General features: G+C 63.7%; 107 protein-coding genes, 4 tRNA genes and 1 pseudogene (1 of these 112 cut by a window edge). 34 read left to right on the forward strand and 78 right to left on the reverse strand.

What is annotated here, in order from left to right; genetic code table 11:
* Positions 1-126 precede the first annotated feature (126 nt).
* Positions 127-255: an entericidin A/B family lipoprotein gene (locus tag CVS48_RS26895; RefSeq protein ID WP_100857109.1), complete on the reverse strand. Its 129-nt coding sequence runs from the start codon at positions 253-255 to the stop codon at positions 127-129.
* A 165-nt stretch (positions 256-420) separates the two neighbouring features.
* Between CVS48_RS26895 and CVS48_RS26900 the strand changes: the two genes are divergently transcribed.
* Positions 421-780 carry a hypothetical protein gene (locus tag CVS48_RS26900; RefSeq protein ID WP_100857110.1) on the forward strand — a complete coding sequence of 120 codons (360 nt, stop codon included), beginning with the start codon at positions 421-423 and terminating at the stop codon, positions 778-780.
* Positions 781-842: 62 nt separating this feature from the next.
* Positions 843-1,250 (forward strand): hypothetical protein, encoded by a 408-nt coding sequence (locus tag CVS48_RS26905; protein WP_100857111.1) that lies wholly within the window; start codon positions 843-845, stop codon positions 1,248-1,250.
* A gap of 15 nt (positions 1,251-1,265) precedes the next feature.
* Here the strand turns inward: CVS48_RS26905 and CVS48_RS26910 are convergent, their stop codons facing one another.
* From CVS48_RS26910 to CVS48_RS26925, 4 genes are all read right to left on the reverse strand, one after another.
* Entirely contained in the window at positions 1,266-2,582 is a 1,317-nt protein-coding gene (locus CVS48_RS26910; RefSeq protein ID WP_100857112.1) for a TIGR03862 family flavoprotein, read from the reverse strand.
* A 342-nt stretch (positions 2,583-2,924) separates the two neighbouring features.
* On the reverse strand, positions 2,925-3,269 hold the full coding sequence (locus CVS48_RS26915; RefSeq protein WP_100857113.1) for a hypothetical protein: 345 nt from the start codon (positions 3,267-3,269) through the stop codon (positions 2,925-2,927).
* A gap of 205 nt (positions 3,270-3,474) precedes the next feature.
* A tRNA-Met gene (locus tag CVS48_RS26920) sits at positions 3,475-3,551 on the reverse strand.
* 24 nt (positions 3,552-3,575) lie between these two features.
* Positions 3,576-3,965, reverse strand: a complete 390-nt coding sequence (locus tag CVS48_RS26925) for a hypothetical protein (protein WP_100857114.1) — start codon at positions 3,963-3,965, stop codon at positions 3,576-3,578.
* Between the two features lie 157 nt (positions 3,966-4,122).
* On the opposite strand from CVS48_RS26925, the gene CVS48_RS26930 reads away from it, so the two are divergent.
* Together CVS48_RS26930 and CVS48_RS26935 are read left to right on the forward strand one after the other, a co-directional pair.
* On the forward strand, positions 4,123-5,562 hold the full coding sequence (locus CVS48_RS26930; RefSeq protein ID WP_100857115.1) for an aminotransferase-like domain-containing protein: 1,440 nt from the start codon (positions 4,123-4,125) through the stop codon (positions 5,560-5,562).
* Positions 5,559-6,125, forward strand: coding sequence for a DedA family protein (locus CVS48_RS26935; RefSeq protein WP_100857116.1), 567 nt, complete (start codon positions 5,559-5,561; stop codon positions 6,123-6,125). Before CVS48_RS26930 ends, CVS48_RS26935 begins: the two co-directional genes overlap by 4 nt.
* 7 nt (positions 6,126-6,132) lie before the next feature.
* Here CVS48_RS26935 and CVS48_RS26940 read toward each other — a convergent pair whose 3' ends face one another.
* The gene (locus CVS48_RS26940) at positions 6,133-6,366 is read right to left on the reverse strand and encodes a hypothetical protein (protein ID WP_100857879.1); all 234 of its coding nucleotides are present in this window, start codon (positions 6,364-6,366) and stop codon (positions 6,133-6,135) included.
* Between the two features lie 239 nt (positions 6,367-6,605).
* On the reverse strand, positions 6,606-6,851 hold the full coding sequence (locus CVS48_RS26945; protein ID WP_050446038.1) for a hypothetical protein: 246 nt from the start codon (positions 6,849-6,851) through the stop codon (positions 6,606-6,608).
* 192 nt (positions 6,852-7,043) lie between these two features.
* Between CVS48_RS26945 and CVS48_RS26950 the strand changes: the two genes are divergently transcribed.
* From CVS48_RS26950 to CVS48_RS26970, 5 genes are all read left to right on the forward strand, one after another.
* Positions 7,044-7,649 (forward strand): hypothetical protein, encoded by a 606-nt coding sequence (locus tag CVS48_RS26950; RefSeq protein WP_100857117.1) that lies wholly within the window; start codon positions 7,044-7,046, stop codon positions 7,647-7,649.
* A 77-nt stretch (positions 7,650-7,726) separates the two neighbouring features.
* Positions 7,727-8,185 (forward strand): Lrp/AsnC family transcriptional regulator, encoded by a 459-nt coding sequence (locus CVS48_RS26955; RefSeq protein ID WP_050446088.1) that lies wholly within the window; start codon positions 7,727-7,729, stop codon positions 8,183-8,185.
* A 94-nt stretch (positions 8,186-8,279) separates the two neighbouring features.
* Positions 8,280-8,588 (forward strand): hypothetical protein, encoded by a 309-nt coding sequence (locus CVS48_RS26960; protein WP_100857118.1) that lies wholly within the window; start codon positions 8,280-8,282, stop codon positions 8,586-8,588.
* Positions 8,585-9,565: a 4-hydroxythreonine-4-phosphate dehydrogenase PdxA gene (gene pdxA / locus CVS48_RS26965; protein WP_100857119.1), complete on the forward strand. Its 981-nt coding sequence runs from the start codon at positions 8,585-8,587 to the stop codon at positions 9,563-9,565. Before CVS48_RS26960 ends, pdxA begins: the two co-directional genes overlap by 4 nt.
* A gap of 152 nt (positions 9,566-9,717) precedes the next feature.
* On the forward strand, positions 9,718-10,695 hold the full coding sequence (locus CVS48_RS26970; protein ID WP_100857120.1) for a bile acid:sodium symporter family protein: 978 nt from the start codon (positions 9,718-9,720) through the stop codon (positions 10,693-10,695).
* A gap of 69 nt (positions 10,696-10,764) precedes the next feature.
* On the opposite strand, the gene CVS48_RS26975 is transcribed toward CVS48_RS26970, so the two are convergent.
* The 12 genes from CVS48_RS26975 to CVS48_RS27030 all read right to left on the reverse strand — a co-directional run bounded on the left by CVS48_RS26975 (position 10,765) and on the right by CVS48_RS27030 (position 20,927).
* On the reverse strand, positions 10,765-12,147 hold the full coding sequence (locus CVS48_RS26975) for a replicative DNA helicase (RefSeq protein ID WP_006218311.1): 1,383 nt from the start codon (positions 12,145-12,147) through the stop codon (positions 10,765-10,767).
* Entirely contained in the window at positions 12,144-12,983 is an 840-nt protein-coding gene (locus tag CVS48_RS26980) for a BUD32 family EKC/KEOPS complex subunit (protein ID WP_100857121.1), read from the reverse strand. Before CVS48_RS26980 ends, CVS48_RS26975 begins: the two co-directional genes overlap by 4 nt.
* 126 nt (positions 12,984-13,109) lie before the next feature.
* Positions 13,110-13,565: a 50S ribosomal protein L9 gene (rplI, locus tag CVS48_RS26985; protein ID WP_100857122.1), complete on the reverse strand. Its 456-nt coding sequence runs from the start codon at positions 13,563-13,565 to the stop codon at positions 13,110-13,112.
* 14 nt (positions 13,566-13,579) lie between these two features.
* Positions 13,580-13,852, reverse strand: a complete 273-nt coding sequence (gene rpsR / locus CVS48_RS26990; RefSeq protein WP_006218308.1) for a 30S ribosomal protein S18 — start codon at positions 13,850-13,852, stop codon at positions 13,580-13,582.
* 119 nt (positions 13,853-13,971) lie between these two features.
* Complete coding sequence (gene priB / locus CVS48_RS26995) at positions 13,972-14,295, reverse strand: primosomal replication protein N (RefSeq protein WP_050446043.1); 324 nt, start codon at positions 14,293-14,295, stop codon at positions 13,972-13,974.
* Between the two features lie 51 nt (positions 14,296-14,346).
* The gene (gene rpsF / locus CVS48_RS27000) at positions 14,347-14,721 is read right to left on the reverse strand and encodes a 30S ribosomal protein S6 (RefSeq protein ID WP_006218306.1); all 375 of its coding nucleotides are present in this window, start codon (positions 14,719-14,721) and stop codon (positions 14,347-14,349) included.
* Positions 14,722-14,973: 252 nt separating this feature from the next.
* Positions 14,974-15,897, reverse strand: coding sequence for a DUF817 domain-containing protein (locus CVS48_RS27005; protein WP_100857123.1), 924 nt, complete (start codon positions 15,895-15,897; stop codon positions 14,974-14,976).
* Positions 15,898-15,904: 7 nt separating this feature from the next.
* Positions 15,905-16,702, reverse strand: a complete 798-nt coding sequence (folE2, locus tag CVS48_RS27010; RefSeq protein WP_050446047.1) for a GTP cyclohydrolase FolE2 — start codon at positions 16,700-16,702, stop codon at positions 15,905-15,907.
* Positions 16,703-16,888: 186 nt separating this feature from the next.
* Positions 16,889-18,751: a 1-deoxy-D-xylulose-5-phosphate synthase gene (dxs, locus tag CVS48_RS27015; protein WP_100857124.1), complete on the reverse strand. Its 1,863-nt coding sequence runs from the start codon at positions 18,749-18,751 to the stop codon at positions 16,889-16,891.
* 53 nt (positions 18,752-18,804) lie between these two features.
* Positions 18,805-19,716, reverse strand: coding sequence for a polyprenyl synthetase family protein (locus CVS48_RS27020; RefSeq protein WP_100857125.1), 912 nt, complete (start codon positions 19,714-19,716; stop codon positions 18,805-18,807).
* Positions 19,717-19,723: 7 nt separating this feature from the next.
* Complete coding sequence (locus CVS48_RS27025) at positions 19,724-19,990, reverse strand: exodeoxyribonuclease VII small subunit (RefSeq protein WP_100857126.1); 267 nt, start codon at positions 19,988-19,990, stop codon at positions 19,724-19,726.
* A gap of 82 nt (positions 19,991-20,072) precedes the next feature.
* The gene (locus tag CVS48_RS27030; protein WP_100857127.1) at positions 20,073-20,927 is read right to left on the reverse strand and encodes an IclR family transcriptional regulator; all 855 of its coding nucleotides are present in this window, start codon (positions 20,925-20,927) and stop codon (positions 20,073-20,075) included.
* 168 nt (positions 20,928-21,095) lie between these two features.
* On the opposite strand from CVS48_RS27030, the gene CVS48_RS27035 reads away from it, so the two are divergent.
* The 3 genes from CVS48_RS27035 to CVS48_RS27045 all read left to right on the forward strand — a co-directional run bounded on the left by CVS48_RS27035 (position 21,096) and on the right by CVS48_RS27045 (position 24,767).
* Positions 21,096-22,064 (forward strand): Bug family tripartite tricarboxylate transporter substrate binding protein, encoded by a 969-nt coding sequence (locus tag CVS48_RS27035; RefSeq protein WP_100857128.1) that lies wholly within the window; start codon positions 21,096-21,098, stop codon positions 22,062-22,064.
* Positions 22,065-22,316: 252 nt separating this feature from the next.
* Entirely contained in the window at positions 22,317-23,327 is a 1,011-nt protein-coding gene (locus CVS48_RS27040) for an acyltransferase (RefSeq protein WP_100857129.1), read from the forward strand.
* Between the two features lie 294 nt (positions 23,328-23,621).
* Positions 23,622-24,767: an aromatic ring-hydroxylating oxygenase subunit alpha gene (locus CVS48_RS27045; RefSeq protein ID WP_100857130.1), complete on the forward strand. Its 1,146-nt coding sequence runs from the start codon at positions 23,622-23,624 to the stop codon at positions 24,765-24,767.
* A 90-nt stretch (positions 24,768-24,857) separates the two neighbouring features.
* Here CVS48_RS27045 and CVS48_RS27050 read toward each other — a convergent pair whose 3' ends face one another.
* The 5 genes from CVS48_RS27050 to CVS48_RS27070 all read right to left on the reverse strand — a co-directional run bounded on the left by CVS48_RS27050 (position 24,858) and on the right by CVS48_RS27070 (position 30,941).
* Positions 24,858-25,988, reverse strand: a complete 1,131-nt coding sequence (locus CVS48_RS27050) for a TIGR03364 family FAD-dependent oxidoreductase (protein WP_100857131.1) — start codon at positions 25,986-25,988, stop codon at positions 24,858-24,860.
* A gap of 13 nt (positions 25,989-26,001) precedes the next feature.
* A complete protein-coding gene (locus tag CVS48_RS27055; protein ID WP_100857132.1) occupies positions 26,002-27,024 on the reverse strand; it encodes a putative 2-aminoethylphosphonate ABC transporter substrate-binding protein in 1,023 nt (340 codons plus the stop codon).
* Positions 27,025-27,163: 139 nt separating this feature from the next.
* Positions 27,164-27,994, reverse strand: coding sequence for a phosphonoacetaldehyde hydrolase (gene phnX, locus CVS48_RS27060; protein ID WP_100857133.1), 831 nt, complete (start codon positions 27,992-27,994; stop codon positions 27,164-27,166).
* A 15-nt stretch (positions 27,995-28,009) separates the two neighbouring features.
* Positions 28,010-29,809, reverse strand: a complete 1,800-nt coding sequence (locus CVS48_RS27065) for a putative 2-aminoethylphosphonate ABC transporter permease subunit (protein ID WP_167401061.1) — start codon at positions 29,807-29,809, stop codon at positions 28,010-28,012.
* Positions 29,787-30,941, reverse strand: coding sequence for a putative 2-aminoethylphosphonate ABC transporter ATP-binding protein (locus tag CVS48_RS27070; RefSeq protein WP_242001144.1), 1,155 nt, complete (start codon positions 30,939-30,941; stop codon positions 29,787-29,789). Before CVS48_RS27070 ends, CVS48_RS27065 begins: the two co-directional genes overlap by 23 nt.
* Positions 30,942-31,088: 147 nt before the next feature.
* Between CVS48_RS27070 and CVS48_RS27075 the strand changes: the two genes are divergently transcribed.
* Positions 31,089-31,952, forward strand: a complete 864-nt coding sequence (locus CVS48_RS27075) for a LysR family transcriptional regulator (protein WP_100857134.1) — start codon at positions 31,089-31,091, stop codon at positions 31,950-31,952.
* A gap of 52 nt (positions 31,953-32,004) precedes the next feature.
* The gene (locus tag CVS48_RS27080) at positions 32,005-32,574 is read left to right on the forward strand and encodes a phosphonate degradation HD-domain oxygenase (protein ID WP_100857135.1); all 570 of its coding nucleotides are present in this window, start codon (positions 32,005-32,007) and stop codon (positions 32,572-32,574) included.
* 126 nt (positions 32,575-32,700) lie between these two features.
* Here CVS48_RS27080 and CVS48_RS27085 read toward each other — a convergent pair whose 3' ends face one another.
* Together CVS48_RS27085 and CVS48_RS27090 are read right to left on the reverse strand one after the other, a co-directional pair.
* A complete protein-coding gene (locus tag CVS48_RS27085; protein ID WP_100857136.1) occupies positions 32,701-33,567 on the reverse strand; it encodes a sulfurtransferase in 867 nt (288 codons plus the stop codon).
* Between the two features lie 31 nt (positions 33,568-33,598).
* Positions 33,599-34,453 (reverse strand): DMT family transporter, encoded by an 855-nt coding sequence (locus CVS48_RS27090; protein ID WP_100857137.1) that lies wholly within the window; start codon positions 34,451-34,453, stop codon positions 33,599-33,601.
* Between the two features lie 153 nt (positions 34,454-34,606).
* On the opposite strand from CVS48_RS27090, the gene htpX reads away from it, so the two are divergent.
* Positions 34,607-35,488: a protease HtpX gene (htpX, locus tag CVS48_RS27095; protein ID WP_100857138.1), complete on the forward strand. Its 882-nt coding sequence runs from the start codon at positions 34,607-34,609 to the stop codon at positions 35,486-35,488.
* Between the two features lie 85 nt (positions 35,489-35,573).
* On the opposite strand, the gene CVS48_RS27100 is transcribed toward htpX, so the two are convergent.
* Positions 35,574-36,965, reverse strand: coding sequence for an L-serine ammonia-lyase (locus CVS48_RS27100; protein WP_100857139.1), 1,392 nt, complete (start codon positions 36,963-36,965; stop codon positions 35,574-35,576).
* A gap of 175 nt (positions 36,966-37,140) precedes the next feature.
* Between CVS48_RS27100 and CVS48_RS27105 the strand changes: the two genes are divergently transcribed.
* Positions 37,141-38,802 carry a Na/Pi cotransporter family protein gene (locus tag CVS48_RS27105; RefSeq protein WP_100857140.1) on the forward strand — a complete coding sequence of 554 codons (1,662 nt, stop codon included), beginning with the start codon at positions 37,141-37,143 and terminating at the stop codon, positions 38,800-38,802.
* An 81-nt stretch (positions 38,803-38,883) separates the two neighbouring features.
* Here the strand turns inward: CVS48_RS27105 and CVS48_RS27110 are convergent, their stop codons facing one another.
* The 3 genes from CVS48_RS27110 to polA form a co-directional block, all read right to left on the reverse strand.
* On the reverse strand, positions 38,884-39,672 hold the full coding sequence (locus CVS48_RS27110) for a dienelactone hydrolase family protein (RefSeq protein ID WP_100857141.1): 789 nt from the start codon (positions 39,670-39,672) through the stop codon (positions 38,884-38,886).
* 77 nt (positions 39,673-39,749) lie between these two features.
* Entirely contained in the window at positions 39,750-40,589 is an 840-nt protein-coding gene (locus tag CVS48_RS27115) for a ZIP family metal transporter (protein WP_100857142.1), read from the reverse strand.
* Between the two features lie 117 nt (positions 40,590-40,706).
* Positions 40,707-43,424 carry a DNA polymerase I gene (gene polA, locus CVS48_RS27120; protein ID WP_100857143.1) on the reverse strand — a complete coding sequence of 906 codons (2,718 nt, stop codon included), beginning with the start codon at positions 43,422-43,424 and terminating at the stop codon, positions 40,707-40,709.
* Between polA and CVS48_RS27125 the strand changes: the two genes are divergently transcribed.
* The gene (locus CVS48_RS27125) at positions 43,423-44,103 is read left to right on the forward strand and encodes an LOG family protein (protein ID WP_463096918.1); all 681 of its coding nucleotides are present in this window, start codon (positions 43,423-43,425) and stop codon (positions 44,101-44,103) included. The two genes, polA and CVS48_RS27125, sit on opposite strands and share 2 nt — an antisense overlap.
* A gap of 38 nt (positions 44,104-44,141) precedes the next feature.
* Here CVS48_RS27125 and CVS48_RS27130 read toward each other — a convergent pair.
* Positions 44,142-45,563: pseudogene (locus CVS48_RS27130) on the reverse strand (M20 family metallopeptidase).
* Positions 45,564-45,652: 89 nt separating this feature from the next.
* Entirely contained in the window at positions 45,653-46,519 is an 867-nt protein-coding gene (locus tag CVS48_RS27135) for a LysR family transcriptional regulator (RefSeq protein ID WP_100857144.1), read from the reverse strand.
* Positions 46,520-46,627: 108 nt separating this feature from the next.
* Here CVS48_RS27135 and CVS48_RS27140 point away from each other — a divergent pair, with 108 nt between their 5' ends.
* The gene (locus CVS48_RS27140; RefSeq protein WP_100857145.1) at positions 46,628-47,026 is read left to right on the forward strand and encodes a tautomerase family protein; all 399 of its coding nucleotides are present in this window, start codon (positions 46,628-46,630) and stop codon (positions 47,024-47,026) included.
* A gap of 107 nt (positions 47,027-47,133) precedes the next feature.
* Here the strand turns inward: CVS48_RS27140 and typA are convergent, their stop codons facing one another.
* The 8 genes from typA to scpB all read right to left on the reverse strand — a co-directional run bounded on the left by typA (position 47,134) and on the right by scpB (position 58,928).
* Positions 47,134-48,957, reverse strand: a complete 1,824-nt coding sequence (gene typA / locus CVS48_RS27145) for a translational GTPase TypA (RefSeq protein ID WP_100857146.1) — start codon at positions 48,955-48,957, stop codon at positions 47,134-47,136.
* Entirely contained in the window at positions 48,954-49,706 is a 753-nt protein-coding gene (gene truB / locus CVS48_RS27150; protein ID WP_100857147.1) for a tRNA pseudouridine(55) synthase TruB, read from the reverse strand. The genes typA and truB overlap by 4 nt, the downstream gene beginning before the upstream one ends.
* A gap of 38 nt (positions 49,707-49,744) precedes the next feature.
* Positions 49,745-50,146: a 30S ribosome-binding factor RbfA gene (rbfA, locus tag CVS48_RS27155; protein WP_006218273.1), complete on the reverse strand. Its 402-nt coding sequence runs from the start codon at positions 50,144-50,146 to the stop codon at positions 49,745-49,747.
* Positions 50,147-50,169: 23 nt separating this feature from the next.
* Positions 50,170-53,220 carry a translation initiation factor IF-2 gene (gene infB, locus CVS48_RS27160; RefSeq protein WP_100857148.1) on the reverse strand — a complete coding sequence of 1,017 codons (3,051 nt, stop codon included), beginning with the start codon at positions 53,218-53,220 and terminating at the stop codon, positions 50,170-50,172.
* Positions 53,221-53,315: 95 nt separating this feature from the next.
* Entirely contained in the window at positions 53,316-54,794 is a 1,479-nt protein-coding gene (gene nusA / locus CVS48_RS27165) for a transcription termination factor NusA (protein ID WP_050447915.1), read from the reverse strand.
* On the reverse strand, positions 54,791-55,294 hold the full coding sequence (rimP, locus tag CVS48_RS27170) for a ribosome maturation factor RimP (protein WP_100857149.1): 504 nt from the start codon (positions 55,292-55,294) through the stop codon (positions 54,791-54,793). Before rimP ends, nusA begins: the two co-directional genes overlap by 4 nt.
* A 557-nt stretch (positions 55,295-55,851) precedes the next feature.
* Positions 55,852-57,687, reverse strand: a complete 1,836-nt coding sequence (gene rluB / locus CVS48_RS27175) for a 23S rRNA pseudouridine(2605) synthase RluB (RefSeq protein WP_167401062.1) — start codon at positions 57,685-57,687, stop codon at positions 55,852-55,854.
* A 35-nt stretch (positions 57,688-57,722) separates the two neighbouring features.
* Positions 57,723-58,928 carry an SMC-Scp complex subunit ScpB gene (gene scpB, locus CVS48_RS27180; protein ID WP_100857151.1) on the reverse strand — a complete coding sequence of 402 codons (1,206 nt, stop codon included), beginning with the start codon at positions 58,926-58,928 and terminating at the stop codon, positions 57,723-57,725.
* A 61-nt stretch (positions 58,929-58,989) separates the two neighbouring features.
* Between scpB and CVS48_RS27185 the strand changes: the two genes are divergently transcribed.
* Positions 58,990-59,066: transfer RNA gene (locus CVS48_RS27185), tRNA-Met, on the forward strand.
* Between the two features lie 693 nt (positions 59,067-59,759).
* Here CVS48_RS27185 and CVS48_RS27190 read toward each other — a convergent pair.
* From CVS48_RS27190 to CVS48_RS27200, 3 genes are all read right to left on the reverse strand, one after another.
* Positions 59,760-60,665 (reverse strand): LysR family transcriptional regulator, encoded by a 906-nt coding sequence (locus CVS48_RS27190; protein ID WP_100857152.1) that lies wholly within the window; start codon positions 60,663-60,665, stop codon positions 59,760-59,762.
* Between the two features lie 114 nt (positions 60,666-60,779).
* A complete protein-coding gene (locus CVS48_RS27195; RefSeq protein ID WP_100857883.1) occupies positions 60,780-61,811 on the reverse strand; it encodes a CobW family GTP-binding protein in 1,032 nt (343 codons plus the stop codon).
* 137 nt (positions 61,812-61,948) lie between these two features.
* Positions 61,949-62,024 (reverse strand) — tRNA-Asn (locus CVS48_RS27200).
* 234 nt (positions 62,025-62,258) lie between these two features.
* Between CVS48_RS27200 and CVS48_RS27205 the strand changes: the two genes are divergently transcribed.
* The 4 genes from CVS48_RS27205 (at position 62,259) to CVS48_RS27220 (ending at position 66,006) form a co-directional block, all read left to right on the forward strand.
* Positions 62,259-62,334 (forward strand) — tRNA-Thr (locus CVS48_RS27205).
* A gap of 139 nt (positions 62,335-62,473) precedes the next feature.
* Positions 62,474-63,133 carry a response regulator gene (locus CVS48_RS27210; RefSeq protein ID WP_100857153.1) on the forward strand — a complete coding sequence of 220 codons (660 nt, stop codon included), beginning with the start codon at positions 62,474-62,476 and terminating at the stop codon, positions 63,131-63,133.
* A complete protein-coding gene (locus CVS48_RS27215) occupies positions 63,130-64,464 on the forward strand; it encodes an ATP-binding protein (protein ID WP_100857154.1) in 1,335 nt (444 codons plus the stop codon). The genes CVS48_RS27210 and CVS48_RS27215 overlap by 4 nt, the downstream gene beginning before the upstream one ends.
* Positions 64,465-64,563: 99 nt before the next feature.
* On the forward strand, positions 64,564-66,006 hold the full coding sequence (locus CVS48_RS27220) for a DegQ family serine endoprotease (RefSeq protein WP_100857155.1): 1,443 nt from the start codon (positions 64,564-64,566) through the stop codon (positions 66,004-66,006).
* A 23-nt stretch (positions 66,007-66,029) separates the two neighbouring features.
* On the opposite strand, the gene maiA is transcribed toward CVS48_RS27220, so the two are convergent.
* The 3 genes from maiA to CVS48_RS27235 are packed head-to-tail and all read right to left on the reverse strand — an operon-like array spanning position 66,030 to position 68,174.
* The gene (gene maiA, locus CVS48_RS27225; RefSeq protein WP_050447906.1) at positions 66,030-66,674 is read right to left on the reverse strand and encodes a maleylacetoacetate isomerase; all 645 of its coding nucleotides are present in this window, start codon (positions 66,672-66,674) and stop codon (positions 66,030-66,032) included.
* A 46-nt stretch (positions 66,675-66,720) separates the two neighbouring features.
* Positions 66,721-67,698: a 4-hydroxy-3-methylbut-2-enyl diphosphate reductase gene (ispH, locus tag CVS48_RS27230; protein ID WP_100857156.1), complete on the reverse strand. Its 978-nt coding sequence runs from the start codon at positions 67,696-67,698 to the stop codon at positions 66,721-66,723.
* Complete coding sequence (locus CVS48_RS27235; RefSeq protein WP_083447433.1) at positions 67,698-68,174, reverse strand: FKBP-type peptidyl-prolyl cis-trans isomerase; 477 nt, start codon at positions 68,172-68,174, stop codon at positions 67,698-67,700. Before CVS48_RS27235 ends, ispH begins: the two co-directional genes overlap by 1 nt.
* A gap of 49 nt (positions 68,175-68,223) precedes the next feature.
* Between CVS48_RS27235 and radC the strand changes: the two genes are divergently transcribed.
* The 6 genes from radC (at position 68,224) to CVS48_RS27265 (ending at position 74,485) form a co-directional block, all read left to right on the forward strand.
* On the forward strand, positions 68,224-68,901 hold the full coding sequence (gene radC, locus CVS48_RS27240; protein WP_100857157.1) for a RadC family protein: 678 nt from the start codon (positions 68,224-68,226) through the stop codon (positions 68,899-68,901).
* 145 nt (positions 68,902-69,046) lie between these two features.
* Positions 69,047-69,673 carry an arylformamidase gene (gene kynB / locus CVS48_RS27245; RefSeq protein ID WP_006218257.1) on the forward strand — a complete coding sequence of 209 codons (627 nt, stop codon included), beginning with the start codon at positions 69,047-69,049 and terminating at the stop codon, positions 69,671-69,673.
* Between the two features lie 185 nt (positions 69,674-69,858).
* The gene (gene kynA / locus CVS48_RS27250; RefSeq protein WP_100857158.1) at positions 69,859-70,707 is read left to right on the forward strand and encodes a tryptophan 2,3-dioxygenase; all 849 of its coding nucleotides are present in this window, start codon (positions 69,859-69,861) and stop codon (positions 70,705-70,707) included.
* 259 nt (positions 70,708-70,966) lie between these two features.
* Positions 70,967-71,233, forward strand: a complete 267-nt coding sequence (locus CVS48_RS27255; protein WP_006218255.1) for a type B 50S ribosomal protein L31 — start codon at positions 70,967-70,969, stop codon at positions 71,231-71,233.
* A gap of 124 nt (positions 71,234-71,357) precedes the next feature.
* Complete coding sequence (locus CVS48_RS27260) at positions 71,358-73,088, forward strand: ArnT family glycosyltransferase (RefSeq protein WP_100857159.1); 1,731 nt, start codon at positions 71,358-71,360, stop codon at positions 73,086-73,088.
* On the forward strand, positions 73,085-74,485 hold the full coding sequence (locus CVS48_RS27265) for an MATE family efflux transporter (RefSeq protein WP_100857160.1): 1,401 nt from the start codon (positions 73,085-73,087) through the stop codon (positions 74,483-74,485). Before CVS48_RS27260 ends, CVS48_RS27265 begins: the two co-directional genes overlap by 4 nt.
* A gap of 48 nt (positions 74,486-74,533) precedes the next feature.
* Here the strand turns inward: CVS48_RS27265 and paaK are convergent, their stop codons facing one another.
* The 9 genes from paaK to paaA form a co-directional block, all read right to left on the reverse strand.
* Positions 74,534-75,853 (reverse strand): phenylacetate--CoA ligase PaaK, encoded by a 1,320-nt coding sequence (paaK, locus tag CVS48_RS27270; protein ID WP_100857161.1) that lies wholly within the window; start codon positions 75,851-75,853, stop codon positions 74,534-74,536.
* Positions 75,854-75,990: 137 nt separating this feature from the next.
* Positions 75,991-76,461, reverse strand: a complete 471-nt coding sequence (gene paaI / locus CVS48_RS27275) for a hydroxyphenylacetyl-CoA thioesterase PaaI (RefSeq protein ID WP_050447926.1) — start codon at positions 76,459-76,461, stop codon at positions 75,991-75,993.
* Positions 76,461-77,249 (reverse strand): 2-(1,2-epoxy-1,2-dihydrophenyl)acetyl-CoA isomerase PaaG, encoded by a 789-nt coding sequence (gene paaG, locus CVS48_RS27280; protein ID WP_100857162.1) that lies wholly within the window; start codon positions 77,247-77,249, stop codon positions 76,461-76,463. The genes paaI and paaG overlap by 1 nt, the downstream gene beginning before the upstream one ends.
* 14 nt (positions 77,250-77,263) lie before the next feature.
* Positions 77,264-78,928: a phenylacetic acid degradation protein PaaN gene (gene paaN / locus CVS48_RS27285; RefSeq protein ID WP_100857163.1), complete on the reverse strand. Its 1,665-nt coding sequence runs from the start codon at positions 78,926-78,928 to the stop codon at positions 77,264-77,266.
* 47 nt (positions 78,929-78,975) lie between these two features.
* Positions 78,976-80,061: a 1,2-phenylacetyl-CoA epoxidase subunit PaaE gene (gene paaE / locus CVS48_RS27290; protein WP_100857164.1), complete on the reverse strand. Its 1,086-nt coding sequence runs from the start codon at positions 80,059-80,061 to the stop codon at positions 78,976-78,978.
* Positions 80,062-80,074: 13 nt separating this feature from the next.
* Positions 80,075-80,581 (reverse strand): 1,2-phenylacetyl-CoA epoxidase subunit PaaD, encoded by a 507-nt coding sequence (gene paaD / locus CVS48_RS27295; RefSeq protein WP_100857884.1) that lies wholly within the window; start codon positions 80,579-80,581, stop codon positions 80,075-80,077.
* Complete coding sequence (gene paaC / locus CVS48_RS27300) at positions 80,578-81,342, reverse strand: 1,2-phenylacetyl-CoA epoxidase subunit PaaC (RefSeq protein WP_100857165.1); 765 nt, start codon at positions 81,340-81,342, stop codon at positions 80,578-80,580. The genes paaD and paaC overlap by 4 nt, the downstream gene beginning before the upstream one ends.
* A 14-nt stretch (positions 81,343-81,356) precedes the next feature.
* A complete protein-coding gene (gene paaB, locus CVS48_RS27305; RefSeq protein WP_050447891.1) occupies positions 81,357-81,641 on the reverse strand; it encodes a 1,2-phenylacetyl-CoA epoxidase subunit PaaB in 285 nt (94 codons plus the stop codon).
* A gap of 125 nt (positions 81,642-81,766) precedes the next feature.
* Positions 81,767-82,756 (reverse strand): 1,2-phenylacetyl-CoA epoxidase subunit PaaA, encoded by a 990-nt coding sequence (gene paaA, locus CVS48_RS27310; RefSeq protein ID WP_050447890.1) that lies wholly within the window; start codon positions 82,754-82,756, stop codon positions 81,767-81,769.
* Positions 82,757-82,928: 172 nt separating this feature from the next.
* Between paaA and paaX the strand changes: the two genes are divergently transcribed.
* A complete protein-coding gene (gene paaX / locus CVS48_RS27315; RefSeq protein WP_100857166.1) occupies positions 82,929-83,858 on the forward strand; it encodes a phenylacetic acid degradation operon negative regulatory protein PaaX in 930 nt (309 codons plus the stop codon).
* 57 nt (positions 83,859-83,915) lie between these two features.
* On the opposite strand, the gene CVS48_RS27320 is transcribed toward paaX, so the two are convergent.
* Together CVS48_RS27320 and orn are read right to left on the reverse strand one after the other, a co-directional pair.
* Positions 83,916-84,545, reverse strand: a complete 630-nt coding sequence (locus tag CVS48_RS27320) for an NAD(P)H-hydrate epimerase (protein ID WP_100857167.1) — start codon at positions 84,543-84,545, stop codon at positions 83,916-83,918.
* A gap of 70 nt (positions 84,546-84,615) precedes the next feature.
* Positions 84,616-85,161, reverse strand: coding sequence for an oligoribonuclease (gene orn / locus CVS48_RS27325; protein ID WP_100857168.1), 546 nt, complete (start codon positions 85,159-85,161; stop codon positions 84,616-84,618).
* Between the two features lie 60 nt (positions 85,162-85,221).
* Here orn and CVS48_RS27330 point away from each other — a divergent pair, with 60 nt between their 5' ends.
* Positions 85,222-86,472 carry a M48 family metallopeptidase gene (locus CVS48_RS27330; protein WP_100857169.1) on the forward strand — a complete coding sequence of 417 codons (1,251 nt, stop codon included), beginning with the start codon at positions 85,222-85,224 and terminating at the stop codon, positions 86,470-86,472.
* Positions 86,469-87,425: a ribosome small subunit-dependent GTPase A gene (gene rsgA, locus CVS48_RS27335; protein WP_100857170.1), complete on the forward strand. Its 957-nt coding sequence runs from the start codon at positions 86,469-86,471 to the stop codon at positions 87,423-87,425. Before CVS48_RS27330 ends, rsgA begins: the two co-directional genes overlap by 4 nt.
* Before the next feature lie 67 nt (positions 87,426-87,492).
* Here the strand turns inward: rsgA and CVS48_RS27340 are convergent.
* From CVS48_RS27340 to rplS, 3 genes are all read right to left on the reverse strand, one after another.
* Positions 87,493-88,856, reverse strand: a protein-coding gene (locus CVS48_RS27340) for an IS3 family transposase (protein ID WP_100853427.1) whose coding sequence is annotated in 2 segments (ribosomal slippage) — positions 87,493-88,382 and positions 88,382-88,856 — 1,365 coding nt in all. Because the reading frame shifts where the segments join, the coding sequence is not laid out codon by codon here.
* Between the two features lie 98 nt (positions 88,857-88,954).
* A complete protein-coding gene (locus CVS48_RS27345; RefSeq protein WP_100857171.1) occupies positions 88,955-89,686 on the reverse strand; it encodes a CoA pyrophosphatase in 732 nt (243 codons plus the stop codon).
* Between the two features lie 123 nt (positions 89,687-89,809).
* The gene (rplS, locus tag CVS48_RS27350; protein ID WP_006218237.1) at positions 89,810-90,190 is read right to left on the reverse strand and encodes a 50S ribosomal protein L19; all 381 of its coding nucleotides are present in this window, start codon (positions 90,188-90,190) and stop codon (positions 89,810-89,812) included.
* 219 nt (positions 90,191-90,409) lie between these two features.
* Here rplS and CVS48_RS27355 point away from each other — a divergent pair, with 219 nt between their 5' ends.
* Positions 90,410-91,282 carry a DMT family transporter gene (locus tag CVS48_RS27355; protein WP_100857172.1) on the forward strand — a complete coding sequence of 291 codons (873 nt, stop codon included), beginning with the start codon at positions 90,410-90,412 and terminating at the stop codon, positions 91,280-91,282.
* Positions 91,283-91,331: 49 nt separating this feature from the next.
* Here the strand turns inward: CVS48_RS27355 and CVS48_RS27360 are convergent, their stop codons facing one another.
* From CVS48_RS27360 to CVS48_RS27440, 17 genes are all read right to left on the reverse strand, one after another.
* Positions 91,332-91,835, reverse strand: coding sequence for a hypothetical protein (locus CVS48_RS27360; protein ID WP_100857173.1), 504 nt, complete (start codon positions 91,833-91,835; stop codon positions 91,332-91,334).
* A gap of 62 nt (positions 91,836-91,897) precedes the next feature.
* Positions 91,898-93,376, reverse strand: a complete 1,479-nt coding sequence (locus tag CVS48_RS27365; protein ID WP_100857174.1) for a PA0069 family radical SAM protein — start codon at positions 93,374-93,376, stop codon at positions 91,898-91,900.
* A 212-nt stretch (positions 93,377-93,588) separates the two neighbouring features.
* A complete protein-coding gene (locus tag CVS48_RS27370) occupies positions 93,589-94,887 on the reverse strand; it encodes a sulfate adenylyltransferase subunit 1 (protein WP_100857885.1) in 1,299 nt (432 codons plus the stop codon).
* Positions 94,888-94,926: 39 nt separating this feature from the next.
* Entirely contained in the window at positions 94,927-95,835 is a 909-nt protein-coding gene (gene cysD / locus CVS48_RS27375) for a sulfate adenylyltransferase subunit CysD (RefSeq protein ID WP_100857175.1), read from the reverse strand.
* A 41-nt stretch (positions 95,836-95,876) separates the two neighbouring features.
* A complete protein-coding gene (locus CVS48_RS27380) occupies positions 95,877-96,623 on the reverse strand; it encodes a phosphoadenylyl-sulfate reductase (RefSeq protein WP_100857176.1) in 747 nt (248 codons plus the stop codon).
* Complete coding sequence (locus CVS48_RS27385) at positions 96,620-97,684, reverse strand: sulfate/molybdate ABC transporter ATP-binding protein (RefSeq protein ID WP_100857177.1); 1,065 nt, start codon at positions 97,682-97,684, stop codon at positions 96,620-96,622. Before CVS48_RS27385 ends, CVS48_RS27380 begins: the two co-directional genes overlap by 4 nt.
* 27 nt (positions 97,685-97,711) lie before the next feature.
* The gene (cysW, locus tag CVS48_RS27390) at positions 97,712-98,614 is read right to left on the reverse strand and encodes a sulfate ABC transporter permease subunit CysW (protein ID WP_100857178.1); all 903 of its coding nucleotides are present in this window, start codon (positions 98,612-98,614) and stop codon (positions 97,712-97,714) included.
* On the reverse strand, positions 98,611-99,501 hold the full coding sequence (gene cysT / locus CVS48_RS27395) for a sulfate ABC transporter permease subunit CysT (RefSeq protein ID WP_167401063.1): 891 nt from the start codon (positions 99,499-99,501) through the stop codon (positions 98,611-98,613). The genes cysW and cysT overlap by 4 nt, the downstream gene beginning before the upstream one ends.
* Before the next feature lie 24 nt (positions 99,502-99,525).
* Positions 99,526-100,554: a sulfate ABC transporter substrate-binding protein gene (locus CVS48_RS27400; RefSeq protein ID WP_100857179.1), complete on the reverse strand. Its 1,029-nt coding sequence runs from the start codon at positions 100,552-100,554 to the stop codon at positions 99,526-99,528.
* A 216-nt stretch (positions 100,555-100,770) separates the two neighbouring features.
* The gene (locus CVS48_RS27405) at positions 100,771-101,412 is read right to left on the reverse strand and encodes a peroxiredoxin (protein WP_100857180.1); all 642 of its coding nucleotides are present in this window, start codon (positions 101,410-101,412) and stop codon (positions 100,771-100,773) included.
* 151 nt (positions 101,413-101,563) lie between these two features.
* Complete coding sequence (locus CVS48_RS27410; protein ID WP_100857181.1) at positions 101,564-103,390, reverse strand: acyl-CoA dehydrogenase; 1,827 nt, start codon at positions 103,388-103,390, stop codon at positions 101,564-101,566.
* Positions 103,391-103,462: 72 nt separating this feature from the next.
* On the reverse strand, positions 103,463-105,163 hold the full coding sequence (aspT, locus tag CVS48_RS27415; protein ID WP_100857182.1) for an aspartate-alanine antiporter: 1,701 nt from the start codon (positions 105,161-105,163) through the stop codon (positions 103,463-103,465).
* 26 nt (positions 105,164-105,189) lie between these two features.
* On the reverse strand, positions 105,190-107,016 hold the full coding sequence (locus tag CVS48_RS27420; protein ID WP_100857183.1) for a bifunctional aspartate transaminase/aspartate 4-decarboxylase: 1,827 nt from the start codon (positions 107,014-107,016) through the stop codon (positions 105,190-105,192).
* A gap of 25 nt (positions 107,017-107,041) precedes the next feature.
* On the reverse strand, positions 107,042-108,733 hold the full coding sequence (aspT, locus tag CVS48_RS27425; protein WP_100857184.1) for an aspartate-alanine antiporter: 1,692 nt from the start codon (positions 108,731-108,733) through the stop codon (positions 107,042-107,044).
* A gap of 197 nt (positions 108,734-108,930) precedes the next feature.
* Entirely contained in the window at positions 108,931-109,860 is a 930-nt protein-coding gene (locus CVS48_RS27430; protein ID WP_054423708.1) for an electron transfer flavoprotein subunit alpha/FixB family protein, read from the reverse strand.
* Positions 109,860-110,609 carry an electron transfer flavoprotein subunit beta/FixA family protein gene (locus CVS48_RS27435; protein ID WP_054423710.1) on the reverse strand — a complete coding sequence of 250 codons (750 nt, stop codon included), beginning with the start codon at positions 110,607-110,609 and terminating at the stop codon, positions 109,860-109,862. The genes CVS48_RS27430 and CVS48_RS27435 overlap by 1 nt, the downstream gene beginning before the upstream one ends.
* Before the next feature lie 70 nt (positions 110,610-110,679).
* Positions 110,680-111,603, reverse strand: coding sequence for a histone deacetylase family protein (locus CVS48_RS27440; RefSeq protein WP_172616218.1), 924 nt, complete (start codon positions 111,601-111,603; stop codon positions 110,680-110,682).
* A gap of 10 nt (positions 111,604-111,613) precedes the next feature.
* Between CVS48_RS27440 and mltB the strand changes: the two genes are divergently transcribed.
* Positions 111,614-112,768: a lytic murein transglycosylase B gene (mltB, locus tag CVS48_RS27445; RefSeq protein ID WP_100857186.1), complete on the forward strand. Its 1,155-nt coding sequence runs from the start codon at positions 111,614-111,616 to the stop codon at positions 112,766-112,768.
* 93 nt (positions 112,769-112,861) lie between these two features.
* On the opposite strand, the gene cysM is transcribed toward mltB, so the two are convergent.
* Positions 112,862-113,296 carry the final stretch of a cysteine synthase CysM gene (gene cysM / locus CVS48_RS27450; RefSeq protein ID WP_100857887.1) on the reverse strand. Its footprint extends 474 nt past the window's final position, so 435 of the gene's 909 nt are visible here — the last part of the coding sequence; its start codon lies beyond the right edge, outside the window; it ends in the stop codon at positions 112,862-112,864.

A 113,296-nucleotide genomic window follows, 5' to 3' on the forward strand; every position in this document is an offset into this window, starting at 1 on the left:
ATTCTTCCCGCATTGAAATTCGGACTTCTGCGATTATGCCAGCGGCAGCAAAAAGGCCACGCGGGAAATGCCAGGGCATTTCCCGCGTGGCCTCAAGCGGCCTGATCCACGTCAGGGCGCGCCGCCTTACTTCGCAGCGCCTTCGATCTTCTCACCGCCTCGCTGGATATCCTTGCCGGCGCCCGCAACAGTATTGCAGCCCGCCGAAAGTGCGGCGATCGAAAGCAGCATGACGAAAACAACCTTGTGTTTCATAACCATCTCCTGTCTGGGCGTGAAAACCGAAGCCAGCATACCGCAAAGAATCCCGATTGCGCACCACCCGGAAACACAAACCCCGTAACCGCCCTTACGTGGCCGTGACATCCCCAGCCCGCCTGGGTTGTCGCGCATTTGCCGCCAATGGATTAGGATTCGCAAATGAACCGAAAACCCGTATCACAGAACGCTGGCGCCGCCGTTGAAGGCTGGGGCTGGGAACAGCCGCGGTGCCGCGGCCAAGCGGCATTGGCGCTGTTTATCGATGATTTGCACCGAATCCTGCAAGCCCATGCCGCCGGCAGGCTTGCAGACAGCAGCACCCTGGTTGACGCCCAAGAACAGGTGGACGAGTTGCTTGCCCGCTATAACGAGATCAACGCCGCCCCCGAGATTTTCCTGGGCCAGACGGTTGAACTGAAAGAAGGCGTAGACCGCAATGGCGTGTCCCACACGGTGCCCATCTTTTCCGCCCGCCTCAAGCAATCGCTTGTGTCGATGCTGGGCCAAAGCCCCAGCTAACCCGATCCTGCAGCGTGGCTGAAGGCCGATCGAGAACCAGACCAGCTCCTAGGAGACCCACAATGAATTCAGACAACGTCGTAGAGTTTCTCCGCCTGCTGTCCCTGGACGTATCGCTGGGCGCGGCCGCCCAGCATGCCGCGGGCCAGGCGGATGCACCTCTGGCCCTGGCTCGCTTGGCCACGGCACACGGCTTGCCTTGCAGCGCCTCGGAGTGGTCTTTCTTTGCCCGCAGTTGCGTGGATTCTTCCTCCGCCACCCTGACGGACGCCGGCCCGGCCGACGCCATCGTTTGGCAACTGGTGCAAGATCCCGCGCACGGCACCGGCATTCCCGCCAGCGCCATCACGCGCGTGATCGGCATCATCACCCAGCCAGAAGATGGCGCCACCCCCGTGGTGGGCCATGTGGTAGGCGACCTTGCGCCGCGCGCGCCGCTGGGCATGGCGCCCTACCCGTCCGGGTCCTGAGCGTTACTGCCTAGGTCAGCCTTGGCGCTGGCCATCCAAGTAATCCAGCACGCCTTTCGCAACCACCGCACCGCTGGCCATGCAGGCCGTCAACAGATAGCCGCCCGTAGGCGCCTCCCAATCCAGCATCTCGCCAGCGCAGAATACGCCGGGGGCCGATTGCAACATCAGCCCATCCGTTACCGCGTTGAATGACACGCCACCCGCCGTGCTGATGGCTTCGTCCATCGGACGCGCACGCAGCAGCGTCACGGGCAAAGCCTTGATTCGCAGGGCCAATCGCGCCGGATCCTTGAAATCTTCGGCCGCTGCGCATTCGCGCAGCAGCCCCGCCTTGACCCCCGTCAGCCCCATACGGCTTTGCAAATGGCTGGACATGGAGCGCGCGCCACGGGGATGCGTGACGGCCGCCATGACCTTGTCCTGCGTCCAGTCCGGCGCCAGGTCCAGCATCGCAACTGCCCGACCTTCCGCGTCAATCCGGTCGCGCAACGCCGCCGACAAGGCATACACCAGACTGCCCTCGATGCCCGTTTCCGACACCACGAATTCGCCTTGGCGAGGCCGGGTGGAGCTGGGCCGCGCGCCGCTGAGCCGCGCGCCGCTGGGCCGCGCGCCGCTGGTTTCGCCGGCGCAGGCCATGGCAACCGACTTCACCGGCTGCCCAGCGTAACGCTCGGAAAAATGCGGCGACCACGCGACGTCGAATCCGCAATTGGCGGGCCGTAGCGGCGCGACTTCGATACCGTGCGCCTGCAGCCCGGCCACCCATGCGCCATCCGACCCCAACTTGGCCCAGCTTCCTCCGCCCAAGGCCAGCACCACGGCATCCGCCGTCAGCGTGAGCACGCCTTCCGGCGTCTCGAAGCGCAGCGCCGCCGCGTCAACTGCGTCCCCTTGCGGCCAGCCCAGCCAACGGTGCCGCATGTGAAACCGGACACCACTGGAGCGCAATCTTGCCAGCCAGGCACGCAACAAGGGAGCAGCCTTCATTTCCTGGGGAAAAACGCGCCCGGAAGACCCCACGAATGTGTCGATGCCCAACTGGTGTGCCCAGTCGCGCAGCGCCGTCGCGTCCATCGCTTGCAGCCAGGGGGCAAGCTGCGCGGCCCGCTCGCCATAGCGCGCCAGGAACGGCGCCGCGGCTTCGCTATGTGTCAGGTTCAGCCCGCCCCGACCCGCCATCAGGAATTTGCGTCCAACCGAGGGCATGGCGTCGAACACGTCGACCTGCAAGCCTTCAGCGGCCAATCGTTCCGCCGCCATCAGGCCGGCCGGGCCGCCGCCGATTACGGCAACGCGCGGAGGGTCGCGCCGCGTCGGGGCGGTCATGGCAGCAAGCCTGTCAGGATGGGAAGAGATTTGGGCAGGGGGCAAGGCATGAGGGCACACGGATTGATCAGGGGTACGAGCAGCGGGGAAAACGACAAAAAAACGTGCCGCGCGCAGCGGGGAAGAATTGTCGCACGGGCCCTGCGAACAGGGCGCTCAACGCCCCCACCAGACCTACCCATCGATAAGAAAAAGGCCTGGCGCCGGCCAATGATTGACCGCAGGCGCCAAGCCTTTGTTATGCAAGGATAATTCCGACATGCGCAGAGCCTATCCCAAGGCTTGTCCACAGTCGCTGTGGGTAACTTCCGGCCCTAATTCCCGATCAGCTGACTTCCGATCTCAGGCGTTGCCGGCCGCCTGCATGGGTCCCGACCAGGGTTCTGCGTCCATTTCGAAACGCAGCTCCTGGTACTCGCCATCCACGCCAACGGAACGCAGCAAGCCCGCGCCCATGGCTTGGCCCAGCGCGCGGCGGCACAGGGTTTCGGGATCGTCGGGCAGGGATTGAAAGACGCCGTCAGGAATGCGCAAGCGCAGCAGTGCCTGGGGATCACCGCGTTCCGCGGGCCGGCCGATATGGATGTGGGCGGGGTAACCGTGCGGGCACCAGATGCCTACGTGGTACTTGCCTTCAGCGCCGGTGTCGGCGACAAAGCCGGGATGATCGTATTTTGCTGTACCCATGGACCCTCCTCCTGTGCGGCAAACTAGCGCGCGTGGCCCATGGTAGCTCAGGGTTGCGGCGCTGTGCAGGCAGGAACATCCGGGAAACTCCGGACTGGAAGATTGGGGTGACCCAGGGCAAGTGCGGACGAAAAAAAGCCCGGACGAAAAAAGAAAACCCAGACGCAAAAAAGCCGCGATAAGCATCGCGGCTTTTTCTTGAAACTGGTTGCGGGGGCAGGATTTGAACCTACGACCTTCGGGTTATGAGCCCGACGAGCTGCCAGACTGCTCCACCCCGCGTCTGATGTGATGAATCATACACCATTATGAAATCTTGTGCAGCGCACCCAGCCCTTTATTCGAAGATTTAGGCACTTTCAGGCGAAGTATTTTCGTAGCCGCCCTCAAAATGCGGCTAATTGGGTCCGGAACATCCAGGCAAATGACGTCGGCGGCGTCGATGGCCGTGATGCGTACCACGCCTCCATCGATAACCGCGTGCGCCTCACCGGCGTTCATTCGCACCGCGACCGGCAAAGGCAGGCGGCCCGTGGCTTCCGCGCCCGCCGCGGGTTCTTCCAGGCACACGCTGCCGGCCACGCAGATGATGGTTGCACCGGCGTGCAGGACAAAGGCGCGGGAGGCGCCGGGCGCGATCTCCAGGCGGCGGGACGGACCTTCGGGGTAAGTATCGGCTTGCATGATGATCTCCAATCGGACATTGACAGGCTACGCGGACGCTGCTTTGCGCAACAGCCACAATCCCACCCTTTCTGTACCGATGCAGATGCTCGATTTTGTGGCTGTTATGGTGTACTTTTCGTCAATCTGTGCCTTCCTTCATTCCAAGCCTGGGGAGCATGATCGGCGCATGGACCCACAACCGCTGTACCTCCGCCTGGCAAACCACTATCGGCGCGCCATCCAGACGGGCGTTCTGGCGCCCGCCCAGCGCATGCCCTCCGTGCGTACACTGGTGCGCACGCACCACGTCAGCCTGTCCACGGCGCTACAAGCCTGCCGCCAATTGGAAGACGACGGCTTGATCGAAGCCCGGCCACGGTCGGGCTATTTCGTCTTGCAGGCCCGACGAAACAGCATTCCCCCGGTCAACGAGCCCGACATCCGCCAAACGCTGGGCGCGGCGCAATACGTCGGCATTCATGACCGCGTTTCCGACTTCATCGCCAAGTGCGAAGCGCACCCCGTCAGCGCCAACTTCGCGCTGGCGGCCGCGGTGCCCGAGGCTTATCCAATGGACGCGCTGAAGCAGGCAATGACGCGCGCCCTGCGCTCGTCGCCCCACGTGCTGGTCAGCCCGGTTCCGCCGCAGGGGCATCCCGAATTGCGGTCGGTGCTGGCGCGGCGCGCGCTGACCAATGGCATCAACACCACGCCGGATGACGTCATCGTCACGCACGGCTGCATCGAAGCCCTGAACCTGGCCCTGCGCGCGGTGGCCCGGCCGGGAGACACCATCGCCGTTGAGTCGCCCACGTACTTCGGGCTGCTGCAAATTCTGGAAAGCCTGGGCATGCGCGCGCTGGAAATTCCGACTAGCCCACAACATGGCTTGTCGATCGAAGCGCTGGACCTGGCCTTCCAAACGCATGGCAATATTCGCGCCGTGGTTGTCGTGCCCAACTTCCAGAATCCGCTGGGTTGCGTCATGCCGGACGCCGAGAAGGCCCGGCTTGTGGCGCTGTGCGAGCGTCAGCAGGTGCCGCTGATCGAAGACGACACCTACGGCGCGCTGACCGATGACGACACGCCGCTGGTCGCGGCCAAGTCCTGGGATGCAACCGGCAACGTGATCTATTGCTCGTCCATGCACAAGACGCTGGCCCCGGGCATGCGCTTGGGCTGGCTGTTGGGCGGGCGCTGGAAAGCGCGCATCGCCATGCTGAAATTTGCACAAAGCCGGCCCAATGAACCCCTGGCGCAGATCGCCGTGGCCGAGTACATGGGGTCACGCGCCTACGACCGCCACCTGACGCGCTTGCGCAGGCACTTGAAGCTACAGCGCGACCAGACGGCGGAAGCCATCGCCGCGCACTTTCCGCAGGGTACGCGCTTGAGCGTGCCGCAAGGCGGCATGCTGCTTTGGGTGGAAATGCCCGGCGGCCGTTCGGGCATGGATGTGTTTGAAGCGGCCTTGCGGCAAGGCATACGCGTTGCCCCCGGCGCCATGTTCTCGAACGGCACGCGCTACAACCATTTCCTGCGCATCAGTTGCGGCCAGCGCACCACGCCAGACATCTCGCGAGCCTTGTTGACCCTGGCGCGTATCGTGGGCGACCGCGCGCAATGAGCACGTCCCTGCATCAATTCATCGTTGATTACGGCCTGTGGGCGGTGCTGGCCGGCACCTTTCTGGAAGGCGAAAGCGTGGTGGTCTTCGCGGGCTTTCTGGCGCACCAGCATCTTCTGCACTTGCCGTATGTGATGCTGTGCGCCTTCGCCGGTTCATTCATGGCCGACCAACTGCTGTTCTTTCTGGGCCGGCGCTATCGCGACCACCGCTTCGTGCGGCGCATCCGCGAAAAACCGGCATTTGAAAAGGCGCTGGCCGCCATTGACCGCTATCCGCATGGCTTCATCCTCAGCCTGCGATTCCTCTACGGCCTGCGCACCGTGGGACCCGTGGCGCTAGGAATGTCGCGCGTGCCACCGTTGCGCTTTCTAGTGCTAAACGCCATCGCCGCCGTCATTTGGGCGGTGTGCTTCAGCGTGGTGGGCTATGCGTTTGGCCAAACCATCGAGAGCTTGCTTGGCCGCCTGCACGGCGTGGAAACCAAGCTGGCCGTCGCCGCGGCGATCGGGCTGGTGATCGGGCTGGCCTATCACCTTGTTGCCCGACGACGGCAACGCTAAGCCGCCATCAACAGACGATTCGGCCGCTGGCGCGCAGCACATGGCGCCGCCGTGCCTTGCGGTACCAGCCGCCCACAAGAGGCAGCAGCGCCAGGCGGCGCAGGACGGGGTGGCGCTGGTCGAAGTCGTGCCACGCCTTGAAGCCATGCCCCATGCGCTCCCAGCTCTCACGCGCTTGGGGCGAGAGTTTGCCGGGGTCGAACGCCGCCAGCTTTGCCGCTTCCGAAACACGCGCCAACATGGCGCTGCCCGGGTGTTCCAATCGATACTGATTCCGCATGGGGCCGCATATTACCCGGCTTGGCGCGCTTGTGGAGATTACACAATTGCGTGTCTGAAACGCGCAAAAGGAGCCACCTTTGACCGCCACCCCCAAGCCCTTGTAATTAAAGGAAAATGCGGATCTATGCCCGCACTATCCCAAGGCTTGTCCACAGAAGCTGTGGGTAACTTTCCGATGTGCGGCGCCCGCGCAACGCTCTATTTCAGAGCGGCAATGATCATGTCACGCACGCTTTCGAAGCCCGCCACGTACTGCGGGTTTTCCGAACGCGCCAACAGGCTGGAATAGTTCTGTTCCAACTGCGCCTCGATCGCTTCACGCAGGCCCGGCGACGCCTTGACCAGATGCAGCATCGACAACAGCGTCGAATTCAGCGCATCGATGCGGCCGCCCTGATGCGAAATGGTGTGGACGATAACGGCAATTTGTTCTTGGATATCCATGGCGAAAGCCTCTTGGCAGTGAATGATCGGCGCAAATCCTAGCATGGCGCCCACACACCTCCCGCCGCCCGCCCTGCCCGCGCGGGTGCTAGGCAAGCGCCAGGCGCCGCGCTAGCATGAAGCGTAGCCGCTGGGGCACCGCGGCGCACGCCACCGGCGCCATCCGCGGCATCCGGGGACACCGGAGCGCTTATGAAGACGATCCAGAACTATGCACCCCCAGACGCCCAATCCCTGCAGCGTCTGCAGGACAAACTGGGTTTCAGCGATGCGCGCATGGCCGAGCTGGCCGGATTGGATGCCGCAACGCCCTGGCCAAGTTATGTCGGCGGCCCCGAGCCGCGCACACTGGGCCGGCAACGCCTGTTCTACATGATGGCCCGCCTGACGCTGGACGAACGCCAATGGCAAGCGGTGCTGGATGCCATGCATGACGCCGGCGCCCGCTTCGACTACGAAGACGCCTTGTCGGTCAGCGCACCCGCCGCGCCGGAACTGGTGGCCGACGAAGAACGCAAATTCGGCATGCTGCTGGTCAGCCGCAACGGCGCCTTCCACGAGATGGAGCAATTGCGGGAATTTGCGCACTTCGCGCATGAGGCCGACGTCAGCCGCTTTGTGAATTCGGTGTTCTACGACAGCGACATCGACCTATGCCGCTTTCGCTTCGCCGACCACGACGGGCTGGACGGCGCCAGCCGCGACCGCATTTTCGATGCCGCGCACAAAACCATCACGCGCTTCGAGTTCGACGGGCGTATCTATCACGGCGGCATTCCGCCCGAATCAGACGGTTAGCCCGCCCGCATTGCATTGACGCGGGCGGGTTCACGCCTGTACCGTCGGCACTCCGCTACTCGCCGCACGCCCTTTGCATGAACGAACGACTCGACGACATCGACCGGCAATTGCTGAGCCTGCTTTCGGCCAACGCGCGCGAGCCCGCGGCCATCCTGGCGCGCAAACTGGGCCTGGCGCGCACGACCGTGGTCGCGCGCATCGCGCGGCTGGAGCGCGAACACATCGTGTCGGGCTATGGCGTGCGCCTGGGGCGCCGCCTGGAAGAGGCCGCGGTGCGGGCGTATTGCTTCATCAGCGTGCTGCCCAAGACGCCGGCCGCCGTCATCCGCGAACTGGAACGCATGCCGGAAGTGGAAGAGGTTTCATCGGTCAGCGGGCCGTATGACTACCTGATCTTCCTGCGCTGCGAAACCCACGAACAACTGGACGACCTGCTGGACCGCATCGGCCTGATCGACGGGGTCAAGCAGACGCAGACCTCGATCGTGTTGAGCCGCAAGGTGGACCGGCGCAGCGCCGTCGCCGCCCCCTGAGGCCCACCCATGAGCGGCAGGTGCCATCCCGCCTTCTTTTCTGGTGGACCGACATGGTGTTGTAATGAGGGATATCGCGATTTCTGGATAACCCATGTTTGCACGCCTTGCCCCCGCCGCCGCCTTGCTGACCCTCTTAGCCGCCTGCTCCAGCATGAGCGAGGTGACCTCCGTCGGTAAAGATACCTACAGCGTCACCTACAGTTCTGGCACGCAATTGCTGACGTGGGTTGAACTGAAGAATCAGACGCTGCAACGCGCCGACCAGTATTGCCAAGACATCGGCCGCAAGCTGCAAAAACCGGAAGTGACTTCCAACCACGCGACGGGGCTGGGTTCCAAGCGCGCCACGGTCACGTTCGAATGCGGCGTCATCCAACCGCCCAAGGACAAGGCATCGTGAGCGCGTCATTGCCCGTGGGCATCACCATGGGCGATGCCGCCGGCATCGGCCCTGAAATCGTCGTCAAGGCGATTGCGCAAGGTCTGAACGCACCCTGCGTGGTGTACGGCGATACAGGCGCGCTGCGCCGCGCCGCTGCCCAACTGGGGGCTCGGCTGGACGTCGTGGAAATCCGCGACGTCACTCAGGCCAGCCCCGATGCGGGGCGCATCCATGTCATCGCCTGTAGCCCCGCCCTGCCCGACGAATTGCCGTTGGGGCAGATCAGCGCCGCCGCCGGACGCGCGGCCTATGACTATGTCTGCGCCGCCATCGACGACGCACAGGCCGGCCGTATCCGCGCCATCGTTACCGCGCCGCTGAACAAGAAGTCGATGCACGAGGCCGGCATCGACTATCCCGGCCACACCGAGATCCTGGCGGACCGCTCCGCCACGCAGGACTTCGCCATGATGCTGGCCAACGACGAATTGCGTGTGCTGCTGGTGACCATACACGTGGCCTTGGCGGACGTGATCGCGCGCATCACGCCTGAAGCCGAGCTGACCGCCATGCGGCTGGCCGACCGGGCCTGCCGCCAAATGGGCATCGCCGCCCCGCGCGTGGCCGTGGCGGGCCTGAACCCCCATGCCGGCGAAGGCGGCAAATTTGGCCGCGAAGACATCGACATCATCGAGCCGGCCATCGCCCGGGCACGTGCCGAAGGCATCGACGCCAGCGGCCCCTGGCCCGGCGACACCGTCTTCATGCGCGCCCGCCGTGGCGAATTCGACATCGTCGTGGCCCAGTACCACGACCAGGGCCTGATTCCCGTGAAGTACCTGGGGCTGGACCACGGCGTGAACGTCACGGTAGGCCTGCCTTTTGTGCGCACCAGCGTGGACCACGGCACCGCCTTCGACATCGCCGGCCGGGGCGTGGCCGACCACGCGTCGCTGGTCGCCGCGTTCGACCTGGCGCTGGTGATGACGCCCTAGCGCGCCAGGCGCCCCACGGGATTACAATATGCCCCGTTTTTGGCGTGACTGCCGCGCCGCTGCCTGTCATTCCCGCCTGTCATTCCCGCCTGTTGTTCCCGCTTGTTGTCCCGCTTATTGTTCCCGCTTTCAGCCCGCCCTTTGGTTCGTCCATGTCACGCCTAGTCCGCCTTCTGCCCGACCGCTTCACCCTCTACCTGATCTGCACCGTCATCATCGCCAGCATCGTGCCCGCGCACGGGCAAGGCGTGGTGGTCTTCGGCTGGATCACCAACATTGCGGTGGGCCTGCTGTTCTTCCTGCACGGGGCGCGCCTGTCGCGCGAGGCCATCATCGCCGGCCTGACGCACTGGAAGCTGCACCTGACGATTTTCTCAGCCACGTTCCTGATGTTTCCCTTGCTGGGCCTGGCGCTCAAGCCAGTGCTGGAACCGCTGGTCACGCCCGAGCTGTACCTGGGCATCCTGTTCCTGTGCTGCCTGCCCGCCACGGTGCAGTCGGCCATTGCCTTCACCTCCATGGCGCGCGGCAACGTGCCGGCCGCGGTGTGCAGCGCGTCGGCCTCCAGCCTGCTGGGCATTTTTCTGACCCCGCTGTTGGTGGGCACGGTCGTGGCCAACGCCGGCAGCGCGCCGATTTCGTTCGATGCGGTCGGCAAGATCATGCTGCAACTGCTGCTGCCCTTCGTGCTGGGCCAGTTCGCCCGCCGCTGGATCGGCGCCTGGGTCCACAAGCACAAGGCCATGCTGAAGTTCGTCGACCAGGGTTCGATCCTGCTGGTTGTCTACACCGCCTTTTCCGAAGCCATCAACGAAGGCCTGTGGAGCACCACGCCCATCCCCGCCTTGGTCGGCCTGGTGGTGTGCTGCGCGGTCATCCTCGCGCTTGCGCTGGGCTTGTCCGCCTTGGCCGGCAAGGTCTTCGGCTTCAGCGTGGAAGACCGCATCACCCTGCTTTTCTGCGGTTCGAAGAAAAGCCTGGCCAGCGGTATTCCGATGGCGCAGGTGCTGTTCGCCGGCCACGCCGTGGGCGCCATCGTGCTGCCCTTGATGCTGTTCCACCAGATTCAGTTGATGGTCTGCGGCGTGCTGGCCGCGCGCTACGGCAAGCGTCCGGAAATCAAGGACTGACCCCTTCCGCACAGAAAAAAACCGCGCACATTCGATGTGACGCGGTTTTTTTTTGATGCCAGCGGTGGGTCAGTACATGTCGCGCGGCTGCGCTCCGGAGAAGTTCAGGAAGCGCGTACTGGAACCCTGGAAGGTCAGGCGCACCGTACCGATGGGGCCGTTACGCTGCTTGCCGATGATGATCTCGGCCGTGCCCTTGTCGGGCGAATCCGGGTTGTAGACTTCATCGCGGTAGATGAACAGGATCACGTCGGCGTCCTGTTCGATAGCGCCGGATTCGCGCAAATCGCTCATCACGGGGCGCTTGTTGGGGCGTTGTTCCAGGCTTCGGTTCAACTGCGACAGCGCGATCAGCGGGCAGTTCAGTTCCTTGGCCAGGCCTTTCAGCGAGCGGCTGATTTCCGACACTTCGGTAGCCCGGTTTTCGCCGGAACCATTGCCCGACATCAGTTGCAGGTAGTCGATGATGATCAGGCCAAGCTGACCGCACTGACGCGCCAGGCGACGCGTGCGCGCGCGCACTTCCATGGGGCTCAGGGCGGGGGTTTCGTCGATGTAGACCTGCGCGTCCTGCATCAATTGCACGGCGTGCGTCACGCGCGGCCAGTCATCGGCGATGAGCTTGCCGGTACGCATGCGATGCTGGTCCAGCAAGCCGACCGAGCCCAACATACGCATCGCCAACTGCACCGCGCCCATTTCCATGGAGAACACCGCCACGGGCAGGCCCTGCTCAATCGCCACGTGTTCGCCGATGTTCATCGAGAACGAGGTCTTGCCCATGGACGGACGGCCGGCCACGATGATCAGGTCGCCGCCCTGCATGCCGGACGTCATCTTGTCCAGGTCGGTAAAGCCGGTGGGCACCCCGGTGACATCGGAACTACCTTCGCGGTGGTAGAGCTCGTCGATACGTTCAACCACCTGGGTCAACAGCGGTTGAATCTCTTGGAAACCGGCAGCGCCGCGCGAGCCTTCCTGGGCGATCTTGAAGACCTTGGATTCCGCTTCATCCAGCAGTTGGCGCGCTTCCTTGCCCTGCGGGTTCAGGGCTGCCGACGAGATCTCATCGGCAATCGACACCAGCTTGCGCAGCATGGCGCGCTCGCGCACGATTTCCGCGTAGCGGCGAATGTTGGCGGCCGACGGGGTGTTGTGTGCCAGCGCGTTCAAATACGCCAGGCCGCCCGAGTCTTCGGCCTTGCCGGCGCTGATCAGCGATTCATTGACGGTGATGACGTCGGCGGGCCGCGCCAAGCCGATCAGGCGGGCGATGTGGTGCCAGATCAGCCGATGGTCGTGCCGGTAAAAGTCTTCTTCGACCAGAACGTCGGCAATACGGTCCCACGCGGTGTTGTCCAGCAACAGGCCGCCCAGCACCGACTGCTCCGCCTCGATGGAATGGGGAGGAACGCGCAGGTATTCAAGCTGGGGATCGGCAGGTGTGTTCATGGCTTCAATAGTAACGGCTGCAAAATATCGGCAACGCGGAAAAAACCCTGGATATCGCGCGAAGGAAGGCGCCGCAACAGGGGACGCAAAGGCGCTGCAACGCCACAAAGCACACGGGCCAGGCGCTTCATGCTCGCCCTGACCGCAGTGTCAGGGTTGTTTTCCAGGTAGACATCGAGCGCCAGTTTACCTAGCGTGACGGCCACATCGTCGGGCAATTTACGCAAAGACACCAGCGAGGACAACATCTGGAAAAGGTCGTAGGCCTGCGCCAGCGGCCGGGACAGGGTCGCACCGATGTTCTCTTCGAAATCGATGCGCCACAGCTCGCCATCACGCAAGGTGACATTGCGAATCTGTGCGCCGCCATGCCACATGCCGCGCGCGTGAAAGGCCGCCAGATCAGCGGCCGCCGCGCGCGTCAACCAAAGCTGCGAGGTGGAGTCTTCCTTGCGAATCAGGTCAGCCAGGTCGTCGCCCACGTATTCCAGCACCAGCAGGCCCTGCTCCTGCCACCACACCTCGGGTACGCGGCAGCCCGCTTCCAGCAACGTGGACAAGCGCTGGGCTTCGTGCGTCAGGCCATTGCGCAAGAGCACGCCGGGGCGCGGAAACTCGCCCAGGAACACCTTGCACCCCAAGCCCAGGAAAAGCGCGCGCATGTAGCGCAGCGCGTAGCTCACGCCACGGCCAAAGCCAGGACGCCGGCGCTTGACGATGCAGCGCACGCCGTCGATCCTCACGTCGCGCACCGAAGGTTCACGCTGGGCGTCGACACTGTCGAGCCAGGCGCGCAGGCCGGGCGGCGCGTTGTGATGGACGGGCGGCTGAGTCAAGGGGTCCTCTGTGCGAAGCAAGGTGGCGTCTTGGGTGTGGCCGACAAGGCGGCAAGCATAAGACGACCAGACAACAAGAAAAAAAGCCGGCGCGCGGGCCGGCTTCTTTTTACCGCGGGTACCGGCTTAGGACAGTTCGCCTTCAACCAGGACCGTGACGTCAACAACAACGTCAGCATGCAGAGCGACCTGGATCGGGAACTCGCCAACCGACTTCAGTTGACCGTTGGGCAGGCGCACTTGGCCCTTTTCAACGCCTTCGAAACCAGCCTTCTTCAGCGCTTCAGCGATGTCGGCATTGGTCACCGAGCCGAACAGACGACCGTCAACGCCGGCCTTCTGAGCGATCTTCAGTTGGAAGCCGGCGATGCGCTCACCCAGAGCCTGGGCGGCGGCCAGCTTTTCAGCCTGGGCCTTTTCCAGTTCGGCGCGACGCGCTTCGAATTCCTTCAGGGCGGCGTCGGTAGCACGACGGGCCTTGCGCTGGGGAATCAGGAAGTTGCGGGCGTAACCGTCACGCACGCGGACGACTTCACCCAGGTTGCCCAGGTTGAGGACTTTTTCGAGCAGAATAACTTGCATTTCAGTGCCCCGGATTAGTTGTGGTTGTCGGTGTAAGGCAACAGAGCCAGGAAGCGCGCGCGCTTGATGGCCGTGTCCAGCTGACGCTGGTAGATTGCCTTGGTGCCGGTCAAGCGAGCCGGGATGATCTTGCCGTTTTCTTGCACGAAGTCGCGCAGGGTGTCCAGATCCTTGTAGTCGATCTCTTCGACGCCGGCTGCGGTAAAGCGGCAGAACTTACGACGCTTGAAGAGCGGGTTCTGCTGCGTGAATTTGCGTTTTTCTTTGCGTTTTCCGAAGAAAGCCATGATATGTGCCTCTATGTTTGAGGGGGCGGGTTTTACCCGGGGTTTTTTGAAAACCGGGCCCAGCACCCCATAACCTATCCGTATTCAGAAGGCGCTCTCGCACCTCTTGCTCAACCCTTTCAAGCCACCTGCGGATCGCGTCCTGCGCTGCCGCTGATCTTGCGTGCCTGCTGCAGATGCAGCTTGATCTTCACCGAGTCTTTGCGGACGGGAGCCAAAAACCCCTGCACCAGCAATTCAGACCCTAACGCGGTGTTTTTCAACAGCAACGCCAGATCGCCCAATGCCACGGCCGTGATCGTCAATTCAACACGGCGCGGGTGGCCGGCTTCGATGACTTCAGACTCGTGTGCCAGCACCATTTCCAGTGCGGGCAAACCGGCGGGAGTGTGGCGCAAAGGCTCGCATTCAAGAACGCGGGCGCTGAGTTCCAGCTTATTCATCCTGCCAGGCACCGAGGGGACTTCATGAGTTGAGCTCTGCGTGAGCCCTGCTTACTCGGGCTGAACCGCGACAGCTTCAGCCGAAGCCTTACGGGCTTCTTCGCGCTCAACCGACTTCATCATGATCGAGGGCGTGGTCTGGGCCTTCTTGGTCTTGATGACCAGGTGGCGCAGAACGGCGTCGTTGTAGCGGAACGAGTGTTCCAGCTCATCCAGCGTGGCTTGGCCGCACTCGATGTTCAGGCAAACGTAGTGAGCCTTGACGAGCTTCTGGATCGGGTAGGCCAGTTGACGGCGACCCCAGTCTTCCAGGCGGTGAACCGAGCCGCCTTGGCCCGTGACCAGCGCTTGGTAACGCTCGACCATGGCGGGCACTTGCTCGCTTTGGTCGGGGTGAACAATAAACACTACTTCGTAGTGACGCATGAGTAAAACTCCTTGAGGATGTCTTGCTGGCCAAGCGTCTTGCACCCGCGCTTTCCATCATGGGTGGTTGCGTATTTGGATTTGCCACCGGGTTTGCCACCGGGTTTGCCACGGCAGCCACTGCTTTTATCCAAATCAGCAAAAGACAACTAGCCCGCAAGGGGCAGCCCGCTACCCAAAAACCATGGGCGGTCGAGCAAGAAAGCCCTCGATTATTACCGATTGAGCATCGCTTCGCAAGCGACTGGGGCGTCAGGAAATCAGGGACGGAGCTTTTCCGCCGCCCGTATCAACCGTTTGCGGCAGATCGGCAACATCGATTTCACGCGGCCGATTGACCACGCTGACCATCACGTAGCTGATGATCATCAAGAGAAACCATGACCCGAGCTTGGCGATGGAGACCCATTGCCAGGCGTGCGACTGGTTGGGATAGCGCCAGGCGTTGGCGAAGGTGCCGATGTTTTCGGCGAACCAGATGAACAAGGCCACCAGCACGAAGCCCAGCAGCAAGGGCATGCGGCGGTAGACGCGCCATATGCGGAAATACACCCAGGTCCGCGCGAACAGCACGGCCGTCAGCGCGAACAGCACCCACCGGAAGTCCATGATGAAGTGGTGCGCGAAGAAGTTCACGTAGATCAGCACCGACAAGGCCACGGTGGCGACCATGGGAGGATGGGCGCGAAACCGGAAGTCGAACAGCCGCCACACCCGCGCCAGGTAGCTGCCCACCGCCGCATACATGAAGCCGGTAAACAGCGGCACCCCGCCGATGCGCAGTACGCTGGCCTCGGGGTAGATCCATGACCCCGCCGCTGTCTTGAAGATTTCCATGCCTGTGCCGACCACATGGAACATCAGGATCACGCGGGCCTCGCTCCAGGTCTCCATGCGCAAGAGCAGCAACAGGGCCTGGATGCCCAGCGCAGCGAGCGTCAGGAAGTCGTAGCGCGCCAGCAGCGCGTCCTTGGGATACCACCAGTGCGTGCCCAGCAGCAGCGCGCACATCAGCCCGCCGAACAGGCAGGCCCAGGCCTGCTTGACGCCAAAGCGGAAGAACTCATAGAGCGCCACGCCCAAACGACCGCGGCCGGCCAAGTTATTGGCCAGCCGCGATTCCCAGGCTTGCAGCCCCGCGATAAGCGGCCAGTCGTTGGCCGCCGGATGGTGCACGGGAAGCTCAGCCTTCCACGACGGCGTACGCCGAGTGGTTGTGGATGGATTCAAAGTTCTCGGCTTCGACGCGGTAGCGGGCGATGCCGGGGTGCGCGGTCAGGCGCGCGGCCACGTCGCGCACCAGGTCTTCGACGAACTTGGGGTTGTCGTAGGCGCGTTCGGTCACGTACTTTTCGTCGGGGCGCTTGAGCAGGCCCCACAGTTCGCACGAACCTTCTTCTTCGATCAGGCGGATGACACCGTCCATGCTGATGTCGCCGTTCAGGATGGCCGACACGGTCACGTGCGAACGCTGGTTGTGCGCGCCGTATTCCGAGATGGCCTTCGAACACGGGCACAGGCTGGTGACCGGCACCTGCACGACGAGCTCGAATTCAACGCTGTCGCCCTGAGCGCGCGCGATCCACTGGACTTCGTAGTCCAGCAGGCTTTGCACGCCGGAAATGGGAGCCGACTTGTTGATGAAGTACGGGAACGCCGCGGTGATGTCACCGCGTTCGGCGTGCAGCAAGGGCAGCATGTCGGCCGCCATGGCGCGGAACAAGGCCGGCGTCATGGGCGTGCTTCGATACTTTTCCAGCAGCGCCACGAAGCGGGACATATGCGTCCCCTTTTCTTCGGGCGGCAGCGCCACGGTCAGCGTCCAGTTGGCAACGGTGCCTTGGGGCGAACCGTCACCGCTTTCAATCAGCATGGGGTGGCGCACGCCACGAATGCCCACGCGCTGGATCGGGATGTGCCGGGTGTCCGCCGAACTTTGGACGTCGGGCATCACGATGGCGGGGTCGATCGGAGAATTCATTTCAGCTTACCTGTCTAGGCAACCAGTCGCTCGCGCACGGCCTAGGAAACTTTAAGAGGGGGCCATTATCGCTCAAAGCCCCGTGACCGCCAGGGAAAACCCTTCTATCCGTAGGTCGGTTGGGGCGGAACAGTGTGTTGCAAATCCGGACGAGGGCGCCGCCCCCGACCGGATGCCGCGCCAGCTTCAAGCCAGCAGATCGGCGTAACGATTGCGGATCGATTGCTCGATGCCGGCGGCATCCAGGCCAATGCCCGCCAACAAGGCCGACTGGTCGCCATGGTCGATAAAGACGTCCGGCAGGCCCAGTTGCAGCACCGGAATCTGCACGCCCGCGGCGCTCAGCGCTTCAAGCACCGCACTGCCGGCGCCGCCCATGATCGAGGCGTCTTCGATCGTGACCAGCGCGTCGTGACGCCGCGCCAGGTCCAGGATCAGGTCAAGGTCGATCGGCTTGACGAAGCGCATGTCGGCCACGGTGGCGTCCAGCTTGCCCGCCGCGGCAAGCGCCGCTTGCACCAGCGTGCCAAAACCCAGGATGGCGATCTTCTTGCCTTCGCGCCGCACCACGCCTCGGCCCAGTTCCACCGTGTCCAAGCTCGTGCCTTCCGGGGCGCCACAGCCTGCGCCGCGCGGATAGCGCACCGAGGCCGGGCCGGGATGCTGATAACAGGTCGACAGCAACAAGCGGGTTTCGCTTTCGTCGGAAGGTGTGGCCACCACCATGTTCGGCACGCAACGCAGAAAGGCGATGTCGTAATTGCCGGCGTGGGTGGCGCCGTCAGCGCCGACGATACCGGCGCGGTCCAGCGCGAACGTCACGTCCAGGTTTTGCAGCGCGACGTCGTGGATGAACTGGTCGTAGCCGCGCTGCATGAAGGTGGAGTAAATCGCCACGACGGGCTTTTGCCCTTCGCAGGCCACGCCGGCCGCGAACGTCACGGCGTGCTGCTCAGCGATGCCCACGTCGAAATAACGGAGCGGAAAGCGCTTTTCAAATTCAACCAGGCCGCTGCCTTCGCGCATGGCCGGCGTGACGGCGACCAGATGCGGGTCTTGCTCGGCCATGTCGCACAGCCACTGGCCGAACACCTGCGTGAACGTGCGCTTGCCCGGCGCCTTGGATTGCTGGATACCGACCGCAGGATCGAACTTGCCCGGCCCGTGATACAGCACCGGATCGGCCTCGGCCAGCTTGTAGCCCTGCCCCTTCTTGGTGACCACATGCAGGAATTGCAGGCCTTGCAACGCCTTCAGGTTCTGCAGGGTGGGGACCAGCGCGTCCAGGTCGTGCCCATCGATGGGGCCGACGTAGTTGAAGCCGAACTCTTCGAACAGCGTGGCCGGCGTGACCATGCCCTTGGCATGTTCTTCAAACCGGCGCGCCAGTTCCAGCACCGGCGGCACGTGCTGCAAGACGGCCCGGCCCACGTTCTTGGCGGTGGCGTAGAAGCGGCCCGACATCAGGCGCGCCAGGTAGCGGTTCAGCGCCCCCACTGGCGGCGAGATCGACATGTCGTTGTCGTTCAGGATGACCAGCAGGTTGATGTTGGGCGTGACGCCCGCGTTGTTCATGGCCTCGAACGCCATGCCCGCGGACATGGCGCCGTCGCCGATGACGGCGATGTGCTGGCGTTGCACGCCCGCATTGCGCGAGGCCACCGCCATGCCCAGTGCCGCCGAGATCGACGTGGACGAATGCGCGGTGCCGAAGGCGTCGTACTCGGATTCGCTGCGCTTGGGAAAGCCCGAAATGCCACCCTGCTGCCGCAACTGCGCCATGCCGGCGCGGCGGCCGGTCAGGATTTTGTGCGGATAGGACTGGTGGCCCACGTCCCAGACGATGCGGTCATGCGGTGTATCGAACACCTGATGCAGGGCCAGCGTCAGCTCGACCGTGCCCAGGTTGGACGACAGGTGTCCGCCCGTTTTGGATACCGACTCCAGCACAAAGCCGCGCAGTTCGTCGGCAAGCTTTTTCAGCTCGCGACGATCCAGGCGCTTGAGGTCGGCCGGGGATTGAATGCGGTCCAATAAATCAGTCGTCATGCTTTTATGGGGTTCGTTGCCCCGGCCTGAACCCAGGCCGGGCTTGTCACGGATCAGCGGTCTCGAAGGACGATGAAATCAGCCAATTGCGCCAGACGCAAGCCCGCGTCGCCTAAGGGCTCCAGCGCCGCCCGCGCGGCCACGCGCAATTCCTCGGCAAACTCGCGCGCCTCGGACAGGCCCAGCAGCGATACGTAGGTAGGCTTGTTTTCCGCCGCGTCCTTGCCCGGCGTCTTGCCCAGGCTGGCCGTGTCGGCGGTGACGTCCAGAATATCGTCCACCACCTGGAACGCCAGGCCCATGGCTTGCGCGTAGGCGTCCAGCGCCTGGCGCGAGGCCGAACTGGCGCCCGCCACGATGCCGCCCAGGGCCACGCTGCACGCGAGCATGGCGCCCGTCTTCATGCTGTGCATGGTCTGGAGTTCGTCGCGCGACAGCGAATGGCCGACGCTGAGCAGGTCAATGGCCTGACCGCCCGCCATGCCCTGACTGCCGGCGGCGCGCGCCAGCGACTGGGTCGCCTGCACGATGAGCGCGGGCGCGATGGGCATCGAGGCCAGCAAGTCGAAGGCCAGCGGCTGCAAGGCGTCGCCCGCCAGCATGGCGGTGGCTTCGTCAAACTGCACATGGGTTGTAGGGCGGCCACGGCGCAGGGTGTCGTCGTCCATGCAAGGCAGGTCGTCATGCACCAGCGAATAAGCGTGGATCAATTCAACCGCAGCGGCGGCGCGGTCCAGCGAGGCCTCGATGGCCAGCACGCTGCCGCTGACCGGGCAGGCCTGCCCCGCGGCGTAGACCATGGCGGCGCGTACGCGCTTGCCACCGCCCAGCACCGCATAGCGCATGGCTTCATGCAGGCGGACAGGCAGCACGTCCGCGGGGGGCATCAGGTCGTCCAGGACGTCTTCGACGTGCCGCACGCGACCCTGCAACCACTCCGCAAAGGGGAGTTGAGTTTGCTTCATCGGATTCTTATTCGTCATCCAGCGCCGCCGGGTCGAGCGGGCGCAACAGGTCGCCTTCCAGAACCTTGACCTGTTGTTCGGCCTGCGCCAAGCGTTCCTGGCAGACCCGCGTCAGCGCCACGCCGCGCCGGTAGGCGGTCAGTGATTGCTCAAGCGGCAACGAGCCGTCTTCCATGGCCGCCACTAAGGACTCCAACTCGGCCAGGGCCGTTTCGAAATCTTGAGGCAGGGGACGGTCGTCAATCTGCGGATCGGCTTGTGCGGGGTTGGCCAAACGGGTCTCCGAGGGCGCTAGGGGTGGATCAATTTGTGAATTGTACGAGATAGCCAAATCAGACCCGGATGCGCCGCAGGGATCAGGCCGCGGCCCCCGCCAACCCCACGATCGCGGCGCGCAACGCCGGCCCGACGCGCGCGCGCAAGTCAGGCTCCGGCAGCAGGCTTGCCGGACCGCCGCAACTCATGACGAAGACACCTTCGCCGGTAATCGAGGTGAACGGCACCGCCACGGCGTTGATGCCCGACTGCCATTCGCCCAGCGCGAAGCAGCAGCCCGATTCCTGGAGCTCGGTGCGGGCGCGCAAGATCGCATCGGCGGGGGGCGCCGCCTGGCCCAGGCGCGCCATTTCCTCATCACAGGCGCTTTGCGGCAGGCTGGCCAGGTATGCGCGCCCCATGGCGCTGTCCAGGCTGGCGCGATAGCCCACGGGCAGGCGCAGATACAAGGCCGACGACCCGTGGATCGCCTCGACATACGTCATGGCATCGCCATCAAAGGCGCCCAAGGCGACCGCGCCCCCCGTGTCGCGGGCCAGGTCGGTCATCGACGCTTTGGCCAGTTCGCGCACTTCCAGCCCGGCCAACAGGCCAAAGCCCAGCGCCAACACGCCATAGCCCGGCGAGTACTTGCCGGTGTCGGGGTGATAGCGCAGGTAACCCAGCTCGGTCAGCGTGTACGTGATGCGGCTGATGGTGGGCTTGGGTAGCCCGGTCAAGCGGGCCAGGTCCAGGTTGCCCAGCGCCGCCACGCCATGGCGAAAGCAACGTAATACGTCCAAGCCGCGCGCCAGGGCAGTAATGAAGTCCGGCGAGCTGGCGCCCTCGCCCACGCCCGCCGCGCGCTTGCGGCGTGCCGGCTGGCTCAGTTCCAGCTTTTCGTCCGGCTTGGCGGCGGCGTGGATGACACGCTTGGAGTCAGAAAAAGATTGCATTTCACTACGCTTCGTTTTTATAGTTTATTTCGAATGACAAAACTAAATTCCATAAGGCGGAATTTAAAGCATCCAAGGAGACCTGGCAAGCACCGCAACGCGCTTCACCGCGCAGCCGCCAAGCCAGGCCCGGCGATCCACTCACGCACGCGATTTCAAGGGGAAAACATGATTCGCACGAGCATCAAACTACTGGCTACCTTGGTTCTAGGCGCGGCCGCGCTGGGCGCGCAAGCCGAGACCTATCCGGCCCGGCCCATCAAGATCATCTCGCCCTTCCCGGCCGGCGGCGCCACCGATGTGCTGACCCGCATCCTGGCTGAACGCATGGCCAAGACCTTGGGCCAATCCATGATCGTGGAAAACAAGGCCGGCGCGGGCACGTCCATCGGCGCGGCTTATGTGTCGCGCGAGCAACCGGACGGCTACACGATCCTGATGGCCACCAACTCCACGCTTGTCACGAACCGCTATCTGTACAAGGAACTGCCCTACGACCCGGACAGCTTCGCGCGTATCGGCATGGTCGGGGTCGGCCCCCTGGTGCTGCTGTCCAGCCCCAAGCAGCCCTTCAACAGCACGCAGGACGTGGTGGCCTATGCCAAGCAGAACCCGGGCAAGCTGACGTTTGCCACCTTCGGCCCCGGCACCTCGTCGCACCTGGCGGGTGAACTGTTCAAGTCGCGCGCCGGCATCGACATCCTGCACGTGCCATTCAAGGGCGCCACGCAAGCCCTGCCGGCCTTGATCAGCGGCGATGTGGACCTGTTCTTTGACATGGTCGCCACCGGCATGCCGCAAGCAGACGCCGGCAAGGTCAAGGTGTTCGCCATTACCAGCCCGTCGCGCCTGGCCACGCAGCCCAATCTGAAGACCCTGTCCGAAGAGGGCTATCCCAACTTCGACATGACGGCGTGGTTCAGCTTTGTCGCGCCCAAGGGCACGCCGGCCCCGGTGCTGGAAAAGCTGCAAGCCGCGCTGACCGAAACGCTGAAGGACGAAGGCGTGAAGAAGCGCATGCTGGACATGGGCATCGACCCGCGTTCGGGTACGGCCGCCGAGCTCGACAAGCAGATCAAGACCGAACAGCCCATCGTGTCGCAACTGATCAAGCAAGCCAATATCGTTTTGCAGTAAGTCGTCTGTAGGAAGCAGTGACCCGTCTGCCGTAAGCCGCCTGGCGGCTTATCGCAAACGGTTTCGTGACAAATCGTTCGCGGTCCCGCCGGCCCGCGAACAGGCGGCCAGCCACGCGCCCCGCCGACCTTTCCGCCGACAGCGCCCGTTTGGGCCCTGTCGGTTTTTTATGCCTTGCCTAACCGCTGGATACAGAAGCCGGGGGCTGCGCACTGCTAAGGTGAAAAAGAGAAAACACCCAGCGGGAGCCCGATGCCTTTGACCGAAGACCGTTATGCCCGCCTGGATGCCGCCCGCTGGCTGGCGGCCGTGGCCGTCGTCCTGCTGCACAGCGCGGCGCTGATCGTCAGTGACCCGGCGGCCTACGGCAAGGGCGCCTGGCTGGCCGCCAATCTCTACGACTCGGCGGCACGCTGGTGCGTGCCCGTGTTCGTGATGGTCAGCGGCGCCCTGCTGCTGGACCCGAACAAGCCGCATGACGCCCGCAAGTTCTATAGCCGCCGCATGGCGCGTATTTGCGCGCCGCTCTTGTTCTGGACGTTGTTCTACCTGACCTGGCGCACGGGCCTGGACTGGTGGGACGATGGCCGTATCGATTTTTCGTTCTGGCCGCGCAAGGTGGCGCAAGGCGAACCGTATTACCACCTTTGGTACCTGTACATGATCGTGGGCCTGTACCTGTTCGCCCCGCTGGCCCGTCTTCTGTATGCGCGCAGCACGCCGCGCGGGCGCGCGCTGTGGGTGGTGGGCATTCTGGGCGTGGCGATTCTGGACGCGCTGTACCGGCGCGCGCTGGGCGCGCCGCATGGATTCTTCCTGACCTGGTTTCTGCCGTATCTGGGTTACTTCGTGGCCGGCCGTTTGATTTTCGATGGCGACATGCGCATTCCCCGCCCAGGCCTGGTGCTGCTGGCCAGCGTGGCCGCCACCGCCCTGGGCGTGAACCTGATGTCCGACGGCCATAACCTGGACACGTACTTCTACGACTACTTCAGCCTGACTGTGCCTTTCATGTCGCTGGCCGCATTCCAGTGGATCGTGGACTCCCCCCGCCTGCCGCGCCTGGCCGCCCTGGCGCCCCTGACCTTCGGCATCTATCTGATCCACCCCGTATTCCTGGACGTGGCCCGCCGCGCCGGCGCCATTTCCGGCAGCCCACGCGACGCCTGGGCAGTCCCCTTGCTGACTCTTGCGGTCTTTGTCTTGTCGGCGGCCAGCAGCTGGTTGCTAAGACGCCATCCCGCCACGCGCAAGCTCGTCTGAAAGACCTACGCAGCGAAGGGTTAATCGAACGGCCGCACGGGGCCGGCAGGCCCCGTGAACACTGGATGAAGCCTCGTCCATCTTCCCGGGCGTGAGGGAGACCCTTGGGGTACAATTCACGGCTTATTTGATCGGCCAGACACCGATTTTTCTTCGCGCCAGCACGTATGTAGCCAAGCTCATCGTTGAGCTCCAAGCGGTTTTCAGGACGGTTTCCTGAAAACGCTGGGCTTGAACAAAAACGCTTGGCAGAGCTCAAACCGTCCTGGCTTTTTTATCCGAGCGGAGGGAATCATGACCGACATCGGTCGGATGGCACATGTCGTGCCAGCTCGCACCCAGCTACCCGTCAGCGCTTACTTTGACGAAGCCCTCTTTGCCCGCGAGCAAGAACTCATTTTCAAGCAATCCTCGCAGTACGTCGGACACCAGAAAGTAGTGCCCGAGATTGGGGATTGGCGGTCGTTGGTCCAGGAAAACGGGGGGCGCGTGCTGGTTCGTAACCAGCAAGGCGTTGAACTCATCTCAAATGTCTGCCGCCATCGTCAGGCATTGATGCTGGGCGGCGAAGCCGGCAATGTGGCCGGCAACTGCAATACGCAAGGCAATCTGAAGGCAACCGGCGGCAATATTGTCTGCCCGCTGCACCGTTGGACGTACAACAACCAAGGCGAGTTGTTGGGCGCGCCTCAGTTCGAGACTACCCCCTGCATGAATCTGCAGAAGTTTCGCCTGCGCGATTGCCACGGCTTGCTGTTTGAAGGCCCGCGCGACCCGGCGTCTGACATGGCCCCGTTGTTCTCGCGCCCCGAGTTCAACTTCGGCGACTACGTGCTCGATCACGTTGAAGTGCATCAGTGCAACTACAACTGGAAGACCTTCATCGAGGTCTACCTCGAGGACTACCACGTCGGGCCGTTCCACCCAGGCCTGGGCCGTTTCGTTACCTGCGACGACCTGACCTGGGAATTCAACGACTGGTACAGCCTGCAAAAAGTGGGCGTGCACAATGCGTTGGCCCAACCGGGTTCAGACGTGTACAAGCAATGGCACGACCGCCTGCTGTCGTTCCGCGAAGGCGATGCGCCCGACTTCGGCGCGGTCTGGGTCACGTACTTTCCGACCCACATGATCGAGCTTTACCCGCACGTGCTGGTGCTGTCCACGCTGTACCCGAAGAGCCCGCAGGAAACGGTGAACGTTGTCGAGTTCTACTACCCCGAGGAAATCTCGGCGTTCGAACGCGAATTCGTCGAAGCCCAGCGCGCCGCCTACATGGAAACGGCCATCGAAGACGATGAAATCGCCGAACGCATGGACGCCGGCCGCAGGGCACTGATGTTGCGCGGCGTGAATGAAGCCGGTCCTTACCAATCACCGATGGAAGACGGCATGCAGCACTTCCACGAATGGTATCGACGCATCATGCAAGACCTTTGAACCGGGTTTGCAGTCGAAAAAAAACAAAGGGCCTCGCGATGTTTCGCGAGGCCCTTTTCATTGCACGCGGCAAGTGCCTGCCCGTGCCCGTCAATGTCCGATCACACCCGCCACCGTGCGTTCGCCGATCGCCAGCCCCACCGTCATGCCGACGCCGGAATGCATGACCGCCACCGTCGTGGCGGCGTCCACCGGCATGACCGAGAACGGCGCCGGTCCGTGTGCGCCATACACGCCCTGCCAACGCTCCAGCACACGCAAGCGCGCGCCCAGGGCCTGCGACGCCAGGTCCAGCATGGCGTTGTCGACCGCCTCGTCGTTGAACGGGAACGCATCCTGCCCATAGCGATGCGAGTCGCCGATGATCAGTTCCCCGTTCGGCGTGGGGCTGATCAGCAGATGGATGCCGTTTTCAACCAGCATCGGCGTGCGTTCCTGGATCACCTGGCGCAGCGCCTGCGCCGTGGGCAGGTCCGAGAACGCGCCGTAATGCACGCACGACAGGCCGGTCAGCACCGGGCGGTCCAAGGCGATGGCGTTGGTGTCGAACGCCGCGCGCAGCATCTGCAAGCGCGAGACTTCCAGGTTCAGCGGCGCGAAACGCTCGGGCAGCAGCGTCAGGTAGTCATGGCCGGGGCACACGAAAACATGCTTGCCCTGGAAGTCTCCGGCCGTGGTGCCGACCAGGCCGTTTTCCACTGCGCGCGCCAGCGTGCCGGTAATGAACGTCACGCCCAGCGACTCGGCCAGGTAGCGGGTCATGGCCGGCAAGGCCTCGCGCGAATAGATCTGCAGGTCGTCATGGCCACGCAGCGCCAGGCAGTGGTGCGCAAGCTGGCCGCCATACAAGCCGGCCACCTCGCGCGCCGACAGCAGGTTGGCGCGATAGCCTTCCTGCGCCAGCCGCGTGTCCGCGAATTCCTGCAGCACGCGGGCCTCGTCCAGGTTGCGCGCCAGCACCAGCGCGCCGTTGGCCCGCACATGAAAGCCTGCCTTGGCGGCCAGGTCCAGCCACAGCTCGCGCGCCTGTTGGGCGTGCGACAGCATCATGCCGGGCGGCTGGCCCGTCACGATGACCTGGCCAAAGTTGCGGATGGTGGCGCCGTGCGCCTGGCGGCTGCGCTCGATGACCGCCACCGACAGGCCGCGCTTGGCAGCCGCCCAGGCGTGGGCGATGCCAAGCATGCCCGCGCCCACCACGATCACGTCGTAAGTTTTCATCGCGGGCAACGCCTTACTTCTTCTTCGGCTCGGACTTGCCGTCGTAGCGGCGGGTCCACTCGGCGATGATGCGTTCACGGTTCGTGGCGGCCCACACGAAGTCGTTCTTGATCATGCGCTTGGTCAGGTCAGCCGGCAGGTTCGGGTTGGCCGTGGCGATGGACGGAATCGCCAGCACCGCGAAGTTGGCCTTGTACAGTTCGTTGGCTTCGCGGCTGGCCGAGAAGTCAGCCAGCTTGCGAGCGGCTTCCAGGTTCTTCGTGCCCTTCATGATGGCGGTGGCTTCCACTTCCCAGCCCAGGCCTTCCGACGGGAACACGGCTTCAACCGGCGCGCCATCGGCCTTCAGCTTGGCCGCGCGGTAGTCGAACGACACGCCAATCGGGAACTCACCCGCGGCGGCCATGTTGCACGGCTTGGAGCCCGAGTGCGTGTACGAACCAATGTTCTTGTGCAGGGCATCCATATAGGCCCAGCCCTTCTCTTCGCCAAAAATCTGCAACCAGGCGCTGACGTCCAAAAAGCCCGTGCCCGAAGACGCCGGGTTCGGCATGACGATCTTGCCGGCGTAGACGGGCTTGGTCAGGTCTTGCCACGAGGTCGGCTTGGGCAGCTTTTGCTTTTCGGCTTCGATGGTGTTGAAGCAGATGGCGGCGGCATAGCCGTCCATGCCGACCCACGACGGCTCAGCCTTGGCGTCGCGCATGTTCGCGGCGATCTGGTCCAGGCCCTTCGGGGCGTAGGGTTGCAGCATGCCTTCCTTGTCCATCAGGCCCAGCGCCGTGCCCGCCAAGCCCCAGATCACGTCCGCCTTGGGGTTGCTCTTTTCCGCCAGCAGCTTGGCGGCGATGATGCCCGTGGAATCGCGAACCCACTGGATCTTGATGTCAGGGTTGGCTTTTTCAAACGCGGCTTGATAGACCTTGATCTGGTCGGCTTCGAGCGCGGTGTAGACCGTCAGCGTGGTCTCGGCGGAGGCGGCGCCCATCATGCCCGTCAGGGCGGTGGCCAGGGCAAGCAGCTTGTAGCGATTCATGAGGAACTCCGTGAATGAGCGGAAAAAAGGGTGAAGGTCGCCGCCACGGTTGGACGATGCCGACCGCGGTCGCGATAAAAAAAAGCAGGGTTAAGTCCGGCTACGCCGGGCAGAAAGTAATCAGGCTGATGGCTTTAGTTCAGGGTCGTTGGCCTCGCGCCAGACGGGCTTCGATGTCGGTAATCACGGCGGGCAGGTCGGCCACCGTGTCGATCAGGTAATGCGGGTGGGCGGACGACAGCTCCGCGCGTGCCTCGACGCGCGCGCGCTCGCGGCCGTTCTCATCCAGGCTCAGATATTCGTCCAGCGTCAGGCCGGCGGCGTTGCCCGACAACAAGAGCCCCACCGTCCACATGCCGGCGCGCCGCCCTTCCTCGATACCGGGCGCGGTGTCGTCGACCTTGATGCAGCCGGCCACATCGGACAGCCCCAGTTCGACCACGTTTTTCAAGGCCATGGCAGGCGCCGGGCGCGCGCGCGGCACATCGTCGCTGGCCACGATGCAGTCCGGCTCCAAACCCTCGGACGCCGCGCGCTCGACCACCCGGCGCATGACGCTATCGGGGTAGCCCGAGCACGAGCCGATCTTCAAGCCGTGTTGGCGCAGTGCGCGCAGCAATTCGGCCGCGCCCGGAATAGCCGCTGAATACTGCGCCACCTTCTCCAGTTGCATCGGCAGGAAGCGGTCGTAGATGGCGGTGACGTCGTCATCGGAAGGCAAGCGGCCGAACTGGGCCTGGTACTGGCTGGCGATGGCGGGCTGATCGCACAGGGCGCGGATGTGGTCCCACTTGCCCATGCCCATGGGGCCACGGGCTTCTTTCAGCGACACATCCATGCCGAACTGCGAGAAGGCGTCCACGAACACCTTGGTGGGCGCAAACGAACCGAAGTCCACCAGCGTGCCGGCCCAGTCAAAGATGACGGCTTCCAGTTGGACGGGCAAGGTTGAAACAGTCATGAGGGTCATCCTAGAAATAAGCGTTCAAAGGGCCACGGGGCGGCGCCATGCCTGACTGCGCGCAACCAGCGCGCGGCTTGCCAGATGCAGCAGCAGGGCCGCCGTGGCGGAACTGGCCATGATCACCGTGCACATGGCGGCGGCCGGGCCGATGAAGCCGGCGTCGTCCATGTTGAGCACGGCGACGGCGGCCAGCACCGTGGACGGGCTGTACAGGAACACCACGGCCGACACGGTCGTCATGGCGGAAACAAAGAGGTAGCGGGCAACGTCCAGCGCGGCGGGCAGGCACATGGGCAGCGTGACGCGCAGGAACGTCCTCATGCGCGGCACCTTCAACGACGCCGAAGCGGCTTCGAACTCGGGGTCCAGGGCGTTCAACGCGGTGGCCGCCGTCAGATGCGCGCTGGTGTAGAAGTGGACCACCGTGCACAGAATCAGCAGCGGCATCGTGCCGTACAGCAGGTTCAGCGGGTTCATCAGGCTGTTGAAGAAGAAGATGTAGCCCAGGCCCAGCACCAGGCCGGGCACGGCCATCGGCATCAAGGCCAGCATGCTTACCGTGGCGCGCAGGCCGCGAGCCACCGAACCGCGAGCCGGCACCTTTTCCATCATCCAGGCGCCCACGAACACCACGGCCGTGCCGATCAAGGCGGTCCATAGCGCCAGTTGCAAGCTATTGCGCCAGGCCAGCCAGCCGCCCCCGTCCATGTTGTCGAAGTCGTAGGAACGCAGTGACATCGACAGGTTGTACGGCCACATCTTCACGAACGAGGCCCAGACGGCCACGCCGATGATCAGCAGCAGGAACGCGGCCAGTATGCCGGCCAGCAGCAGGAAGGCGGCATCGCGGCGTCGGTTGGCGCCCGCCGCGTAGGGCTGGGCGCGGCCGCTCATCTGCGCACCCTGGCGGGCACGCAGCCGGCGGTCCAACACAAAGGTCAGCAAGGCGGGCAGCAACAGCAGGATGCCGATGGCCGCGCCCTTGGGAAAGTTCTGCTGTCCGACGACGGCCTTGTAAGCTTCCATGGCCAGCACGTTGTAGTCGCCGCCCACCACTTTGGGGACGCCGAAATCGGTGACGGTCAGCGTGAACACCACGCAGCAGGCCGAGAACACCGCATAGCGCGTGCCGGGCAAGGTCACGGTCAGGAAGGTGCGCCACGGGCCCGCGCCCATGGCACGCGCCGCGTCGTACAGCCGGCCGTCGGCCAGCGTCAGGCCGGTCAGCAGAATCATCAGCGCATGCGGAAACGTGTAGAAGGCCTCGCCCACCACAATGCCCCAGAATCCGTAGATGGTGGCGCCGCCCGTCAGGCCCTTGAGCAGGCCCTGGTTGCCCAGCAGATAGACCAGCGCAATGCCGGGCAACAGCGACGGCGCCAGCAAGGGCAGCAAGGCGATGGTGCGCAGCAAGCCCTTGCCCGGCAAGCGGGTGCGGGTCAGGCCGTAGGCAAAGCCATAGGCGCAAGGCACCACCAGCAGCATCGTCACCACGCCCACGGTCAGGCTGCGCCCGACCATGGCAAGAAAGCCATCCGCGCCGATGATGCCGGAGACCACCGACAGGCCGGCCCAGTCGCCGTCGCTGTCGGTCACGGACTTGGCCAGGATGGCCAGCAGCGGCAGCGCCAGGAACAGCACCAGAAACAGCACCAGCGCACCCTGCCCCGTCGTCAGACCCAGCGCGCCTATCCACGCGGGCATGGGACGCCGGCCCAAAGCGGGCACGGTCGGCGCGGGGGTGGTAGCCGGGGTGGGGGCCAGTTCGGCCACGGAAGGCGATCCGGTCATGGCGGAATCAAGCGTAGGCGCGAATCGCATGGCGCGGCAGCTCCACCCAGCAACGGCTGGCGGCGTGAGGGCCCAACAGGGCGTCTCCGATTTCAGGGGACACGATGGAATGCACGGTGGAACCGGGCACGCCTTCCAGGCGCAAGGCCAGGCGATAGCCCCGGCCCAGGAATACGCCGTCCAGCACATCGGCCAGCATAGAGTTGGGTTTTTCCGAGCGCGCCATGCTGACGCGCACCGCTTCGGGGCGCACGAACAGCTTGCCGGACTTGCCGTCCAGCGCCTCATCCACCGCCAGTTCCTGGCGGCCGACGCGGGCGCGATGGGTGTCGATGCGCTCGAACGGCAGCCAGTTCGCCTCGCCCACGAAATCGGCGATAAAGGCCGATGCCGGCTGGCGGTAGAGTTCGCGCGGCGTTCCGAATTGCTCAATGACGCCGCCGTTCATGACGGCGATGCGGTCGGCCATCACCATGGCCTCTTCCTGGTCATGCGTCACCATCAGCGTCGTGATCGACAAGCGCTTTTGCAGCGCGCGCAATTCAATCCGCAGATGCTCGCGCACCCGGGCGTCCAGCGCCGACATCGGCTCATCCAGCAACAACAGGGACGGCGACGGAGCCAGTGCGCGCGCCAGCGCCACCCGCTGCTGCTGGCCGCCGGAGATCTGCCCGGGGTATTTGTCCGCGGCCCCAGTCAGGCCGACCAGGCTCAGCATTTCCTCGACGCGGTTGGCGACGTGATTGCGGTGCGCCCGCTTGCCGCTCAAGCCGTACGCTACGTTCTGGGCCACGGTCAGGTTGGGAAACAGCGCGTAGGACTGGAACAGGATGCCGTAGTCGCGCTCTTGGGGCTCGGCGTAAGAAATATCGCGGCCCGACAGCACGATTGCACCGCTGTCCTGGCGTTCCAGGCCGGCGATGGCGCGCAGCAGCGTGGTCTTGCCGCAGCCGGACGGGCCCAGCAGGCACACCAGTTCTCCGGCGCGGATATCCAGCGAGACGTCGGCCAGCGCGGTATGGCTGCCAAAACGCTTGACCAGATTTCGAACCGTAAGAAAGCCCCCACGCTTCGCCCCATGCTGGGGCTCTCTGCCCCCCGAGGGGGCGTTTTCCCCTTGGGGCGGCCCGGCGGGGAAAAGGTCGTTGTTTGCTTGGGGCATGCTGCCTCCAGATTGGAACGAAGCCAGTATGGAAGGCGCGTATTGAGCGTTTATGACACTTCGCGCAAATGCAGTAATAAAAACATCAAATTATTTTGGTGTACTGGCGGTCTTGCGCATTGCGTCCCTTTCCCGCCCCCCCTCATCGTGCTTGTCGCCGAACTCAAATCCTTCTACGCCGTGGCCCGCTGCGGCACCGTCACCAAGGCCGCCGCCCAACTGGGTGTCAGCCAACCAACCGTGACGGGGCAGTTGCGTCAGCTGGAATCGCGCTACGGCATCGAACTGTTCCACCGGCAGGGCCGGGGCATGCGCCTGTCGGATGCGGGACAAAGCCTGATGCCCATGGTGGAAAAGCTGGTGCAACAGGAAACCGAGATCGACTTCCGCCTGCGCGACGCCAGCGACCTGCGCGAAGGCAATCTGCGCATTGGCGCGACCGGCCCCTTCTACATCATGGACACGGTGCGCCGCTACAACCAGCGCTACCCGGGCATCGACCTGGCGGTCACCATCGGAAATTCGCAGTCGATGCTGCAAGCGCTGCACGACTACCGCATCGAGATTGCCACGTCTTCCTTTCTGATGGATGACAAGCACCTGTACCGCAGGATGATCGCGGCCGATCCGATCCGCGTGGTCACCCATCGGGACCATCCGCTGGCGCGGCGCGGGCAGGTTCGGCTGGCCGATCTGGCCGACCACGCCTTGCTGCTGCGCGAGCCCGGCTCCATGACGCGCCAGTTGACCGAAGACGCGCTGGCGGCGGCGGGCGTCACCGTGCGCCGCACGCTGGAGATCGGCAGCCGGGAATCCATCCGGCAGGCGATTCTGTGCGGCTTGGGGATCAGCATGATCCCCTCGCGTGAAATCCCGTCGCACCCCGACCTGGCGGCCTTGGACATCCAGGGGGCCGAGATCGTGATGCACGAATACCTGTACTGCCTGCGCGAGCGCCAACCGGTGCAGTTGATCGCGCGCTTTCTGGAGATGGCGCCGGCAGCCGGCTGACCGTCAGGTCACTGCCCGCCCCCTCCCCCTTGCGGCCACTCAGGAGACAACCATGGCCTTGACCTTGCAAGACATCGAACAGATTTTCCTGGAACGCGGACACCGTTCCTACCATGGCGAGTCCGTCAGCCATTTGCGGCATGCGCTGCAAACGGCATCGCTGGCGGAACGCCATGGCGCCAACGCCTCGCTCATCACCGCCTGCCTGCTGCATGATCTGGGCCACCTGATCGCCGACCGTCCGGGCACCCCCACGCTGCGCGGCGTTGACGACAAGCACCAGTATTTCGTGCTGCCGTTCCTGCGCGGGCTGTTCAGTTCGGCCGTGCTGGACCCGATCCGCCTGCACGTGGAAGCCAAGCGCTACCTCTGCTATGTCGAGCCGCAATACGAAGCCTCGCTGTCGGAGGATTCCAAGCGCAGCCTGGCGCTGCAAGGCGGCAGTTTCGATGCCGGCCAGGCGGTGGATTTCGCCAGCATGCCGGGCGCGCCCGATGCGATCCGCCTGCGGCGCTGGGACGACATGGCCAAGGTGCCGGGGCTGGCCACGCCTCCGCTGGACCACTTCCTGGAGATCGCGGAAAGCGTGTCCGGGCGGGTCAAGCTGGCGGCGATCTGGTAGCGCGGGCGGAAACGCCCGGCACGGGCCGCAGGTGGAATAGCCCGACAGTAGCCACAGGGGGATCGCCTCGGAGACGAAAAAAACCAGGGTGCGAACCCTGGTTTTTTTGTGCGCCGCCGTTGCGCCTCAGGCGCCCTTTGCCACCGGGCGCGACGGGTCGCTGCACCACTCGCTCCAGGAGCCCGGGTACAGCCGCGAGCCGGACAGGCCCGCGATTTCCATGGCCAGCAGGTTGTGGCAGGCGGTAATGCCCGAGCCACACTGATGCACGATGGCGCCAGGTTCGCGTCCACCAAGCAAGCCGTCGAATTCAGTGCGCAGTTGCTCGGCGGATTTGAAGCTGCCGTCGGCTTGCAGGTTTTCACCGTTCGGACGGTTCAGGGCGCCCGGGATGTGGCCGGCCACCGGATCCATCGGCTCGACTTCGCCGCGATAGCGGTTGGCGGCGCGCGCGTCGATCACGGTAAAGGCGGGCCGATCGATATTGTCCAGCACGGCCTGCGCGTCAACCGAAGCGACCAGCGGCGCGCCGGGCTCAACGGGCTGGCCGGCGTGCACGGCCGGGGCGGCGTCGGTCGTGGTCGGCAGCCCGGCGGCCACCCAGGCCTGCCAGCCGCCGTCCAGCACCACCACACGTTCATGGCCCAGCCAGCGCAGCATCCACCACAGGTGCGCCGCGTACATACCGCCGCTGGCGTCATAGGCCACGACCAGCGTTTGCGGCGTCACGCCATGGGCGGCCATCAGTGCGCCCAGCTCGGCGCGCGACGGCAGCGGATGACGGCCATTTTTGCCGGTGCGCGGCGCGGCCAGCTCGGTTTCGTGGTCCAGGTAACGGGCGCCGGGGATGTGGCCGGCATCGTATGCCTGGCGGCCCGCGGCGTGGTTGGTCAGGTCGTGGCGCACGTCGAAAACGCGCACGTCGCCTACGCGCACGTCGGAAGCGTCAAGCCGGCTCGCCAGATCGGCGGCGGAAATCAGTGTCATCGTCATTCGGTGTGCTCCTGGTTCGGGGGAAGCCCCGTCAGGCCGGCTTGGGGTCGCGCATGGTGCGCCACACCGACAACAGGCCCGCGGAGATGATCAAGCCCATGCCGGCCCAGGCCAGACCATCCAGGTGGTCGCCCCAAAAGCCCATGCCCAGCAAGGCCGCGAAAATAATGGTGCTGTATTGCAGCGCCGCCGTCAGCAGCGCCGAGCCCACGCCAAAGGCCCGGGTCATGGCAAGCTGGCCGAACATGCCCGCCACGCCCACGCCCACCAGCGACGCATAGCCCTGCCAGTCCGCCGCGCCCCAGCCTTCGAACCACAGCCCGACAACGCTGGACACGCAGACCGCCACGGAAAAGAACAGCACGGTACGCCACTCGGGTTCGCCGATCCGGCCCAGTTGGCGGATCTGCAGCATGGCAATCGCCGACATGGCGCCCGCCCCCATTCCCATCAGCGCCGCCAGCCATTGGTCTTCATTGATGCTGGGCCGCAGCACGGCGATCACGCCCAGGAAACCCAAGGCCACGGCGATGATGCGCACGGCGTCGCGCTGCGCGCCGCCCCAGCCCAGCATCCAACAGGCAATGAAAAGGGGTGCGGTGTAGTTCAGGCTGGTCGCGGTGGCCAGCGGCAGGTGCGAGATGGCGAAGAACCCCAGCCACATCGACGTCACGCCGGACAGGTTGCGCCAGAGGTGCAGTTTCCAACTGGTCGGAACGATGGATTGGCGGCCGGCGCGCGCCCACAGCAGCAAGAGAAGAACCGAAGGCAGCCCCCGAAAAAGCACGATCTGGGGCAACGAGGCGCCGTGTTCGGTGCCGAACTTCACGAACGACCCCATGATGGCGAACATGGCGGACGCCAACAACATCCAGAGAGCCTGCATTGGGGTTCTGCGCTAAGGGAAAAGTGGGGGGAACTAGGGGAAAGCGATACTATACTCTTCGCCATCGGGGGCGGTGCCGGCGAGTCGGGGAACTGGCGGGTCGCCGCTATGTCGAACCCCGGTATTTCCCGCTCGCAGAGGAACACAAAAAACATGAAACGCATTGTCTTGTTCGTCATCACCAACTTGGCCGTCATGCTCGTGCTGTCGGCCACGCTGCGCATCCTGGGCGTAGACCGCTACATCACCGCCAACGGCCTTAACCTCAACGCGCTGCTGATCTTCTCGGTGGTGGTGGGTTTCACGGGCGCGATCATCTCGCTCTTGATCAGCAAGCCGATGGCCAAGTGGAGCACCGGCGCCCAAGTGCTGGACCCGAACGCGCCGCGCAACCAGCGTGAAGCTTGGCTGGTCGACACCGTGCACCAATTGGCTGACCGCGCCGGCATCGGCCGCCCGGAAGTCGCCATCTATGAAGGCGCGCCCAATGCATTCGCCACCGGCGCGTTCAAGAACGACTCGCTGGTCGCCGTGTCGACCGGCCTGCTGGAAAGCATGAGCGAAGAGGAAGTCGCGGCGGTGCTGGCGCACGAAGTGGCCCACATCGCCAACGGCGACATGGTCACGCTGACCTTGATCCAGGGTGTTGTGAACACCTTCGTCGTGTTCCTGGCTCGCGTGGTCGGCTACTTCATCGACCGCGTGGTGTTCAAGAACGAACGCGGCATCGGCCCGGGCTACTACATCACCGTGCTGGTCTGTGAAATCATCTTCGGCGTGCTGGCCTCGATCATCGTGGCCTGGTTCTCGCGCCAGCGCGAATACCGCGCCGACGCCGGTTCGGCCCAACTGATGGGCGCGCGCGAACCGATGATCCGCGCGCTGGCCCGCCTGGGCGGCCTGGAACCGGGCGATCTGCCCAAGTCCTTTGAAGCCTCGGGCATTACCGGCCGTGGCGGCCTGGCGGCCATGTTCGCCTCGCACCCGCCGATCCCGTCACGCATCGCCGCGTTGCAAAACGCCCGCGTGGTCTGACCCCGCCGGGTTGCCAGGCAGAAAAAAGTCCCTCAGCCGAGGGACTTTTCTTTTGCAGGTTCCGAGAGGGATATACCCCCTGCCGTCAGCACTCGACGATGTTCACCGCCAGGCCGCCGCGCGCGGTTTCCTTGTACTTCGTCTTCATATCAGCCCCCGTTTCGCGCATGGTCTTGATAACCGAATCCAGCGACACATAGTGCTGCCCGTCGCCGCGCAGCGCCATCCGGGCCGCGTTCACGGCTTTGATGGACGCCATGGCATTGCGCTCGATACAGGGAATTTGCACCAGCCCGCCGACGGGGTCGCAGGTCAGGCCCAGGTTGTGTTCCATGCCGATTTCGGCGGCGTTTTCAACCTGCTCCACCGAGCCGCCCAGCGCCGCGGCCAACCCCCCGGCGGCCATCGAGCAGGCCACGCCCACTTCGCCCTGACAGCCCACTTCGGCCCCCGACAACGACGCGTTGTACTTGTACAGCAAGCCGATCGCCGCGGCGGTCAGCAGGAAGTTCCGCATGCCGTCGTGGTTGGCGCCGGGCACGAAGCGGTCGTAATAGTGCAGCACCGCGGGGATGATGCCCGCCGCGCCGTTGGTGGGCGCCGTGACGACCCGGCCGCCGGCGGCGTTCTCTTCGTTGACCGCCATGGCGTAAAGGTTGACCCAGTCCATGACCGACAGCGGGTCCGACAAGGTGCGTTCGGCGCGCTGGGTCAGATTGCGGTAAAGCTCAGGCGCCCGGCGGCGTACCCGCAGCGGGCCGGGCAGTACGCCGTCGGCTTCCGGGTAATTGATGCCGCAACCGCGCGCCACGCAGTCCTGCATCACTTGCCAAATGCGGTCCAGCCCGCTGTGCGTGTCTGCCGCCTCACGCCAGGTGAGTTCGTTCTGCATCATCAACTGCGCCACCGTCAGACCGTTCTCGCGGCACATGGCCAGGAGTTCGCGGCCCGAGCGAAATGGGTAGCGAAGTTGGTTGTGCGCGGCGATCACCTGGCTATTGGACGCGCCCGCCGTCACCACGAAGCCACCACCGACAGACAGGTAGCGCGATTCGCGCAGCGACTCGCCGTTGGCGTCGATGGCGTGGAATTTCATGCCGTTGGGGTGCTCGGCCATGGCTTCGCGCCGGTAGAACACCATGTGCTCTTTTTCGACGAAAGCAACCGGGTAGCGCCCCAGCAGCGGCAGTTGGCGGCTGGCGCGCACCGAGGCGATCATGCCTTCAATGGCGGCCGGGTCCACCGTGTCGGGCGCCTCGCCCATCAGCCCCAGCAGCACGCCCTTGTCGGTGCCGTGCCCCTTGCCCGTGGCGCCCAATGAACCGTAGAGCTCAGCGCGAACATGTGCAACCCGGGGAATCAGGCCGTCGCGTTCCAGGCCTTGCGCGAACAGCAAGGCGGCCCGCATCGGTCCCACCGTATGGGAACTAGACGGGCCTATGCCAATCTTGAACAGATCAAATACGGAAACGGCCACGCCACACACTCCAATACATCAACGAATAGTCAGGCAATGATACGCGCTGGCAACAGCGCGCGCAGGAAACCTGGCCAGCGTATGCTGTATTGCTACCGCGGGTTTCGCCGCCCCAGCAGGCATGCGATCATTACAGAATTATTACTTGTCATAAAAAGAACGGGAACACCCCTGGATGTCTGGTCTTATCACCCTGCTTGACTTCGCCGGCTACGTCGCCCTGCTCCTTTGGGGCGTGCACATGGTCCAAACCGGTGTCCAGCGCGCCTTCGGCGCCGCCCTGGGCGCGGCGTTGGGCCGAGCCCTGGGTACCCGCTTGCGTGCTTTCGCGGCGGGTCTGGGCATCACCGCCGCCTTGCAAAGCAGCACGGCCACGGGCCTGATGATTACCGGCTTCGCGGCGGGCGGCGTGGTGGGCCTGGTGCCGGCGCTGGCCGCGATGCTGGGCGCCAACGTCGGCACCACGCTGATCGTGCAACTGCTGTCGTTCGACCTGACCTCGCTTGCGCCCATTCTTATTCTTGCCGGCGTCTGGATGTTTCGCCGCTACCCGCCCGGCCGCACGCGCGACCTGGGCCGGGTGTTCATCGGTCTGGGGCTGTTACTGCTGTCTCTGCATCAGCTGGTCGAGCTTTTCGAGCCGTTCCAGACGGCCCCCATGCTGGGCATGATTCTCGACGCGCTGGCCACCCAGCCGGTGGCTGCCGTGCTGCTGTCGGCCGCGTTCACCTGGGCCGCGCACTCCAGCGTGGCAGTGGTGGTGCTGGTAATGTCCCTGGCAAGCCATCACATGGTTGCGCCCCACGTGGCTTTCGCGCTGGTGCTGGGCGCCAACCTGGGCACCGCCATCAACCCCATGATCGAAGGCGTGACAGGCGACGACCCCGCCGCGCGCCGCCTGCCCTTGGGCAACCTGCTAACCCGGGTGCTGGGCGTGCTGGCCGGGCTGATCCTGCTGCCGGTGCTGCAACCGCTGATGAGCGACATGGCAAGCGACCCGGCACGCGCCGTCGCCAATTTCCACACGCTGTTCAATGCGGTCATCGCCCTGCTGTTCCTGCCGCTGCTGACACCCTACGCGGCGCTCTTGACCCGTTGGTTGCCCAAACGGGCCGATCCCAACGACCCGTCTCGCCCCCAGTACCTGGATGAATGGGCCCATGACGTGCCGGCCGTGGCGCTGGGCAACGCGGCGCGCGAAGCCCTGCGCATGGCCGACATGCTGCAAACCTTGCTGCTGTACGCGCGCGCAGGTTTCAAGCGCGACAACCGCCACCGCATGGTGCAGGCGCGCCAGTTGGACGCCGCGCTGGACAAGCTGGAAAACGCCATCACCACCTACCTGGCCACGCTGGACCAGGAAAACATGACGCGCGACGACGTCCAGCGCATGGATGACATTCTGGCCTTCGCCAGCAACATCGGCCATGCGGGCGACATTGCCCATCACGGGCTGCTGAGCCATGTGGCCAAGCTGCGCAAGCAAGGTTGGATGTTTTCACCCGAGCAACGCGCCAGTCTGGACGACACGCTGGGCCAATTGATTGCCAACCAGCGTCAGGCCGCCGCGCTCTTCGTCAACGACGACCTGCGTCAGGCGCGCGCCCTGGCTGGTGAAAAGGCGCGCTTTCGCACGATCGAGATTCAAGCGGCCGACACGCACTTGCAGAAGATCAAGTCGGGCGAGGTGGACGCCGCCGAAGTCGGCGCGCTGTACCTGGATATCCTGCGCGATATGAAGGGCATCAACTCGCACCTGGTGGGCGCCGCCGCATATCCGCTCTTGGCCCGCCACGGGGAATTGTTGCCCAGCCGCTTGAGGGAAGCGGGCAACTAAGCCGGTAATCAAGCTGGCAACCAAGCGGGCAATTAAGCGGATAACAGCGCGGGGAACACAAGCCCCACCGCGCCTATCGGTTTACAGGTAGCGCTGGAACCACGCCAGCATGCGAGTCCAGCCATCCTTGGCGGCCTCGGGCTTGTAGCTGGCGCGGTAATCCGCCAGGAAGGCATGGTCGGCGTCCGGGTACACCATAAATTCCGACTGCTTGGCGGCTTCGTTGCCGGCCGCCAGCTTCGTCTTCATGGTCTCGATGTCGGCCAGCGGAATGCTGGCGTCCAGGGCGCCGTACAGGCCCAGCACCGGTGCATGCAGGTCGTTGACCACGTCGAACGCCACGCGCTTGATCAGCGGGCCATGGCCCACGCTCAGCTTGCCGTACCAGGCCACCGCCGCCTTGACGTCGGGGTTGTGCGCGGCGTACATCCAGGTCAGGCGGCCGCCCCAGCAAAAGCCGGTGATGGCCACGCGCCTGGCATCGCCGCCGTTGTCCGCGGCCCACGCCACGCTGGCGTCCAGGTCAGCAAACACCTGCTCGTCGGGCACCTTGCTGACGATGTCGGCAATCAGCTTGGGAATATCGGTGTAGGTAGAGGCGTCACCCTGACGCTCGTACAGATTGGCGGCAACCGCCAGATAACCGGCCTTGGCGATGCGGCGGCAAAGATCCTTGATGTGCTCGTGCACGCCAAAAATCTCTTGCACCACCAGCACGACAGGCAAGTCGCGGCGCCCTTGCGGCGCGGCGTAATACGCGGCAATGGAACCATCTGCCACGGGCAGCTTGAAATCCCCGTGGACCAAGCCTTCGGTGTCAGTGTGAATGACGGTGGGGGCGACGTTGCCGGCGGCAGCGGAAAAACTCATGGCGGACTCCTGTGTAGGGGGGTGGACATAGAGGCGTCCCGTCCGCGCGCGCCCTGGTGCAAGTAGGCGAGCCCTGCCTAGTGCGAGTGGCCGTGCTCGGCATGGGGAGCGCCGTGGCCGGCGTCGGCCCCGTGCTCGTGCCCATGGTGCATCACGGTCGTCACGCTGTAGATCAGCGCCACGCCCACACCCACCAGCAATAATTGCGGGACGGCATCCGAAAGGGACACCCGTTCATGCATCTGCGGCATCAGGTCAGCCACCGAGATATAAAGGAAGCTGCTGGCGGCAACCACCAAGACATACGGCACCCAGTCCTGCGCCTGCTGCAGCACAAAGTACCCTATTATGCCGCCCACGGCTGAACACAAGCTGGTGAACAGGATCAGCGAAAAGGCGCGGCGACGCGCCAGCCCGGCGTTCAGCAGCACGACGAAATCGCTCAGCTTGTGCGGCACTTCATGCACGATGATCGACGCGGCGGTCAGTACCCCCAACAGCGGATCGGTCAGGAAAGCCGCCGCCACCAGGATGCCGTCGCACAGGTTGTGTAAAGAGCTTCCGATCAGGATCAGCACGCCCCCGCGCCCGGCTTCGTGGTGATCGTGGCCTTTGTGATGGTGGTGCCCGTCACCTTCGTGGTGATGACTATGGCGCAGCAGCGCAATCTTCTCAAGCACGAAAAAGCCGATCAGCGACGCCAGCATCAAGCCGAAGAGCGTATGCGCATCGGCCACGCCCCCTTCGAAAGCCTCGGGCAACAAATGCAGAAGCGCCACCGACAGCAGCACGCCCACGGACAGGCTGACCATGTGGTGCAGATACTGGGCGAAGACCTTGTAGGCCAGCCAACTGGCGACAAGGACGGCGATCAGCCCGCCGGTAACGGTGGCAAGAAGTACCCAGAGCAGCAACATGTGGGGGGACGCAATAGAGGCGGGGAGGAAGCGCAACATTATATTGTTGCAATCCTGAAATCGGAAATGGGCCGCCCGAGGACGGCCCGCCAGGTGCACGGGGACAGAACAGCGGGCTTAGTGCGCCTGCTCCCAGTTCTTCCCCATGCCCACTTCCGCCACCAGCGGCACACGCAGCTCGGCCACCGAACACATCAGGCGCGGCAAGGCCTCCTTGACCACCTCGATCTCGGCGTCCGGCGCTTCCAGCACCAGTTCATCGTGTACCTGCATGATCATGCGGGTTTGCAGCTTTTCCGCTTCCAGCCAGTCTTGCACGGCCACCATGGCCAGCTTGATCAGGTCGGCCGCGGTGCCCTGCATGGGCGCATTGATGGCCGCGCGTTCCGCCCCCTGCCGGCGCGGACCCGAAGCCCCACGGATTTCCGGCAGTTGCAGGCGCCGACCGAACACGGTTTCAACGTAACCTTGCTCGCGCGCGACGCGGCGCGTGTTTTCCATGTACATCGCCACGCCGGGATAGCGGGCGAAATAGCGGTCGATGTAGGCCTGCGCCGCATCCCGCGTGATGCCCAGGTTGGACGCCAGGCCGAACACCCCCATGCCGTAGATCAGGCCAAAGTTGATGGCCTTGGCCGCGCGACGCTGGTCGGTCGACACATCCGGCAGCGCCACGCCGAACACTTCGGCGGCCGTCGCGCGGTGAATGTCCTCGCCGGCGGCAAACGCGCGTTGCAGATTGGCGTCGTCCGACACGTGCGCCATGATGCGCAGTTCAATCTGCGAATAGTCGGCCGACAGCAGCATGCCCTGTTCCGCGATGAACGCCTCGCGCACACGGCGGCCCGCCTCGGTGCGCACGGGAATGTTCTGCAGGTTGGGATCGGACGACGCCAGCCGGCCGGTAATCACCGCCGCCTGCGAGTAGCGCGTGTGGACACGGCCCGTGGCGGGGTTGATCATGCGCGGCAGCTTGTCCGTGTAGGTGGACTTCAGCTTGGACAGCCCCCGGTATTCCAGCAGCACCTGCGGCAGCGGATAGTCCAGCGCCAGCTTGGTCAGCACGTCTTCGTCGGTGGACGGCGCGCCGCTGGCGGTCTTGCGCACCACCGGCAACTGCATGCGCTCAAACAGAATTTCACCCAACTGCTTGGGCGAATTCAGGTTGAAGGGCTGACCGGCCAATTCATAGGCCTTTTGCTCCAGCCGCAACATTTCCTGGCCCAGCTTGTGGCTTTGGCGGCCGAGTTCGTCGGCATCCACCTTCACGCCATTGCGTTCGATGGTGGTCAGCACCGCCGACACCTTGATTTCCAATTGATAGATGCGGTCCAGGCCTTCGTCGGACGCCACCATCGGACGCAGCACGCGATGCAATTGCAAGGTGAAGTCGGCGTCTTCGGCGGCGTAATGCCCCGCCTTGTCCACCGCCACCTCGTCGAAACCGATCTGCTTGGCGCCCTTGCCGCACAGGTCCTCGTACGACACGCCGCTGCGGCCCAGATAGCGCTGGGCCAGGTCGTTGAGCCCCACGCCGCGATGCGATTCCAGCACATAGGCCTCAAGCATCGTGTCGTCGGTAATGCCCGCAAGCTTGATGCCTTCGTTGGCGAACACATGCGCGTCGTACTTGGCGTGATGCAGCAGCTTGGCGCGCGAGGTGTCTTCCAGCCACGGCTTCAAGCGCGCCAGCACCTCGGCCTTGGGCAACTGCGTTGCGCCGTCCGGCCCCCGGTGCGCCACCGGAATGTAGCAAGCCACGCCAGGTTCCACCGCCAGCGACAGGCCAACCAGCCGGGCCTGCATCTGGTCCAGCGATGTAGTCTCGGTGTCCAGCGCCACCAGGGGCGCCCCTTGCAGCTTTTCAAACCAGGCGTCGAATTCGGCCCAGTCGGCAATGATCCGGTAGTCCAGTTCGGCTGGCGCCTGCGGCACTTCCGCAGCGATGCGCGCATCACCCGTGGGCACGCGCTCGGCGTCGCCGGTCAGGTCGCGCAGCCAGGTACGGAAGCCGTAGCGTTCATATAGTTCGGTCAGCGTGGCAATGTCGCGTTCGCGCGGCGTCAGGTCGCTGACGTTTTCCACGTGGCCGCTCAGGTCGCAATCGTATTTCACCGTCAGCAGTTGGCGGGTCAGCGGGAAATTGGGAATGGCTTCGCGCAGGTTGTTGCCGGCCACGCCCTTGATGCCCTCGGCGCCTTCGACCAGCTTGTCAATGGAGCCGAATTCCGCCAGCCATTTGACCGCCGTCTTGGGACCCACCTTGGTCACCCCCGGGACGTTGTCCACGGTATCGCCAACCAGCATCAGGTAGTCGACGATGCGGTCGGGCGGCACGCCAAACTTATTGACCACGCCGGGCTCGTCCAGCACTTCGCCCGTCATGGTGTTGACCAGCGTGACGTGGCTGTTGACCAGTTGCGCCAAGTCCTTGTCGCCCGTGGAAACGATGGTGTGTACATCGTGTTCGGCGGCGTGCTTGGCCAGGGTGCCGATCACGTCGTCCGCTTCCACCCCCTCAATGGCCAGCACCGGCCAACCCAGCGCGCGCACGGCGCGGTGGATGGGTTCGATCTGCGCAGCCAGGTCTTCAGGCATGGGCGGGCGGTGCGACTTGTACTCGGGATACAGGTCGTCTCGGAAGGTCTTGCCGCGGGCATCGAAAATACATGCGGCATACTCTGCCTTATGATCAGATACAAGCTTGCGCAGCATATTGACCACGCCGTACAGCGCCCCCGTGGGTTCGCCTTGCGCATTGCGCAAATCAGGCATAGCGTGGAAAGCGCGGTACAAGTAGCTTGAACCGTCGACCAGTAATAAGGTTTTTTTCATGGTTAAAAAGGCAGATATGGAAACACCCGCCGGCAAACAGATTCCGCTGATTATGTCAGAGATACGGACGGCGGCAGACAAGCTCGCGAACATCGGGCCCGCAGTCAGCGTCTTCGGCAGTGCACGAGTCAGCCGTAATTCCCCCCACTATGAAACCACCATCGCCATCTCGGCCGCCCTGGCCGGCGCCGGTTTCGCGGTCATCGCGGGCGGTGGCCCCGGCATCATGGAGGCCGCCAACAAAGGCGCCTTCGAGGCTGGCGGCACAAGCATCGGGCTGAACATCAGCCTGCCGCACGAGGCCCACAACAACGAGTATCAAACCATCAGCCTGTCGTTCGAGTATTTTTTCTCGCGCAAGGCCACGTTCTTCATGCACAGCTTCGCCTACGTGGCGATGCCGGGCGGCTTTGGCACCCTGGACGAGCTCTTCGAAGCGTTGACGCTCATCCAGACGGGCAAGGTGCCGCCGGCGCCCATCGTGCTGGTGGGTAGCGAATATTGGTCGGGCCTGGTCGACTGGCTGGGTGATCAGGTGCTGGGCAACGGCATGATCGGCGCGCACGACCTGGACCTTTTCATCATCGAGGACGACCCCGTCAAGGTGGTGCGCCGCGTCGTGGAATTCCACGACAAGGTCACTTCCGAGGCGCAATACGCGCCATCCCTGCCGGCTTGAACGCGGCGGCGGCCCTTAACCGAGGGCCGCTTTGCCATCTAGCGTTTGAACGACGGCACCACCTCATCCGGAATGGGGCACACATAGGGCTGCCCGCGCCGCGCGTCCAGCAATTCCTGCTTGGCGCGCGCCAACGCTTCCGGCCGCGCCAGTAGATCAGCCGCCGTCGCCGCAATGATCTTGGCGGCGTGCACCATTCCCTTGTGCGCCATCGACATCTTGCCCTGCGCCACCATCTGCCAGGAATGAAACGGCGTGCCATAGGCGTAGCAGGCGCCCCAGCATTGCGCCGTGGGCGTCACCCAACTGACATCGCCCACGTCCGTCGAACCGTACGTGATCTCGCTCTTGGCCGGGTCAAACGGCGCCACACCCGCGAACAGCGGCGTGGGATTGCGCAGTACCGCCCCCAGGTTCTTGCCGGCGTTGTCGATGTCGTCTTCCGTGATCGAATCCCACATCCGGCGCGCCACCTGTTCTTCACCCGGCGTATAGGCCGGGCCTTGCAACGCCTGCATATTGGCGTACATGATTTCGTTCAGCACACGGTTCGGCATGTAGTTCGAACACGCCTTGTCGAACACGATGTCCAGTTCGCAGCCGGTCATCATCGCCGCGCCGCGCGCCACGTTCTTGACCCGCTCGTACAGTTCGGCCGCCTATGAATTGATGGGGGCGCGCACCAGGTACAGCACCTCGGCGCGGGCCTGCACCACGTTGGGCGAAATGCCGCCGCTGTTGGTCACGGCGTAATGCACGCGCGCGTCCGGCACCATGTGCTCGCGCAGGTAGTTCACGCCCACGTTCATCAGTTCCACGGCGTCCAGCGCGCTGCGGCCCAGATGCGGTGAATTCGCGGCATGCGCCGCGATGCCGCGGAAACGAAAATAGGCCTGGATGTTCGCCAGCGTGGACTGGTGGAAGATACCTGTGTGCGAAGCCGGATGCCAGGTCAAGGCAGCATCAAGCTCATCGAACAGGCCCTCGCGCGCCATGAAGGTCTTGCCCGACCCGCCCTCTTCCGCCGGACAGCCGTAGAAACGGATGGTACCCGGCAACTGATTGGCTTCCAGGAATTCCTTGACCGCCACGGCGGCAAAGTGCGCTGCCGTGCCCAACAGGTGATGGCCGCAACCATGGCCATTGCCATTGGGTGTTTCCGGCGACGGCTGGCACGCAAAGGCGCCGCTTTCCTGGCTTAGTCCGGACAGCGCGTCGTATTCGCCCAGGATGCCGATGACGGGACCACCCTGGCCGGCCTCGGCCACGAACGCAGTGGGAATGCCAGCCGCGCCGCGGGTGATGCGAAAGCCGGCTTCTTCCAGCATCGCCATGTGCAATTCGGCTGACTTGTGTTCGTCGTAGCGTAGTTCGGCCAAGCTCCAGATGCGGTCGCTCAGTTCCGCATAACGCCCGCTGCGCGCGTCGATGAACGGCGCGAGTTTGTCGATGGCACCCATGATCTCTCCTCTGCTGGTTTCGGCAGTTTCGATCATTTTTCGATTGGAGGCGAGCCTGTTCAAGCCCCCCTTCGCCGAGGCAGCTTCGATCAGCTCAGGGCCTTGACGATGGCCTCTCGCGCCAATCCGATGAATTCGCTTTCCCCGGCACGGGCAGGCAGCAAGCGAAATTCCACCGAGGGCAGCGCTGGCAAGCCAGGCGCATGCAAACGCGTGATCCCGGGCGCCAGGGCGGATTCATTCAGGCAGGCCACGCCCAGCCCGGCCGACACCGCCAACTGCAATCCCGCCACCCCTGAAGCCACATGCGCCACCGTGTAAGGCACGGCGCGCCGCGCAAGCTGCCGTTCCACGTACTGGCGCAATGCGCAGGTCTCCGGCAGCACCAGCAAGGGCAAGGCGGCATCTTCCGACGGCGCGCCTGAGCCTTCGGCCGTCATCCACAGCAGCGGCTCGCGGCGCAACAGCGCGCCCTGCGCGCGGGCGCGAGGCGCGCCGCGCTCCTGGATCGACATCGATATGCCCACGTCGATTTCGCCGCGCTCGTAGGCGGCCTCGATGGCGCCGCTTTTCATGATCGTCACGTGCAGCCGCACCTGCGGGTATTGCTCGTTCAAACGCCGCAGCATGCGCGCCACGTCGCCCGGCCGAAAGTAATCCGTAATGAACAGCCGCAGCTCGCCGCGCAGCGCCACGCCACGCAGATCCCGGTAGGCCTCGTCGCTCAAGGCCAGGATCGCGCGCGCATGTTGCAGCAGGCGTTCGCCCGCGGGCGTGGCCGTCACCCCGGTTTTGCCGCGCACCAGCAGGGCTTGGCCCGCGCGCTCTTCCAGTTTGCGCATCTGTTCGCTGACCGACGATTGCGACAGAAATACCTTCGGCGCCGCCGCCGTCAGGCTGCCCGCGTCCAGCACGGCGACCAAGGTGCGCAACTGGTCCAGATCAAAACCCGACATGGCTTTATCCAACGGATTAATCGATGGATGAAATCGTAAATTCCCGCTTTTCCGATGTCAAACGGGTTTCTACACTGGCCTTGTACCCTTCACAAACCGGAGCCTGTCATGCCCCATATCGTCGTACATCTTTCTGGCCAATCCGATCCCGCCATCAATCGCCGCGTCGTTGAATCCGTGGCCGGGCTGACCCAGTCCGTGCTGGGCAAGAAGCTGCCCGTCATCGCGATTACCTTGCAGCACATTCCGCACGATCTCTGGTTCATCGGCGGCACGCCGCTCTCCGAGCAGGGCAAGAACGCCTTTCACCTGGACATCAGCGTCACGGACGAAACCAATACCAAGGCCGAGAAGGCCCGCTTCATCAAAGAGATTTACGCGGCGTTTCAGGAAATTCTGGGCGAACTGCACGAATGTTCTTACGTGCATGTGATCGACGCGCGAGCGGCGGCGTATGGGTACGGCGGCGCCACACAGGAATACCGGCACCAGCAAAACGGCCTATAAGAAAAACGGTCTATAAGACGGCCCGCGTCATGAAAAAAGCCGCGCACCAGAAGGTGCGCGGCTTGTCTTGTGCGGGTAGCCAGAGCGAGTGTGGCCGTCGCTTCCGCTTAGGCGGATGCTTCGCGCGCGGCGCGCTTGCGTTCGTTTTCCAGCAGGTGGCGCTTGCGCAGACGGATCGACTTCGGCGTGATTTCCACGAGTTCGTCGTCGTCGATGAATTCAACGGCGTATTCCAGCGACATCTGAATCGGCGGAACCAGGCGCACGGCTTCGTCGGTACCCGAGGCGCGCACGTTCGTCAGTTGCTTGCCCTTGATCGGGTTCACAACCAGGTCGTTGTCGCGGCTGTGAATGCCGATGATCATGCCTTCGTACAGCGCATCGCCCGGGCTCACGAACATGCGGCCGCGATCCTGCAGCTTCCACAGTGCGTAGGCCACGGCGTCGCCTTGGTCCTGGCTGATCAGCACGCCGTTGCGACGCTCGCCGATCGAACCTTCCTTGACCGGGGCGTATTCGTGGAAGATGTGGCTCATCAAGCCCGTGCCGCGCGTCAGCGTCAGGAACTCGTTCTGGAAGCCGATCAGGCCACGGGCCGGGATCAGGTATTCCAGGCGCGTACGGCCACGGCCGTCCGGCTGCATGTCCTGCAGGTCGCCCTTGCGGCGGCCCAGTTCTTCCATCACGCCACCTTGGTGAGCGTCTTCAACGTCGATGGTCAGCGATTCAAACGGCTCGCACTTCACGCCGTCGACTTCCTTGAACACCACGCGGGGACGCGACACGGCCAGCTCGTAGCCTTCGCGGCGCATCGTTTCCAGCAGAATCGTCAGGTGCAATTCGCCACGGCCCGACACTTCGAACACCGTGTCGTCGCCCGTGTCGCGCACACGCAGCGCCACGTTGGACTTCAGCTCGCGATCCAGGCGGTCACGCACTTGGCGGCTGGTCACGAACTTGCCTTCGCGACCGGCCAGCGGCGACGTGTTCACCATGAAGTTCATGGTCAGCGTCGGCTCGTCGATGCGCAGCATCGGCAGGGCTTCCTGCGTGAGCACGTCGGTCACGGTGCAGCCAATGCCCAGCTCTTCGATGCCGTTGATCAGCACGATGTCGCCGGCTTCGGCTTCTTCCACCACAACACGTTCCAGGCCGTGGAACTTCTGGACCTGGTTGATGCGGCCCTTGCCGCTCTGGCCGTCGGGACCAAACTTGTAAGCCACTTCCATGCCGGGGCGCATGCGGCCACGGTTGATGCGGCCCACGCCGATCTTGCCGACGTAGCTGTTGTAGTCCAACGAGATGATCTGCATCTGCAACGGGCCGTTGGGATCGTCGTCACGCTGCGGCACGTGCTGCAGGATGGCTTCGAACAGCGGGCGCATGTTGCCTTCGCGCACGTCCGGGGTCAGACCGGCGTAGCCCGACAGGCCCGAGGCGTAAACCACCGGGAAGTCCAACTGCTCTTCGGTCGCGCCCAGCTTGTCGAACAGGTCGAACGTGGCGTTGATGACGAAGTCGGTGCGGGCGCCGGGGCGGTCAACCTTGTTAACGACCACGATCGGCTTCAGGCCCAGGGCCAGCGCCTTGCGCGTCACGAAAATGGTCTGCGGCATCGGGCCTTCAACGGCGTCAACCAGCAACAGCACGCCGTCAACCATGGACAGCACGCGCTCGACTTCACCACCGAAGTCGGCGTGACCCGGGGTGTCGACGATGTTGATGTGCGTGCCTTCGTATTCAACGGCACAGTTCTTGGCCAGAATCGTGATGCCGCGTTCTTTTTCCAGATCGTTCGAGTCCATGACCCGTTCAGTCAGCGCCTGGTTTTCGCGGAAGGTGCCGGATTGGCGCAGCAGCTGGTCGACCAGGGTTGTTTTACCGTGGTCCACGTGGGCGATGATGGCGACGTTGCGCAAGGCGCGAGTCATAGCGAGTCCTTTAAGGTCAGGGTGGAGGGCAGCAAGCCCTCCGGCAATTCGTTCAGTGCAAGCAATGCCTGCTTCGGGTCTGGCATGGCCTGCAAGGCTTCCAGCGCAACGGCGCGTTCCAGAGAAAAAGGCCCGACGTGCGTGCGCCGCAGCGCCGTCAGGTGGGCGTAACAGCCCAGCACGCGCCCGATGTCCTGGGCCAGTGTTCGGATGTATGTGCCTTTACTACAAGCCACATCGATCTCTGCCTGCGTCCCCGACAGGGACAACAGCTCGATGCGGTGAATCGTGATTTGACGCGGGGCCCGTTCCAGCTCGATGCCGGCGCGGGCGTACTCGTACAACGGCTTGCCGTCGCGCTTGAGCGCGGAGTACATCGGCGGAATCTGCTCGATCGTGCCCGAGAAACGTGACAGCGCGTCGCGCAGCGCTTGTTCGTCAACGGTAAAGCCCGGTTCGGCGGTTGACACGACATTGCCGGTCAGGTCGCCAGAATCGGTTTCGCTGCCAAATTGCAGCGTAGCGCGATACGCCTTGTCGGCGTTAAGCATCGCGCCGGAAATCTTGGTTGCGCGTCCCATGCAGCACACCAGCAAGCCGGTGGCGAAGGGATCCAGCGTGCCCGTATGACCGGCTTTCGCCGCGTCCATGGAACGCTTGGCGCGTTGCAAGGCGTGGTTGCTCGACAAACCTACGGGTTTGTCGAGCAACAGCACACCGTCGAGCAAAAGCCCGCGTCGTTTAGCCATCGTCGGAATCCGGTTGAAAAGCAGTGACGACAGCCCGATCAGGACTGGTCTTCAGGTTCGTCTGGCACGCCCGAGTGGGGGCCGGGCCGATTTGCGCGGTCGATGAGGATCGACATTTCGATGCCACGGGCGATTTGCTCGTCGTGGAAGAAGCGCAAAGTGGGGACAGTGTGAATATGCAGCAGCTTGTAAAGCTGGGAATGCAGCCAACCGGCTTTTTCGTTCAGCAAGGCGGTGGCGGCTTCGGGCTCGGCGCCCAAAACCGTGAACCACACCTTGGCATGCGCGTAGTCGGTCGACAATTCCACACCGGAGAGCGTGATCAGCCCAGCGCGAGACATATCGATTTCGCGCTGAATGATCTCCGCCAGATCCTTTTGGATCTGGTCGGCCAGCCGCAGATTGCGACCGGGGATGGCTTTGGACTTGTGACGGCTCATTAGCAATAATGCCTCGCGACGCTTTACAGCGTACGCGCGATTTCCTTGATTTCAAAGACTTCCAGTTGGTCACCCACCTGGATGTCGTTGTTGCCGCGCAGCGTAAGACCGCAATCGAAGCCCGATTTGACTTCCTTGACGTCGTCCTTGAAGCGGCGCAGCGATTCAAGATGCCCCGTCCAGGTAACCACGTTGTTGCGCAGCAGGCGTACCTGGGAATCGCGGCGGACGATGCCGTCAAGCACCATACAACCAGCGATGTTGCCAAGGCGCGAGATGCTGTAGACCTCACGGATCTCGACCAGGCCGATGATTTCTTCCTTCTTCTCGGGCGCCAACATGCCCGACATGGCCGCCTTAACTTCATCCACGGCGTCATAGATGATGTTGTAGTAGCGCACGTCGATGCCGTTGTTTTCGGCCAGCTTCTTGGCGCTTGCTTCCGCACGCACGTTGAAGCCGATCACGACCGCGTTCGAGGCGATAGCCAGGTTGATGTCGGTTTCCGAGATGCCGCCAACGGCCGCGTGCACCACTTGCACACGAACTTCGTCGGTCGACAGCTTGACCAGCGACTGCACCAGCGCTTCCTGCGAACCCTGCACGTCGGTCTTGACGATAAGCGTGAGCGTTTGCGTGCCCTCGCCCAGGTTGTCGAACATCGATTCCAGCTTGGCGGCCTGTTGGCGCGCCAGCTTGACGTCGCGGAACTTGCCTTGGCGGAACAGCGCGATTTCGCGCGCCTTGCGCTCGTCGGACAGCGCCATCAGTTCGTCGCCGGCGGCCGGCACTTCGGTCAGGCCTTGAATTTCAACCGGGATGGACGGGCCGGCCGATTGGATCGGCTTGCCGTTTTCGTCCAGCATGGCGCGCACGCGGCCAAAGCTTGCGCCGGCCAGCACCACGTCGCCGCGTTTGAGCGTGCCGCTCTGCACCAGGATCGTCGCGACCGGGCCACGGCCCTTGTCCAGACGGGCTTCGATGACCAGGCCCTTGGCGGGCGCGTCTTCCGGAGCCTTCAGTTCCAGCACTTCGGCTTGCAGCAGCAAGTTTTCGAGCAGGTCGTCGATGCCTTCACCGGTCTTGGCCGACACGCCCACGAAGGGCACGTCGCCACCGTATTCTTCCGGCACGACCTGTTCGGCAACCAATTCCTGCTTGACGCGTTCCGGGTTGGCCGACGGCTTGTCGATCTTGGTCACGGCCACGACCATGGGCACGCCCGCGGCCTTGGCGTGGTGGATGGCTTCGCGCGTTTGCGGCATCACGCCGTCGTCAGCGGCCACCACCAGGATCACGATGTCGGTCGCCTTGGCGCCGCGGGCACGCATGGCGGTAAACGCTTCGTGGCCCGGGGTGTCAAGGAAGGTCACCATGCCGCGTTCGGTTTGAACGTGGTAGGCGCCGATGTGCTGCGTAATGCCGCCGGCTTCGCCCGCGGCAACCTTGGCGCGGCGGATGTAATCCAGCAGCGAGGTCTTGCCGTGGTCGACGTGGCCCATGACGGTAACAACCGGGGCGCGCGGCAGTTGCTCGGCTTCGGACACCGTTGCGGAGATGTCCAGGAACGCTTCCGGGTCATCCAGCTTGGCGGCGATCGCGACGTGGCCCAGTTCTTCAACCACGATCATGGCCGTTTCCTGGTCCAGTACCTGGTTGATGGTGACCATCTGGCCCAGCTTCATCAGATGCTTGATGACTTCGGCAGCCTTTACGGACATCTTGTGAGCCAGATCGGCCACGCTGATGGTTTCCGGCACGTGCACTTCGCGAGCAATGAATTCTTGCGGCGCGGGCTCGTTGCGGCGGTCGTTCTGCTGGTTGCGGCCACCACGGCCGCCGCCCTTGCCACCACCCTTGCCACCTGCACGCCAGCCGTCACGGCTGGCCGGGGCTGCGGGCTTGTCGGCCGGTTTCTTGCGCGAGGCGTCATCAGACCAGGTCGAAGCGACTTCGGCGGTCTTGATGGTCTTCTTCGTACCGGGAGCGGCGGGCTTGGCGTCTTTCTTGGCGCCGGGCGTAGCACCCGGCTTGGCGGCCGGCTTGTGCAGCGTGCCCGAAATCGGAGCAGCGGCGGCGGCGGGCGCCTCCGGCTCGGGGGCACGCAATACCTTGCGCGGACGGTTCAGCATTTCGCGCAGCGCGGCGGCTTCAGCCTCGGCGGCACGGCGGGCCTCATCGCGGCCACCCGACGTAGCGGAGGCGGCAAGCGGCGGGCCGGCGCGGCGGTTGTCGGCACGATTGCCCACCCGGACGGGGGGCGTGGCCGGCGCGGGCGCGGCGGACTGCACAGGTTCGGACTTCGCGGCAGGCTGCGCCTGGGCGATCGGCGCATTGGCCTGGGGGGAAGGTGTTTCGGACTTATTGGCTAGCACAACGGGTTCCGGCTTGGCTTCTTCAGCCGTGGGCTCGGTGGATTCAGTCTTAACTTCGGGCTTGGCCTCTTCGGCCACGGGCTCGGCAGGAGCAGGCGCCGGCGTCGGTTCGGGTTCAGGCTGGGCCTGGACTTCGACGGCTTGCGCCTCGACGGTGGCGGGCACTTCGGCCGCGACGGATTCAACAGGCGCAGGCGCTTCAACCGGCGCGGGCGCTTCTACAGCAACAGGCTCTTCCGCCTCGACGGGGGCCGGAGCCTCCGCTTGGACGGGCGTGGCTTCGCGGGGCTCGGCCACGGCAGGAGCCTCGGGTGCAGCCGGCGCGGACACCTGCTGCTCTTCTTCAACAGCAACTTCATCTTCGGCACGCGCGGACGCGGCCTGCTCCAGGGCAATTTCGGAGGGATCACGCTTGACGAACACGCGCTTCTTGCGCACTTCGACCTGAATCGTGCGCGAGCGGCCGGTGGCGTCAGCCTGCCGGATCTCGGACGTCTGGCGGCGCGTCAGGGTGATCTTCTTGCCTTCGGTCGCGCCATGGGCGCGGCGCAGCGATTCGAGCAATTTCGCCTTGTCGCTGTCGGTGACGGAATCGTCAACCGATTTGAGGTCAACACCAGCCGAGCGCAGCTGATCCAGCAGCACATTGGCAGGCATTTTCAGCTCGGTAGCGAACTGGGCGACGGTGTTACTCGACATTAGGCTCTCTCTTCCCTATATGCAGCAATTACAAACAACGTGAACTTGCGGTGGATGAATCCAGCACTACCCACCGCAGACCCGTGTCCTTATGGTTATTCTTCGTCGAACCAATGGGCACGGGCACGCATGATGAGGTCGCTGGCTTCCTGCTCGGTCAAGCCGGCGATTTCCGCCAGTTCGTCCGTTGCCAATTCGGCCAGATCATCTCGCGTATGCACTTGGCGCTCGGCCAGCTTGGCAGCCAGCTCTTGCGTCATGCCTTCGAGTTCAAGCAAATCCTGTGCGGTCTCAAGGCGCTCTTCCTGGGCAATTGCCTCAGTCAGCAGCGCATTGCGGGCACGGGCACGCAATTCATTGATGGTGTCTTCGTCAAACGCTTCGATTTCCAGCAGTTCCTGCATGGGTACGTAAGCGATTTCCTCGATACCGGTGAAACCTTCGTCGATCAGGATGTCGGCGACTTCCTCATCAACGTCCAACTTGCTCATGAACGTGGTACGCAGACCCGAGCGCTCGACTTCCTGGCGGTTCAGGCTTTCTTCCGGCGTCATGATGTTGATCTGCCAGCCAGTCAGCTCGGACGCCAGGCGCACGTTCTGACCCTTGGCGCCAATGGCCTTGGGCAGGTTTTCCTCGTCGACGACGACGTCCATCGCATGCTTGTCTTCGTCAACGACGATCGATTCGACGTTGGCCGGCGCCAAGGCGCCAATGACAAACTGCGCGGGGTCTTCCGACCACAACACGATGTCGACCTGTTCGCCGCCCAGCTCGTTGCGCACCGCGGTGACACGCGAACCGCGCATGCCCACACACGTGCCGATCGGATCGATACGCTTATCGTATGCCACCACGGCGATCTTCGCACGCACACCCGCATCGCGAGCGGCGGCCTTGATTTCCAACAGACCCTGCTCGATTTCGGGAACTTCGTTCTCGAACAACTGGCGAATGAACTCGGGCGAGGTGCGCGACAGAATCACTTGCTGGCCACGCGCGGCGTGGTCAACACGCAACACGAAGGCGCGGACGCGGTCGGCAACCCGGAGGTTTTCCTTCGGGATCATTTCGGAACGCGGCAGGCGCGCTTCGATCTTGCCCGTTTCGACAATGGCGTCGCCCTTGTCCATGCGCTTGATCGTGCCGGACACAATGGTCTCGCCACGGTCCAGGAAGTCGTTCAGCACCTGTTCGCGTTCGGCGTCACGGATTTTTTGCAGGATGGCCTGCTTGGCCGCCTGCGCGCCGATACGGCCGAATTCGATGGGCTCAAGCGGCTCTTCGATGTATTCGCCTTCCTGGATATCAGGAACGATTTCCTGCGCATCCGACAGCATTTCCTGCTTGTCGGGCTCTTGCAGGCCCGCTTCGTCGGGCACTACCAGCCAGCGGCGGAAGCCCTCGTGATCGCCGGTTTCCCTATCGATGGCGACACGAATGTCCGCATCATCCTTGAAGCGCTTTTTCATGGCCGAGGCCAGCGCGCTTTCCAGCGCACCGAACACGACGTCACGCGTGACGTTCTTTTCACGCGCCAAGGCATCGACCAACAGAAGAATTTCGCGACTCATCGCTTTTGGCCCTTGAAATCCAGAACGGGATCCAGTTTTGCACGTTCGATATCTTCGACCGTGAAATTCAACACCTGGACTTCGTTCTTTTTTGCCTCAAATTCGAGACCGAACACGGTCTTGTGCATGCCAGCATCGGCGTCCGAGGCGGCGGCGTCGTCCTCGGGCACGGTCAACGTGCCGGAGAAAACCTTACGTCCGTCTAATGCCTCACGTAGCTTGATCTCGATGCGCTCGCCTGCAAAACGGCGGAATTCAGCCTCGTTGCGCAACGGGCGATCAATGCCCGGCGAACCGACTTCCAGCCGTTTGTAGTCAACGTTCTCGACCTCAAACACCCGCGACAATTGGCGGGATACCTGCTCACAGTCTTCGATGCGCACACCGCCGACCCGATCGATCGTTACGCGCAAAAGGCCCAGGGCGGCACGCTCGACGTCCACGAGTTCGACGTCCATGCCGGCCAGAGCCTCTTCGGTCAATGCGAATAAATCAGCCATATACTCAAAAAAAATGGGCTGCACGCCCAGCCCACCGATATTGCGCAGAGCCCAGCCGCTTCCCTACTACACGTAAGGAGCAATGCTGGGCAGCGCCCTATATTGCGACCTAATTTGATGCGCCACGGGTTGTCCCAACCCTGCCTGCCCAAACCCAAACCCAAACCTTCAGGTCCGGCGACACTTGGCGCATATCCGATGCCAACTACTATTGAACTGCGCTATGCATTGTCTTGCCTTGCATTGCCGTGCCTTGCATTGCCGTGCCTTGCCTTGCGCGCCAACTTGATCATTGGCTGCCCGGCTAACTCAAGCCCGTGCATTTCTGCTCCGTTGCATTAGCCGATTTAGCACTGCCCCCGCGATTTAGCCCTGCGCTTTCACCCGCTCTTGCCAACTACCAGCCAGAGTCGGGATACAAAAGGCAATGACGCGAAGCCATGAAAACCATTGATTTTACCAGATAAACAGGAAAAACGCCTGATTCATCTAGGGCTTACGCTTATACGGGACATATCGCGGCCAGCGGCGCGATCAACGCGCCACTGAGAGGCAAATCAACGGCCTTGACGACCACGCCCACCCATGACGCCCAAGCGGGATTCATGCGCCGACGCGCCGCGAGGTTGCCAATCGTCGCCACGCGGTGCCGACGAAGCGGCGCGCGGTGCACGCGGCTTGCCGCCCGCACCCGGGCCCTTATTGGCCGCCGGACCGCCCGCATTGCGCGGCCCTTCAGACTTGTTTCCGCCACGGCCACCCGCAGCCGCGGACTTGCCATTCCGGCCACCGTTGCCGCCGCGCGCGCCTTGCGGCTTGCCGCCCGGCTTGCCACCGGAAGGCTTGCGGCCACCACCCACCTGGCCTTCAGCCACATTGCCGACAACACCGGCATCAGCCGACGCCACATTGCCCGGCTGCCCACCCGCTGCCGCCGCACGCGGACCGCGCGGCCCACGCGGCTTGCCGCCCATCTTGCCAGCAGGTTTGGCGCCCGGCTTACCGCCCGGCTTGCCATCAGGACGACCGCCGCCCGCCGATGCCGAGCGACCACCGCCGGGCTTGCCGCCCTTGCGATTGCCGCCAGGGCCTTCCGCAGCAAGCGGATGGCCATTGGCATAGCCGCCGGCGATCATCAGGCCGGTACCGAACGGGTCCGACGGACACGCCGCCGCTTGCCCCGCACTGCCCAAGCGGCCGCCTTGCAGCTTGCCGCGACGGCCGATACGGGCGCCATTCATGCCATTGCGATCCATGGTGCCAAAGCCCGGGGGCAGCGCGCTGTCATGAGATTGGGGCTGCTTCGAACGGCGGCGATTGCCACCCGATTCGTCGTCATCACGCAACAGTCCAAGCTGGACCATCAGTGCGGTGACCAACGAGCCATCCAGCTCTTCCCAACGACCACGACGCAAGCTGCGGGGCAGCACCACATCGCCGAAGCGGGTTCGGATCAGTCGGCTGACGGTTACGCCAACCGCCTCGAACATACGGCGCACTTCACGGTTACGCCCTTCCTGCAAGGTGACGCGGTACCAGCGATTGCTGCCGTCGCCACCCAGATAATCCAGCGCCCCGAAAGCCGCCACACCATCTTCCAGCTCAATGCCGTCAACCAGCGACTGGCGTTGCGCCTCGTCCATTTCGCCCAGCACACGGACGGCGTATTCACGCTCGGTGCCGTAACGGGGGTGCATGATGCGGTTGGCCATGTCGCCAGACGTCGTGAAGATCAGCAGACCTTCCGTATTCAAGTCCAGGCGCCCCACCGACAACCACTTGCCCGTGCGCAGCTTGGGCAGGCGGGCGAACACGCTGGCGCGTCCAGCCGGATCGTCGTGGCTGACGATTTCGCCCGCAGGCTTGTGATACAGGATCACGCGCGGCGGCTTCTTGGTGTTGGTCCGCATGATGGGCTTGCCGTTCACGCGAACCTGATCATTGGGCGCCACGCGCTGGCCGATGTGAGCCGGCTCGCCGTTGACCGACACCCGGCCGGCCACAATCAGCTCTTCCATCTCGCGGCGCGAGCCGATGCCGGCATCCGCCAGCACCTTGTGCAGCTTGGGCATGACCGAATCGCTGTTCAGGTACTTGCCCAGGCGTTGTTCCATGCGGTCAGCGTTGTCAAGATACGACAGCGCCTGCTCCGCCTCTTGCTCGCCGCCACGAGAGTCTGCTGACTCGACCGATGCGGCGGCGGCCGGTTGGCCCTCTGCAGCCGGTGCCTGCTCTGCCGCGGCATCGCCACGACGGCGGCGAAAAGGCGTCCTTAGCTTGCGACCACGCCCACGCGCGCCGGCCTCGCCTTCAGCTGCCGATTCGCGCACGGGGGAGGAGTCCGGCTGACCGTTGGAAGCGGTGTCATCCGAACGGGGATTGTCGTCCTGCATTGCTGTATTCGTTGTCACTGGGACAGCTCCGAATTTCAAACTTGGGTAGGCCTGCCAGGGGCGGGCTCGTCATCATCAGGGGACGCCGAATCGTGGCCAGCGCCAGGCTGCGCCGGATCCACGTCGTCCGAGGCCGAGGAAGCGGCATCGGTTTCGGGCCGAACAGGATCATCAAGGCCGAAATCGGGCTCATGCCCAGCCGCGCCAGGCGCTGCGTGATCGGTCTCGTCAATCGGGTCGGTCGGTTCCGCGTGTTTTGCGTTCTCGACACTTTCCTTTGCAGCACCGGCCTCAGTGGGGTCGGCGGCCATATCGGAAATGTCGTTGCCGGCTCTGTCGTCGGGAAAACCGGACAGGTTCGGCGTATTGGACAAGCCTTCGGCTTGCTCCCGGACGGTGGGTTCGTCGTCGGGATTCGCGCCTTCTTCTGTGCGCGAAACGACGGATTCTACGCTATCGACCGGGTCTATGGGTGCATCCTGTGCCGAAACTGACAATTCCGCAACTGGGATATCGTCATTTTCCGGCACTTGGTCCGCATTTTCGATGGCAAATTCACCCTGAGCCCCCTCGTCGCCATCGACGCCGAGCGCAGCCGAATCGCTTACCCCTTCGGAGGCAACCTCCGCGCCCGCCGATTCATCCACGGGCGTGGCGCCCTCGCCCGTCAATTGCTGCACCTCACCCAGATCCAAGCCCGCCAGCGCGGCGGCGGCATGGGCGGATTCCAGGGGCGGCAACTCATCCAGCGCTCGCAGGCCGAGATCGTCCAGGAAATGGCGCGTGGTCCCGAACAGAGCCGGACGACCCGGCGCATCGCGGTGCCCGATCACCTCGATCCAGCCTCGATCTTCCAGGGCTTTCACGATTTGCGACGACACGGTCACGCCGCGTATGTCTTCGATATCGCCCCGGGTTACGGGTTGGCGCCAAGCCACGATGGCCAGCGTCTCCATGACGGCTCGTGAATACTTGGGCGGCTTTTCGGGACTGAGCCGCTCAAGATAGCGCTGCATATGCGGACGACTTTGAAATCGCCACCCGCTCGCCAGTTGCACAAGCTCCAGGCCGCCATCGGCCCAGTTGGCTTGCAGCGTCTCCAACAGCCCGCGCAGCTTGCTGTTGTCAAACTGCTCATCGTCCCCGAATAGCTTGCGCATATCGGACAGTTGCATCGGCTGCACCGCGCATAACAACGCGGTTTCCAGCACGAGTATTGCCTCGCTATCGTTCATCGACATTCAAATTCAAAAGGGCTAACTTGCACCAGGTGGAAAATAAGGTTAATATTCTTTTCTCAGACGCGGGGTGGAGCAGTCTGGCAGCTCGTCGGGCTCATAACCCGAAGGTCGTAGGTTCAAATCCTGCCCCCGCAACCAAATTGATCAAGGCCTGGCGAATGCGCCGGGCCTTTTTCATTTGCGCTGAAATAATGCATTCCGCAATCCGGGCCACAATCCGGCCGCAATTTTTGCCGCAGGCAGAGAAAAGAAAAGCGCGAACGGCCTGTACAACAAAGACAAACCAGGCAATAGCGGACACCACCGGACCCACATCAACACCAACTTGCCGGTCCGCCACGCATGGAGACCCGCGATAGACGACATTGACGAGCGTAGTGTTCACAAGGTTCCTGGAGTTCTGCGTTGATTGCCATGCGCGACGCGCATACGCGGAAGCGGGCACGTCGGTCAAGATAGGGCAATGTGCCTGCCGCTTCGTATCGCGGCAAACGCCTTAAGCAAATTCTGGAAAAGCTGGCATCAATGGCCAACAAGCCTGCGGGACACGCCGGAACCCGGCGCCTTCGTCCTGCGGCAATCAGTATCAAGGACCCGGATCATCAGGCTTGGGGCCGGGTATTGCGGCTAACCGCCCCTGCCTTCCCCCACGCTAAGACCCGCCTTGCCATGCTGCGGCCAGATCTTGACCAGACTTACGATTCTTGGATATTTTTGAAGACTACATGCTAGCGGACATTGGCTTGAACCAAACCGTCCACACATTTCCGAAATTATACCGCCATAACCCGAGCCCTCAAGAGCGGGAATCCGCATCGCGGCGTGCCGCATTCAGGCGCCGGGCCTATCCCAGGGTGCCGAACCCAGCCGTTCAACCAGGAAGTCCAGCATGGAACGCAGTATCAGGGGCATCTGCCGACGGGATGCGTAAACACCATAAATGCCGAGTTCCTGCGGTTTGCATTGCGGCAGAATCGCCTTCAAACGACCCGCTGCAATATATTCGGTTGCGCAATAAGTGGGCAACATTGCAATACCCGCCCCTTCCAACGCGGCGCTCAACAGCACGGACGCCTCATTGGCGCTGATATTGCCACTCACCGGCACATCCACGGGCTGGCCGTCGCGCTCGAAACGCCACAGGCTTTTGCCAAAATAAGAGTGGGTCAGGCAGTTTCGCAAAGACAGGTCTTCGATCCGCGCCGGCAGCCCTTCGCGAGACAGATATTCGGGCGATGCGCACACCACCGACCGGCACACCGCCAGCTTGCGGGCAATCAGGTTGGGATCCAGGTCGTTCGTGATGCGCACCGCCAAATCAACTCGCTCTTCGACCAAGTTGACGGCTCGCTCGACCAACATCAGATCGACCGACGTGTCCGGGTGCAGTTTGACGTAGTCAGTCACCACCTTCGCAAGGTGACGCGAACCAAAAGACATGCTGGTGGTAACCCGCAACAGCCCACGCGGTGTGTCTTCGGGGGTGGAAACCGCACTGCGCAGATCACCCACCATATCCAGCATTTGCCGGCAGCGCGGCAGCGTCTCTGCCCCCGCAGGCGTGAGGCTCAAACGGCGCGTCGTGCGATGCAGCAAGCGCACCCCGACCCACTGCTCCATTTCCGCCAGATAGCGCGACACCATTGCGCGCGACATATCCAAATGAATTGCCGCTGCCGACAAACTCCCCCGGTCAGCAACCTCCACGAACACCTGCATCGCCTTCAAACGATCCATGATTGTCTCGGTTCTTGCATCAGACCGTACCGGTTATACCGTATTTCTGTGCAACATCCGCGCCCAAATGGCGACATTTTGAGCACCGGGGCGCGCAGCGGGATCAGGCTCAGCTCAATCCGGCAACTGCCCCAGCGCGGCACTCACCGCCCCGCGAACCTCATCAATATCCAGGCCACGCACGATATAGACCAGACTCGAGGCTCGGCCATCGCTTGGCCATTGCGCCAGCATCCGCAAGGGATACAGCTCGCCATGCACGCCGTGCACCTCACAAGGCAGCGTTTCCCCTTCAAAACAAACCAAGCCCTTCATCCGCAGAATGGCCTGACCAAAGCGCTCCTGTATCAGAGAAACGCCCGCAAGGAACGCCGCCCGCCCCACCGGGACAGACAGGACCACTGAAAAACTACTCACGTCCGCATGCCGACCGGACGCGGGTCGCGAAAAAGCCTGCAACCAGTTCGACAGCGCAACACCATCGCGCCGCATGCGTGTGTCCGGCCCCTCGCGCAGAACGCCGGCCAAGGGCGAGTCCTGACGCTGCACGCAGCGTTGCGCACCCGGGTTGATCGCAACGACCGCCTGCTCGACTCGTCGCAATTGCGCGGCGTCCGCCAAGTCTGATTTGCTCAACACGACAGTATCGGCCAGGGCCAATTGCCGCGCCGCCTCGGGCTGGGTCGCCAATTGCATTTCGCCGTGGCGCACATCCACCAGCACGATCGCGCCGCGATACACATAGCGCTCGGAGAGGAACCTATCGTGCTTGAGCATGAAAAGCGTTGAGGCAGGATCCGCCAGCCCGCTGGTTTCAATGATCACGTGGCGAAACGGCTTGATCCGGCGGCTGACCGCCAGCATGAAGAGCTCGCGCAGGGTGTCGACCACCGCGCCACTGACCACGCAGCACAGGCAGCCGCCCTCGATGAGCACGACATTAGCGGGCGCCAATCTGACCAGATGATGGTCCACACCAATGTCGCCATACTCGTTAACGACAACGACAGCATCCGAATAAGCTGGCTCGTGCAGCAAGCGGTTGAGCAGCGAGGTCTTGCCGCTACCCAGAAAACCCGAGAGCACTGTCACGCCGATGCGCTTGTCTTCTTTCTGCTCGCCCTCTTTCAGCCCATCGTCTTCCATCACTCGCCCCGAAAGAACCAAAAAGAAGAGAAAAACAAAAAGGGCCACCCGCTTTCGCGAGTGGCCCTTCTGTTCGGCTTGGGTCCGTGAGCTTTAGCATCTTTCCTGGCTACAGCTTGTTGACCTAGAATTTCTTTTGGCTCCCCGAGCTGGGCTCGAACCAGCGACCTGCGGATTAACAGTCCGTCGCTCTACCGACTGAGCTATCGGGGATCTGCCAAGAACGCAATTATGACCTAAATTTTTGGCGCATGCAAATCTCGATTTTTTTGAGGATTTTTGGGCCGATCGTTTCCCATCGCCAAAAAACTCTGATATGATTTCGGTCTTTCCAGATCAGGCCCCATAAACAGGGCGAAAAACTGGGAAGAACAAAGATGTTTTGCTTAACCTTTGGCGCCGGTGAAATCCTGATTTCAGCACGCAAAAATTGAAGCAAATGGTCTTGCCGGCATAGCTCAGTTGGTAGAGCAGCGCATTCGTAATGCGAAGGTCGTAGGTTCGACTCCTATTGCCGGCACCAAATTCTAAAAGCAGCCCTCTCGGGCTGCTTTTTTCATTTCCGCGCCAGAACATTCCCTGCACCCTGGCCAGCTTGGGAACTCCACCCGCCCACCGCGCATCCAACTTGCTGGATTCCATTCAGCCAAGCGAAGACCACCATGCGCATCCTCCTCGTTGAAGACGACCTCATGATCGGTGAAAGCGTGCTGGATTGCCTGCGCGCGGAACACTATGCCGTTGATTGGGTCAGGGACGGCAACGCCGCCGAACTGGCGCTGCGCACCGATACGTATGACCTCATCCTGCTGGACCTGGGCCTGCCCAAGCGCGACGGCCTGGCCTTGCTGCGCGACCTGCGCACTCGCAAAGACCGCACGCCGGTGCTGATCGCCACAGCCCGTGATGCCGTCAGCGACCGTATTGCAGGGCTGGATGCCGGCGCGGATGACTACATCGTCAAGCCCTACGATGTGGATGAATTGCTGGCGCGCATGCGTGCCCTGATCCGCCGCAGCGCCGGCCGCGCCGAGCCTGTGTTCGAGCATGACGGCATCACCATCGACCCGCAGGCGCACGCCGCGATGGTGGATGGCACGCCCGTGGCGCTGACGGCCCGCGAGTGGGCCGTGCTGGAGCCGCTGATCTCGCGCCCCGGCATGATCTTTTCGCGCGCGCAACTGGAAGAAAAACTCTACAGCTGGAAAGAGAGCGTCAGCAGCAACGCGGTTGAGGTTTATATTCATGGCCTGCGCAAAAAACTCGGTCCGGACTTGATTCAGAACGTCAGAGGCGTCGGCTATGTCATTCCCAAAGCATGAGCATCAGGCTTAGCAGTTCACTACGCGCCCGCCTGCTTTTCTTTCTACTGGCCGCCATCGTGGTCGGCGCGCTGGCGCAGGGCGCGATCGCCTATCGCAGCACACTGGCCCAGGCCGACGACATTTTCGATTCGCTGCTGCAACGCACCGCGCTATCTCTGGGTACGGGCGACGGCCTGCTCAGCACCGGCCCCACGCAAAGCCGGGGCGCTGCAACCCCCATGGCCGATGACCTGATCATCCAGATCTGGACACCGGACGGCTTGCGCGTCTTCAATTCCCGTTCTCGCCGCCCCCTGCCCGACCAGATCGTGCTGGGCTTTTCCGATGCGCGAATGGAAGGCACCACGTATCGCGTGTATGCGCTGGCCACCCCCTTCCAGGTGATTCAGGTGGCGCAAGACATGGCCGTGCGCAAGCACATGGCACGCGAACTCGCGCTGCGCACCATCGCCCCCATCGCGGCGGCGTCGCCGTTGCTGATGCTGATTGTGTGGTGCGTGGTCAGTTGGTCCCTGCGGCCGGTCAAGCGTGCGCGCGCGCAGGTGGCGGCACGCCAGCCCGAAGACCTGTCGCCCGTCAATGTGCAAGGGCTGCCCGACGAGATCCGCCCCCTGATCCTGGAACTGAACCTGTTGTTGGAGCGGATGCGCGGCGCCTTCGCTCAACAGAAACAGTTTGTGGGCGACGCGGCGCACGAACTGCGCTCACCGCTGGCCGCGCTGCGACTGCAATTGCAGGCGCTGCAACGTGCGGGCGACCCGGAAACCCGCCTCGTGGCGGAACAGCGGCTGGCGGCGGGCATTGACCGCGCCACCCGGCTGGTCGAGCAATTGCTATCCATGGCCCGCCACGAGAGCGCGGCTGAACAGACGCCGGCCGGCCCCGTGGACCTGGCCGATGTGCTACGCCAGGCCCTGTCCGAGACCTTGACGCAGGCCAATGCCAAGTCCATCGCCGTCGACCTGGAAGGTGCGCTTGACGCTCGCGTGCAAGGTCACCGTGACGCGCTGGTCTTGTTGGCCCGCAACCTGTTGGACAACGCCATCAAGCACTCGCCTACCGGCGGGCGCATCCGGCTGCGCCTGGAAACGTCGCCGGACACAGCGGCTTTCATCATTGATGACGAAGGCCCCGGCATCCCGCGCGCCGAACGCGAGCGCGTGTTTGACCGCTTCTATCGTGCCGAGGGCAACACGCAGCACGGCAGCGGACTGGGGTTGTCGATTGTGCGTGCCATCGCCGACCAGCATCACGCCGAGATTTTCCTTGACGATGCGCCCGGCGGCCAAGGGCTGCGCGCCCGCGTGGAATTTCCGCTGTCGCGTTGAGAACGACGAAATAGCGACAGGACCACGCGATTTAAGATTCCCCTAAGTGTCAGGCCCGAAGATAGCGCCATGTCCTCAAACATGAACGCAGGAGCCGACATGAAGACCTCGCAACTGAAACCCTCGCGCCTGATGCTGGCGCTGCTGGCCGCTGGCGCCATTGGCGGCGCTGGCGCAACCGCCGTGATGGGCGGCGTGTCGATGGCGGCCAACGCGCCGACCGCGATCGCTGCCCCGCAGTCCATCAATACCTCCAGCCCGCCCAACTTCGCGCAGATTACCCGCGATTTTGGACCGGCCGTCGTCAACATCAGCGTCAGCGGCACCCGCAAGGTGTCGGCCAATGATGATGACCCCTTCGCCCAGTTCTTCGGCCAGATTCCTGGCGCGCGCGGCGGCATGCCGTCGCGTGAAGTGCCGATGCGCGGCGAAGGCTCGGGCTTCATCATCAGCAATGACGGCATCATCCTCACCAACGCGCACGTCGTGCAGGATGCAAAGGAAGTCACCGTAAAGCTGACCGACCGCCGCGAATACAAGGCGAAAGTGCTGGGCGCCGACCCCCAGACCGACGTGGCCGTGCTCAAGATCGACGCCAAGAACCTGCCGGTGGTCAAGGTGGGCGACGTCAATCAATTGCAGGTAGGTGAATGGGTGCTGGCCATCGGCTCGCCTTATGGCCTGGAGAACACCGCCACCGCGGGCATCGTCAGCGCCAAGGGCCGTTCGCTGCCGGACGACACCTCGGTGCCCTTCATCCAGACGGACGTGGCGGTCAACCCGGGCAACTCGGGTGGCCCGCTGTTCAACGACCGCGGCGAAGTCGTGGGCATCAATTCGCAGATCTACAGCCGCACCGGCGGCTTCCAGGGCCTGTCGTTCTCGATTCCCATCGACGTGGCCTACAAGATCAAGGACCAGATCCTGGAGCACGGCAAGGTGCAGCATGCGCGCCTGGGCGTGACGGTGCAGGAAGTAAATCAGGATCTCGCCAATTCGTTCAAGCTGGATTCGCCGTCCGGCGCGCTGGTGTCCAGCGTGGAGAAAGGCAGCGCCGCCGCCAAGGCCGGCTTGCAGCCCGGCGACGTGGTCAGGCAGATCAACGGCAAGACCATCGTGTCCTCTGGCGACCTGGCATCGATGATCACGTTGGCGTCGCCCGGCGAAAAGATCAAGCTGGACATCTGGCGCGCCGGCGCCCCGAAGGAACTCGTCGCCACGCTGGGCGGCATACCCAAGGACAAGACGCAGACGGCATCCGGCGATCAGGAAGTGCAACGCGGCCAACTGGGCTTGGCGCTGCGCCCCCTGAGCCCGCAGGAACAGCAGGCGTCAGGCACCGAAGGATTGCTGATCGAGCGCTCCGCCGGGCCGGCCGCCAAGGCGGGCATTGAACCGGGTGATGTGCTGCTGTCGCTCAATGGCGTGCCGGTGCACAACATCGGGCAAGTGAAGGAAGCGCTGTCCAAGGCAGGCAAGACCGTTGCCCTGCTGGTACAGCGCGGCGAAGACAAGATCTTCGTGCCGGTGCAGATCGGCTAAGCCTTCCTGCCGGCTTCCCGGGTTTACTCCGCGTCGGGCTGCTTGCCCGGCGCGGCGTCTGCGAAGGCCGGCAATTCGCGGCAGGCGGCATCGATGCGCATCACGTTCGGCATGGCCGACAGGTCGCAGTCGAAACGCTGGGCATTGGCCACCTGCGGCACCAGGCAAAGGTCGGCGATGGTCGGCGTGTCGCCGTGGCAAAAGCGGCCCGTGGCACTGGAACGCGCCAACTGCGCTTCCAGGGCTTCCAGGCCTTGTTCCACCCAGTGCTTGTACCAAGCCGTCTTCGCGGCTTCGTCCACGCCCAGCGTGTGCTTCAGATACTTCAGCACGCGCAGGTTGTTCAAGGGATGCGTGTCGCACGCAATGCCCAGAGCCAGGTCGCGCACCCGCGCGCGGCCAATCGCATCGGACGGCAACAGCGGCGTCTGGGGATGCGTTTCTTCCAGGTATTCGATGATGGCAAGCGATTGGCCGATGACGGCCTCGCCATCGATCAGGGTCGGCACCAGCGCGGTCGGATTCAGCTTGCGGTATCCGTCCGACAACTGTTGGCCGCCATCCTTCAGCAGATGCACGGGCAGGTATTCATACGTCAGCCCTTTCAGGTTCAGGGCGATGCGCACGCGGTACGCAGCCGAGCTGCGGAAATAGCTGTACAACTGCATGAAGTCTCCTTGATGTTTTCCGGCGCCGCGCACAAGCGGCGCCTGCCTATTCCAGCGATTCCGTCTGCACGGCCTTGCGCGACAAGCCCTTGGGCAACGGAAAGGCCACATTCTCTTCCAGGCCGGGCATGGTGCGCACCGACACCGCGCCCAATTCCTTGACGCGGTCGATGACCTGCTGCACCAGGATCTCAGGCGCGGATGCGCCCGCCGTCACGCCGATGCGCTTGCGGTCCACCAGCCAGGCCGGGTCGATGGAATGCGCACCGTCAATCAGGTAGGACGCCACGCCCTTGCGCTCGGCCACTTCGCGCAGGCGATTGGAGTTAGAGCTGTTCGGGCTGCCCACGACCAACACCAGGTCGCACTCGGGCGCCATCACCTTGACCGCATCCTGGCGGTTCTGGGTGGCGTAGCAGATGTCGCTTTTCTTGGGTTCGACAATGCTGGGAAAACGCGCCTTCAAAGCCTGCGAGACCGCCGCCGCGTCATCCACGGACAAGGTCGTCTGCGTGACGTAGGCCAGGTTTTCAGGGTCGTTTACCTGAAGGCCCGCGACGTCGTCCACGGTTTCAACCAGGTACATGCCGCCTTGCGCCTGCCCCAGCGTGCCCTCGACTTCGGGATGGCCCTTGTGGCCGATCATGATGATCTCGCGGCCGGCGGCGCGCATGCGAGCCACTTCAATATGAACCTTGGTCACCAGCGGGCAGGTGGCATCAAACACCTGCAGCCCGCGCGACTCGGCTTCTGCCCGCACCGCCTTGGATACGCCGTGGGCCGAGAACACGACGATGGCGCCCGCGGGCGCGTCATCCAGTTCGTCGATGAAGATCGCGCCCTTGGCGCGCAGGTCTTCCACCACATAGCGGTTGTGGACGATCTCATGGCGCACGTAGATCGGAGCGCCATGCAGTTCGATCGCGCGCTCGACAATGTCGATGGCGCGGTCCACGCCGGCACAGAAGCCGCGCGGCTGGGCCAGCACGACTTCGGCGTCGGAGGCGGTAACGGCCTTGCTCATCAGAGAACTCCCAGCAGCGCCACGTCCAGTTGCAAGCGGACGCCCGCAAGCGGATGGTTGAAGTCGAACAGCGCCGACTCATCGTTGATTTCTTTCAGCACACCCGAATAGCGCCCGCCGTTGGGCGCGGTGAATTCCACCAGGTCGCCCGGCTCGAACGTCGCATCGGCGCCCGCGTGTTCGGCAAGCATCGCGCGCGTGACCCGCTGGATCAGCTCGGGATTGCGGTCGCCATAGGCGTCCGCCGGCTCCAGAGTGACGCTGAACTTTTCGCCTTCGGCATGACCGATCAGCGCGGCTTCCAGCCCAGGCGCCCACTGGCCGCTGCCCATTTGCAGCGTGCCAGGACGGCCGTCGAAAGTGTTGGTGAACACCGAATCCTTGCCAGGACCGGATGCAAGCGTGATTCGGTAATGCAGCGTCAGGTAGGAATCCTGACGGACAAAAACGTTCACTTCGTTAGAGGCGATGCTCAAGATCTGCCACCGTATGGATATTGGATAAACCCTGATTTTAGAGCCTCTTATGAAATTGTCTGTCCGGCTGGCAAAACACGAGCGTCCCCGCGAACGATTGTTGCGCCACGGCGCCGGCGCGCTCCAGGATGCGGAGTTGCTGGCGCTGGGCCTGCGCACCGGCATTCCCGGCCTCAACGTGGTGGATTTGTCCAACCGCTTGCTTGAACGCTTTTCCGGCCTGCGCGGCCTGCTGGGGGCCACACCCGAGGAACTCATGACGGTCCCCGGGCTGGGCGCCGCCAAGGCCTGCACGCTTGCCGCCTTGCTGGAACTGGCCCGGCGGGCCATTGAAGAAGACATGACCCGTCCCCATTCCCTGCGCCACCCCGCCCAAGTGAAACAATATTGCATGACCGCGCTGGGCCATCGGCATGTGGAGCACTGCATTGCGCTCTACCTGGACAACCAGTTGCGCGTGATCGCCACCGGCGAACTGGCGCGCGGCACGCTGTCGCAGGCTTCTGTCTACCCGCGCGAGGTCGTGCGCGAGGCGCTGCGCCACCACGCAGCCGCGCTGATCGTCGCCCACAACCATCCTTCGGGCCTGGCCGAACCCAGCGCGGCAGACCGTGGCTTCACGCAACAGTTGAAACAGGCGTTGGCGTTGGTGGACGTGAAACTGGTGGATCACCTGATTGTCGCGGGCGCGTCCGTCATCTCCATGGCCGAGCTGGGCGGTGTCTAGCCCGGAACCGCCCCGCTTCGCGGCGCGCCGGAATTCGTTAGACTACCGCCCGAAATTGCTTTAGGCTTTAACCTATTCCGGCGCGGCCAGCCCCGACGGCCCGCCTACTGCCAGACCCTTTCCGCCAGCCAAGAAACGCCTTCTGATGAAACGCTTGTGGGACATTTCCCCGCCCGTCTCCACGGCGTCGCCCGTTTTTCCCGGCGACACGCCGTATCGCCAGCAATGGAAGTGGTCGCTTACGCCCGGCTGTCCGGTCAATGTCAGTGAGATCACGCTGTCGCCGCATATCGGCGCGCACGCGGATGCCCCGTTGCACTACCAGAACGGCGCGGCCGCCATCGGCGCGGTGTCGCTGGAACCTTTTCTTGGCCCCTGTCGCGTCATCCACGCGATTGATTGCGGCCCGCTCATCACCACGGATCACCTGGCCCACGCGGCCCTGAACCTGCCGCCGCGCGTGCTCGTGCGCACAGCCAAGCATGCGGCGCAAGACTGGTGGACCGACGACTTCTCGGCCTACGCGCCCCAAACGATCGAATGGCTGGCCGAACGCGGCGTCATGCTGATCGGCTTGGATACCGCCAGCATCGATCCCGCGTCCAGCAAGACCCTGGACAGCCACCACACGATCTTGCGGCACGACATGCGGGTACTGGAAAATCTGGTGCTTGATGACGTGCCCGAAGGCGATTACGAATTGATCGCCCTGCCGTTGGCGCTGGTCCAGGCCGATGCCAGCCCGGTTCGTGCCGTCTTGCGCGAACTGTAGGCTGGTCCGCTGGCCCTCGGGCGGGCGCCCTCAACCGGCCCCGCCCGTCTTGAAAGACGCACGATCATGAACATCACCCTTGATCACACCGTGGCGCTTGCCTGCGCCCGCACACGCTCGCCCGGCTGGCGCGCGCAGCCCGCTTCGGCCCGCCGCGCCGCGCCCCCCTGCCACGGAGGCCAAGCATGAGCTGCCCGCACCGCCCCGAAGACATCGTCCACCAGGAAAAAGCGCAACTGGATTTCACGCGCGACATGACCTACGGCGACTACCTGCATCTGGATGAAGTGTTGGGCGCGCAGCACCCGCTGTCGCCCGAGCACAACGAAATGCTCTTCATCATCCAGCATCAGACCAGCGAACTCTGGATGAAGCTGATGCTGCACGAACTGCGCGCGGCCATCGCCAACGTGGCGGCCGACCGGCTGCAACCCGCCTTCAAGATGCTGGCGCGCGTCAGCAAGATCATGGAGCAACTGGTTCACGCCTGGGATGTGCTTGCCACCATGACGCCGCCCGAATATTCGGCGCTGCGTCCCTATCTGGCGCGTTCCAGCGGGTTCCAGAGCTACCAGTACCGCCAGATCGAATTCCTGCTGGGCAACAAGAACGCGGCCATGCTGAAGCCCCACGCGCATCGCGAAGACCTGCTGGCCCAGGTGCGCAGCGCCTACGACGCGCCCTCGCTGTATGACGAGTCGCTGCGGCTGCTGGCACGGCACGGCGTGGACGTGCCCGCCGACCGGCTTGAGCGCGACTGGACGCAGCCGTATGTATCGTCGGAAGGCGTGGAAGCCGCCTGGCTGACCGTCTACCGCAACACCGACCGCTACTGGGACCTGTATCAACTGGGCGAAAAGCTGACCGACCTGGAAGACGCCTTCCGCTTGTGGCGATTCCGCCACGTGACAACCGTGGAACGGGTCATCGGCTTCAAGCGCGGCACGGGCGGCACGTCCGGCGTGGACTACCTGCGCCGGATGCTTGATGTGGTGCTGTTCCCGGAAATCTGGAAACTGCGCACAGAACTTTGAGCCTGCCCCCAATTTCCTGCCCGGCGGCATGCTGGCGTTTCGACCGTTTTACGCTGGCGCCTCAGGAAAAACCCGTGCTAGAATTTGGGGTTACTTTTTGGATACGTGGCTGGAATCCTTGCGTGGGCGTTCTGTGGTGCATGGCATAAGTGCATGGCATAAGTGCGTGACATAACTGAACGCTGAACGGCATAGCGCGTCCTGGCTGGCGACCCTACAACTTGAAAAAGACTCCTTAGCGAGTCCTAGGATAAGCACCATGAAAGAAGGCATTCACCCCGAATACCGCGAAGTCGTTTTCGCCGATCTGCAAACGGGCAACAAGTTCATCACTCGTTCGACCGTGCACACGCGCGAAACCGTTGAAATCGACGGCAAGACGTACCCGCTCTTCAAGTGCGACGTGACCTCCGAATCGCACCCGTTCTACACGGGCGCCCAAACGCGTATCGTCGAAACCGGCCGTGTGGAAAAGTTCCGCGCCCGCTTCGCCCGTACGGCCGGCACCGTCAAGTCCGCTTCCTGATCCTGTTGCTCCTGCGGGAGTCACAGCAAAAAGGCAGCCTTCGGGCTGCTTTTTTTTCCCCCCTAGCCGGCTTTTTACCGGTTGGGGGCTGGCGCAACCAGATCACTCGGTTACATTAACGCCCGTGTCCCCACTTTCTTTTTCCACTCCCGCCCGGCTCACTTCCGTGGCGACCGCAAAGCTCCCCAGACTGATACTGCTGGGTGTGGCCCTGGCCTATATCGTGGCTGGCCTGTTCATGCGCGACCCGTGGAAAACAGATGATGCGGTTGGCCTGGCGACGATGATCACAGCCATCCGCGAAGGCGGCATCACCTGGTTGCTGCCCCAGGTGGGCTTGCTGGCTCACGCCGAGGAAGGCCCGCTGATCACCTGGGTGGGCGCCATCTGCATCTGGCTGTTCGGCCCCTTCATCGGCGACATCACCGCCGGCCGCCTGCCCAATCTGCTGTGGTTCGGCATTACCGCCGCAAGCGTCTGGTACGGCACGTACCTGCTGGGTCGCCGCAGCGAAGCGCAACCGCTGGCCCTGCCCTTTGGCGGCGAGCCCGAGCCGCGCGACTACGGCCGCATGCTGGCCGACGCCGCCCTGCTGCTGTTGCTGGCCACCGTCGGCATCCTGCAACGCACCCATGAAACCACGGTCGTGCCCGCCATCATGGCCTGCCAGGCGCTGGCCTTCTACTCGCTGGCGCGCAGCGTCGACCGGCCCTTCACGGGCACCACCACCCTGGGTATCGCCCTGGCCGCCAGCTTCCTGACGCGCGGCTGGGTGGGCGCTACACCCATCATGATCGGCGCGTTGCTGGCCTTTTACCCGCGCAGCCAATTGTGGAAGTGCAAACGTTGGCTGCCGTGGGCGGCGCTGGTTACTGTCGCGCTGATCCTGGCCTGGTGGATCCCGGCCAGCGAAAGCAGCCAGTACTGGATCCGCAACTGGAAGACGTGGAACCTGTCGTCCTTCGCCGTGCCGTCTTGGCATGACGTGGGCCGTACCCTGCGCGATCTTCCCTGGTATCTGTGGCCGACCTGGCCGCTGGCCCTGCTGGCCGCGTGGCGCTGGCGCGACTGGATCTACGCGCCGCACATCTGGCTGCCGCTGATGCTGCTGGTTTGCGCGGCCGCGGTGCTGTTTGGCCTGGAAGAAGCCACCGATTCCGAATATGTGTTGCTGGCCGTGCCGTGCGCGGTGCTGGGCGCGTTCTCGTTGCCGACCCTGCGCCGTGGCGTCGTCAACACGCTGGATTGGTTTGCCGTCATGTGCTTTTCGCTGACGGCCGCGACCGCCTGGCTGGGCTGGGTGGCGCTGCACTTCAACTGGCCGGCGCAGATCTCCCGCAACATCGCCCGCCAGACGACCGGCTACGAGCCCGTCATCTCGTGGGGCGCCTTTACCCTGGCGGTGATCTTCACCGTGGCGTGGATCGCACTGGTGGTGTGGCGCCTGCGCGTGCGGCCGCAAGCCCTGTGGCGCGGCACCGTGCTGTCCGCCGGCGGATTGACCGTGACGTGGATCCTGCTGGTGCTGCTGTGGCAACCCGCCGTGGACTACGCGCGCAGCTACCGCACCGTGTCGGGCCAACTGGCCCAGGCGCTGGCGCAACACACTCGGCCCGGCGAATGCGTGCGCGGCTTGAGCCTGGGCAGCGGCCAACGCGCCTCGTTCCTGATCTTCAATAATCTGAGCTTCACGTTCGACGCGAAGTGCACGCTGATCCTTCAACAGACCAACAACCAGAGCCTGCGCGACAATACCGCCGCCTATAGCGACGGCGCCGATGTGCTGTGGCAGGGTGGCCGCCGCGCCGACCGCCAGGAAGTGTTCCGACTACTGCGAGTCGGCCCCAACCGATGACCCCCGCAAACGCGGCGCCGATATCTTTCGGCGCCACCCTGCGCGGCATCGCCAAGCAGGCCTGGCCAGTGCTGATCAGCCAGTGGGCCGGCATTTCGTTCGGCGTCCTGGATACCGCCATGACGGGCCACTCCAGCGCCAGCGACCTGGCCGCGATGGCCCTGTCCGCGTCCATCTACATCACCGTTTTCGTGGGCCTGATGGGCGTGGTGCACGCGCTGATCCCGATCCTGGCCCAGCATTACGGCGCCGGCAACAACGACGAAGTCGGCCGCAGTTGGGGCCAAGGCGTCTGGCTGGCGCTGGGACTGTCCGTCGTGGGCGCGGTGCTGATGCTGTTCCCGGATGTGTGGCTGTCGATGTCGGGGGATGTGGCCCCTGGCGTGCGCGAACGGATCGGGTCCTATCTGCAGGCGCTGGTACTGGCGCTACCGGCCGCGCTGGTATTTCGCACCATCTACGCCTTGGGCACCTCGGTATCGCGCCCAAAGCTCGTCATGGCGATCAACCTGTCGGCCATCGCCTTCAAGGCATTCTTCAATTGGCTGCTCATCTACGGCAACCTGGGCCTGCCCGCCATGGGCGCCACCGGCGCGGGGCTGGCGACCGCGATCGTCTCGTGGATGAGCCTCGGGCTGGGCCTCTGGGTGATCACGCATGACCGCTTCTACCGGCGCTTCAACCTGCGCATCGGCAAGCCCGATTGGAAGACGCTGAAGGAATTGCTGCGCCTGGGCGTGCCGATGGGGGGTTCGTACCTGGTGGAAGTGTCGGCCTTTACCTTCATGGCGCTGCTGGTGGCGCGTGAAGGCACGTATGTGACCGGCGGCCACCAGATCATGTCGAACCTGGCCGCCCTGTGCTACATGATGCCCATGGCGCTGGGCGTGGCCACCGCCGCGCTGACCGCACAGGCCATCGGCGCGGGCAATCTTGCGCACGCGCACCGCACCGGCATGGCCGGGCTGGTGCTGGGCCTGATCGGCGCGCTGCTGACCGCCGCCGTGCTGCTGGCGGGCCGCCCGCTGATCCTGGCCGCGTACACAGACGACATCGGCGTGGCGGCCGTGGCGACGACGCTGCTGGCCGTGTTGCCGCTGTTTCACCTGTTCGATTCCATGCAATGCATCAACTCGTACCTGCTGCGCGCGTACAAGGTTGCGGTGGTTCCGCTGCTGTTGCAGGTGGTGGCGCTGGCGGGCGTGGGTCTGGTCGGCGGCTGGTGGTTCGGTTTTGGCCCGGGCCGAGGCGGCCTGGACGGCATCCGCAACGTGCTCTTGCCCGGCTCGCCAGAGGGCGCCGGCAGCATGTGGCTGATGGCGATGGTGGGCCTGGCGCTGTCCGCCATCCTGCTGCACATCTGGTACCGGCGCATCGTGCGGACCTTGGCAAGATAAAAAAAGCAGCCAAGCGGCTGCTTTTTTATTGCACCGGACACGCCGGTGTCAGACCACCTTCGGACGCTTATCGATCACGCGGCGCGCCTTGCCGGTCAGCGTGCGTTCCACATGGCCCGCGTCCGACACCTGGATGCGCGCGCTGACGCCGATATGCGTCTTCACCGCATGCTGCAATTGCTTGCCCAGGTTGTTGCGCTCGGCATCCGACAGGCCCGAGAATTCCGCGCGCACTTCCGTCAGGATCTCAAGCTCGTCCATATTGCCGGTGCGCGACAGCACCAGTTGGTAGTGCGGCGCCAGTTGCGCAATCTTCAGCACCAGCTCTTCCACTTGCGTCGGGAACATGTTCACGCCCCGCACAATCAGCATGTCGTCGCTGCGGCCGGTGATCTTGCCGATGCGGCGCATGCTGCGCGCGGTAGCCGGCAACAGGCGGGTCAGGTCGCGCGTGCGGTAGCGGATGATGGGCATCGCTTCCTTGGTCAACGACGTGAACACCAGCTCGCCCGGTTCGCCGTCGGCCACGGGCTCGCCGGTGTCGGGGTTGATGATCTCGGCGTAGAAGTGGTCTTCCCAGACGACGGGGCCGTCCTTCGTTTCCACGCATTCGCTGGCCACGCCCGGCCCCATCACTTCCGACAGGCCATAGATGTCGACCGCATCGATACCCGCCTCGGCCTCGATGTCGGCACGCATCTGCCCCGTCCACGGCTCGGCGCCAAAGATGCCGATACGCAGCGAGCTTTGACGCGGATCAATGCCTTGGCGACGCTGTTCTTCGAGAATATTGCAGAAATAGGAGGGGGTGACCATGATGATGTCCGGACGGAAATCATTGATCAGCTGCACCTGCTTTTCAGTTTGCCCGCCCGACATCGGGATGACCGTGCAACCCAGGCGCTCGGCGCCGTAATGCGCACCCAGGCCGCCCGTGAAGAGGCCGTAGCCGTAGGCGATGTGCACGGTGTCGCCGGGCTTGCCGCCGGCCGCGCGAATCGAGCGCGCCACCAGGTTGGCCCAGTTGTCCAGGTCGCCCTTGGTGTAGCCCACCACCGTCGGCTTGCCGGTCGTGCCGCTGGACGCATGGATGCGCGAAATGCGCTCGCGCGGCACCGCGAACATGCCGAACGGATAGTTGTCGCGCAGTTCCTTCTTGGTCGTGAAAGGAAACTTGGAAATATCGGACAACTGCTTCAGGTCATCGGGGTGCACACCCGCTTCGTCGAACGCTTTCTTGTAGTGCGGGACGTTGTCGTACGCATGCTTGAGCGACCACTTCAGGCGCTCAAGCTGCAACGCGCGCAGTTCATCCTCGCTGGCATGCTCGATGGGGTCCAGCCCCGGCTTGCTCATGGTGTTGGACATGGTTATCTCTCTCCTGAAATTCTTTCTACACCGGTGTGGGCGGCGCGCGGGGTTCTCGGTCCGCGCTGCTGCCGCCCTGCCGTTGGCCTTGGCTTTGGTTGGATGACGATGTTTCTATTGGCGTTGGGATGTCATCCTCAGCCTTCGGCGGGAACCCCCACGATCTGGCCCTTGATGCGATAGGACCGCCCACGGAACAGGGCGACGTTGCGGCCGTCCTGGTTGGTGACGGTAACGTCATACACGCCCGTGCGGCCAGCCAGCGAGCGCTCTTGCGCCACGGCGGTCAGCAGGTCGCCTTCGAAACCCGGCGCCAGGTAATCGATGGTGCAACCCGAGGCCACGGTGCTGACATTGCGGGAATTGCAAGAGAACGCGAACGCGCTGTCGGCCAGCGCGAAGATGAAGCCGCCGTGGCAGGTCTTGTGGCCGTTCAGCATGTCGGCGCGCACACGCATCGTCAGCCGTGCGTAGCCGGGCGCCATTTCCTCGACCTTCATGTCCAGACCTTGCGAGGCCGCATCACCCGCGTACATCACGGTGCCAACAGCCTGCGCCAGTTCCTGCGGATCGCTCGGCGCTTCAACGGGGGGAACGTGTACGCTCATCATTGCCCCTTGAATTGCGGTTCGCGCTTGCCCAGGAAGGCGGCCACGCCTTCCGCGTAGTCAGCGCTGCGACCCAGCTCACGCATCATGTCGCGCTCCAGATCCAATTGCGTCGACAGGTCATTGCCCAGGCTGGCCTGCATGGCCTGCTTGGTGAACGCCAGGCCCTTGGTGGGCGCCGTGGAGAAGTGCTGCGCCAGGCGTTCCAGTGTTGCGTCGAACTCTTCATCCGCCACGCATTGCCAGATCAGGCCCCATTCCTCGGCCTGCTTGGCGCTGAGCTTGTCGCCCAGCATGGCCAGGCCCATGGCGCGCGCGCGGCCCACCAGGCGCGGCAGCGCGAACGTACCACCCGTGTCGGGAATCAAGCCCAGGCGGCAGAACGACTGAATGAAATTGGCCGATGCCTTGGCAATGACGATGTCACCCGCGAACGCCAGGTTGGCGCCCGCCCCGGCCGCCACGCCGTTCACGCCCACCACAACGGGCATGGGCAAGGCGTTCAGGCGGCGTACCAACGGCGCGTAGAACTTGTCGACGGTTTCGCCCAGATCGGGCGGCGTGCCGTCTTCGGCGGGCTTGCGCTCGCTTAAGTCCTGGCCCGCACAAAAGCCACGGCCCGCGCCGGTCAGCACCAGCACGCGCGCGCCTTCGGTTTCCACGCGCGTCAGCGCGTCGGCCACTTCGGCGTGCATGTTGGCCGTAAAGCTGTTCAGCTTGTCGGGGCGGTTCAGCGTCAGGCGGGCGATGCCGCCCGACAGGTCGAATTGAATATCCTGGTAGCTCATAAGCGTCGCCCTGCTTAGACGTGACGGCGGGTTTGCACCACGCGGAAGCGGTTCGATACGAAGGCCGTGTCGGACAACGCCGCATTGGCGGCCGGGTTGGCGCCGGTGCCGTGGAAGTCGCTGAATGCCGCGGTCTGGTTGACGAACACCGCGCCCGTCAGGTTCAACGACAACGACACGCCGGACACTTCCGCCGCGTCCTGCACCTGGTCGGCCACCTGCGGGTCGGTCGTGTAGGCCGACAAGGACAAGGCGCCGTGCTGGATGACGCTGTCACGCGCCAACTGAACGCTGTGCGCAGTGGAATCCGTGGCCACCACGAAGGCGATCGGGCCAAACCATTCCTGGCTGATGGCCGCGTTGCCCGCTTCCGTGCGCAGCAGCAGCGGCGTACGAACACGCGCGTTTTCAAACTGCGGGTGCGTCAGCGTCTTGCTGTCGGCCACCACCGGCAGGCCCAGCGCGCGGGCCTTTTCGATGCGTTCAACGATGCCGTCGTTCTGGATGGCGCCGGTCAGTTCGACTGCGCGAGCGGCATCCGCGCCCAGTTTCTCCAGCGCCACGCCCAAGGCGGCGGCAACGTCATCAAAGCTGACGCGGCCTTCCGGCGTGTTGATGCCGTCGCGCGGCACGTAGATGTTTTGCGGCGCCGTGCACATCTGGCCCGAGTACAAGGCCAGCGAGAATGCCAGGTTGCGTGCCACGCCCTTCAGGTCGTCGGTGGAATCGATGATGACCTGGTTGACGCCGGCCTTCTCGGTATAGACCAGCGCCTGGCGGGCATTGTTCTCCAGCCAGTCGCCGTTGGCGGTGCTACCGGTGAAGTCCACAATCTTGACGGCCGGGTCCAGCGCCAGCTTCTGCGCCGTGTCGTCGCCCGCTTCGTGCGCGGCGAGCAGCACCACATCGGGGTCGAAGCCCGCTTCTTGCAGCACTTCGCGCGCGACCTTCACGGTGATGGCCAGCGGCAGGATCGCGCCCGGGTGCGGCTTGACGATGACGGTGTTGCCGGTGGCCAGGCTGGCGAACATGCCGGGGTAGCCGTTCCAGGTGGGGAAGGTCGAGCAGCCGATCACCAGCGCCACGCCACGCGGCACCACGGTGAACTGCTTTTCCATGCGGATCGGGTCATTCTTGCCTTGCGGCTTTTCCCAGATCGCCACGCCCGGAATGCGCGACATTTCCTGCCAGGCGTAGGTCACGGCCTCAAAGCCACGGTCTTGCGCGTGCGGGCCACCGGCCTGGAAGGCCATCATGAAACCCTGGCCGGTGGTGTGCTGCACGGCGTAGGCAATTTCAAAACTGAGCTTGTTCAGGCGCGCCAGGATTTCCAGCGACACGCCCACCCAGGCTTGCGGGCCGGCGCGGCGCCAATCTTCCAGCGCGCGCTTGGAGGCGCTGATCAGCTTGTCGACCGGCACGTGCGGGTACGTAATGCCCAGGTCAAAGCCATACGGCGATTTTTCGCCGCCCACGGTGCCGTCGGCATCGTGCAGGTTCAACGGAAACGGCTTGCCCTTCAGGGCTTCGAAGGCGGCGCGGCCGTCGTCATTGGCCGTTTCGCCATAGTTGCGCGGGCTGGGCGATTCGGCAAACGGGCTCCAGTAGCCACGCAACGCGGCTGCCGCCAGGGATTGTTCCAGCACGGGCTGGTGACGTTCGAAGAATTTTTGGGACACGCTTGTCTCTCCAATGAATTAGGGGTGTCTGACTGGCACAGGCCGCGTCAGGTTTCCTGGTCGAAGTCGATAACCAGGCGGTCGCTGACCGGAAAGCTCTGGCAACTCAATACAAAACCGCGCGCCACTTCGTAGTCTTCCAGGGCGAAGTTGGCATCCATGTCGACCTCGCCTTCGATGACCTTGCAACGGCAGGTGGAACACACGCCACCCTTGCACGAGTACGGCAGCTCTATGCCCTGCGCCAGCGCCGAATCCAGCACGCTGTCTTTATTCTTATCAATCACGAACATGCGGCTGTGGCCGTCCTGCACCACGGTCACTTCGCACTGGCCCTTGCCCGGCGCCTGCGGCGCGTCGTGGCCGGTGCGCAGCGCGCGGGGCCCCTTGGGCGCGCCGAACAGCTCGAACTTGATGTTCGACTTCGGAATGCCACGGGTTTGCAGCCGCTCGACCACGCTTTCGGTCATGGTCTGCGGACCACAGACAAAAGCGTAATCGATGTCTTCGGGGCTCATCCAGGCCGACATCAGTTGGTCGACCTTGTCACCGTCCAGACGGCCGTTGAACAGTTCGATGTCTTGCGTCTCGCGGCTCATGACGTAGACCAGCGAGAAGCGCTCCATGTAGAGGTTCTTCAGGTCTTCAATTTCTTCGCGGAACAGCACGGCCGACGATGCGCGGTTGCCAAAGAACAGCGTGAACTTGCTGCGCGGTTCGGTCGACAGCGCGGTCTTCACCAGCGAGAACACCGGCGTGATGCCGCTGCCCACCGCGAAGGCCACGTAATGACGCTGGTTCTCGGGCGAGAAATCCACGGTGAAGTTGCCGGCGGGCGCCATCACCTCCAGCGTCTGGCCGGGTTGCAGTTCGTGGTTGGCCCAACTGGAGAACGCGCCTTCGTCGACCTTCTTGATGGCCACGCGCAGCAGCTTGTCGTGCGGGGCGGAACAGATCGAGTACGAGCGGCGCAGCTCTTCGCCATTCAGTTGCGTGCGCAGGGTCAGGTACTGCCCCGGCAGGAAGGCGAACTCGTCGGTCAGCGTGTCGGGCAGGTCAAAGGTGACGACCACGGCATCGCGCGTATTGCGCGCCACCGAGGCCACCTTCAAGGAATGAAATTGGTTGCTCATCTTGAAACCGCTCTCAGTGAGTCTTGAAATAATCGAAGGGTTCGCGGCAAGACACGCAGCGATACAGCGCCTTGCACGACGTGGACCCGAAATTGCTGACCATCCGCGTGTCGCGCGACCCGCAGCGCGGGCACGCGATGGCGGGCGCGGCGGCGCGGCGGCTGATGCCCGAGATGTCGATGGCGCGTTCGGCGGGCGCGGCGATGCCGTAGCCCTTGAGGGCTTCGCGGCCCTTTTCGCTCATCCAGTCGGTTGTCCAGGCGGGTGCCAGGCGGGTGTCGACACGGACCTCGTCGATACCGTGGCGCGCCAGCGTCTGCTGGATGTCCTGCGTGATCTCGCGCATGGCCGGGCAGCCGGAGTACGTGGGCGTGATGACGACGACGCAGGTGTCGCCGTCCCAGGTCACGTCACGCACCACGCCCAGGTCCACCACGGACAGCACGGGGATCTCCGGATCGGGAACCTCCTGCAGCCAGGCGTAGACCTGGTCGGCGGAAATGGGCGCCAGCGCGTTCACCACGTGGCTCCCGGATAGGCGCGCGGCAGGTACTGCATTTCGGCCAGTACGTAGCCCAGTTCTTCGGTGTGCCTGCCCTGGCGGCCGCCACGATAGGCCAGATGGTTGGCGGCGGTTTCATCGGGCACGGTCAGCGTGGCTTCTTCCAGTACTTCGCGCACGTGGGCCAGCCACGGTTGGCGCAGGGCGGAAAGCTCACAGCCGATGCCGCGCGCGGCCACGTCCTGGTCTACGGCGTCGTCGGCGAACAGTTCGCCGGTAAAGCGCCAGGCATCATCGATAGCGGCCTGCATCTTGGCGTGGCTTTCGTCGGTGCCGTCACCCAGGCGCACCACCATGTCCGACGAGCGGCGCACGTGGTAGGTGACTTCCTTGATGGACTTGGCGGCAATGGCGGCGACACGCTCGTCGCTGGACTGTTCGAGGCGCTGCAACAGGAAGTAGTGCCACACGTCGAACAGGAACTGGCGCGCCATGGTGTCGGCGTAGTTGCCGTTGGCGCGCTCAACCAGCAGCACGTTGTGGAATTGATGCGTGTCGCGGTGATAGGCCAGCGCGTCTTCATCGCGACCGGCGCCTTCGACTTCGCCCGCCAACGTCAGCCACATGCGGGCTTGGCCCAGCAGGTCCAGCGCGGTGTTGGTCAGCGCCAAGTCTTCTTCCAGGATGGGGCCGTGGCCGGTCCACGCGCCCAGGCGCTGCGACAGGATGAGCGACGAATCGCCCAGGCGCAGCAGGTATTCAAACAAAGTCTTGTCCATGTCTGCCCACCGCCTTACATGTGCTTGATTTCGTCGGGCATCGGGAAAAACGTGGGATGCCGGTAGACCTTGCTGTTGGCCGGTTCGAACAAGGGTTCCTTGTCGCCGGGGCTGCTGGCCGAGATATCCGAGGCGCGCACGACCCAGATGCTCAGGCCTTCGTTGCGGCGCGTGTAGACGTCGCGAGCGTGGTTGATCGCCATTTCGGCGTCCGAGGCGTGCAGGCTGCCGACGTGCTTATGGGCCAGGCCGTGCTGGCTGCGGATGAACACTTCCCACAAAGGCCAGTCTTTGCTCATGATGAATATCCTTGAAATGCCGGGCGCGCGCGGCGCGCTCCGGACGGCAATGATGAGGTGATGTCGGGTGGAATAGAGGAACGCAGGCGCGCTTGGGCCGGTAAAAGCGGTTCAAGCGCTTGGCTTCAAGCGGCCTTGCGCTGCGCCTTCTTGTCCGCGTAGGCAACCAGCGCGTCGCGCACCCAGGCGCCGTCTTCGTGCGCCTTGACGCGCGCGGCCAGACGTTCGCGGTTGCACGGGCCATTGCCCTTGAGCACGGCGTAGAACTCGCTCCAGTCGATCTCGCCGAAGTCATAGTGGCCGCGTTCGGCGTTCCACTTGAGATCGGGATCCGGCACGGTCAGGCCCAGGTATTCGGCCTGCGGCACGGTCTGGTCCACCATCTTCTGGCGCAGCTCGTCGTTGGAGAAGAGCTTGATCTTCCAGGCCATCGATTGCGCGCTGTTGGGCGAATCGGCGTCGGACGGGCCGAACATCATCAGTGCGGGCCACCACCAGCGGTTCAGCGAATCTTGCACCATCGCCTTTTGCTCGGGCGTGCCGTGCAGGCACATCTGCATCAAGAGGTCGTACCCCTGGCGCTGGTGGAAGGATTCTTCCTTACAGACGCGCACCATGGCGCGCGCGTAGGGGCCATATGAGCAGCGGCACAGCGGGATCTGGTTGATGATGGCCGAGCCATCGACCAGCCAGCCGATCATGCCGATGTCGGCCCAGCTAAGGGTGGGGTAATTGAAGATGCTGGAGTACTTGGCGCGGCCGGCGTGCAGGTCGTCGATCAGGTCATCGCGCGATACGCCCAGCGTCTCGGCGGCGCTGTACAGGTACAGCCCGTGGCCAGCCTCGTCCTGGACCTTGGCCAGCAGGATCGCCTTGCGCTTGAGGGACGGAGCACGGGTGATCCAGTTGCCTTCGGGCAGCATGCCGACAATTTCCGAGTGCGCGTGCTGCGAGATCTGGCGCACCAGCGTCTTGCGATAGGCATCGGGCATCCAGTCCTTGGCCTCGATGCGCACGCCATCGTCTATGCGGCGCTGGAACGTCTGTTCGGGGCCTTCAAGCTGGTCCGCGGTCTTGACCTGCTTGACGCCGGTTTCGACGAGTTGAGCGTACATGTTTGTCTCCTTGAGACGGTTTGCGAAAACGCAAGGCAAACGTTCCACAGCGCCGTCATGTCATAGGCGGATTATTTAATACAAAAAAACCATTGTCAAACGCAAAGCTGTATCACATTGGATTTATGTATCATATTGCGGATCCCGATATCGGCCGCATTTGGCCCACCCTATGGCAAACCCTACGTCGCCTTTGGACCGTTTCCTGTCCCGCTTGTTGAAAAGCGACCCCCCTCGCGCCAAATCCCTCTGCGTCAGCTTGCTGGGGGACGCGCTCGCGCCTCATGGCGGCGCCATCTGGCTGGGCGACCTGATCGAATTGCTGGCCCCGCTGGGTATCAATGAACGCCTGCTGCGCACCAGCGTCTTCCGGTTGGTGGCGCAGAATTGGCTGCAATCGGAACGGCATGGCCGGCGCAGCCTGTACCTGATTTCTGAACAGGGGCAGCGACATACCGCGCATGCCTCGCAGCGCATTTACGAAGGCGCGACGCAGGACTGGAACGGGGAATGGACGCTGGTGGCGTTGCCGCGCACGGGCAACGGGCTGGCCGAACGCGCCGAGCTGCGCCGGGAACTGGTCTGGGAAGGGTTCGGCATGATCGCGCCGGGCTTGTTCGCGCATCCGCACACCGAGGCGAGCGCCGCGCACGACATCCTGGAAAAGCTGGGCATTCCGGACCGGGCGTTGGTGCTGTCTGCCCGCGACCTGGCCGGCGCGGGCGGCTTGCCCATCGCCAGCCTGGCCTCGCAATGCTGGAACCTGGACGACGTGGCCGAGCAGTACCGCCAGTTCTCGCGTAATTTCGGTCCGCTGGAAAAGCTGCTGGAGGAAGCCCCGCCGCCCGCTGACGCCTTTGTCGTGCGGGTCATGCTGCTGCACCACTGGCGCCGGATCGTGCTGCACGATCCGCAACTACCCGGGCCGATGCTGCCCGACAACTGGCCGGGCCACGCCGCCCGCGCCCTATGCGGGCGCATCTACTGGAAGGTGTTCGATGCGTCGGAAACGCACCTGAACGCGCGCGCCGGGCAAGACAACGAGCGTTACACGCCGCTGACGGCTGAGGTGGAATCCCGTTTCGGAGGGCGGCCGGCCTGAGGGGCGGCGCGCCTTCAGGGCGCGTGGCCTCGGCAAGGGTACGTCGGGGTAATCCGCCTAGCCGGCAGCGTCACCGGGCGGCATCGACACCCCCAGGGTGTCCACATGGCATTCGCCCGCGGCGTCGCGACCGGCACCGGGGCGAGTCAAACCCCGCGCGGTAGCGATAAAAGACAGCGTCCAGGTGGCCTGGACAGGCCGGCCCAGCGCCGCACCGGTATCGGCGTCGATGCCGCTGGGCACATCCAGCGCCAACACGGGCACCCGCCACGCATTGATCGTATCGACCAACTGCTGCCACGAGGAATCCAAGGGACGATTCAGCCCGATGCCGAACAGGCCGTCGATAAGCAGATCAGGAGGCGTGGTGGGAAGCGACGCCAGCGTGCGACCGCCGACGGCAAGCCAGCCCGCCCAGGCGCGCGCCGCATCGGCGGGTAATTTTTCGGGGCCAGACGGCAGCACCACCTGAACGCGCAGGCCCAACGCCAGCAGGCGTGTCGCGGCTTCCAGGGCATCCCCACCGTTATTGCCAGGACCGGCCACGGCCAGGATGGAGCCGCCAGGGCCCACCCGTTCGGCGGCAAATGCCGCGGCCGCCGCGCCGGCCCGTGGCATGAGCGATGCGCCCGCTGCCAACGCCAACTGCTCGGCGCGGCGAATCTGAGCAACGGTATGACTGGGCATGGCGCGAAAAGAGTAAGGTCCTACCGCGCGGCGGAATGATTGCCGGGCTAGCCCGGCACTAGCCGCCTGCTTACACTTTCAGGAAGTGTTCGCGGTAGTACTTGAGTTCGTCGATGGATTCGTAGATGTCGGCCAGCGCTTCGTGACGGCTCTTTTTCTCGAAGCCCTTGTACACGGCCGGCGCCCAGCGGCGCGCCAGTTCCTTCAGCGTGCTGACGTCCAGGTTGCGGTAATGGAAGAACTGCTCCAGGCGCGGCATGTAAGCAAACATGAAGCGGCGGTCCTGGCTGATGGTATTGCCGCACATCGGTGATTTTCCCGGCGGCACATGCTGCGCCAAAAACGCCAACAGCGTATCCTCTGCCTGCGCCTCGGACACGGTCGACGCGCGGACCTTATCGATCAAGCCGCTCTTGCCGTGGGTGGATTTGTTCCAGTTATCCATGGCGTCAAGCAGGCTGTCGGGCTGGTGGACAACCAGAACCGGGCCTTCGGCCACCATCGTCAGGTCGGGTTCGGTGACCACGACGGCAACCTCGATGATGCGTTCTTTCTCGGGATCCAGCCCGGTCATTTCCATGTCAAGCCAGATCAGGCGATTTTCGTTCACAGCCATATAATTTGCCTATAAAACACGCGATTTTCGCACATCCCTATTGAGCCATCCGCTTCGCCCATGTTCACACTGCTGTTCGTTGCTTTCCTGCTTGCCGATATCGCGGTGCGCCTGTGGCTGGCCAGCCGCCAGATCCGCCACGTCGCGCGCAACCGCGACCAGGTGCCCGCCGAATTCTCGCCCCGCATCGGGTTGACCAGCCATCAGCGCGCCGCTGACTACACCGTTGCGCGCGTCAAGCTGGGCATGCTGGAACGCACCTACGACGCAATTCTGCTGGTGTGCCTGACGCTGATGGGCGGCTTGCAATTCATAGACCTGATGGTGGGCCAGCTTACCAGCAATGACTTCTTGCGCCAGATGCTTTTGCTAGTGGTGGTGGCGCTGGTGCTGGGCCTGCTGGGCCTGCCGTTCACACTTTGGCGGCAGTTCAAACTGGAAGCGCGCTTCGGGTTCAACCGCATGACGCCTGAGCTGTTCATCGCCGACACCGCCAAGGGCTTGCTGGTGGCGGCCGTGCTGGGCCTGCCGCTGGCCGCCGCCGTGCTGTGGCTGATGGGCAGCGCCGGCGCCTACTGGTGGGTGTGGGCCTGGGCGCTGTGGACCGTATTCAACCTGGCGCTGCTGATCGTCTACCCGATGTTCATCGCCCCGCTCTTCAATAAATTCACGCCGCTGTCCGACCCGGAACTGGCCGGCCGCATCCAACGCCTGGCGCAGCGCTGCGGCTTTGCGTTGAATGGCCTGTTCGTGATGGACGGCTCGCGCCGCTCCGCGCACGGCAATGCTTATTTCACCGGCTTTGGGCGCTCGCGCCGCATTGTGTTCTTCGACACCCTGCTTGCCCGCCTGAACGGCGATGAAATCGAAGCCGTGCTGGCGCACGAACTGGGCCACTTCGCCAAGCGCCACATCATCAAGCGCGTGCTCTTCAGCTTCGGCGCCGCGCTGGCTTTCTTCGCCATCCTGGGCTGGGTGTCGCAGCAACCCTGGTTCTATGTGGACCTGGGCGTGATGCCCCAACTGGGCGGCCGCAACGACGCCATGGCGCTGTTGCTGTTCTTCCTGGTCATCCCCGTTTTTACTTTCATGTTCACGCCGTTGGCCAGTTGGTACTCGCGTCGCGACGAATTCGAGGCGGACCGCTATGCGGCCGAGCAGAGTTCGCCGGCGCATTTGGTGTCCGCCCTGGTCAAACTCTATGACGACAACGCTGCTACGCTGACTCCCGACCCTGTGCATTCCGCCTTCTACGACAGCCATCCCCCCGCCGCCGAGCGCATCCGCCACCTGATGGCGACGGCCGCATGAGCAACACGCGCAATTCCAGGAACGGCGCCACGGCCGCACCATCCGAAGCCGTAGGCGACCAGATCGACGGCCGCATCATCGCCGCGCACGGGCGCCACTACACGGTAGAGCTTGCCGACGGTTCCCTGCGCAAGTGCTTTCCGCGCGGCAAGAAAGCCGGCGCTGCCGTCGGCGACCGCGTGCGCATCGCCCCGCAAGGCAAGGATGAAGGCGCCATTGACGCCATCCTGCCGCGCAGCAACCTGCTGTATCGATCGGACGACATGCGCTCCAAGCAGTTCGCCTCCAACGTCGACCAGTTGCTGATCGTGATCGCCGTGCAACCGACATTCTCGGACGACCTGACCGGGCGCGCCCTGGCCGGCGCCTGGAGCGCCGGTATTTCGCCGCTGATCGTCTTGAACAAGACCGACCTGACGGAAGAACTGCCGGCCGCGCGCGCGCGCCTCGCGCCTATCGCCGCGCTGGGCGTGCCGGTTGTCGAACTCAGCGCGCTGGAACCGGAAAACGTGCACACCTTGCTGGCTCCGCGCCTGGCCGGCCGCACCAACCTGCTGCTGGGCCAAAGCGGCATGGGCAAATCCACCCTGCTCAATGCCCTGATACCCGACGCTCGCGCCGCCACGCGCGAACACTCCACCGCGCTGGACATGGGCAAGCACACCACGACCAGCACGCGGCTCTACCATTTGCCCGACCCGGGCGGCGATCTGATCGATTCGCCGGGGTTCCAGGCATTTGGCTTGCAGCACCTGACGCGCGACGACATCATCCGTGGCTTCCCGGAATTTACGCAGCCCATCGAGGAATGCCGCTTCTACAACTGCACGCATCGGCGTGAGCCCGGATGCGGCGTGGTTGCCGCCTTGCAGGCAGGCAAGATCAACCCGCTGCGCTATGCGCTGTACGAGCGGATTCTGGAAGAGAATCTGGCGGGCCAACAACGCTACTGATACGCCCCACCTCCAAACAAAAGACGGCCCGAAATGAACTGACCCCCAGAAGTTGGAGAGTCAGAAGCTAAGGGCCGAAGGCCTGAGTTCGGTACTGAACCGGACTCAGGCCTTTTAGCTTGAGCTTGATGCGTTCGTAATTGTAGTAACGGATGTACAGACGTATGCCGGCCTGCAACTGTTCGATGGTCTCGAAGCGGTTCGGGTAGAAGAACTCGGCCTTTAATGTGCCGAAGAAGCTTTCCATGGCGGCATTGTCCAGGCAGTTTCCCTTGCGTGACATGCTCTGTGTTATTGATCGAGTGGCCAGCATGTGCCGGTATTGAGGCTGCTGGTAGTGCCACCCCTGGTCAGAGTGCAGCATCGGGTGGTCGGCGGGTTTGAGCCGCATGAGCGCCTTTTTCAGCATAGCGCCAACTAGCTGGAACATGGGCCGCAGACTGGTCTGGTAAGCCACGATTTCGCCGTTGTAGAGGTCCATGACGGGCGACAGGTACAGCTTCTGGCCACGCACATTGAATTCCGTCACATCGGTGACCCATTTCTGGTTCGGCCTGTCGGCATCGAACTGGCGCGCTAACAGATTAGGCGCCACACGGCCCTCCTGGCCCCGATAGGAGCGATATTTCTTCGGTCGTACCACGGACCTCAGTCCTAGCACTTGCATCAGTTTTTGTACCGTCTTGTGGTTCACATGCTGCCCGGCTTGGCACAGCGCGGCCGTGATGCGCCGGTAGCCATAGCGTCCCTGGTGGTACACGTAGGTCTTGCCGATGCTGGCCTTGAGGGTGGCATGCCGATCAGCGACCTGGGCCATCTTCACTTGGTAGTAGTAAGTGCTCGATGCCAGACCTGCCACTTGGAGCAAGGCTGACAGCGGATGTTGTTGCCTTAATCCAGTCACGACTTGCGCTTTTTCTGCGCAGCCGCACGCTTTTCCTGGATCAAGGCATCGAGTTTTTTTAAGTACGCGACCTCGGCGCGCAGCAGGATCAACTCCTTGTTCTGCCGAGCAATGATCTGCTTGTCGTCCAGTTCAGCGACCGAGGAGGTAGGCTTGGGTGGCTTGTTGCTCATGGTCATGCGGGGCCCCTTTCGACGGGAACGCAGTGCGTCGATACCCCCTGCATCATACTGGCGTGCCCACTTACCGATGTGCGCCGCGCTGCGAATGTCGAACACCACCGCTGTCTTGGCCTGTGACCAGTGCTTCTGCCACATCCGCTTGAGCACCTTCAGCTTGAAGGCCTGGTCATAGCTTGCGCCCTTGCGGCGCAAGCCCGAGACACCGTGCTCGCGATAGCCGTTCACCCACCGCTCAACGGTTGCGTGCCTAAGGCCGTGAACCGCTGCCACAGCTTTGAAACCCAGTGAGCCTGACAGGTAGTCCTTGACCACCTTGACCTTAAAACGCTCGTCGTACTTCGCCATGTAAAAACCCCCGAAGGTTGGATATATCTCCAACTTTCGGGGGTCAGTTCAGAAACGGCCGTCTTTTGTTTGCGTGATGGGGTTGCAAGCCGGGTTTGTCAGCCAGGCTGCAAGCCGTTGCGCAACAGGTGATAAAGATTGCGCAGCATGCCTGCGGTGGCGCCCCAAATGAAGTGCTTGCCGTAGGGCATGCCGTAATAATTGCGCACCCGACCGTCTTCCAGGCGGGCTTCATACAGCCGATGGTTGGCCGGGTCCATCAGAAAGGACAGCGGCACTTCGAACACTTCGGCCACCTCGAAGGCGTCGGGCGCCAGTTCAAAGCCCGGACGCACCAGCGAGACCACCGGAATGATCGAAAAACCGGTCGCCGTCAGATAAGGCGGCATGCTGCCCAACACTTCAACATGGTCGGCGGGCAAGCCCGTTTCCTCTTGTGCTTCGCGCAAGGCGGCGGCAACCGGCGTTGAATCACTGGTCTCGATGCGGCCACCCGGAAAGCTGATCTGCCCGGCATGGTCATGCAGGTGCGCCGCGCGCTGGGTCAGCATGATGTGCACGCCGTTGTCGCGGGTGACCAGCGGGATCAGCACGGCGGCAGGCACTGGCGTGCCTTCGCGCCCGGGATAGCGCAGGTCGTTGTCGCGAGAAAGCTCCAGCGTCCAGGTGGACGGCTGGGTCAGCGTGCCCCGCAAGCGATGCGGAGTCAGCAGGCTTGCGGGCACGGCCGGCAAGGACTCGTTGGCCACCACCCACGGTTGCGTCGCCGGATCGAAGCCGGGACGCGCGAGCGGCCGTCGGGGCCGCGCGGAATACGAGGAATCAGACATACGGCTTTGTTAAAAGAAAAAGGCACCCTCGCAGGTGCCTTTTTAACCCGGAAACCTGTGCCGGACGGAAACGCTGAATGGCGCGAACGTCCGACACTGGAAGGGCCGTGTGCCGATAAGCGATCAAGCCGCCGAGGCTTGCTTGCTGACCAGCTTTTCCTTGATACGTGCCGACTTGCCCGAGCGGTTGCGCAGGTAGTACAGCTTGGCGCGGCGCACGTCGCCGCGGCGCTTGACTTCGATGCCGGCGATTTGCGGCGAGTACAGCTGGAACGTACGTTCCACGGCTTCACCCGACGAAATCTTGCGCACGGTGAACGCGGAGTTCAGGCCGCGATTGCGCTTGGCGATAACAACGCCTTCGAAGGCCTGCACGCGCTTGCGGGTGCCTTCAACGACGTTCACGCTCACGATGACGGTGTCACCAGGAGCAAATTCAGGCTTGGCTTGGCCGCCGGTCAGACGGGCAATTTCTTCCTGTTCCAGGATAGCGATAAGGTTCATGAGAACTCCTAGATCATCATGTCTTTGCGGGCTAAAAATTTTTGCCGTGCGATTTTTACCGATGTTGTTACTCGTGCCGCAAGCAGAGGATGAGATTTGGCAAACCAATGATTCTACACCAAAAGTTCTGTCAGCCGTCGAGTAGAATGGCGCCCTTCCCGTGGCTTGCTGTACCCTTGCCACTTCTGTAACAAACACGTCATCTGACGCTGTTCCCTCATGTCGTATACGTCCCTGATATTGGTCGTCCTGGCGGCGATGGCCCACGCTACGTGGAACCTGCTTGCCAAGCGCGCGGCCATGGTGGGCGCGCCTTTCGTGTTTGCCTACGGGCTATGCGCATCGGTGCTCTATGCCCCATGGGTGATCTGGGTGCTGATACACGACGGCATGAGCTGGACCTGGCCCGTCGTGGGCGCCATCCTGACATCCAGCCTGTTGCATCTGGGCTACAGCCTGTGCCTGCAACGCGGCTATCAGGTGGCTGACCTGTCCGTGGTGTACCCCATTGCACGGGGTACCGGCCCACTACTGTCCACGACCGGGGCCTTCCTGCTGCTGGGCGAACCCGCCACCAGCACCGGCATTATCGGCATGCTGTGCGTGGTCATCGGGGTGCTGCTGATCGCCACCCAGGGCCGGCTGACCATCTTCAAGCAGGCGCAGGCCTGGGTTGGCGTGCGCTGGGGCGTGGTGATCGGCCTGTTCATTGCCGCCTACACCGTGGTGGATGCCTATGGCGTGAAGGTGCTGCTGATCAGCCCCGTGCTGTTCGACTGGTTTACCTGCGTTACCCGAACCGCGATGATGACGCCTCACATGCTGGGCCGGCGCGCTCAAGCCTGGGAATCCATGCGCGGGCACTGGCATCTGGCCTTGGCCGTGGGCCTGCTGTCTCCGCTGGGATACATCCTGGTGCTGTACGCCTTGCGCAACGGCGCGCCCTTGAGCCTGGTGGCGCCTGCCCGGGAAATGTCGATGATGCTTGGGACCCTGGCCGGCATGTTCCTGCTGCGCGAAAAGGTGGGCCCGGGCCGTTTGGCCGGCTGCCTTGCCATTCTGGTGGGTGTGGTCCTGCTGGGTTCCAGCTGATTGCGCTTCGGCGAGGATCGGCGCAGTTGCAAGGGCGGGCGCCGACGGCTCAGAAGCCGGCGGCCGCACCCAGCCACATCAGGCCGGGGATGATTGCGCCCCACGCCAGCACCATCACCACATCCAACACCATCGCCTTCATGGTCACTTGGGAAGTCACCGGCTCTACCGTGGCATTGCCCAGGCTGCGCTCGCGCTCAGCGGTCGGAGCCGCGGGGCCCGCTGCTGGCGCAGCCACGGGACGAATGACAGGTACCAGCACGGATGCGGGCGATGACACGGGCACCGACATGGGAACCGACATGGGAACCGACACCGCCTGCCCCGCTAGCGAGCCCTCTTCAACCGGCGCGGGCGGAAACGGCCAGCGAGCCGGCGCGGTGCCCGACCGGCTGCGGTCGCGTCGTTCGCCCCCAGCCGATGCGGTCGTCCACGGCATGGCCAGACCCGTCAGCTTGGCGCAAACGGCACGGGCGCGATGAGCCCCGCGGCGCAGTGGGTTCAGCGAGACGACAAGCTCGTCGGACAAAACGGAAAAATCAGCGGTGTTCATAAGAACTCCTTGAAGAAATGATTCCACGCCGCCGCAGCGGCCGACACGGCGACGAGCCGCGATCAATCGAACAGCGACAACTGGCCAGCCGCCAACGCGCGCAATTGGCGCTCGCCGCGCCCATAGGCGCCGCTGACGGCGGGCAACCCGCCAGAATGGGGGACCCCTGAAGACGCTTGCGCGCCAACCGGGGATAGGAAATCGGAAGAAGAGGTGGCGCCTGAAGACTTGGCACTCAAAGAGGTGGCCCCGGAAGACGCCCCGCCCGAGCCGGCCGCAAGGCCCGCCGCGAACAGCGATGGCGTGCCGCCTGCCATCACCGGGGGCTGGAAGCGATCGCAATCCAGCGCCAGACGGTGGCGGTTCAGCCCCAGCTTGCGGGTGGCAACGGCAAAGCGCTGACGCAGCAAGTCTGCCCAGATGCCTGTACCGCGCATCCGCGAACCGAAGTTCGGGTCATTACGGCGGCCATTGCGCAGGTCTTCTATGCGATGCAACACGCGCTGGGCGCGGTCGGGGTAATGGGCGTTGAGCCAGTCTTCGAACAGGGTCTTGACCTCCCAGGGCAGGCGCAAGACGGTGTAGCTGGCGTAATGCGCGCCTGCCGCCTTGGACTCCTGGAGGATGTGTTCCATGGATTCGTCGTTGATGAACGGAATGACCGGCGCCACCAGCACGCCCACCGGCACGCCGGCATCCGTCAGGCTGCGCACGGCTTCCAGCCGCCGCCAGGGCGCCGCGGCGCGCGGTTCCAGCGTGCGGGCCATGCCGGCGTCCAGCGTGGTGATGCTGATGTAGACCACCACCAGATTCTGTTCCGCCAACGCCGCCAGCAGGTCCAGGTCACGCGCCACCAGCGCGTTTTTGGTCACGATGGTTACGGGGTGGCGGGTTTCCAGCATCAGTTCCAGCATGCCGCGCGTCAGGCGCCAGTCGCGTTCGATGGGCTGGTAGGCATCGGTGGCCGAGCCGATATTGATGGGCGACGGCTTGTAGCCGGGGCGCGCGAGTTCGGCGCGCAAGGCCTCTACGGCGTTGGCCTTGGCCACCAGGCGGGTTTCAAAGTCCAGCCCGGGCGACATGCCCAGGTAGGAATGCGTGGGGCGCGCGTAGCAATACACGCAACCGTGCTCGCAACCCCGGTAAGGGTTGACCGCAACGTCGAAGGGAATATCGGGCGAATCATTGCGCGACAGCATCTTGCGGGCTTCTTCCGCGGTAACTGTCGTCTTGGGAGCGGGCGGCTCAAGGCGCGTATCAGGCAGGATCGGGATGACCGTCGCGCCGCGCAAAGAGCCAGAGCCGGCAGCGCAGGAATGGTCGGGCGTGCTTTCGGAAGCGTCGTCGGAGAAATTATCAGGGACGGATTCGACGAAATCCGCCGGCAGACCGGAACCGGACCAACCGTCATCGACCTGCACACGGTCATCGCGCTGAAAGCGATGCCGAACATTAGTAACCGCACCCCGACCGCGCAAGGCGGCGGGGGCGGCAGCCGGGGACCCAGAACCGGCGAGAAAAGAATGATCGGTGCGTGCCATAAAAACTACTGTACAAAAACACAGTGGTTTTGACAAGCACCAAAAGCCTTTTCGTAAGACGGCCCCACTTTACCGCAAGACGCCAAGCGCGTCTGAACAAATCGATTTCATCAGGCGATATCGCCTGGAAACCCGCACCAGTATTACGTTTGGAAGAAATACAACATCCAAAAAAGGGCTGGAAATCCGTTGTTTTCCAGCCCAATCGTGGCCTAGCGCAACATGCCCGCCGCCGCGGTCTGATGCGTGGTTTCGTCGATCAAAATAAAGGCCCCCGTGGCCGGAACATCGGCATAGCGATCCACTGCCAAGGCCTCGCGCGTGGTGAAGGTCACGCGACCAATGTCGTTCATCTGCAAGGTGCCTTCGGTGTTCTCGACTTCCTGCAATTCGTGGATGTCGCGATGCGACAGCACCGCGCGAATCTTCGCCGACGTCAGTCGCGTGCCCGACTTCAACAGATACTTGCGTGCCGGATTCAAGGCTTGCGCATCCAGCCAGCAGAGCTCGGCTTCGAACTCGCGCGTCACTTGCGCGGGCGCGGCCGTGTGCACGATCACGTCGCCGCGCGACACGTCCACGTCACGGTCCAACACCAGCGTGACGGAATCGCCGGCCACCGCCTCATCCAACACGCGGTCAAACACGCGTACCTCGCGCACCACCGCGTTCACGCCCGACGGTTGCACCGTGACCGCATCGCCGGCGCGCAGCACGCCGCTGGCCACGCGCCCCGCGTAGCCGCGAAAGTCGTCCTTCTGATCGCCACCGTGCCGCGCCACCCATTGCACCGGAAAACGCAGCGGCAACGCGCGCCCGTCGCTGGCCAGGTCCAACGATTCCAGCAACGCCAGCAAGGGCTGGCCTTCGTACCACGGCGTCTTGGGCGACAGCGTCACCACGTTGTCGCCATTGAGCGCCGACAGCGGCAGCACATCGAAATGCGCAATGCCCAGTTTGGTCGCCAAGTCCGCATACGCCTCGCGGATGCGGTCGAACACGGCGCGGTCCCAATCCACCAGATCCATCTTGTTCACCGCCACCACAATGTGGCGGATGCCCAGCAGCCGCGCGATCGTGCTGTGCCGCTTGGTCTGCGGCAGCAGCTTGCCGTCGACCGCGCGCGTGGCGTCGATGAGTATCACCGCCACATCCGCCGTCGATGCGCCCGTCACCATATTGCGGGTGTACTGCTCGTGGCCCGGCGCGTCAGCGATGATGAACTTGCGCGCGGGCGTGGAGAAATAGCGGTAGGCAACGTCGATGGTGATGCCCTGCTCACGCTCGGCTTCCAGGCCGTCGGTCAGCAACGAGAAATCGATACCATCACCCGCGACCCGCTTGTGCTTGGCGCGCGAGATGGCATCCAACTGGTCGGCGAACACGCCCTTGCTGTCGTAGAGCAAACGGCCGATCAAGGTGGACTTGCCGTCATCGACGGAACCCGCCGTGATCAAGCGCAGCACGCCCGTGCCGGCGCCGGAAAGAAAAGAATCGTTCAGTGCATTCATGTGCGTCCCCTGCCGCCGGCCGCAGCCGGCGTTGTGCATTCAGAAATAGCCTTCCTTCTTGCGGCGCTCCATCGAGGCCTCGGAAGTCTGGTCGTCCATGCGCGTGGCGCCGCGCTCGGTGATGTCGGTGACCGCCGTCTCGGCGATGATGGCGTAGGTGTCGGCGGCGTCGGAGGCCACCGGGCAGGTGCACGAGATATCTCCCACCGTGCGAAAACGCACCGGCAAGCGCTCGACCTGTTCGCCTTCCTGCGGCGGTGTCAGGCGGGTGACGGGCACCAGCAAGCCCTTCCTGCGCACCACTTCGCGCTCATGGCTGTAGTAGATGGACGGCAGCGCCAATTGCTCGCGCTGGATGTATTGCCAGACGTCCAGCTCGGTCCAGTTCGAGATCGGGAACACGCGCATGTTCTCGCCGCGATGCACGCGGGTGTTGAACAGGTTCCACAGTTCGGGGCGCTGGGCCTTGGGATCCCATTGGCCGAATTCGTCGCGGAAGGAAAAGATGCGTTCCTTGGCACGCGCCTTTTCTTCGTCGCGCCGCGCGCCGCCGATGCAGGCGTCAAAGCCGAATTCCTCGATCGCTTCCAGCAGCGTCACCGCCTGGGCCGCGTTGCGCGAATCCGTTTCGCGGCGCAACACCACGCTGCCGCGCTTGATCGAATCTTCCACGCTGCGCACGATCAGGGTCTCGCCCAGTTCCGCGGCGCGCTGGTCGCGAAAGGCGATGACTTCACCGAAGTTGTGGCCGGTATCGATATGCATGAGCGGGAACGGGAAGCGCCCCGGACGGAATGCCTTTTCAGCCAGGCGCAGCAGCACCACCGAATCTTTACCGCCCGAGAACAGCAGCACGGGCTTTTCGCTTTCGGCGGCCACCTCGCGCATGATGAAAATGGCTTCGGATTCCAGCCAATCCAGGTGGCTGCGTTGGATCACAGCGGACATAGGTTATTCCCCTAAAACAGATTGTGAATTCATGGATGGCGTCACTCGCCGCGCGCCACGATGCCGATGACGCGGTTACCCGCATGCAGGCCGCATTCCTTGGAGTCCGACGACTCCCACCACCAACGCCCCGCGCGCACGTCCTCGCCCGGCCGGATGGCGCGCGTACAGGGCTCGCACCCGATGGACGGGTAGCCCTGGTCGTGCAAGGGGTTGTAGGGCACGCCCAGCGCGCGGATCACGGCCCAGACCTCGTCCTCGCTCCACTCGGCCAGCGGGTTGAACTTGTAGAGGCCGAACACCGGGTCCTGCTCTTCCAGCGGTAATTCGCCACGGGTGGTGGATTGCTGGCGGCGCTGCCCGGTAATCCAGGCGCCGCGTCCGGCCAGCGCGCGCTTGAGCGGCTCGACCTTGCGGATCTGGCAACAGGCTTTGCGCAGGTCGACGCTTTCATAGAACGCATACGCGCCATGCGCCGCAACGTGTTGGTCCACCGCCGCCGCATCCGGCCGGTACACCGTGACATCGCGCCCATAGCGCGCGCGCACGGCGTCCAGCACGCCCAGCGTTTCGGCATGCAGGCGGCCGGTGTTTAACGTGAACACTTCCAGGTCCAGGCCCGAGTCGTAGATGGCGTGCGTCAGCAGCATGTCTTCGGCCGCCAGCGACGAGGCCAGCGCGGCGTCGGGATAGCGCCGCTGGACGTCGGCCAAGCGCTCGGTCAAGGTGTTCCAGCGTTCGGCCAGCGCCGCGTCCAGGTGGGAAGAAAGATCGGCAATAGTCGTCATGCTTGCACCGCAAAAATCTGGGCGCGCCGGGGACGCGCCAACAAGGTATCGCCATCGCGCAGATCCATCTGCCGGTACAGATGCTCGGGCACTTCCGCTTCGATGATGGCGTCGGAATCCTGGCGTGCCAGTTCCAGATAGGCGCTGGGGCCGGCAAGATAAGCGTGCGACAGACGCACGGCAATGCCCTCGCCGCCCGCGCGATAGCGCTCGATCTCGAACTCATGCGGACGCACGTACGCGGTGGCGCGCCACGCCTCGGCTTGCGCCAGGTCGGGCGCGGGCAAGGACAGCCCGGCCCCTTCCCAGATACCGCGCGCGGCCACGCCTTGCAGTTGGTTCACATCGCCCAGGAAGCCGTACACGAACGGCGTCGCCGGTGCTTCCCAGACCTCGCGCGGCGTGCCCACCTGCTCAATGCGGCCCGCGTTCATCAGCACCACGCGGTCGGCGACTTCAAGCGCTTCTTCCTGGTCATGCGTCACGAACACGCTAGCCACGTTCAGCTCGTCATGCAGGCGCCGCAGCCAGCGGCGCAGTTCCTTGCGCACCTTGGCGTCCAGCGCGCCGAAGGGTTCGTCCAACAGCAGCACGCGCGGCTCCACGGCCAGCGCGCGCGCCAGGGCGATGCGCTGGCGCTGCCCGCCCGACAACTGCGCGGGATAGCGGTCCGCCAGCCAGTCCAGTTGCACCAATGTCAGCAGGTCATGCACCTTGCGCTGGATCTGGTCTTCGGAAGGACGCTGCGACCGATGCTTCACGCGCAGCCCAAAGGCCACGTTTTCGAACACCGTCATATGCTTGAACAGGGCGTAGTGCTGGAACACGAAACCCACCTGACGCCGGCGCACGTCAACGTCAGTCGCGTCTTCGCCCGCGAACAGCACGCTGCCGGTGTCGGGTGCTTCCAGGCCCGCGATGATGCGCAGCAGCGTCGTCTTGCCACAGCCCGAGGGGCCCAACAACGCCACCAGCTCGCCGGTTTCAATATGCAGCGACACATCATTCAGCGCGCGGAACTGCCCGAACCGCTTGGATAAATTGCGAACTTCAATACTCATGCTTGTCTCCGTCTGAGCCGCCGCGCGTTACGCCACGGCCGGCTTGAGGGTTGCCGTCGCCGGCCCGGGATACTCGACCGGCAGGTCGGCGGCCCGCAGAAACCGGGCGTTTCGCCACTCGACCACGTTCTTCGCCACCAGCGTCACCAGCGCCAGCAAGGCCAGCAAGGACGCCACGGCGAATGCCGCGGAATACTGGTATTCGTTGTAGAGAATCTCGACATGCAGGGTCATCGTGTTGGTCAGCCCACGAACCTGCCCCGACACCACCGACACCGCGCCGAACTCACCCATGGCGCGCGCATTGCACAGGATGGCGCCGTACAGCAGGCCCCACTTGATGTTGGGCAGCGTCACCCGCCAGAAGATCTGCCAGCCGCTGGCGCCCAGCGTCAGCGCGGCCTGCTCTTCTTCGCTGCCTTGCGCCTGCATCAACGGAATCAGCTCGCGCGCAACAAAGGGAAAGGTCACGAACAGGGTCGCAAGAACGATGCCGGGCACGGCATAGACGATCTTCCAATCGTGGTCCTGCAACCAACCGCCCATCCAACCTTGGGTGCCGAACAGCAGGATGAAGACCAGCCCGGCCACCACGGGTGAAACCGAAAACGGCAGGTCGATCAGCGTGATCAGGAACTGCTTGCCGCGAAACTGAAACTTGGTGATGGCCCACGCGGCGGCCACGCCGAACACCAGGTTCACCGGCAGCGCAATCGCGGCCACCAACAAGGTCAGCCGGATGGCTGATAGCGCATCGGGTTCGACGATGGCGGCCAGGTAAAGCTGCCAGCCCTTCTTGAACGCCTCGGCAAACACCGCCGCCAGCGGCACCAGCAGGAACAAGGTCAAGAACGACAGCGCGATGAACAACAGGATGCCGCGCACCCAGCGCGGCTCGGTCAAATGGGCAGGACGATCCGCTGCGCTCATGCCAGCCTCCCGAGGTTGCGGCGGGCTTGCCAGCCTTGCAGCAGGTTGATGATCAGCAGCATCACAAAGGACAGCACCAGCATCACGGTCGCGATGGCGGCAGCACCCGCGTAGTCGAACTGTTCCAGCTTGGAAATAATCAATAGCGGCGTGATCTCGGACACCATCGGCATGTTGCCGGCAATGAACACCACCGACCCGTACTCACCGATCGCCCGCGCGAACGCCAGCGCAAAGCCCGTCAGCAAGGCCGGCAGGATGGTCGGCAACAGCACGCGGCGGATGGTCTGCCAGCGGTTGGCGCCCAGGCTGGCGGCGGCCTCTTCGATCTCGCGTTCCACGTCTTCCAGCACGGGTTGCACGGTACGCACCACGAAGGGCACGCCGATGAAGATCAGCGCAATCACGATGCCCACCGGCGTGAACGCCACCTTCCATCCAAACCACTCTGACAGCGGCCCGCCCAGCCAGCCCTTTTGCGAATACAGCGCGGTCAGCGCGATGCCCGCCACCGCCGTCGGCAACGCAAAGGGCAGATCCACCAGCGCGTCCAGAATCTTCTTGCCGGGAAAGCGGTAGCGCACCAGCACCCACGCCACGACCGAGCCGAACACCAGGTTCACCAGCGCGGCCAGCAACGACGCGCCAAAGGTCAATTGATATGAGGCCATCACCCGGGGCGCCGTCACGGTATCCCAAAAGCCCTGCCATCCCAGTTCGGCGCTTTTGATGGGCAGCGCGGCCAGGGGGATGAGCACGAGCACGCTCAGGTACAGCACCGCGTACCCCATGGAAATACCGAATCCGGGCAGCACGCCCGGGCTGTTGCGCCGTCCGGCAAACAGCGCTTGCGCGCCATTGGCCGTCGGGTTGGAGGCTGTCGTCATGGCCGTCGTTCCAGAACCTTGTCGTTATTTCTTCTGCGGCAGATAGATCTGGTCGAAGGTGCCGCCATCGCTGAAATGGTCCTTCTGCGCCTTGCGCCAGCCGCCGAAGATCTTGTCGTCGATGGTGACGAGCTTGACCTTGGGAAACTTGCTTTCGTACTTGGCGGCAACCGTCTTGTCGATGGGCCGGTAGTAATTCTTGGCGATGATCTCTTGCGCGGCCGGGGTGTACAGGAATTCCAGATAGGCCTGGGCAGCGGCCCGCGTGCCCTTCTTGTCCACGATCTTGTCGACCACGGCCACCGGCGGTTCAGCCAGGATGGACAGCGACGGCACCACGATGTCGAACTTGTCCGGACCCAGTTCTTCAAGCGCCAGGAAGGCTTCGTTTTCCCAGGCCAGCAGCACGTCGCCCACACCGCGTTCCACGAAGGTGGTGGTGGCCCCGCGTGCGCCGGTGTCCAGCACCGGTACGTGCTTGAGCAGATCACCAACGTAGGCGCGCGCCTTGTCTTCGCTGCCGCCATTCTTTTCCAGCGCGTACGCCCACGCGGCCAGGTAGTTCCACCGCGCGCCGCCCGAGGTCTTCGGGTTGGGGGTGATGACCTGCACGCCGTCCTTGATCAGGTCGTCCCAGTCCTTGATGCCTTTGGGGTTGCCCTTGCGCACCAGGAACACGATGGTCGAGGTATAGGGCGAGCTGTTCTGCGGCAGGCGCGACTGCCAGTTCTCGGGGATCAAGCCGCGGTCGGCGATGGCGTCAATGTCATAAGCCAGCGCCAGCGTCACCACATCGGCTTCCAGCCCGTCGATGACCGAACGCGCCTGGCGGCCCGAACCGCCGTGCGACTGGCGGATGGTCAGGTCCACATTGGCCTTGTCCTTGTACTGCTTGATGAAGGCGTCATCGATGGCGCGATAGAGCTCGCGCGTGGGGTCGTAAGACACGTTCAACAACGTTTGCTTTTGCTGTGCCTGAGCCGGCGCCATGGCCGTCAGAGAAACCGCCGCCACCGCCAGCGCGGCCAACCAATTCGCTTTCCCGAACGCCATATGTCCTGCTCCCTGTGTTTGGCAATATGGAAGCAAGTGTGCGTGTTGGGCATCCTGAACGGAACGAATCATTATTTGATTGCTCATCGCTCGCAGGCATATAGGACCGCCGTCCCAACCAAGAAAAAACCGCCGCGTTTCCCTATGGGAAAGGCGGCGGTTCGGGCGGCGGAAAACCGCCTGCGGAGCGCGGGGGCTACCCCCCGGAATCCGAATTTACTTATTCGGTTGCGGCGTAACGCGCAGGTACGGACGCACGGCCTTGTAGCCTTTGGGGAACTTCTCTTTGATGACGGCTTCGTCTTGCAGGGACGGGACGATGATCACGTCGTCGCCATCTTCCCAGTTGACCGGCGTGGCCACGCTGTGGCTGTCGGTCAGTTGCAGCGAATCAATGACGCGCAGGATCTCGTTGAAGTTGCGACCCGTGCTGGCCGGGTACGTGATGATCAGGCGCACCTTCTTGTTCGGGTCCACGATGAACACGGAACGCACCGTCAGGGTGGCGTTGGCGTTCGGGTGGATCATGTCGTAGAGCTCGGAGACTTTACGGTCCTTGTCGGCCAGGATGGGGAAGTTGACCTGGGTGGACTGCGTGTCGTTGATGTCTTCGATCCACTTGGAATGGGAATCCGTGCCGTCAACCGACAGCGCCAGCACCTTCACGTTGCGCTTGGCGAATTCATCGGCAAGCTTGGCCGTGTAGCCCAGTTCTGTGGTGCACACCGGCGTGAAGTCGGCCGGATGCGAAAAGAGCACCCCCCAGCTATTGCCCAGATACTCGTGAAAGCGGATGGGACCGGCCGAGGAATCCTGTTCAAAATCAGGGGCGGTGTCGCCCAGACGTAGATGACTCATGGTGTCTCCTGTATGCGGATTGAGTGGGGAGGGATCTGGCCGCCCACCTTCGACGGGCAGCTCAGAATGGCGCTTGAATGTTCAGCTTAGCGCGTCAGAAACGATTCTTCCATCAAACCTTTGACCGACGAAATACGCAAGCCATATAACCTTATGCAATATTCGCGTCCGCCCCGCAGGCGTCCGCCACCACCCCGGCACGCACCGCGGCGGACAAGGCCAGCGCGCGCGGCAGGATGTGCGCGGCGTAGAACAATCCTGTCGCGATCTTCGACTTGTGGAACGGGTCCGTCGACCCCGCCGCCAGATGCCGGCGACACGCCAGCACCGCGCGCGCCATCTGCCATCCACCGTGCACCACGCCGGCCAGCATCAGGTACGGCACGCTGCTGGAAAACACCGCGCGCACGTTCGCGGCCGACTGCTCAAGAATGAAGCCCACGCCCGCCTCGTAGGCCTGGATGGCGCCATCCAGGTTGTCGCGCAAGAGGCGCAGCGCGTCGCGTTCGGGCGCGGCGGCGCGTCCCGACTCGGCCTCGACCGCGCGCAATGTCTCGCGCATGGCGGCAATGGCCGCGTAGGCGGTGGCGCCGCCATCGCGTTGCGTCTTGCGGCCGACCAGATCGTTGGCCTGGATGGCGGTGGTGCCCTCGTAAATGGGCAGGATGCGCGCATCCCGGTAAAACTGCGCCGCGCCGGTTTCCTCGATAAAGCCCATGCCGCCATGCACCTGGATACCCAGCGACGCCACCTCCACCGCGGTCTCAGTCGAGTAGCCCTTCACAATGGGCACCATGTACTCATAGAACGCGCGGTTGCGCGAACGCTGTTCGGGGTCGGGGTGATGCGTGCCCTTGTCATGCGCCGCGGCCGTCACGTACGACACGGCTCGGGCCGCTTCCGTCAACGCCTTCATGGTCAGCAGCATGCGTTGCACATCGGGATGGCGCACGATGGCCACCGGTGCGGCGGACCCTTCCACCGCGCGCCCCTGCACCCGCTCGCGCGCATACGCCAGCGCATGCTGGTACGCCCGTTCAGACACGCCGATGCCCTGCTGGCCCACCGAAAAGCGCGCGGCGTTCATCATGATGAACATGTACTCAAGGCCGCGGTTCAGTTCGCCGACCTGGTATCCCACCGCGCCCTCGCCCACTTCACCCTTGCCCGAGCCATACAGCAACACCGCCGTCGGGCTGCCATGGATGCCCAGCTTGTGTTCCAGCGACGCGCACCAGACGTCGTTGCGCTTGCCCAGGCTGCCGTCCGCTTCGACCAGGAACTTGGGCACGATGAACAGCGAAATGCCCTTCACACCCGCCGGCGCGTCCGGCGTGCGGGCCAGCACCAAATGGATGATGTTTTCCGCCAGGTCGTGCTCACCGAAGGTGATGAAGATCTTTTGTCCGAACAGGCGGAAGCTGCCGTCATCCTGGCGCACGGCGCGCGTGGCGACCTGGGCCAGATCGGAACCCGCTTGCGGCTCGGTCAGGTTCATGGTGCCCGTCCACTTGCCCGCGATCAGGTTGGGCACGTATTCCTTGCGCTGCGCGTCAGAGCCCACGGTCAACACCGCTTCGATGACCCCGTCGGTCAGCATCGGGCACAAGGAAAACGCCAGGCTGGCGGCCTGGATGTTCTCGGCCGGCGCGGCCGCAACCAGCTTGGGCAAGCCCTGCCCGCCCCAGGCTTGCGGGTGCTGCAAGCCTTGCCAGCCGCCCGCGGCGTAGTCCTTGAAGCCTTGGGCATAGCCAGGGGTAGTGGTGACCTGCCCATCGTTCCAGACGGGCGGATGCGTGTCGCCGGGCACGTTCAACGGCGCCACCGCCTGCTCCACGAAGCGGCCGTTTTCTTCCAGGATGGCGTCAACCAAGTCCGGCGTTACGTCGTCAAAGCCGGGCAATTTAAGGATGTCGTCCAGGCCGGCCAGTTCTTTCAGCGTGAAGCGGAAATCCTGTAGCGGGGTTACATAGGGCATGGTGTCTCCGGGTGCAAAACGACAGCGAGGCGCCTGGCGCCTCGCGTCTACTGCGTTTTTTGAATTCGCGTCTTAACTCAGATGGTACGCCAAGGACACAATGATCGGCCCCAGCACCGGCAACAGCACGTTGGCGATGGCATAGGTCACCGTGTAGCCCAAGAGCGGCACGGAGCTGCCGCTGGCATTCAAGATGGCGCTGATGGCGGGCGTGCTGACGTGCTGGCCCGCAATGGCCCCTACCAGCAAGGGGCCTTCGATCTTCAGAATCTTGTGGCCCACCCACAGCGACAGGCAGGCGGGTCCCAGTGACACCAGCAAGCCGATCAACGGCAGCACGGCGCCATGCTCACGAATGAGCGACAAGGCCTCGGGCCCCGCCGACAAGCCCACGCAGGCCACGAATACCGCCAGCCCAAGGTCTTTCAGCAGTTGCACGGCATGATCCGGCATATGGCCAATCGACGGGCGCTTGGCGTTGATCCATCCGCAGACCAGCCCGCTGACCAGCGCCCCGCCACCACTGCCCAGCGACACCGGAATGCCCCACAGGCGCGCGCTCAGGCTGCCGATCATCAGGCCGGCAAGAATGCCGAAGGCCAGGAACACCAGGTCGGTAATACCGCTGCGGCGCAGCTCATTGCCCAGCGCGGCGCCGGCTTCCGACAGCTCGGGCTCGGTACCCACCAGCGTCACCAGGTCGCCATATTGCACAACGGTGGCCGGCGTCAGCGGCAACAAGTGGCCCGACCGCATGATCGATTGCACGAAGACGCCCCGCGCGCGCTGGGCCCCCGGCCGTTTGGCCAGCTCACCCATCGTGGTCCCGTTGATCGCCTTTTTGTTGACGATCACGGCCAGCTCGCTCATCTGGAGATCTTCCGCATGCGCCTCGGGCAGCAGGATTTCAGGCCCGACGACCGTGCCCGCCCGCAGCGCGAAGCGGCGCAAGCCCAGCACCACCACCACGTCGCCGGTGACCAGGGTGTCTTCGGGTGTGGCGTTTACGGCTTCGCCATTGCGCAAGATGCGGCTGATCACCGTGCGCCCGCCCAACTGCGCCTCGACATCGCCCACCTTCATGCCGTCCGCATCCTTGACGACATGCGCGCGCCCCACCAGGCGCGGCAAGGTAGGCAGGTTCACGTCCTCGTCATCGCCCGAGGCTACGCCCAGCTTGGCTTCCAAGGCCTTGGACGCCTCGCGCAAGTTGATGCGCAGCAGCGCGGGCGCCACCTGGCTGGTGAAGAACACGATGCTGATCAGGCCCACCAGATAGGTCAGCGTGTAGGCCGTGGCGATGTTGGCCTCCATGCGCTGAACCTCGGCATCGGGCAAGCCCAGGTGCTTGAGCGCCTCGGCGGCCGTGCCCACCACCGCCGATTCAGTCGCCGCCCCCGCTGCCAGGCCCGCCGCCGTGCCGGCGTCCAGGCCAAACAGCGGCACGGCCGCCAGCACGATGCTCAGCACCAGCAGCGCCTCGATGATCGGCAAGGCGATGTAGCGCAGGCTGGAGCGGTTCAGGTTGGCGAAGAATTGCGGGCCGCCCGAATAGCCCATGGCAAAAATGAACAGCGCGAAAGCAACCTCTTTCAGGTCGCCGCGCATCTGGCAACCCGTCTGGCCGATCAGCAGGGCGACGATAAGCGTGCCGCACACGCCGCCCAACTGAATCGGCCCGACCTTCAACTTGCCGATCAGGTATCCCAAGCCCACTGTGACAAACAACACCGCAATGGGGACGCTGTTGAAAAACCCGACTGAGCAAGTCATGAGATCAGGTCGCCTGTGGTGGTTGCCTACTTGCGGGTCGTGGCCTTCTTGGCGGATTTGGCGGCGGTATCGGCCTGCTTCACCGCTTTCTTCACCGCCGTCTTGGCCACCTTCTTCGCGGCCTTCTTGGCCACGCGCTTGGCGGCGCCGGCCTTCAGGGTCTGCCCCTTGCCGGCGGTCGGACCCGAACGCACCAGCTCGGATGCCTTCCATGCCTCGACGTACTCCGTCGCGGACTCGACCATGTACTTGCCGATCTTGGCGTAGTCCGCGTCGTCCAGATTGGCCAGCGAGATTCGGATCGACCACGGCGGCCCACCGAACCCACCGCCGTCCATCAGGACCACGCCGGTTTTTTCAGCCAAGCGGAACAGGAAGTCCACCGGCTCGTAGTTCGAGGTCATGTACTTGCAAAAGGCGTCGCCATACATGACCTTGGCCCACACCATGAAGTCCAATTCCACGTAATACCAGGCGCGCGCGGGGTCTTCCGGCGGCAGCGGTATGCCCAGCCCACTCCACAGCGCGTCGCGGCGGGCCCGCACGATTTCCATGGTCAGATGCTTGTAGGAGTCCTTCAGATCCAGCAGGTGCGACAGCGCGAAGAACCCCATTTGCACTTGTTGCGGCAGCGACAGGCCGGCCGTGTGGTTCAGCGCCACGTTGCGGCTGTCGGCCACCATGCGGTCAATGAACTTCAGTTTTTCGGGCTCCATCGTCATGGCGCCGTAGCGCTTGTTCAGCCGCTGCTTCCAGGCCGCGGGCAGCTCGGCAATACGCCGGTCCATGGTGTTCTTCTCGTGCGTGGCGATCACGCCCAGACGCCAACCCGTGCAGCCGAAGTTCTTCGAGAAGGAATACACGCAGATGGTGTTGTGCGGCACCTCTGCCATCAGCGAGCGGAAGTTCGGCACAAAGGTGCCGTACACGTCGTCGGTCACCAGCACCAGGTCCGGATTCTTGCGGATCAAGCGCACGATCTGCTTCATCTCGACCGCGTTGAACGCCACCGATGGCGGGTTGCTCGGGTTCACCGTCACGGCAAGCTTGATCTTCGGATTTTCCAGCTTGGCGATTTCAGAGGCTGGGTAGTGCCAGTCATGCGTGCCGTCGGCGCGCACGCTGCTGGCGTTGATGGCGACAATCTTGAACTGGAAGCGCTCAAGGTGCGCAATCTCGATATAGGGCGTGAACGTCGGCAGGAACAGCGCGATGGTGTCGCCCTGCTTCAACAAGCCGTTCTGCATCAGCGAGTCAAAGATGTAGCACATGGCGGCGGTGCCGCCTTCGACCGGGAACAGGTCGAACTTGCCCTTCGGGGGGCGACCGTCGCACATTTCCTTGATCAGGTAGTCATGCACGATCTGTTCGATGTGCACCAGCGCGCGCGGCGGCACGGGATAGTTGTCGCCGATGATGCTGTCGGTGAGCTCGTGGATCCACTCGTCGGGGTCAAAGCTCTTGATCTTCACGCCGTACTCAAGCACGCCCATCAGGAAGTCGTAGCCGTCCTCGCCCTTGTGCTTGGACAGGAATTTACGCAGGCGGTCGGCGCAGCCCTTCTTGGCCGGCATGCCCGCCAAGATGGCGTCATCGCGCACGCGGCGCGCTTCCTTCATGGCGAATTGGCCCATCAGGAAAAATGCGTCGCGCGGTTCGGTGGCAATCCAATTCGGATTGCCACGTCCGGCGTTCAACATGGTCAAGGCAGCCGTGTGCTGGTTTTCCTTGGCCAGCGTAATCAGATAATCCTTCAATTCAAACGGAGACAACTGTTCCAGGTCGCGTTGGCGCGAACGGGTCGTTTTCAAAGCCGAGGCCAAACTGACAGTAAGAGGCGAGGTGGTAGCCATTATTCAGTACTCCTGGTTTGGAACGCTAGGTCATGAGCATGACAATGACAATGCCCCAGATAATGAGCAGGGTATTGCCGATCGCATAAGGAACCGTGTAGCCCAGGGCGGGCACCTGGCTCTTCGCCGTTTCCGTGATTTGTCCGATTGCCGCCGTGGTAGTGCGGGCGCCGGCGCATACGCCCAGCACGATGGCGGGATGAAACTTGAAGACATAGCGGGCGATGAACACGCCCAAAATCATCGGCACGCTGGTGGCGATAATGCCGGCCACAAAAAGCTTGGCGCCCAATTGCTGGAAGCCCTGCACGAAGCCCGGCCCCGATGTGATGCCGACCACGGCCACGAACGCCGTCAGCCCGACTGATGTCAGGAACCAATGCACGGGTTCCGGCACCCGGCCGAAGGTTGGATGCACGGACCGCAGGTAGCCGAAGATCAAGCCGGAAATCAGCGCCCCGCCGGAGGTCGACAAGGTGATGGGAATACCGCTGACGGTCAGCACCAGCGAGCCAAAGAGCCCGCCCAGCAAAATGCCGAAGCCCACGAAGACCATGTCGGTCTGCTCGGTTGCCCGGTCCACATAGCCCAGCTTGCCCACGACCCGCTCAACGTCGCGTTTCGCACCCAATACGAAGAGGCGATCGCCCCGGTCCAGTTTCAGGCCCCAATTGACCGGCATCTCGTGGCCGCCACGCACAACCTTGCGCAGGAACACACCCCGGCCGAGTTGGCGCACGGTCTCGTTTTCCGCCAGTTCCTTGAGGGTCTTGCCGGCCACGTTCTTGTTGGTCAGCACCACTTCGACAATTTCGGCCGGCAGGTTGATCACGTCCCGGTCTTCGATTTCGTTACCGATGATGGCGCCGGCCTGCAAGACCAGCGCGTCATGGCGGCCCGTCACGCCCAGCACATCACCGGCTTGCAGCACCGTGCTTGAGTCGTTGTCGATGATCTGATCACCGCGGCGTATGCGTTCGACAAAGACGCGCGCATCGACAAAACGCGCTTCCAGGTCGGCGACCGTCTTGCCCACGAGTTCGGTGTGGTCCAGCTTGTAGGCGCGCGCCGTGAATTTGCGATAGCCCGACAGTTCCATGGAATCGCCGCCACCAGACATCTGGGCTTCGTATTCCTTGCACTCTTTGACGATGTCCACGCGCATCAGCTTCGGGCCCAGCGAGGCCAGCAACCACGCGCTGCCGACGGTGCCGAAGATGTAGCAGACGGCGTAGGCCACCGGAATGCTGTCGATCCACTGCTTCTTGGTCGCCGCGTCCACGCTAAGCCCGTTGATCGTGTCCGTGGCCACGCCCATCACGGCGGAGATGGTTTGCGCACCAGCCAGCAGCCCGGCGCCGGTACCGGCGTCAAAGCCGAATCCCACCGCCGTGGCCCAGGTCACCAGCAAGCAGATGACGCAAATGATGACCGCGAAAATGACCTGGGGAAGGCCATCGCTTTTCATGCCGCGGAAAAATTGAGGGCCGACGCCGTAGCCTAGACCGAAGAGGAAAAGCAGGAAGAACACCTGCTTGAGAATCGGCGCGATGGTGATATCCAGTTGGCCGACCAGCACGCCCACCAGCAAAGTCCCCGTTACTGCGCCCAGATTAAATCCGAAGAGCTTTTTAGCTCCTATCCAATACCCCAAGCCCAAGGTAAGGAAAACCGCCAACTCTGGATACTTACGCAATGTCTCAAAGAACCAATCCATCCCGAATCTCCTTCGTTCTGTACAGGTCGAGCACGTGCGCGAAAAATCCTGCTGCGCGCGAAGCACATTATCAGAATCTTTCAGAAAATCAAAAGAAATACTACAGGCATATCAAATAGTCGAAGAAGATTGCAGATCAAAAAAAGCCCCGCGGACCTGCGTCCGCGGGGCTTTCATACCAGTGAAGCTGCTGTGCGTTACAGCGCGCCGGTCAGTTCAGGCACGACCTGGAACAGGTCGCCCACCAGGCCATAATCCGCCACGCCAAAAATCGGCGCTTCGGGGTCTTTGTTGATGGCCACGATGACCTTCGAGTCCTTCATGCCGGCCAGATGCTGGATGGCGCCCGAGATACCGACGGCCACGTACAACTGCGGCGCAACGATCTTGCCGGTCTGGCCAACCTGCCAGTCGTTCGGGGCATAGCCGGCGTCGACGGCGGCGCGCGACGCGCCAAGCGCCGCGCCCAGCTTGTCAGCCAGCGGGTCCAGGATCTTGAAGTTTTCAGCGCTGCCCAAGCCACGGCCACCCGAAACCACGACGCGAGCGCCGGCCAGTTCGGGGCGGTCGCTCTTGGCCACTTCGCGGCCCACGAACGTGGACTTGCCCGAATCGGCAACGGCGGCGATCTCTTCCACGGCGGCCGAGCCACCTTGCGCGGCAACGGCGTCAAAGCCCGTCGTGCGCACGGTGATGACCTTCACGGCGTCAGCCGATTGCACGGTGGCAATGGCGTTACCCGCGTAGATGGGGCGCTGGAACGTATCGGCGGATTCCACGCCGATGATGTCCGAAATCTGCGCCACATCGAGCTTGGCGGCCACGCGCGGCGCCACATTCTTGCCCGACGCGGTGGCAGGGAACAGGATGTGGCTGTAGTTCGACGCCACGGCCAGCACCTGGGCAGCCACGTTTTCAGCCAGGCCGTCAGCCAGTTGCGGCGCATCGGCCAGCAGGACCTTGGCGACACCGGCGGCAGCAGCGGCTTGGTCAGCCACGGCGCGCGCATTGGCGCCGGCGACCAGCACATGCACGTCGCCCCCGATCTTGGCGGCGGCGGCGACGGCGTTCAGGGTTGCGCCCTTCAACTGGGCGTTATCGTGTTCGGCAATAACCAGCGTCGTCATCAGACCACCTTCGCTTCGTTCTTGAGTTTGTCCACCAGGGCCGCAACGTCGGCCACCTTGATGCCCGCCTTGCGGGCGGGCGGCTCGCTGACCTTCAGCGTCTTCAGGCGCGGCGCGGCATCAACACCCAGTTCTTCGGGCGTGACGGTGTCCAACTGCTTTTTCTTGGCCTTCATGATGTTCGGCAGCGTGACGTAACGCGGCTCGTTCAGGCGCAAGTCGGTGGTGACGATAGCCGGCAACGTCAGCGTCAACGTTTCCAGGCCGCCGTCCACTTCGCGAGTGACCGTGACTTTGCCGTCGGCCAGTTCAACCTTGCTGGCGAACGTGGCTTGGGGCCAGTCCAGCAGCGCGGCCAGCATCTGGCCGGTTTGATTGGCGTCGTCGTCGATGGCTTGCTTGCCCAGGATCACCAGTTGCGGCTGCTCTTTGTCGACCAAGGCCTTCAACAGCTTGGCCACGGCCAGCGGCTGCAGTTCAGCGTCCGTCTGGACCAGCACGCCGCGATCGGCGCCAATGGCCATGGCGGTGCGCAGCGTCTCCTGGCATTGCGCGACGCCGCAAGAAACCGCCACGACTTCAGCGACGGCACCCTTCTCTTTGAGCCGGGTCGCTTCTTCGACGGCGATTTCGTCAAAGGGGTTCATGGACATCTTCACATTGGCGATATCCACGCCAGTCTGATCCGACTTGACGCGCACCTTGACGTTGTAGTCAACGACGCGCTTGACAGGTACCAACACCTTCATCCCGCTGCCTCCAAATGGAAATAAATACCCGGCATGCGCCGGGATCGCATTGCACAATTTTTTCCTGATTCTACAGCTTCGCCAGCGCTCGTATATGCGCAACCACGCTGCGCCCTAGGGCAGATAAGTTGTAACCACCTTCAAGCGTGCTGACGATCCGGCCCTGACTATGCCGTTCGGCCACCTCCACGAGCTGCTCGGTGATCCAGGCGTAGTCGGCTTCCACCAACCCCATCTGGCCCATGTCGTCCTCTCGGTGGGCGTCGAAACCCGCCGACACCAGGATCAATTCCGGGCGGTGGGCCTCCAGCCTGGGCAGCCAGGTGTCGGTGACGATCGTCCTGACCGCGGCCCCCACCGTGTAGGCGGTCACGGGCACGTTCACCATGTTGGCCGCCGGCTGCTCGGTACCGCTGTTGGGAAAGAGCGGATGCTGGAAGAAACTGCACATCAGCACACGCTCATCGCCCGCGAAGACGTCTTCGGTGCCGTTGCCATGGTGCACATCGAAATCAACGATGGCCACGCGCGACAGGCCGTGGAATTCCAGCGCATGGCGCGCCGCGATCGCCACGTTGTTCAAGAAGCAGAACCCCATGGCCTGCGAGCGGCAAGCATGGTGGCCGGGCGGACGCACCGCGCAGAACGCCGTGCGGGCCTCCCCGCCGATCACCGCGTCCACCGCCGCCACACCCGCGCCGGCCGCATACAGGGCGGCTTCATAGGTGTGGGGATTCATCAGCGTGTCCGGATCGATTGGGTAATACCCTTGGTCCGGCGTATGTTCGCGCAAACTGTCCAGATACTGGACGGTGTGCACGCGCAGAAGGTCGTGGCGCGACGCCTGGGGCGCCTGCCGATCGTCCAGATAAGGCATCAAGCCGCTGGCCAGCAACTGGTCGGAAATGGCGTCCAGCCTCTGCGGGCTTTCGGGGTGCCAACTGCCCATTTCATGCAAGCGGCATGTCGGGTGGGTAAGATACATGGTCTCCATAAGGAAGATTATGTTCATCTGTCGGCGATTACTGCAACTCGGAACGCTCTCCGCCCTGCTGGCGGGCTGCTCCACCACCGCTCCCACCGCTCCAAATTCGCTTTCGGCCCAACCCACGGCCGCCTCCGCCAACACCGCGATCCGCATCGGACCCACCACGCCGACACCAGGCTCCGAACTGCCGGATGACGCGCCCGCCACGCTGACCGCCACCGGTGCGCTACGCCCGGAAGTGCGCAGCTTTGTCGAAGAACTGGCGGCCGAGCGCCAACTGCCGCTGGACCCGATGGTCAAGGCGCTTGAGAGCTCGCGCTACAACGCCACGGTGTCGCGCTTGATCGCTCCGTCACCACCGGGCAAGAAAATCTGGCGTAGCTGGCTGACCTACCGGTCGCGCTTTGTCGAGCCCAAGCGTATCGGCTGGGGCGTGGACTTCTATAACGAAAACCGCGACCTGCTCAACCAGGCGGCCCAGCGCTTCGGCGTGCCGGCGCCGATCATCGCGTCGATCATCGGCGTCGAAACGCTGTACGGCCGCAACATGGGCAATTTCCGGGTATTGGATGCGCTGGCCACGCTGGCCTTCGATTACCCCGACCCCAACAAACCCGAACGCGCCACGATGTTCCGTGGCCAACTGGCGGACTTCCTGACGCTGGTCATGAAAGACAAGCTGGAACTTGAAACGCGGGGATCGTATGCGGGCGCCATCGGCATGCCGCAATTCATGCCGACCAGCATCATGCATTACGCGGTGGACGGCGATGACAATGGCCATATCAACCTGACGAGCAATACGCAGGACGCCATCATGTCGGTGGGCAGTTTCCTGGCCCAGCATGGCTGGCAGCGCGGTTTGCCGGTGTTTGCACCCGTGGTGCTGCCGGCCGATCCCACCCCGTTGGTCGACGGCGGGCTGGAACCCAAGCAAAGCTGGACGACACTGTCGGCGGCCGGCGCGCGCTTGCAGCCGGGCGCATCCAGCGCGGGCTGGAGCGCCCAGCCCTTGGGGGTTGTGGACCTGGTCGAGGAAGCACGAGGCACAGCGCAATACCGCGTCGGCACGCCCAACTTCTTCGCTTTGACCAAGTACAACCGCAGCTATTTCTACGCCACCTCGGTGGCGGATCTGGCCTACGAGATCGAAGCGCGGGTCACTCGCTGATCAGCCGCCCGCTGATTTACGCGCCTGAAAAAAAATCGCCCCGTTCATGACGGGGCGATCTTTTTGTGGGCTGCGCCCCGAGACAAAACAGGCTCAGTTGAAGACGCCCGTCGACAGGTAGCGGTCGCCACGGTCGCACACGATAAACACGATGGTCGCGTCGTTGACGCGCTCGGCCACGCGCAACGCGGCAACCAGCGCGCCCGCGGACGAGATGCCGCCAAAGATGCCCTCTTCCGCCGCCAGCCGACGGGCCATGGTTTCGGCTTCCGACTGCTCGATGGATTCGTACGCATCCACACGGCTGCGGTCGAAGATCTTGGGCAAATAGGCTTCGGGCCACTTGCGGATACCGGGTATCTGCGACCCTTCGGCCGGCTGCGCACCGACAATCTGTACGGCCGGATTGCGCGACTTCAGGTAGGTCGACACCCCCATGATGGTGCCCGTGGTGCCCATGGCGCTGACGAAGTGGGTAATGCGCCCATCGGTTTGCGTCCAGAGTTCCGGACCGGTGGATTCCACGTG

This window comes from Achromobacter spanius (assembly GCF_002812705.1).
GTDB lineage: Bacteria > Pseudomonadota > Gammaproteobacteria > Burkholderiales > Burkholderiaceae_B > Achromobacter > Achromobacter spanius.

Coding starts and splice junctions, on each gene's coding strand:
- CVS48_RS26895 (WP_100857109.1), bottom strand. CDS start 255: ATGAAACACAAGGTTGTTTTCGTCATGCTGCTTTCGATCGCCGCACTT.
- CVS48_RS26900 (WP_100857110.1), top strand. CDS start 421: ATGAACCGAAAACCCGTATCACAGAACGCTGGCGCCGCCGTTGAAGGC.
- CVS48_RS26905 (WP_100857111.1), top strand. CDS start 843: ATGAATTCAGACAACGTCGTAGAGTTTCTCCGCCTGCTGTCCCTGGAC.
- CVS48_RS26910 (WP_100857112.1), bottom strand. CDS start 2,582: ATGACCGCCCCGACGCGGCGCGACCCTCCGCGCGTTGCCGTAATCGGC.
- CVS48_RS26915 (WP_100857113.1), bottom strand. CDS start 3,269: ATGGGTACAGCAAAATACGATCATCCCGGCTTTGTCGCCGACACCGGC.
- CVS48_RS26930 (WP_100857115.1), top strand. CDS start 4,123: ATGGACCCACAACCGCTGTACCTCCGCCTGGCAAACCACTATCGGCGC.
- CVS48_RS26935 (WP_100857116.1), top strand. CDS start 5,559: ATGAGCACGTCCCTGCATCAATTCATCGTTGATTACGGCCTGTGGGCG.
- CVS48_RS26940 (WP_100857879.1), bottom strand. CDS start 6,366: ATGTTGGCGCGTGTTTCGGAAGCGGCAAAGCTGGCGGCGTTCGACCCC.
- CVS48_RS26945 (WP_050446038.1), bottom strand. CDS start 6,851: ATGGATATCCAAGAACAAATTGCCGTTATCGTCCACACCATTTCGCAT.
- CVS48_RS26950 (WP_100857117.1), top strand. CDS start 7,044: ATGAAGACGATCCAGAACTATGCACCCCCAGACGCCCAATCCCTGCAG.
- CVS48_RS26955 (WP_050446088.1), top strand. CDS start 7,727: ATGAACGAACGACTCGACGACATCGACCGGCAATTGCTGAGCCTGCTT.
- CVS48_RS26960 (WP_100857118.1), top strand. CDS start 8,280: ATGTTTGCACGCCTTGCCCCCGCCGCCGCCTTGCTGACCCTCTTAGCC.
- CVS48_RS26970 (WP_100857120.1), top strand. CDS start 9,718: ATGTCACGCCTAGTCCGCCTTCTGCCCGACCGCTTCACCCTCTACCTG.
- CVS48_RS26975 (WP_006218311.1), bottom strand. CDS start 12,147: ATGAACACACCTGCCGATCCCCAGCTTGAATACCTGCGCGTTCCTCCC.
- rplI (WP_100857122.1), bottom strand. CDS start 13,565: ATGCAAGTTATTCTGCTCGAAAAAGTCCTCAACCTGGGCAACCTGGGT.
- rpsR (WP_006218308.1), bottom strand. CDS start 13,852: ATGGCTTTCTTCGGAAAACGCAAAGAAAAACGCAAATTCACGCAGCAG.
- priB (WP_050446043.1), bottom strand. CDS start 14,295: ATGAATAAGCTGGAACTCAGCGCCCGCGTTCTTGAATGCGAGCCTTTG.
- rpsF (WP_006218306.1), bottom strand. CDS start 14,721: ATGCGTCACTACGAAGTAGTGTTTATTGTTCACCCCGACCAAAGCGAG.
- folE2 (WP_050446047.1), bottom strand. CDS start 16,702: ATGAATTCTCCGATCGACCCCGCCATCGTGATGCCCGACGTCCAAAGT.
- dxs (WP_100857124.1), bottom strand. CDS start 18,751: ATGACGACTGATTTATTGGACCGCATTCAATCCCCGGCCGACCTCAAG.
- CVS48_RS27020 (WP_100857125.1), bottom strand. CDS start 19,716: ATGAAGCAAACTCAACTCCCCTTTGCGGAGTGGTTGCAGGGTCGCGTG.
- CVS48_RS27030 (WP_100857127.1), bottom strand. CDS start 20,927: ATGCAATCTTTTTCTGACTCCAAGCGTGTCATCCACGCCGCCGCCAAG.
- CVS48_RS27035 (WP_100857128.1), top strand. CDS start 21,096: ATGATTCGCACGAGCATCAAACTACTGGCTACCTTGGTTCTAGGCGCG.
- CVS48_RS27040 (WP_100857129.1), top strand. CDS start 22,317: ATGCCTTTGACCGAAGACCGTTATGCCCGCCTGGATGCCGCCCGCTGG.
- CVS48_RS27045 (WP_100857130.1), top strand. CDS start 23,622: ATGACCGACATCGGTCGGATGGCACATGTCGTGCCAGCTCGCACCCAG.
- CVS48_RS27050 (WP_100857131.1), bottom strand. CDS start 25,988: ATGAAAACTTACGACGTGATCGTGGTGGGCGCGGGCATGCTTGGCATC.
- CVS48_RS27055 (WP_100857132.1), bottom strand. CDS start 27,024: ATGAATCGCTACAAGCTGCTTGCCCTGGCCACCGCCCTGACGGGCATG.
- phnX (WP_100857133.1), bottom strand. CDS start 27,994: ATGACCCTCATGACTGTTTCAACCTTGCCCGTCCAACTGGAAGCCGTC.
- CVS48_RS27065 (WP_167401061.1), bottom strand. CDS start 29,809: ATGCGATTCGCGCCTACGCTTGATTCCGCCATGACCGGATCGCCTTCC.
- CVS48_RS27070 (WP_242001144.1), bottom strand. CDS start 30,941: ATGCCCCAAGCAAACAACGACCTTTTCCCCGCCGGGCCGCCCCAAGGG.
- CVS48_RS27080 (WP_100857135.1), top strand. CDS start 32,005: ATGGCCTTGACCTTGCAAGACATCGAACAGATTTTCCTGGAACGCGGA.
- CVS48_RS27085 (WP_100857136.1), bottom strand. CDS start 33,567: ATGACGATGACACTGATTTCCGCCGCCGATCTGGCGAGCCGGCTTGAC.
- CVS48_RS27090 (WP_100857137.1), bottom strand. CDS start 34,453: ATGCAGGCTCTCTGGATGTTGTTGGCGTCCGCCATGTTCGCCATCATG.
- htpX (WP_100857138.1), top strand. CDS start 34,607: ATGAAACGCATTGTCTTGTTCGTCATCACCAACTTGGCCGTCATGCTC.
- CVS48_RS27105 (WP_100857140.1), top strand. CDS start 37,141: ATGTCTGGTCTTATCACCCTGCTTGACTTCGCCGGCTACGTCGCCCTG.
- CVS48_RS27110 (WP_100857141.1), bottom strand. CDS start 39,672: ATGAGTTTTTCCGCTGCCGCCGGCAACGTCGCCCCCACCGTCATTCAC.
- CVS48_RS27115 (WP_100857142.1), bottom strand. CDS start 40,589: ATGTTGCTGCTCTGGGTACTTCTTGCCACCGTTACCGGCGGGCTGATC.
- CVS48_RS27125 (WP_463096918.1), top strand. CDS start 43,423: ATGGTTAAAAAGGCAGATATGGAAACACCCGCCGGCAAACAGATTCCG.
- polA (WP_100857143.1), bottom strand. CDS start 43,424: ATGAAAAAAACCTTATTACTGGTCGACGGTTCAAGCTACTTGTACCGC.
- CVS48_RS27135 (WP_100857144.1), bottom strand. CDS start 46,519: ATGTCGGGTTTTGATCTGGACCAGTTGCGCACCTTGGTCGCCGTGCTG.
- CVS48_RS27140 (WP_100857145.1), top strand. CDS start 46,628: ATGCCCCATATCGTCGTACATCTTTCTGGCCAATCCGATCCCGCCATC.
- typA (WP_100857146.1), bottom strand. CDS start 48,957: ATGACTCGCGCCTTGCGCAACGTCGCCATCATCGCCCACGTGGACCAC.
- truB (WP_100857147.1), bottom strand. CDS start 49,706: ATGGCTAAACGACGCGGGCTTTTGCTCGACGGTGTGCTGTTGCTCGAC.
- rbfA (WP_006218273.1), bottom strand. CDS start 50,146: ATGAGCCGTCACAAGTCCAAAGCCATCCCCGGTCGCAATCTGCGGCTG.
- infB (WP_100857148.1), bottom strand. CDS start 53,220: ATGTCGAGTAACACCGTCGCCCAGTTCGCTACCGAGCTGAAAATGCCT.
- nusA (WP_050447915.1), bottom strand. CDS start 54,794: ATGAGTCGCGAAATTCTTCTGTTGGTCGATGCCTTGGCGCGTGAAAAG.
- rimP (WP_100857149.1), bottom strand. CDS start 55,294: ATGGCTGATTTATTCGCATTGACCGAAGAGGCTCTGGCCGGCATGGAC.
- rluB (WP_167401062.1), bottom strand. CDS start 57,687: ATGCAGGACGACAATCCCCGTTCGGATGACACCGCTTCCAACGGTCAG.
- scpB (WP_100857151.1), bottom strand. CDS start 58,928: ATGTCGATGAACGATAGCGAGGCAATACTCGTGCTGGAAACCGCGTTG.
- CVS48_RS27190 (WP_100857152.1), bottom strand. CDS start 60,665: ATGGATCGTTTGAAGGCGATGCAGGTGTTCGTGGAGGTTGCTGACCGG.
- CVS48_RS27195 (WP_100857883.1), bottom strand. CDS start 61,811: ATGGAAGACGATGGGCTGAAAGAGGGCGAGCAGAAAGAAGACAAGCGC.
- CVS48_RS27210 (WP_100857153.1), top strand. CDS start 62,474: ATGCGCATCCTCCTCGTTGAAGACGACCTCATGATCGGTGAAAGCGTG.
- CVS48_RS27215 (WP_100857154.1), top strand. CDS start 63,130: ATGAGCATCAGGCTTAGCAGTTCACTACGCGCCCGCCTGCTTTTCTTT.
- CVS48_RS27220 (WP_100857155.1), top strand. CDS start 64,564: ATGAAGACCTCGCAACTGAAACCCTCGCGCCTGATGCTGGCGCTGCTG.
- maiA (WP_050447906.1), bottom strand. CDS start 66,674: ATGCAGTTGTACAGCTATTTCCGCAGCTCGGCTGCGTACCGCGTGCGC.
- ispH (WP_100857156.1), bottom strand. CDS start 67,698: ATGAGCAAGGCCGTTACCGCCTCCGACGCCGAAGTCGTGCTGGCCCAG.
- radC (WP_100857157.1), top strand. CDS start 68,224: ATGAAATTGTCTGTCCGGCTGGCAAAACACGAGCGTCCCCGCGAACGA.
- kynB (WP_006218257.1), top strand. CDS start 69,047: ATGAAACGCTTGTGGGACATTTCCCCGCCCGTCTCCACGGCGTCGCCC.
- kynA (WP_100857158.1), top strand. CDS start 69,859: ATGAGCTGCCCGCACCGCCCCGAAGACATCGTCCACCAGGAAAAAGCG.
- CVS48_RS27255 (WP_006218255.1), top strand. CDS start 70,967: ATGAAAGAAGGCATTCACCCCGAATACCGCGAAGTCGTTTTCGCCGAT.
- CVS48_RS27265 (WP_100857160.1), top strand. CDS start 73,085: ATGACCCCCGCAAACGCGGCGCCGATATCTTTCGGCGCCACCCTGCGC.
- paaK (WP_100857161.1), bottom strand. CDS start 75,853: ATGTCCAACACCATGAGCAAGCCGGGGCTGGACCCCATCGAGCATGCC.
- paaI (WP_050447926.1), bottom strand. CDS start 76,461: ATGAGCGTACACGTTCCCCCCGTTGAAGCGCCGAGCGATCCGCAGGAA.
- paaG (WP_100857162.1), bottom strand. CDS start 77,249: ATGAGCTACCAGGATATTCAATTCGACCTGTCGGGCGGCATCGCCCGC.
- paaE (WP_100857164.1), bottom strand. CDS start 80,061: ATGAGCAACCAATTTCATTCCTTGAAGGTGGCCTCGGTGGCGCGCAAT.
- paaC (WP_100857165.1), bottom strand. CDS start 81,342: ATGGACAAGACTTTGTTTGAATACCTGCTGCGCCTGGGCGATTCGTCG.
- paaB (WP_050447891.1), bottom strand. CDS start 81,641: ATGAGCAAAGACTGGCCTTTGTGGGAAGTGTTCATCCGCAGCCAGCAC.
- paaA (WP_050447890.1), bottom strand. CDS start 82,756: ATGTACGCTCAACTCGTCGAAACCGGCGTCAAGCAGGTCAAGACCGCG.
- paaX (WP_100857166.1), top strand. CDS start 82,929: ATGGCAAACCCTACGTCGCCTTTGGACCGTTTCCTGTCCCGCTTGTTG.
- CVS48_RS27320 (WP_100857167.1), bottom strand. CDS start 84,545: ATGCCCAGTCATACCGTTGCTCAGATTCGCCGCGCCGAGCAGTTGGCG.
- orn (WP_100857168.1), bottom strand. CDS start 85,161: ATGGCTGTGAACGAAAATCGCCTGATCTGGCTTGACATGGAAATGACC.
- CVS48_RS27330 (WP_100857169.1), top strand. CDS start 85,222: ATGTTCACACTGCTGTTCGTTGCTTTCCTGCTTGCCGATATCGCGGTG.
- rsgA (WP_100857170.1), top strand. CDS start 86,469: ATGAGCAACACGCGCAATTCCAGGAACGGCGCCACGGCCGCACCATCC.
- CVS48_RS27345 (WP_100857171.1), bottom strand. CDS start 89,686: ATGTCTGATTCCTCGTATTCCGCGCGGCCCCGACGGCCGCTCGCGCGT.
- rplS (WP_006218237.1), bottom strand. CDS start 90,190: ATGAACCTTATCGCTATCCTGGAACAGGAAGAAATTGCCCGTCTGACC.
- CVS48_RS27355 (WP_100857172.1), top strand. CDS start 90,410: ATGTCGTATACGTCCCTGATATTGGTCGTCCTGGCGGCGATGGCCCAC.
- CVS48_RS27360 (WP_100857173.1), bottom strand. CDS start 91,835: ATGAACACCGCTGATTTTTCCGTTTTGTCCGACGAGCTTGTCGTCTCG.
- CVS48_RS27365 (WP_100857174.1), bottom strand. CDS start 93,376: ATGGCACGCACCGATCATTCTTTTCTCGCCGGTTCTGGGTCCCCGGCT.
- CVS48_RS27370 (WP_100857885.1), bottom strand. CDS start 94,887: ATGAATGCACTGAACGATTCTTTTCTTTCCGGCGCCGGCACGGGCGTG.
- cysD (WP_100857175.1), bottom strand. CDS start 95,835: ATGTCCGCTGTGATCCAACGCAGCCACCTGGATTGGCTGGAATCCGAA.
- CVS48_RS27380 (WP_100857176.1), bottom strand. CDS start 96,623: ATGACGACTATTGCCGATCTTTCTTCCCACCTGGACGCGGCGCTGGCC.
- CVS48_RS27385 (WP_100857177.1), bottom strand. CDS start 97,684: ATGAGTATTGAAGTTCGCAATTTATCCAAGCGGTTCGGGCAGTTCCGC.
- cysW (WP_100857178.1), bottom strand. CDS start 98,614: ATGAGCGCAGCGGATCGTCCTGCCCATTTGACCGAGCCGCGCTGGGTG.
- cysT (WP_167401063.1), bottom strand. CDS start 99,501: ATGACGACAGCCTCCAACCCGACGGCCAATGGCGCGCAAGCGCTGTTT.
- CVS48_RS27400 (WP_100857179.1), bottom strand. CDS start 100,554: ATGGCGTTCGGGAAAGCGAATTGGTTGGCCGCGCTGGCGGTGGCGGCG.
- CVS48_RS27405 (WP_100857180.1), bottom strand. CDS start 101,412: ATGAGTCATCTACGTCTGGGCGACACCGCCCCTGATTTTGAACAGGAT.
- CVS48_RS27410 (WP_100857181.1), bottom strand. CDS start 103,390: ATGCCCTATGTAACCCCGCTACAGGATTTCCGCTTCACGCTGAAAGAA.
- aspT (WP_100857182.1), bottom strand. CDS start 105,163: ATGACTTGCTCAGTCGGGTTTTTCAACAGCGTCCCCATTGCGGTGTTG.
- CVS48_RS27420 (WP_100857183.1), bottom strand. CDS start 107,016: ATGGCTACCACCTCGCCTCTTACTGTCAGTTTGGCCTCGGCTTTGAAA.
- aspT (WP_100857184.1), bottom strand. CDS start 108,733: ATGGATTGGTTCTTTGAGACATTGCGTAAGTATCCAGAGTTGGCGGTT.
- CVS48_RS27430 (WP_054423708.1), bottom strand. CDS start 109,860: ATGACGACGCTGGTTATTGCCGAACACGATAACGCCCAGTTGAAGGGC.
- CVS48_RS27435 (WP_054423710.1), bottom strand. CDS start 110,609: ATGAAGGTGTTGGTACCTGTCAAGCGCGTCGTTGACTACAACGTCAAG.
- CVS48_RS27440 (WP_172616218.1), bottom strand. CDS start 111,603: ATGGAGACCATGTATCTTACCCACCCGACATGCCGCTTGCATGAAATG.
- mltB (WP_100857186.1), top strand. CDS start 111,614: ATGTTCATCTGTCGGCGATTACTGCAACTCGGAACGCTCTCCGCCCTG.